95 protein-coding genes and 1 tRNA gene are annotated in these 105,487 nt (G+C 35.5%); 25 read left to right on the plus strand and 71 right to left on the minus strand.

Features of this window, described 5'->3' with window-relative positions; all coding sequences use genetic code 11:
* Positions 1-48: 48 nt before the first annotated feature.
* Genes AACY93_RS04275 through AACY93_RS04355 form a run of 17 tightly spaced genes read right to left on the minus strand, consistent with a single transcriptional unit; the run spans position 49 to position 14,905 of the window.
* A complete protein-coding gene (locus AACY93_RS04275; RefSeq protein WP_286852599.1) occupies positions 49-1,110 on the minus strand; it encodes a methyltransferase in 1,062 nt (353 codons plus the stop codon).
* A complete protein-coding gene (locus AACY93_RS04280; protein ID WP_286852598.1) occupies positions 1,103-2,266 on the minus strand; it encodes a beta-ketoacyl synthase N-terminal-like domain-containing protein in 1,164 nt (387 codons plus the stop codon). Before AACY93_RS04280 ends, AACY93_RS04275 begins: the two co-directional genes overlap by 8 nt.
* On the minus strand, positions 2,259-2,711 hold the full coding sequence (locus tag AACY93_RS04285; RefSeq protein ID WP_007647485.1) for an acyl-CoA thioesterase: 453 nt from the start codon (positions 2,709-2,711) through the stop codon (positions 2,259-2,261). Before AACY93_RS04285 ends, AACY93_RS04280 begins: the two co-directional genes overlap by 8 nt.
* Entirely contained in the window at positions 2,689-3,957 is a 1,269-nt protein-coding gene (locus AACY93_RS04290; RefSeq protein WP_286852597.1) for an ABC transporter permease, read from the minus strand. Before AACY93_RS04290 ends, AACY93_RS04285 begins: the two co-directional genes overlap by 23 nt.
* Entirely contained in the window at positions 3,950-4,693 is a 744-nt protein-coding gene (locus tag AACY93_RS04295) for an ABC transporter ATP-binding protein (RefSeq protein ID WP_286852596.1), read from the minus strand. The genes AACY93_RS04290 and AACY93_RS04295 overlap by 8 nt, the downstream gene beginning before the upstream one ends.
* Position 4,694: 1 nt before the next feature.
* Positions 4,695-5,693 (minus strand): BtrH N-terminal domain-containing protein, encoded by a 999-nt coding sequence (locus tag AACY93_RS04300; RefSeq protein WP_286852595.1) that lies wholly within the window; start codon positions 5,691-5,693, stop codon positions 4,695-4,697.
* Positions 5,683-6,093, minus strand: a complete 411-nt coding sequence (locus tag AACY93_RS04305) for a hypothetical protein (RefSeq protein ID WP_286852594.1) — start codon at positions 6,091-6,093, stop codon at positions 5,683-5,685. Before AACY93_RS04305 ends, AACY93_RS04300 begins: the two co-directional genes overlap by 11 nt.
* Complete coding sequence (locus AACY93_RS04310; protein ID WP_286852593.1) at positions 6,093-6,500, minus strand: ABC transporter permease; 408 nt, start codon at positions 6,498-6,500, stop codon at positions 6,093-6,095. The genes AACY93_RS04305 and AACY93_RS04310 overlap by 1 nt, the downstream gene beginning before the upstream one ends.
* A 53-nt stretch (positions 6,501-6,553) precedes the next feature.
* Positions 6,554-6,988, minus strand: a complete 435-nt coding sequence (locus AACY93_RS04315) for a hypothetical protein (protein WP_286852592.1) — start codon at positions 6,986-6,988, stop codon at positions 6,554-6,556.
* A 1-nt stretch (position 6,989) separates the two neighbouring features.
* Positions 6,990-8,123: a beta-ketoacyl-ACP synthase III gene (locus AACY93_RS04320; RefSeq protein WP_286852591.1), complete on the minus strand. Its 1,134-nt coding sequence runs from the start codon at positions 8,121-8,123 to the stop codon at positions 6,990-6,992.
* 12 nt (positions 8,124-8,135) lie between these two features.
* A complete protein-coding gene (locus tag AACY93_RS04325) occupies positions 8,136-9,056 on the minus strand; it encodes a dialkylrecorsinol condensing enzyme DarA (RefSeq protein WP_286852590.1) in 921 nt (306 codons plus the stop codon).
* A 13-nt stretch (positions 9,057-9,069) separates the two neighbouring features.
* Entirely contained in the window at positions 9,070-9,951 is an 882-nt protein-coding gene (locus AACY93_RS04330) for a lipid A biosynthesis acyltransferase (protein WP_286852588.1), read from the minus strand.
* 22 nt (positions 9,952-9,973) lie between these two features.
* Complete coding sequence (locus tag AACY93_RS04335; protein ID WP_007647495.1) at positions 9,974-10,216, minus strand: acyl carrier protein; 243 nt, start codon at positions 10,214-10,216, stop codon at positions 9,974-9,976.
* A gap of 10 nt (positions 10,217-10,226) precedes the next feature.
* Positions 10,227-11,441 carry a beta-ketoacyl-[acyl-carrier-protein] synthase family protein gene (locus AACY93_RS04340; RefSeq protein ID WP_040491284.1) on the minus strand — a complete coding sequence of 405 codons (1,215 nt, stop codon included), beginning with the start codon at positions 11,439-11,441 and terminating at the stop codon, positions 10,227-10,229.
* A 13-nt stretch (positions 11,442-11,454) separates the two neighbouring features.
* On the minus strand, positions 11,455-12,186 hold the full coding sequence (gene fabG, locus AACY93_RS04345) for a 3-oxoacyl-ACP reductase FabG (RefSeq protein ID WP_007647497.1): 732 nt from the start codon (positions 12,184-12,186) through the stop codon (positions 11,455-11,457).
* A gap of 46 nt (positions 12,187-12,232) precedes the next feature.
* Positions 12,233-13,360: a WG repeat-containing protein gene (locus tag AACY93_RS04350; protein ID WP_286852587.1), complete on the minus strand. Its 1,128-nt coding sequence runs from the start codon at positions 13,358-13,360 to the stop codon at positions 12,233-12,235.
* Positions 13,361-13,378: 18 nt separating this feature from the next.
* The gene (locus tag AACY93_RS04355; RefSeq protein WP_339611263.1) at positions 13,379-14,905 is read right to left on the minus strand and encodes an aromatic amino acid ammonia-lyase; all 1,527 of its coding nucleotides are present in this window, start codon (positions 14,903-14,905) and stop codon (positions 13,379-13,381) included.
* Between the two features lie 108 nt (positions 14,906-15,013).
* Here AACY93_RS04355 and AACY93_RS04360 point away from each other — a divergent pair, with 108 nt between their 5' ends.
* Positions 15,014-16,264, plus strand: a complete 1,251-nt coding sequence (locus AACY93_RS04360; RefSeq protein ID WP_286852586.1) for an NAD(P)/FAD-dependent oxidoreductase — start codon at positions 15,014-15,016, stop codon at positions 16,262-16,264.
* Between the two features lie 33 nt (positions 16,265-16,297).
* Here the strand turns inward: AACY93_RS04360 and AACY93_RS04365 are convergent, their stop codons facing one another.
* Both AACY93_RS04365 and AACY93_RS04370 read right to left on the minus strand, forming a co-directional pair.
* A complete protein-coding gene (locus tag AACY93_RS04365; RefSeq protein ID WP_286852585.1) occupies positions 16,298-16,900 on the minus strand; it encodes a hypothetical protein in 603 nt (200 codons plus the stop codon).
* Positions 16,901-16,996: 96 nt separating this feature from the next.
* Positions 16,997-17,956, minus strand: a complete 960-nt coding sequence (locus AACY93_RS04370; RefSeq protein ID WP_286852584.1) for an NAD-dependent epimerase/dehydratase family protein — start codon at positions 17,954-17,956, stop codon at positions 16,997-16,999.
* A gap of 155 nt (positions 17,957-18,111) precedes the next feature.
* Here AACY93_RS04370 and AACY93_RS04375 point away from each other — a divergent pair, with 155 nt between their 5' ends.
* Positions 18,112-18,621, plus strand: a complete 510-nt coding sequence (locus AACY93_RS04375) for a hypothetical protein (protein ID WP_286852583.1) — start codon at positions 18,112-18,114, stop codon at positions 18,619-18,621.
* 109 nt (positions 18,622-18,730) lie between these two features.
* Positions 18,731-20,827, plus strand: a complete 2,097-nt coding sequence (locus AACY93_RS04380; RefSeq protein WP_286852582.1) for a M13 family metallopeptidase — start codon at positions 18,731-18,733, stop codon at positions 20,825-20,827.
* Positions 20,828-20,891: 64 nt separating this feature from the next.
* Here AACY93_RS04380 and AACY93_RS04385 read toward each other — a convergent pair whose 3' ends face one another.
* Both AACY93_RS04385 and AACY93_RS04390 read right to left on the minus strand, forming a co-directional pair.
* Positions 20,892-21,590, minus strand: coding sequence for a hypothetical protein (locus tag AACY93_RS04385; protein WP_007647512.1), 699 nt, complete (start codon positions 21,588-21,590; stop codon positions 20,892-20,894).
* Positions 21,591-21,672: 82 nt separating this feature from the next.
* The gene (locus AACY93_RS04390; RefSeq protein WP_286852581.1) at positions 21,673-23,970 is read right to left on the minus strand and encodes a M28 family peptidase; all 2,298 of its coding nucleotides are present in this window, start codon (positions 23,968-23,970) and stop codon (positions 21,673-21,675) included.
* A gap of 113 nt (positions 23,971-24,083) precedes the next feature.
* Between AACY93_RS04390 and AACY93_RS04395 the strand changes: the two genes are divergently transcribed.
* The gene (locus AACY93_RS04395; RefSeq protein ID WP_007647515.1) at positions 24,084-24,551 is read left to right on the plus strand and encodes a CBS domain-containing protein; all 468 of its coding nucleotides are present in this window, start codon (positions 24,084-24,086) and stop codon (positions 24,549-24,551) included.
* On the opposite strand, the gene nadB is transcribed toward AACY93_RS04395, so the two are convergent.
* Together nadB and nadA are read right to left on the minus strand one after the other, a co-directional pair.
* Complete coding sequence (gene nadB, locus AACY93_RS04400) at positions 24,552-26,099, minus strand: L-aspartate oxidase (protein ID WP_286852580.1); 1,548 nt, start codon at positions 26,097-26,099, stop codon at positions 24,552-24,554. It abuts the gene before it with no gap.
* A 4-nt stretch (positions 26,100-26,103) separates the two neighbouring features.
* Entirely contained in the window at positions 26,104-27,030 is a 927-nt protein-coding gene (gene nadA, locus AACY93_RS04405; protein WP_286852579.1) for a quinolinate synthase NadA, read from the minus strand.
* 127 nt (positions 27,031-27,157) lie between these two features.
* On the opposite strand from nadA, the gene AACY93_RS04410 reads away from it, so the two are divergent.
* The gene (locus tag AACY93_RS04410; RefSeq protein ID WP_238307553.1) at positions 27,158-27,652 is read left to right on the plus strand and encodes an Rrf2 family transcriptional regulator; all 495 of its coding nucleotides are present in this window, start codon (positions 27,158-27,160) and stop codon (positions 27,650-27,652) included.
* Here the strand turns inward: AACY93_RS04410 and AACY93_RS04415 are convergent.
* From AACY93_RS04415 to AACY93_RS04475, 13 genes are all read right to left on the minus strand, one after another.
* Positions 27,629-28,954: a cbb3-type cytochrome c oxidase subunit I gene (locus tag AACY93_RS04415; protein ID WP_286852578.1), complete on the minus strand. Its 1,326-nt coding sequence runs from the start codon at positions 28,952-28,954 to the stop codon at positions 27,629-27,631. The genes AACY93_RS04410 and AACY93_RS04415 overlap by 24 nt on opposite strands.
* Positions 28,944-29,375, minus strand: a complete 432-nt coding sequence (locus AACY93_RS04420; RefSeq protein ID WP_007647521.1) for a cytochrome c — start codon at positions 29,373-29,375, stop codon at positions 28,944-28,946. The genes AACY93_RS04415 and AACY93_RS04420 overlap by 11 nt, the downstream gene beginning before the upstream one ends.
* Before the next feature lies 1 nt (position 29,376).
* Positions 29,377-29,613, minus strand: a complete 237-nt coding sequence (locus tag AACY93_RS04425; RefSeq protein ID WP_040491290.1) for a cytochrome C oxidase subunit IV family protein — start codon at positions 29,611-29,613, stop codon at positions 29,377-29,379.
* Position 29,614: 1 nt separating this feature from the next.
* Positions 29,615-30,193 carry a cytochrome c oxidase subunit 3 gene (locus AACY93_RS04430; protein ID WP_007647530.1) on the minus strand — a complete coding sequence of 193 codons (579 nt, stop codon included), beginning with the start codon at positions 30,191-30,193 and terminating at the stop codon, positions 29,615-29,617.
* Positions 30,194-30,203: 10 nt separating this feature from the next.
* Positions 30,204-31,178 carry a PAS domain-containing protein gene (locus AACY93_RS04435; RefSeq protein ID WP_286852576.1) on the minus strand — a complete coding sequence of 325 codons (975 nt, stop codon included), beginning with the start codon at positions 31,176-31,178 and terminating at the stop codon, positions 30,204-30,206.
* Between the two features lie 2 nt (positions 31,179-31,180).
* On the minus strand, positions 31,181-32,950 hold the full coding sequence (locus AACY93_RS04440; protein ID WP_286852575.1) for a VWA domain-containing protein: 1,770 nt from the start codon (positions 32,948-32,950) through the stop codon (positions 31,181-31,183).
* A 10-nt stretch (positions 32,951-32,960) separates the two neighbouring features.
* Positions 32,961-33,803 (minus strand): CbbQ/NirQ/NorQ/GpvN family protein, encoded by an 843-nt coding sequence (locus tag AACY93_RS04445; RefSeq protein WP_286852574.1) that lies wholly within the window; start codon positions 33,801-33,803, stop codon positions 32,961-32,963.
* A gap of 123 nt (positions 33,804-33,926) precedes the next feature.
* Positions 33,927-35,270 (minus strand): cbb3-type cytochrome c oxidase subunit I, encoded by a 1,344-nt coding sequence (locus AACY93_RS04450; RefSeq protein WP_007647543.1) that lies wholly within the window; start codon positions 35,268-35,270, stop codon positions 33,927-33,929.
* Positions 35,271-35,284: 14 nt separating this feature from the next.
* A complete protein-coding gene (locus AACY93_RS04455) occupies positions 35,285-35,728 on the minus strand; it encodes a cytochrome c (protein ID WP_007647547.1) in 444 nt (147 codons plus the stop codon).
* A 140-nt stretch (positions 35,729-35,868) separates the two neighbouring features.
* Positions 35,869-36,216 (minus strand): hypothetical protein, encoded by a 348-nt coding sequence (locus AACY93_RS04460; RefSeq protein ID WP_007647548.1) that lies wholly within the window; start codon positions 36,214-36,216, stop codon positions 35,869-35,871.
* Between the two features lie 7 nt (positions 36,217-36,223).
* A complete protein-coding gene (locus AACY93_RS04465) occupies positions 36,224-36,955 on the minus strand; it encodes a hypothetical protein (RefSeq protein ID WP_286852573.1) in 732 nt (243 codons plus the stop codon).
* A 135-nt stretch (positions 36,956-37,090) separates the two neighbouring features.
* Complete coding sequence (locus AACY93_RS04470) at positions 37,091-37,483, minus strand: DUF302 domain-containing protein (RefSeq protein ID WP_007647550.1); 393 nt, start codon at positions 37,481-37,483, stop codon at positions 37,091-37,093.
* A gap of 52 nt (positions 37,484-37,535) precedes the next feature.
* Positions 37,536-38,180 (minus strand): fused MFS/spermidine synthase, encoded by a 645-nt coding sequence (locus AACY93_RS04475; RefSeq protein WP_286852571.1) that lies wholly within the window; start codon positions 38,178-38,180, stop codon positions 37,536-37,538.
* Between the two features lie 197 nt (positions 38,181-38,377).
* On the opposite strand from AACY93_RS04475, the gene ssb reads away from it, so the two are divergent.
* Complete coding sequence (gene ssb / locus AACY93_RS04480; protein WP_286852570.1) at positions 38,378-38,710, plus strand: single-stranded DNA-binding protein; 333 nt, start codon at positions 38,378-38,380, stop codon at positions 38,708-38,710.
* 36 nt (positions 38,711-38,746) lie between these two features.
* On the opposite strand, the gene AACY93_RS04485 is transcribed toward ssb, so the two are convergent.
* From AACY93_RS04485 to metG, 8 genes are all read right to left on the minus strand, one after another.
* Positions 38,747-39,622, minus strand: a complete 876-nt coding sequence (locus tag AACY93_RS04485) for a DMT family transporter (protein WP_286852569.1) — start codon at positions 39,620-39,622, stop codon at positions 38,747-38,749.
* A gap of 104 nt (positions 39,623-39,726) precedes the next feature.
* The gene (locus AACY93_RS04490) at positions 39,727-41,844 is read right to left on the minus strand and encodes a Tex family protein (RefSeq protein WP_286852568.1); all 2,118 of its coding nucleotides are present in this window, start codon (positions 41,842-41,844) and stop codon (positions 39,727-39,729) included.
* Between the two features lie 86 nt (positions 41,845-41,930).
* Positions 41,931-42,731 (minus strand): copper resistance protein NlpE N-terminal domain-containing protein, encoded by an 801-nt coding sequence (locus AACY93_RS04495; RefSeq protein WP_286852567.1) that lies wholly within the window; start codon positions 42,729-42,731, stop codon positions 41,931-41,933.
* Between the two features lie 11 nt (positions 42,732-42,742).
* Positions 42,743-43,447 (minus strand): OmpA family protein, encoded by a 705-nt coding sequence (locus tag AACY93_RS04500; protein ID WP_007647566.1) that lies wholly within the window; start codon positions 43,445-43,447, stop codon positions 42,743-42,745.
* A 4-nt stretch (positions 43,448-43,451) separates the two neighbouring features.
* A complete protein-coding gene (locus AACY93_RS04505) occupies positions 43,452-43,922 on the minus strand; it encodes a lipocalin family protein (RefSeq protein WP_286852566.1) in 471 nt (156 codons plus the stop codon).
* A gap of 158 nt (positions 43,923-44,080) precedes the next feature.
* A complete protein-coding gene (locus tag AACY93_RS04510; RefSeq protein ID WP_286852565.1) occupies positions 44,081-44,713 on the minus strand; it encodes a class I SAM-dependent methyltransferase in 633 nt (210 codons plus the stop codon).
* A gap of 18 nt (positions 44,714-44,731) precedes the next feature.
* Complete coding sequence (locus tag AACY93_RS04515; protein WP_286852564.1) at positions 44,732-46,138, minus strand: hypothetical protein; 1,407 nt, start codon at positions 46,136-46,138, stop codon at positions 44,732-44,734.
* 1 nt (position 46,139) lies between these two features.
* Positions 46,140-48,245: a methionine--tRNA ligase gene (gene metG, locus AACY93_RS04520; protein WP_286852563.1), complete on the minus strand. Its 2,106-nt coding sequence runs from the start codon at positions 48,243-48,245 to the stop codon at positions 46,140-46,142.
* 117 nt (positions 48,246-48,362) lie between these two features.
* Here metG and AACY93_RS04525 point away from each other — a divergent pair, with 117 nt between their 5' ends.
* Together AACY93_RS04525 and AACY93_RS04530 are read left to right on the plus strand one after the other, a co-directional pair.
* Complete coding sequence (locus AACY93_RS04525; RefSeq protein WP_286852562.1) at positions 48,363-49,379, plus strand: LD-carboxypeptidase; 1,017 nt, start codon at positions 48,363-48,365, stop codon at positions 49,377-49,379.
* Positions 49,380-49,950: 571 nt separating this feature from the next.
* Positions 49,951-50,517: a hypothetical protein gene (locus AACY93_RS04530; protein WP_339611281.1), complete on the plus strand. Its 567-nt coding sequence runs from the start codon at positions 49,951-49,953 to the stop codon at positions 50,515-50,517.
* A 470-nt stretch (positions 50,518-50,987) separates the two neighbouring features.
* On the opposite strand, the gene AACY93_RS04535 is transcribed toward AACY93_RS04530, so the two are convergent.
* Positions 50,988-51,284, minus strand: a complete 297-nt coding sequence (locus AACY93_RS04535; RefSeq protein WP_007647581.1) for a TFIIB-type zinc ribbon-containing protein — start codon at positions 51,282-51,284, stop codon at positions 50,988-50,990.
* A gap of 171 nt (positions 51,285-51,455) precedes the next feature.
* Here AACY93_RS04535 and AACY93_RS04540 point away from each other — a divergent pair, with 171 nt between their 5' ends.
* A complete protein-coding gene (locus tag AACY93_RS04540) occupies positions 51,456-51,821 on the plus strand; it encodes a YraN family protein (RefSeq protein ID WP_007647582.1) in 366 nt (121 codons plus the stop codon).
* 66 nt (positions 51,822-51,887) lie between these two features.
* On the opposite strand, the gene mfd is transcribed toward AACY93_RS04540, so the two are convergent.
* Positions 51,888-55,268, minus strand: a complete 3,381-nt coding sequence (gene mfd / locus AACY93_RS04545; protein WP_286854571.1) for a transcription-repair coupling factor — start codon at positions 55,266-55,268, stop codon at positions 51,888-51,890.
* Between the two features lie 181 nt (positions 55,269-55,449).
* Between mfd and AACY93_RS04550 the strand changes: the two genes are divergently transcribed.
* Positions 55,450-55,881, plus strand: coding sequence for a TerB family tellurite resistance protein (locus AACY93_RS04550; protein WP_007647585.1), 432 nt, complete (start codon positions 55,450-55,452; stop codon positions 55,879-55,881).
* Positions 55,882-55,958: 77 nt separating this feature from the next.
* Here AACY93_RS04550 and fbp read toward each other — a convergent pair whose 3' ends face one another.
* On the minus strand, positions 55,959-56,966 hold the full coding sequence (gene fbp, locus AACY93_RS04555; RefSeq protein WP_286854573.1) for a class 1 fructose-bisphosphatase: 1,008 nt from the start codon (positions 56,964-56,966) through the stop codon (positions 55,959-55,961).
* A 122-nt stretch (positions 56,967-57,088) separates the two neighbouring features.
* Here fbp and AACY93_RS04560 point away from each other — a divergent pair, with 122 nt between their 5' ends.
* The 4 genes from AACY93_RS04560 to AACY93_RS04575 are packed head-to-tail and all read left to right on the plus strand — an operon-like array spanning position 57,089 to position 61,731.
* Entirely contained in the window at positions 57,089-57,568 is a 480-nt protein-coding gene (locus AACY93_RS04560; RefSeq protein WP_007647595.1) for a GNAT family N-acetyltransferase, read from the plus strand.
* Positions 57,568-58,818, plus strand: a complete 1,251-nt coding sequence (locus AACY93_RS04565; protein ID WP_286854574.1) for an aspartate kinase — start codon at positions 57,568-57,570, stop codon at positions 58,816-58,818. Before AACY93_RS04560 ends, AACY93_RS04565 begins: the two co-directional genes overlap by 1 nt.
* Positions 58,819-58,841: 23 nt before the next feature.
* Positions 58,842-60,671 (plus strand): lysophospholipid acyltransferase family protein, encoded by a 1,830-nt coding sequence (locus AACY93_RS04570; protein WP_286854575.1) that lies wholly within the window; start codon positions 58,842-58,844, stop codon positions 60,669-60,671.
* Between the two features lie 28 nt (positions 60,672-60,699).
* A complete protein-coding gene (locus AACY93_RS04575) occupies positions 60,700-61,731 on the plus strand; it encodes a carboxypeptidase-like regulatory domain-containing protein (protein WP_286854576.1) in 1,032 nt (343 codons plus the stop codon).
* Between the two features lie 4 nt (positions 61,732-61,735).
* Here the strand turns inward: AACY93_RS04575 and AACY93_RS04580 are convergent, their stop codons facing one another.
* The 13 genes from AACY93_RS04580 to AACY93_RS04640 form a co-directional block, all read right to left on the minus strand.
* A complete protein-coding gene (locus tag AACY93_RS04580; protein ID WP_286854577.1) occupies positions 61,736-62,098 on the minus strand; it encodes a hypothetical protein in 363 nt (120 codons plus the stop codon).
* A 101-nt stretch (positions 62,099-62,199) separates the two neighbouring features.
* Positions 62,200-62,586 (minus strand): VOC family protein, encoded by a 387-nt coding sequence (locus AACY93_RS04585; RefSeq protein WP_286854578.1) that lies wholly within the window; start codon positions 62,584-62,586, stop codon positions 62,200-62,202.
* 118 nt (positions 62,587-62,704) lie between these two features.
* Positions 62,705-63,160, minus strand: a complete 456-nt coding sequence (locus tag AACY93_RS04590; protein ID WP_286854579.1) for a DUF1801 domain-containing protein — start codon at positions 63,158-63,160, stop codon at positions 62,705-62,707.
* Positions 63,161-63,187: 27 nt separating this feature from the next.
* A complete protein-coding gene (locus tag AACY93_RS04595; protein ID WP_339611302.1) occupies positions 63,188-64,144 on the minus strand; it encodes a 2-hydroxyacid dehydrogenase in 957 nt (318 codons plus the stop codon).
* A 2-nt stretch (positions 64,145-64,146) separates the two neighbouring features.
* On the minus strand, positions 64,147-65,520 hold the full coding sequence (gene mgtE / locus AACY93_RS04600) for a magnesium transporter (RefSeq protein WP_007647614.1): 1,374 nt from the start codon (positions 65,518-65,520) through the stop codon (positions 64,147-64,149).
* A 41-nt stretch (positions 65,521-65,561) separates the two neighbouring features.
* Positions 65,562-66,353 carry a 16S rRNA (adenine(1518)-N(6)/adenine(1519)-N(6))-dimethyltransferase RsmA gene (gene rsmA, locus AACY93_RS04605; protein ID WP_286854580.1) on the minus strand — a complete coding sequence of 264 codons (792 nt, stop codon included), beginning with the start codon at positions 66,351-66,353 and terminating at the stop codon, positions 65,562-65,564.
* Positions 66,354-66,366: 13 nt separating this feature from the next.
* Positions 66,367-66,693, minus strand: coding sequence for a DUF4286 family protein (locus tag AACY93_RS04610; RefSeq protein WP_286854581.1), 327 nt, complete (start codon positions 66,691-66,693; stop codon positions 66,367-66,369).
* Between the two features lie 103 nt (positions 66,694-66,796).
* The gene (locus AACY93_RS04615; RefSeq protein ID WP_286854582.1) at positions 66,797-67,309 is read right to left on the minus strand and encodes a GNAT family N-acetyltransferase; all 513 of its coding nucleotides are present in this window, start codon (positions 67,307-67,309) and stop codon (positions 66,797-66,799) included.
* 58 nt (positions 67,310-67,367) lie between these two features.
* Positions 67,368-69,101, minus strand: coding sequence for a tetratricopeptide repeat protein (locus AACY93_RS04620; protein WP_339611287.1), 1,734 nt, complete (start codon positions 69,099-69,101; stop codon positions 67,368-67,370).
* A gap of 528 nt (positions 69,102-69,629) precedes the next feature.
* The gene (gene serS, locus AACY93_RS04625) at positions 69,630-70,901 is read right to left on the minus strand and encodes a serine--tRNA ligase (protein ID WP_286854584.1); all 1,272 of its coding nucleotides are present in this window, start codon (positions 70,899-70,901) and stop codon (positions 69,630-69,632) included.
* A gap of 203 nt (positions 70,902-71,104) precedes the next feature.
* Positions 71,105-72,424, minus strand: a complete 1,320-nt coding sequence (locus AACY93_RS04630) for an HTTM domain-containing protein (RefSeq protein WP_286854585.1) — start codon at positions 72,422-72,424, stop codon at positions 71,105-71,107.
* Entirely contained in the window at positions 72,414-73,352 is a 939-nt protein-coding gene (locus tag AACY93_RS04635; RefSeq protein ID WP_286854586.1) for a bifunctional riboflavin kinase/FAD synthetase, read from the minus strand. The genes AACY93_RS04630 and AACY93_RS04635 overlap by 11 nt, the downstream gene beginning before the upstream one ends.
* Positions 73,353-73,433: 81 nt before the next feature.
* Positions 73,434-76,289: a choice-of-anchor J domain-containing protein gene (locus tag AACY93_RS04640; protein WP_286854587.1), complete on the minus strand. Its 2,856-nt coding sequence runs from the start codon at positions 76,287-76,289 to the stop codon at positions 73,434-73,436.
* A 208-nt stretch (positions 76,290-76,497) separates the two neighbouring features.
* On the opposite strand from AACY93_RS04640, the gene AACY93_RS04645 reads away from it, so the two are divergent.
* Positions 76,498-79,260, plus strand: a complete 2,763-nt coding sequence (locus AACY93_RS04645; protein ID WP_286854588.1) for a T9SS type A sorting domain-containing protein — start codon at positions 76,498-76,500, stop codon at positions 79,258-79,260.
* 48 nt (positions 79,261-79,308) lie between these two features.
* On the opposite strand, the gene pth is transcribed toward AACY93_RS04645, so the two are convergent.
* The 3 genes from pth to AACY93_RS04660 all read right to left on the minus strand — a co-directional run bounded on the left by pth (position 79,309) and on the right by AACY93_RS04660 (position 81,687).
* Positions 79,309-79,944: an aminoacyl-tRNA hydrolase gene (gene pth, locus AACY93_RS04650; RefSeq protein WP_286854589.1), complete on the minus strand. Its 636-nt coding sequence runs from the start codon at positions 79,942-79,944 to the stop codon at positions 79,309-79,311.
* Positions 79,945-80,021: 77 nt separating this feature from the next.
* Entirely contained in the window at positions 80,022-80,669 is a 648-nt protein-coding gene (locus AACY93_RS04655; RefSeq protein ID WP_286854590.1) for a 50S ribosomal protein L25/general stress protein Ctc, read from the minus strand.
* A gap of 76 nt (positions 80,670-80,745) precedes the next feature.
* Entirely contained in the window at positions 80,746-81,687 is a 942-nt protein-coding gene (locus AACY93_RS04660; RefSeq protein WP_007647637.1) for a ribose-phosphate pyrophosphokinase, read from the minus strand.
* 145 nt (positions 81,688-81,832) lie between these two features.
* Here AACY93_RS04660 and AACY93_RS04665 point away from each other — a divergent pair.
* The 4 genes from AACY93_RS04665 to AACY93_RS04680 all read left to right on the plus strand — a co-directional run bounded on the left by AACY93_RS04665 (position 81,833) and on the right by AACY93_RS04680 (position 85,202).
* Positions 81,833-81,914: transfer RNA gene (locus tag AACY93_RS04665), tRNA-Leu, on the plus strand.
* A gap of 487 nt (positions 81,915-82,401) precedes the next feature.
* Entirely contained in the window at positions 82,402-82,992 is a 591-nt protein-coding gene (locus AACY93_RS04670) for a HupE/UreJ family protein (RefSeq protein ID WP_286854591.1), read from the plus strand.
* A 120-nt stretch (positions 82,993-83,112) separates the two neighbouring features.
* Complete coding sequence (locus AACY93_RS04675; RefSeq protein WP_007647639.1) at positions 83,113-83,544, plus strand: dCMP deaminase family protein; 432 nt, start codon at positions 83,113-83,115, stop codon at positions 83,542-83,544.
* A 65-nt stretch (positions 83,545-83,609) separates the two neighbouring features.
* Positions 83,610-85,202: a S41 family peptidase gene (locus AACY93_RS04680; protein ID WP_007647641.1), complete on the plus strand. Its 1,593-nt coding sequence runs from the start codon at positions 83,610-83,612 to the stop codon at positions 85,200-85,202.
* Here AACY93_RS04680 and AACY93_RS04685 read toward each other — a convergent pair.
* Both AACY93_RS04685 and AACY93_RS04690 read right to left on the minus strand, forming a co-directional pair.
* On the minus strand, positions 85,199-85,807 hold the full coding sequence (locus tag AACY93_RS04685) for an FAD-dependent oxidoreductase (RefSeq protein ID WP_286854592.1): 609 nt from the start codon (positions 85,805-85,807) through the stop codon (positions 85,199-85,201). The genes AACY93_RS04680 and AACY93_RS04685 overlap by 4 nt on opposite strands.
* Positions 85,807-86,010, minus strand: coding sequence for a hypothetical protein (locus AACY93_RS04690; RefSeq protein ID WP_040491308.1), 204 nt, complete (start codon positions 86,008-86,010; stop codon positions 85,807-85,809). Before AACY93_RS04690 ends, AACY93_RS04685 begins: the two co-directional genes overlap by 1 nt.
* Before the next feature lie 119 nt (positions 86,011-86,129).
* Here AACY93_RS04690 and AACY93_RS04695 point away from each other — a divergent pair, with 119 nt between their 5' ends.
* Complete coding sequence (locus AACY93_RS04695; protein ID WP_286854593.1) at positions 86,130-86,699, plus strand: DUF3109 family protein; 570 nt, start codon at positions 86,130-86,132, stop codon at positions 86,697-86,699.
* 5 nt (positions 86,700-86,704) lie between these two features.
* On the opposite strand, the gene AACY93_RS04700 is transcribed toward AACY93_RS04695, so the two are convergent.
* Together AACY93_RS04700 and AACY93_RS04705 are read right to left on the minus strand one after the other, a co-directional pair.
* Positions 86,705-88,696, minus strand: a complete 1,992-nt coding sequence (locus AACY93_RS04700; protein ID WP_286854594.1) for a tetratricopeptide repeat protein — start codon at positions 88,694-88,696, stop codon at positions 86,705-86,707.
* Between the two features lie 3 nt (positions 88,697-88,699).
* Complete coding sequence (locus AACY93_RS04705) at positions 88,700-89,434, minus strand: LytTR family DNA-binding domain-containing protein (protein ID WP_286854595.1); 735 nt, start codon at positions 89,432-89,434, stop codon at positions 88,700-88,702.
* Between the two features lie 576 nt (positions 89,435-90,010).
* On the opposite strand from AACY93_RS04705, the gene AACY93_RS04710 reads away from it, so the two are divergent.
* Entirely contained in the window at positions 90,011-90,991 is a 981-nt protein-coding gene (locus AACY93_RS04710) for a ribonucleotide-diphosphate reductase subunit beta (protein WP_007647649.1), read from the plus strand.
* Positions 90,992-91,175: 184 nt separating this feature from the next.
* Positions 91,176-93,641: a ribonucleoside-diphosphate reductase subunit alpha gene (locus AACY93_RS04715; RefSeq protein WP_286854596.1), complete on the plus strand. Its 2,466-nt coding sequence runs from the start codon at positions 91,176-91,178 to the stop codon at positions 93,639-93,641.
* 80 nt (positions 93,642-93,721) lie between these two features.
* Here the strand turns inward: AACY93_RS04715 and AACY93_RS04720 are convergent, their stop codons facing one another.
* Both AACY93_RS04720 and AACY93_RS04725 read right to left on the minus strand, forming a co-directional pair.
* Positions 93,722-96,025 carry an inorganic phosphate transporter gene (locus tag AACY93_RS04720; RefSeq protein ID WP_007647651.1) on the minus strand — a complete coding sequence of 768 codons (2,304 nt, stop codon included), beginning with the start codon at positions 96,023-96,025 and terminating at the stop codon, positions 93,722-93,724.
* A 72-nt stretch (positions 96,026-96,097) separates the two neighbouring features.
* Positions 96,098-97,300, minus strand: a complete 1,203-nt coding sequence (locus AACY93_RS04725; RefSeq protein WP_286854597.1) for a porin — start codon at positions 97,298-97,300, stop codon at positions 96,098-96,100.
* A 384-nt stretch (positions 97,301-97,684) separates the two neighbouring features.
* Between AACY93_RS04725 and AACY93_RS04730 the strand changes: the two genes are divergently transcribed.
* Positions 97,685-98,041 carry a hypothetical protein gene (locus AACY93_RS04730; RefSeq protein WP_007647653.1) on the plus strand — a complete coding sequence of 119 codons (357 nt, stop codon included), beginning with the start codon at positions 97,685-97,687 and terminating at the stop codon, positions 98,039-98,041.
* Between the two features lie 71 nt (positions 98,042-98,112).
* On the opposite strand, the gene AACY93_RS04735 is transcribed toward AACY93_RS04730, so the two are convergent.
* Entirely contained in the window at positions 98,113-99,297 is a 1,185-nt protein-coding gene (locus AACY93_RS04735; protein ID WP_286854598.1) for a multidrug transporter, read from the minus strand.
* Positions 99,298-99,347: 50 nt separating this feature from the next.
* A complete protein-coding gene (locus AACY93_RS04740; RefSeq protein WP_286854599.1) occupies positions 99,348-102,161 on the minus strand; it encodes a TonB-dependent receptor in 2,814 nt (937 codons plus the stop codon).
* Positions 102,162-102,394: 233 nt separating this feature from the next.
* Between AACY93_RS04740 and dgt the strand changes: the two genes are divergently transcribed.
* Together dgt and AACY93_RS04750 are read left to right on the plus strand one after the other, a co-directional pair.
* Positions 102,395-103,738, plus strand: coding sequence for a dGTP triphosphohydrolase (dgt, locus tag AACY93_RS04745; RefSeq protein ID WP_287006118.1), 1,344 nt, complete (start codon positions 102,395-102,397; stop codon positions 103,736-103,738).
* Between the two features lie 381 nt (positions 103,739-104,119).
* On the plus strand, positions 104,120-105,487 hold a 1,368-nt coding region (locus tag AACY93_RS04750; protein ID WP_339611300.1), incomplete at its 3' end, for a PA domain-containing protein.

Raw genomic sequence — 105,487 nt, forward strand, 5'->3', positions numbered from 1 at the left:
TGTTATTTTTAGTGAACAACATGTTGGGTTTTCAGAGTTCATTGTTGTTTACTTTTTTTTACATGCAAAGATGGTGTGATATTCCCCAACGGCTATATCTTCCTTAAGTTCCAATCCTGCTTGATCTATGAGTTTTTTTAACACAGTGCTTGGGTACATTTTACTATTTCCATTTGCCATAACCGTAAAATACAGCGAGGTTGCTTCCAGGATAAACTTGGCATTGTCAAATCGTTGTCTATCTGTAAAGGTTTCCATAATTAAAACTTCGCCATGGTCATTTACAGCTGCTGCACAGGCTTTTAAAATGGTTAGAATCTCATCTTCAGAAAAACAATCTAGGAATTGACTCATCCAAATGGCATCAGCACCTTTAGGTAATTGAGGGTTTTTGGACAACCAATCTATCTCATAATGACTCACACGATCTGCAAAACCAGCAGCAGCCACATTGCCTCGTGCAATTTTTAATTGACCTGGCAGATCTATCATTTTTATAGAGACAGAATCACTGTATTTACTGCCACTTATGGCAAATTTTCCTGTATTGGCACCAACATCGTAAATGGTTTTTGGGTTGTTTCTAAAAACAAATTCCATGGCTTCTTGAAACACTTCATCTGAATAATGATGGTCAAATTCAAACCAAGCTTTTTGAACATCTGGCTGAAGAACCGATAGACCTTCGTAGATGGTTTTCCAGTTTCCCAACTCTTTCAATCCTGCAGGTTTTCCGGTTTCAATAGCCTCTGTTAAATGAAAAAGTCCCTTATAACATACTTCTTGGGTAAAATTAATGTTCACATCTACGGTCTTATCAAAGGCCAAGAAATATCCAATGGTTGTTAACTCAAAATTTCCTGCTTCGTCTTTATCAACTATATTATAGCTTTCGGCAATTTCCAATAAAACACCAACGCCATAGGTACTGATGTTTAATTTTTTTGAAATATCTTCTAAACCAATGCCACCTTTTTTTCTATTTTGAAAAATTAGATTAAAAATCCCCAATTTTCTTAAGGAAACAACTGCTTGAAAAACAAAAGGAGCAAAGGCTATCTTTTCGGCTTCTTGAACGGCATCTATAGCTTTAATACGGGTTTTAGACATGATTTTTTGTTTGGTTTGATTTTTTTAATATGATGGCTGTATTGCAACCTCCAAAACCTGAAGCAGTTTTTAAAAAGGTTTTTAATTCTCTTGAAGTGGTTTTTGTAATTACGTTGATAGGCTTTGTAACGCCTATAGTGTCAAATCCTTTGGAAACGTAAAGTGTATTGTTGTACAACGAGTGCATACCTACAATGGTTTCCAGTAATCCGGAAGCACCTAAAGTATGTCCAAAATAACCCTTTAAGCTGTTTAAAGGCACTTTTTGCAATTGCATTCTGTTAAAGGCAATGGCTTCCATTTCGTCGTTAAACATGGTAGCTGTGCCATGAGCCGAAATATAATCGATTTCCTGTGCTGTTAAGTTAGCTTGGTCTAGAGCCAATTTTATACTCCTATATAAACCTTCACCTGTCCTGGAAGGACCTGAAATATGGTTGGCATCGTTACAAGAGCTTTCACCAAGTATTTCCACAGCTTCTTTGGCAAGGTTTTCACTGCTTTTTGTAACTAAAACACTGGCAGCTACTTCCCCAATATTAATGCCTGTCCGGTTTTTGTCATAAGGTTTGCAAGGTTGCTGACTTAGTGCCTGAAATGAATTGAAACCAGAGAGGATAAATTCGGTAACAACATCTCCACTAACAATAAATACGTGGTCGTATGTGTTTTGTTGAATGTACCTTTTGGCAATGGCAACTGAGAGAATTCCGGAAACACAAGCATTTGAGACCACAATGGCTTCATTTTCAAATTTGAAAAATTCTTGGATATTTTTCCCCAATTCACTTAAGTAAGCACGTTCTTTTGGAAATGGATTGTTTTTGTCCAAAGCATCAATATTGCCTTTGGTGGTGGAAACTATTAAACCAACACGATCGTTCAATTTTATTTTTGAACTTTGAAGGACTTCATTTAAAGACGTTATCATCATTTTTTCCAAACGTGTATAATCTGTCTTTGGTTGAAGTTTCAAAAACGCTTTTTCCAGTGCTTCAGAATCGATCAAAGCTGAATAAAAGGGTTCCGGAAGGGCCTTGTTATCTTTTATCAATTGCAATCCAGATACCTCGTTGTGAATATTTTTCACAACGCTTTCACTATTGAAACCAAGTGAAGAGATAATGTTATTATATGACAGGTAAGCTTTAATCATCCAATAAACCTACGTTTTGTTTCCAATCTTTAAAAAAAGCTGGAATGGTTAGCCATAAATCGCCTTCCCCAATTTTATCAACAAACACCTGAATGGTTTCACCTGTACAAACCAATTGGTTGTTTTGGTTGTAAATTTCGTAACGAAACACCATTTTCGCAGCTTGACTATCTACATAAATGGTTTTAATGGTAGCAATATCGCCATAACGCAAAGGTAATTTATGGTCTGTACTGGATTTTACTATTGGAGTGGCAAAACCGTATTTTTTTTGATCTAAGTAAGAAATACCATGATGTCTGCCAAAGGCTTCCCTACCGTCTTCAAAATACTGGATGTAGTTGCCATGCCAAACAATTCCCAGGGGATCTGTTTCCACAAAGCGTACCCGTACTTGACTGGTATGCGAAATTTCTTTTGGTTTAAACGGTGTTTTTCTTTTCATTGTAAACTATGGCAATTATGGTTGTTGCTATAAAAAATAAAAATAACAAACTTATTTCAGGTAAAATATCCAATAAAGACCCATGACGCAAAAATACATCGTAAAAAGCATTTAAGCCCCAATTCATAGGTGAAATATTGGAGAGTGTTTGCATGAATTTTGGCATGATAAACACAGGCACCCAAACACCACCAAGAGCAGCTAAAATAACAACAAAGGTTGCCCCAAATGGAGCCGATTGTTCTTGGGTTTTTGCAATGGTTCCCAACAATAAGCCCAAGCCAATGGCAGCCAAACCAGCAAATATGGCAACCACAAATAGCAATGGCAATCTTCCAGAAATATCCAAGGTTGGCAATCCTATGGCTGGAAATACATAAAGGCCAACCAATAACATTAAAACAAATTGAATTAGACAAACGGTTAAATAAATGAGTGTCTTTCCTCCCAGAACTGTTGCATAGGATACGGGATTGGTTCGCAACCTTACAAACGTGCCTTGACTTTTTTCTTTAACAATATTGATGGAAAGTGGCACGATTATAAAAAAGATGGCAAACAAGGTCCAAGCTGGTACATTGTGCTGAACCGAGTTTGGGATGATATCTTTATTATTGGTTTTAGGCAAAATCTCTTTAAAAGTGATAAAGTTTTCAGTTTCAAATATAACTTCGGTTGGATCGTCTGTTATTTGTTCTTGAAATGCTTTGTAAATAGATTGGGTTTCAATTTTTGAAACCATTTTATCGATGCCGTTTTTAACGGAACTTTTAAACGATACTTGGGTGGCAGGATCGAAATAAAGTTTAACCTCTTTACTTTCAACAGGTATTTTTGTCAAGCTGTCTGTTTCTTCTTCCAGACCAAATTTGGAGATGATGCCATCTACATTTTGGGCGACCTTTTGTTCCAACCCAGAACTTAAGTTTTCTGGAATAACAATGGCCAATTGGTAAGCTCCCTTAAAAACCAAGTTTTTGGCAGCTTCTTCTGTGTTTTCCAGAATAACTTCAAAAGCATTGGAATCTTTTAGACCTTCTAAAATGGTTTCAGAGACAGTACCTTGGTCGTTATTTACAACCAAAATGGGAATTTTTGTGTCTGCTACGGTTTTAAAGGTGCTGTCCTGAATTAAAGTAATGGTTACTATAAGCACCAAAGGCATAATAAAGAGAATGGCAATACCACCAATATCTCGGATAAGCAGTAAGAATTCTTTATGTGCTGAAGCCATTAATTTATGCATGATCTCTTAAGGCTTTTCCGGTTAAACTTATAAAAACATCTTCCAGATTATGTGCACCTGGATTGTTGTTTATTAACTCTTTGGGTTTTCCTTTAACAATCAGTTTCCCATGGTCTATGATGGCTACACGAGTGCAAAAGGTTTCGGCTTCGTTTAGGTGATGTGACGTATAAATAATGGTTGTTCCATTTTTATTTAATTCCTGAAGGAATTCTATAATCACATTTTTAGACTGAACATCCACACCTACAGTGGGCTCGTCCAAAAACAATACTTTAGGGTTGTGCAAAATACTGGCAATTAAATTGACACGACGTTTCATACCTCCAGAAAAAGTGTCAATTTTTTTATGTGCAAATTTTGCTAATCCTAAATGGTCTAAAGAATTATGAATTTTTTCGTCAAGCGATTTTCCTTTTAAACCATACATGCTTCCAAAATATTTTAAATTTTCGAAGGCTGTCAAAGAAGGGTATAGCGCGTATTCCTGAGGCACAATGCCTATAAGTTGCTTGAGTTGGTTTTTATGTTCTTTATAAGTCAAGCCTTTAATGCTAAAAGATCCTGAAGTAGGTTTTATAAGGGAGCATAAAATGGAAATCAATGTGGTTTTTCCAGCACCATTAGGTCCCAAAAGCCCAAAAATCTCTTTTTCATCTATGAACAGGCTTAAGTCAGATAAGGAATAGTTATCTGCTTTTTTATATTTTTTGGAAACATGTTCAATATGGATCATTTTATTTAATGGCTTTCTTTAGTTTTTTAAAGAACACTTCTTCTTTATCTGCTATGGCTTCCAATTGCAAAGCAACCTGGTTATAGGCATCTTCTTTAGCACTACGGTTTTTGTAAATTCTTGAGGCATCTACGGCAAAATCTCTCCATAAATCGCCAATAGTGGTCATTTCTTTAGATAAATCAGATAATTCAGGTTTGTTTAAGATTTTGCTGGACTCCTGTAAAAAAGCAGCAAATATATATCTAAAACCTCCACCTCCAGTTCCAATTTCCTCTTGCATTCTCACTATTTGACCTAAATAATGATTGGCTTTTTTTGTGCCTTTTTTCTTAGGCCATTTTCTAATAAGCTTGGCAGTATAGCGAATGCCTTTAACTCCAAGAACTGGAATTGGCGCCAACATGTCTTTACAGGTATGTTTAATGCCTTTAACAATGGCTTTTTCTATATCCAATTCCTTAGGGAAATCTACAGGATAGTAAATATGACCTTTTGGGGCAAAAGCTCCTTTGGCAAAACGTACTTTTTCTAACTGCTTGTCAGTTAAAGTAGTTACATTTTCCATTACTGGATCGCTAATTAAATACGTGTTGTTTTCCTTGCCATAGACCACTAGGTTATGTGCATTGAAATGAAACCGATATTCATCTGGAAAATACACCAAATGATAGACGCCAACTTGAAGTCCGACAGGATTGTTGTTTTTTAAATTTTCGTCTAAAACAGCTTTCGCTTTTTGTGGATTTTTAAATTTTTCGCGTTTAATTTTTATTCCAACACGTTTGGCAAAGCGCTTAAAAATAATACCAGGTAAGGCTCTGTAGGTAAATGCTGGCGCATGGTTTACCATTAAAAAAGGAATGTGACAAAACAGCAAGCCCGAACCTATGCCAAAAGCCAAAGGTTCGCTTACTTGATAGCCATGATGTTTCATTAAATTAGAAATCACACCATTTTCGCAATGTGCCGATTGATGGTGCGTGAAATTAATTTTCATGAAGTTGAATATTTTTTAATTGCTGAATGCTTATCTCGAAAACATCGGCATATTTTTGTAATGTTTTATCTGAGAGTTTTTGAAACACTTGTGGTTTGAAATGTCTCTTTACACGCCATTTCCACATCCCAACATAACTTGCTAAAATAGGTAAATCCATTTTATGATACTCCATGTAATACTCAATAGGACTTGTTTGATGGTTTAAAACACGTTGTTTGGCATCTTTAACACGAAGTTTAATTTCTTCAATGGCTTTGTTTAACGCAATGGTTTTAGGATCCCAACCAGAACTGTTAACGGTTGTGTACTCCCCATTTTCGTCAACAGCATAACATAACTCCTTAAAGTTGGCCGATTCTAAATTGCTTTTATCTTGTGGCACTTCATCTTTTTTCATTATTTTGAGTGTTCTTTCAGTTCTTGGATCACTAAATTTATTTCACAAGATAACAATTCTTTACCGTCTTCTGTTATAAAGCAATCAATGGAACACATGGTAAATTGGTCTGTGTTCAATCGGGATTTTATATAGGCTTTGGTAGTTATGGTTGTGCCTACTTTTGCACAAGCTTTGATGTTAATTTTTTTTATGGCACTAATAAAACCTATAAGTTTGGCTGAACACCCTTCCAGGTCGTCTTCGTCAAAATAACTTTTTCCAACTATGGAGGAACAGGTTTGTGCTGCGTTTTCTATCATGCCAGCCTCGTTAAAAACCCCTTCTTCATTAAATATACATTCAGGTTTTATGTGGAAACAGGTTGAAACATGCTCATCGTCAATGGTTAATACTTGATCTACCATAAGAAAAGGCTCTCGATGAGGTAAAAATTTCTTTATGTCTAAAAAGTGAAAATTCATTGGTTTGCAATAACGGTTTTCATTTCTCCAGAGGCAATTTCTACCTCAGTGGCATTATATACTTTTACGGCAACCATGGTCACGCCATTAAATTCGTGTAAAATATCTACTTTGGTTGTAATGATATCGTTTAAGGCTGGTAGTTTTAAAATATCCACTTTTTTAATGGAGCCAATATATCCAGTAGGTGCAACTTCATCTTTTAGAAAAAAATCGTAACCAGTATGTAAGGCTACTGTTTGCGCCATATTTTCAATAAGTCCAGACTCCAATAAGGTGTTGTTTTTTAAAAACAGATTGGTTTTCAGTATCTTGAAAGTAGATACGACATGGGATGGGGAAAAATCCAATAAGGTATCCACCATAACAAATGGTGTTTTTTGAGGGATTAAATGCGAAATATTTGTTATTGGTAGTTGCTGCTGTATCATTTTAACACACAGTTAAAAGCGCATAAGCATAAGCAAAACGCGCACTTTCTGGAACAGAAAGTAATATGTTGTCTCCTTTTTTCAGTTTTCCTGATGAGGCAAGTTCTTCCAACATAATGTATATGGAAGCTGCACCTACATTTCCAACTTTACTTAAATTCATAAACCAGTTTTCCCAAGGGATTTCCACACCTTGTTTTACCATTTCTTCGTATAATTTCTCTTTAAAGTAGTAAGAAGAGATATGTGGTAAGTAATAGTCTATGTCTTCTGGTTTTACACCATGTTTTTCCATTGCCATTTTTAAGCTGTCCACACCTTTTACAAGTATGTTTTCGCCCAAAAGCTTGACGTCCTGTTTCATGGCAAAAAGTGATTTTTTACTCCATTGATCTGAAGGATATTCGCTCCAAGGTTTTAAAAACCCTGTTTCCAATTTATCTGCTCCTGCATACATACAGGCATCTAGTTCGTGTGCATAAGAGTAGCCTTCCATCCACTCTATTTTAAGTGGAAGATCTCCATTTGGTTCGTTTTCCAACAAGAAGGCGCCTGCACCATCTGAAAGCATCCAGCGTAAAAAATCTTTGTTAAAGGCTAAGATGGGATTCTCTTCCAGAGTGTTTAGGTGTTTTAGTTCTTCTTCAAAAGTGTCTGACATCATCCAAGAGGATGTGCGTTCGGAACCTGTACACACAGCATTTTTGGTTTGCCCTGATTTTACAGCCAAAAAGCCATATTTTAAAGCATTCATACCAGAGCAACAAGCTCCAGAAGGCGAGTTTATTTCGGTATTTCCATTTTTAAGGAAACCATGAACCATGGCAGCATGTGAAGGCAAGATTTGGTCTGGACTAGAGGTGCCACAGGATAACAGTTCTATGTCGTTGGGTTTTAAGTCATCATCATAAAGCTTTTCTATAGCTTCTTTGGTTAATTGTGCATTGTTATGTGTAATGTTCCCTTCATCATCTATGGCATAGTATCTTGTTTTTATTTGATTGTTTCTTAAAACTATACGTCTTCCTTTAGAGGACTTTCCATCAATGACTCCTAATTTATCTTCCATTTCGTCGTTTCCAATAGGACGATTAGGTAAAAACTTTGATATTTTAGTAATATATACTTCCTTCATTTTTAAAACCTTCTATTTTAATGCAACAGATGAGTAATATTCTTTTTCCTTTTTTAATTTACCATATAAAGGTAAATAAGTCAACAAAAATAAGATAAATACTATAGGTGCAATAACCCAAATGGCAAATAAAAGATAATAATTAAACATTTTTACATATAATTGCCGTTTTGTTTCATTTTTTTTGCCTTTGGAAATAATGAAACTTGCCCATTTTGAGAAAATTACGTTGGCTCGTTTATCAACAGTTATTAAAAAAGGTTTGATGTTTACGGCTTCCTTTTCCAATAATTTGTCTTGTAAGGTTGCGTAATTGTTGTCGATGAGATGATTTTTAATGATGGGACTGAATTTCACGGAATGATCGATGTCTTTTTGGGAAACACCTGGTTTAGGAAAAACACCCAAGAAACGTTCTTTTTTTCCAGAAAACATCCATTGTGCAATGGTAATGACACTTATATGGTTTATGTGCCTGTCTGCCAAAACAATATTGCCTACTAGTTGTGCTTGAAGTTCCAAAAGTTTTTTCTTCATTTTTTCCTGAGCCATAATCCACATGTTCCTACAGCCAATAACAGTTATTACAGGCGTGTTGGCAAACAACTTTTTGGCATCTGGAGTGTTTAAGAAAGAGGTGGTTGGTAGCGAAGGTGTTAGGTACCAAATGGAATATCCAAAAACAATTAAATCGTATGTTTTGTTAAGGATGGATTCTGGAACTGGTTTGGTTTTTTCGGGTATTTGTAAAAAAGTTTCGGGAAACACACCGTAAAACTCTTTTTTGTTCCATGGAAACGGAAACGGTTTTTCCATTTCAATGTTAAGAAATGTTAGGTTTGTTTCAGGGGTTTTTAAATCTGAAACAATATTATTTACAATTTCTGTTAACTGTCCAGACTGCGAATAATGTATAACTAAAACTTCTTTCATTTGTATCTGATAATTATTTTAGGGCATTCCAAAAATCGAAATAGTTAAACCATTGCAAGGGATGTTTTTTAAGCATCCATGTTACACTTTGGGTATATTCTTTTAGTAAAGCTTGAGCATCCCTGTGTTTTGCCTGAGATTTTCTGGCATACAAATGGTAATGCTTGTTGGTTTCCTTCATAACATACACAAACAATACTGGTACGTTAAGCCTGGAGGCCAACATAAATGGGCCAGCAGGGAACTTTGCTTCTTTGCCCAAAAGTTCTTCTGTTAAAAATTTAGAACCTTTAACATAGCGATCTCCTGTAATGCAGACAATTTCATTTCTTGCTAAGGCTGCATTCACTTCAAAAATATGGGAAAGGTCCTCTTTTATTAAAATTAATTTAATGTTCGATTTTTTCCTAACACTGTCCAAATATTCTTTTATGGCCGTGTGTTCCACATCTGTGGTTAGTAAACTTATAGAGGCATTTTCTTCCAAGACACCAAAAAAGTGTTCGGAAATTTCAAAATTTCCAACATGAGCACTAATTAGGACGCCACCTTTTTTTGCTTTTAAGGTTTCGTTTATAAAATGAACTCCATCAGATTCGTAAGTAAATCTATCACTCAAACCTGAGGATATGGCTATTTTATCCAAAATGGTTTGTCCAAAAACATAGTAACTTTTAAAAATGCCAAAAACACTTTTAAGTTTTGAATATTTTAAACGATGCCTTAAATAATAATAAATGGATTTGGTACTGTCTTTAGAAAAGAAGCAAAAATATGCTGCCACAAAATACAGAATAAAGTAAGCTGCTCCTATTCCAACTTTCTTCATGAAAAACACGAAGATTTTGTATCCTAGAACAGTTCCTCTGGATTTACCTTGCCATTCAGCAGCCATATTATGTTATAAGTAGAATTGTTTAGCTTAATTTACGTTCAATAAGCGCATAGAAATCGCTAAGCGACTTTACGTTAATAAAATCTTCACCAACCAATTTTACGCCAAAATTAGATTCTACGGCAACCACAAGGTCAACAAAATCCAAACTGTCCAGCTCGAGCGTTTCTTTTAAATTGGCATCTGGTGAAATATCTTCACTTTCAACTTCAAATTCGTCAATAAGAAAGTCGTTTATCTTTTCAATAATAACCTCTTTAGTCATTGCCACACAATTATTTTTTAATTATTAATGCTGAATTTGTTCCCCCAAATCCAAACGAATTGGACAAAAATACATCAAATTTTTTATCTAACGTTTTGTTAACAAGATTTAATTTGGATGCTGCTTCATCTGGTTGTTCCAAATTAATGTTTGGAGCAATAAAATTGTTTTGCATCATAAGAACCGAATACAATACTTCGCTGGCTCCTGCCATCCAACATTCGTGTCCTGTCATGGATTTTGTTGAACTTACATAAGGTCCTTTGTCGCCAAAAACTTCAAAAATGGCTTTGGCTTCATTAGCATCCCCAACTGGAGTTGAAGTGGCGTGCGCATTAACATATTGAATGTCTTTTGGGTCTATTTGGGCTTGGTCTATAGCCATTTTCATGGCTCTGGCAGGACCATCCACATTTGGTGTTGATATGTGGTCTCCATTTGAAGAAAAACCATAGCCTATAATTTCTCCATATATAGGAGCGCCTCTTTTTACGGCAGACTCATAGGTTTCCAAAATAAGGGTTGCTGCACCTCCACTAGGCACCAAACCGTCCCTATTTAAATCGAAAGGTCTACAGGCCTTTTCAGGTTGGTCGATATTTTTTGAAAACACACCTAAGCCATCAAAACTTCCCATAGCAAGTTTGTTTATTTCTTGGGCACCACCACAAATAATATAATCTTGCAAACCACTTTTTATTAATTGATATGCCATACCAATGGAGTGAGAACCACTGGCACATGCAGCACTAATGGTAAAATTGACCCCTTTTAATTTAAAGATGGTAGACAGGTTCATGGTGACCGAAGAATTCATTCCTCTAAAAATGGCCCCAGAACCTACAAGGGTTGTATCTTTTTTCTCCCTTATGGTATCGTTGGATTCTATTATGGATTTTGCAGTGCTGTCATTTCCGTACAGAATACCAATTTCATGAGTGTCTAAAAATTCCTCGGATATTTGAGCGTTTTTTAGGGCTTCCAAGGTGGCTACATAAGCATATTCACCTTCTTCCCCTAAACTGATACGCTGTCTTCGGGACAATAGGTTTTTGAGGTTAGGCGCTTTAACCATACCTGTTAAAGGTGAACGGTATCCAAATTCAATACGTTCGTTATCTATGACAATTCCAGACGTTCCTTTATATAAAGATTCTTTTACTTCTTCTAAATTTTCTCCTATACAAGAATATATTCCCATTCCTGATATCACAACTCTCCTCATTCCTTAATTTAATTTACGAGTAAATACCTCCATTTATATTTATAACTTCACCAGTAATATACGAAGCTTTTTTTGAAGCTAAAAACGATACAGCATGAGCGACCTCTTCTGGTTCCCCAAACCTGTTTATTGGAATTAAATTTTTTAATTCGGCTTCATTCAATTCGGAAGTCATATCCGATTTAATAAAACCGGGAGCCACAGCGTTAACGGTTATTTTACGTTTGGCCACTTCTTGTGCCAAAGCTTTGGTTGCTGCAACCAAGGCACCTTTTGCAGCCGAATAATTGGTCTGTCCTGCAGTTCCTTTAACACCAGAAACGGAAGCTATATTTATTATGCGACCATATCTGTTACGTAACATTTTTTGGATAAGATGGTTGGTCACGTTAAAAAACCCGTTTAAAGAGGTGTTAATCACATCTTGCCAATCGGTTTGTGGCATCCACATAAAGAGTCCATCTTTTGTAATTCCAGCATTGTTCACTATCACCTCAATGGTAGCTTCTTTGTTGTTTTCTTGCCAAGTATCTAGTGCTGTTTTCACCTGTTCGGCATCTGTTACGTTAAATTGAATGATGTCTCCTGTGTTGCCTTCAGCTTCAACTTCTTTTAAAGTGTCTAAGGCAGCTTCTTTGTTGTTGTTGTAATTTATTAGTATGTGGTAGTCTGTATCAATTGCTAATTGTTTGCAAATGGCTTTTCCAATCCCTCTAGATCCACCAGTAATTAGGGCACATTTCATGTATTTGTATTATTTTTTTTGTAAGTATTTAGGATTTGAGCAGCTGCTAATTGAAAAGTTCCAAATTATCAAATTGTAACCCTTTGATAACTTCACCATTGGTATTTATGTAAGACCAAGATTTTTTTTCCTTAACTCTTGCAACACCATCCTTAAAGCCTTTTAGGTTGTTTTTTTGGAAAATGGAAAATCCTCCAGCTGTAATATCATATTTTTCTTCAATTACCAATTTTCCTTCAGTGTTTATGAATCCCCAAAGTTTTGAGGATTTAACAGGTGCTAAACCATCTTCACTAAAAATTTCGGCATCTTTATATTGAAAGGGGATCACAACGTCTCCTTTGGTATTTATGTAACCCCATTCCTTGTCTTTCATTACAGGGGCCAAACCCTTAACAAAGGCGCGAGCTTTATCGTAAGCAGGTTCTATGATCCATTCCCCTTTATTGTTGATAAAACCAATTTTATCTCCTTTTTTAGCATAGGTAATATTGGAGTTGTTAGAGAAATCCCAGATTTTTTCTGCACCTTCAACAACTTTAAATTCGTTATTGATGATAAGGCCATGGGTGTCACCAAGATTGGCTACCACGTTTCCATCGTAGTAATTGCTAACTCCATCATATTCGGTTTTAACAAAATAGTTTCCAGAAGGATCAATTAAACCCCATTTTCCGTTTTCTAGAACTTTGGCATAGCCATTTTCAAAATCGAAAGCCTTGGTAAATTTTACTGGAACAACGGTTTCACCTTTAGTATTAATAAATCCTACGGAGTCTCCACTTCTAATAATGGCATAACCTTCTTTAAAGTCGTAAATTTTGTCTGTTGAAACATTGGTTAATGTGGGTTCTCCTTTGGTATTTATATACATCCATTCTTTATCTTTAAGAACAACTGCAATACCAGAATTAAACTCTTTTGTTTTCTCAAAAGTGGGTTCAATAACCCATTCGCCTTTACGATTAATATAACCCCAAGTTTTGCCATCATTGGATGCTTCAGCTAAATCTTCTGAGAAATTTTTAGCCACTTTAAAATTGGGTTCAATTTGCCAGTCTCCCGTTTTGGTAATATATCCATATTTACCATTTTGGTTAGCCAAAGCTAACTCTTGGGCATGAAAATGTATGCTTACAAAAAGCATTACGATTAATAGCACTTTAGTTTTCATAATAAATAATTTGATTTGTTATGTTTTATTGTTAATGATAAAATCTTTAACAAGGTTAACATAAGGATACATAATAACGTCTTTTGTAAAGATAGGAACTAAATTTCTAATTTCATCATACATCTTTTTGGTTTTTGAAGAGATTTTATCCTGAACTTGAAGATATTCAATGGCTTGAACTATGGTTATCGTTTCTATGGCAAGTACTTCGAAAGTATTTTCGATTACTTTTTTGGTAATATTGGCTGCGTTGGTTCCCATACTAACAATATCCTGATTGTCATTATTGTTTGGAATACTGTGTACATACATTGGGTTGGAAAGCATTTGGTTTTCAGCAGTGGTAGATGTTGCCGTAAATTGGACCCCTTGCATTCCAAAATTCAATCCTAGTTTGCCAAGGTTCACAAATGGAGGAAGCATGTTGTTTAACCTGGCATTCAGTAAGTAGTTTAATTGTCTTTCAGAGAGCATGCTTAATTTGGTGACAACGGTTTTTAACTTATCCATTTCTAAAGACACATAATCTCCATGAAAATTACCGCCATGATATACGTGTTTCTTTTCTACGTTCACAATAGGGTTGTCGTTGGCAGAATTAACCTCTTCAATCAAAATCTTTTCCACATTGTTTAAGGTGTCCAGTACTGGTCCTAAAATTTGAGGGACACACCTTAGGGAATAATATTCTTGAACTTTGTCTTCAAAAACGGAAACATCGTCGTTTTTTGAATACAAGTGATGTTCTCTTTTTCTGGTTAATTGACTATCTTTTAAATGCTCACGCATGGCTTCGGCAATTTTTCGTTGCCCAACATGTCTTTTGGATTGGTTTAACTCGAAAGACAAATGGTCATCGTAAGCCTTAACAATTTCATTTATGGCAGCAGAACAGGAGGTCATCCAGTTCAACAAGCGTTTGGTGTAAATGGCATTTACAATACCAATTCCTGTCATGACAGACGTGCCATTCATTAAAGCCAGACCTTCGCGCAATTCTACCGAAATAGGCTTTAAACCTAAGGTCTTGAACACGTCTTCTGTGGCTTTTCTTTCGCCTTTATAAAACACTTCGCCTTCACCTATTAAAACCAATGCTAAATGCGCCAACTGTACCAAATCGCCACTGGCGCCAACACCTCCATGTTCGTATATTAAAGGAGTGATGTCTTGATTGATAAGTTCTGTCATTAATTCAATAACAGACTTATGGACACCAGAATTCCCTAGGGACAAAGTGTTTAACCTAGCCAACATAGCAGCTTTTACATACATAGGAGCAATAGGCTGCCCTGTTCCAGAGGCATGACTTCTAATTAAATTATATTGCAGTTGAATGCGTTCAGAATCTTTAATCTTATATTGTGCCATAGGTCCAAAACCCGTGTTAACGCCATATATAACCTTGTCTTCTGAGAATTTTTTTAAGAAATTGAAGCTATCATCAACGGTTGTGTAAACCTTTTCATCTATATGTATTTTGCTATTTTCAAAAATAACTTTGTAAAAATCTTTTAATTCTAATGTCCCGTTAAATGTTAGCATCTATTAATTTATTCTGTATTTTTATAATAAAATTTTAATAACTTAAACTAAAGTAGTTATTTTGGATTGCAAATTTATAATAATTAATGAATTAATACTACAAAGACCATGAACGATATACATGTTGATGTTTTAATTATTGGAGCAGGACCATCTGGTTGTGTTGCAGCGGCTTACTTAAATAACCAAGGGTATGATATTAAGGTAGTTGAAAAGAGTGTTTTCCCTAGGTTTGTTATAGGTGAAAGTTTGTTGCCTAGATGTATGGATCATTTTGAGGAGGTAGGCTTATTAGACTGTTTAAAAGCAGCTAATTTTGAGTTGAAACCTGGAGCAAGGTTTTTAAGAGGAGACGTGGTTTGTAATTTTGATTTTAGCGATAAACACTCGGAAGGTTGGGATTGGACATGGCAGGTGCCCAGAGCAGATTTTGACCATATATTGGTAAAGGAAATCATTAAAAAAGGAGTGGATGTGTCTTTTGAACACGAAGTAACAGCTGTGGAAATTGCAGATGATGGTTCGTCTAAAACCACCATAAAAACCAAAGAAGGGGACACTTATACCATACACGCAAAATTTATTATAGATTCCAGTGGATATGGTCGTGTACTGCCAAGATTATTGGATTTGGACAAACCTTCGGCTTTGCCAGACCATTCGTCTATTTTTACGCATGTAAAGGATGTAAACAGAGAGGAGGGAACCGAAGGAACCCTTATTACTTTCGATGTTTTGGATAAAGATACCTGGTTTTGGGTCATTCCTTTTTCCAATGGGAATACCAGTTTGGGCTTTGTTAGCAAAACCGAATATATAGATTCCTTTAAGGGTAGTAATACCGAACGAATGAAAGAGATGCTAAAACTCTCTGATTATTATTATGACAGGTTTAAGGATGTGGATTTCCTTTTTGAACCCATAAACATTAAAAACTACTCAAAATCCGTAAAGCAATTATATGGTAAAGGCTATGCGCTCACAGGAAATAGCTCTGAATTTTTGGATCCAGTATTTTCCTCTGGTGTGACCTTTGCTACCGAATCTGCTTTGATGTCTGCAAAACTAATCTCAAAAGAATTAAGAGGGGAATTGGTGGACTGGGAAGAAGAGTACTCCAATTACATTAAATATGGTGTGGCCGTTTTCTCAACCTATGTTAAAGAATGGTACACAGGTAACTTACAGACTTTATTTTTCCACAGACCGGAAAATCCAGATGTAAAAAGACAGATTTGTGCTGTTTTAGCTGGTTATGTTTGGGATAAAACCAATCCATTTGTAACCAAACACGATCGAATTGTTAAAACATTGGCACATTTAATAGATATGGAAAAAGAACAAAGCGAGGCTAATTAACCTCGCTTTTTTAAAAACTATAAAAACGTTTGTTTACTTTGTTTTTTTGCTTAGGTCCTTCGCAAAGGTTTTAGCTAATTTGGCATAGGATTCCGATATTCTGTAGCCAGAATCGAAATCATAACCCATAGCTCCACTACCTTCGGCATTAGCATATTTTACCGAAAAGATAACAGTATCTGGATTGTCGTTTTTGTAAACAGAGATTACGGCATCAATTTTTGAAGGTCTTCTACTTACACCTACATTGTATCCTGCAAAGATTAATGTGGTATGTACTTTCATGGTGTATTCTGCGTCACCTAAATCTTTATCCACTTTTATTTCACCATCATCAAAACGCTTGTTAAAAGACTCAATGAATTTAGGTTCATAACGGTTTTCCCTATCTGCAAACCAAGATTCTTTAAATTTCTCACCGGTTCCTGGCTCTTTTTCGTCACGTTTGGCCATTTTGTCTTTTAAGAAATCTTCTTCAGAATCGTATTTTGGAATTTCCAGGTTGGCGTAATCAAATACTAGGTTGTATTCAGTGATACCCTTTAAATTTTTCCAATCCCCTTCTTGAACTTTAGACTTTTGCGAAAACAATAGTGAGGTGGAAAACAATAATGCTAAAAATAATAACTTTTTCATGATAAGTTGGTTTTTAAATGATTTACTGGGCTAATATAAAGTAACTTCATATAAAATTACATACGAAGAGTTACGTATTTTCAGTAAAAAATTGTCCTAAACCGATTGTTTTTCCTTTTTCTTTAAATTGGTGAGCATTTCTGAGGTTATATCGTTCAATGAAAAACGATGTTTCCAGCTCCAGTCTTCCCTGGCACGAGAGTCGTCTATACTTTTTGGCCATGAGTCTGCTATTTTTTGTCTGAAGTCTGGTTTGTAAGTTACAGTAAATTCTGGCAGGTGTTTTTGTATGGACTCTGTAATTTCTTTTGGTGTAAAACTTACGGCAGATAGGTTATAGGATGATCTTATTTTAATGTCTTCCGGTTTGGCGTCCATAATATCAATGGTGGCTTTAATGGCGTCGTCCATAAACATCATTGGCAGTTGGGTGTTTTCAGATAAAAAACATTCGTAAGTGTTATCGGCTATCGCTTTATGGTAGATTTCAACAGCATAATCTGTAGTGCCTCCACCAGGTAAGGTTTTCCAGCTTATAATGCCTGGATAACGAATGCTTCTTACATCTACCCCATATTGGTTGTGGTAATACTCGCACCAACGTTCGCCAACTTGCTTGGTTATGCCATAAACCGTAGATGGCTCCATAATGGTATATTGTGGAGTGTTTTCTTTAGGGGTTGTGGGACCAAACACTGCAATACTGGAAGGCCAAAACAATTTTTTAATAAAGCCTTCTTTTGCTAAATTTAAAACATGAAATAGGGAATCCATGTTTAAATCCCATGCTTTCATTGGGTATTTTTCGCCAGTGGCACTTAACATGGCAGCCATTAAATACACCGTGTTGATTTTGTGTTTGTCTATACAAACCTTTACAGAGGTATAATCTTGAGCATCTAAAATCTCAAAAATTCCAGAGTTCACTATATCTAAATTATTGTAGCTTATGTCGCTGGCAATAACATTATCTTTTCCATGAATGCTTCTTAAGGTATGCGTTAGTTCTGATCCTATTTGTCCACATGCACCAATAATTAATATTTTAGGAGTCATTTCTTGTAAGTTTTTAAGGTCTTCAAAAATAACAAGATTTTTAATGTACTATTATAAAATTAACTTAAAAAACCATCATAATTATTAAACATGTGCTAAACCATAGCATATAAAAAACCGAAATCTATATATTTGCTATTCTATAAATGTTTAGTATGAAATTTATTATAAGTTTTTGTTTGTTGATCTGCTTGGTCTCTTGTGGCAAAAGTGTTGATGAGACTCCTAAAGTTGAACAGGAAAACACCTTGCCATCCCTTTCCAAACAGACCATCCAGAAATTTAATTACACGGAATATTTATTGGACCCCAAGGTTAAGAAAATTACAAACAATTGGGTTAAATATAATGAATTGGAAGGTGTTGTAATGAATTTAAAACAAGCTGATTTAACTTATTTCAAAGAAAATCATGAAATTTTGGAAGCCTTGATTACCGATTTAAAGCAAAGTCTTCCAGAAACCTTGAACTCTCCAGCTATTATGTCCAGATTGATTGCTTTGGAAACCAAATTATATAAACTGGAGAGTCTTGTAAATCTATCTAATGCCACACCAGAGAGCATCATGCCGGGCATTCAGGAAGTATTGGTTTCTTTTTCAAATTTAAACCTGCAAATGAACAAAAAGATTGAAAGAGACTCCCAAAAAATCATAAAACCTTAAAAATGCTTGTATATCCTTAATTCTTAAGGTTATGTTAATGTTTATTTCGCGTATTTATATTACTGTTATTTATTGTTAAATTTCACCCTTAAAATTCAACCTTAACCCTATGAATAGAAAATTTTTAAAGCTATCCCTATACAGTGCAGTAGCTTTTACAGGCTTTGTAGCTTGTAAAAACGATGCAAATAAGGATGTGGCACAAGTAGAAACAGAACAGGTTCCTGGAATTAATTTAGATTACATGGATACCTCAGTAGCACCAAATCAGGATTTCTTCAATTATGTAAATGGAACTTGGTTAAAAACCAATGAAATTCCAGCCGATAGAACCAGATGGGGAAGCTTTGACGAACTTCGCAAAAAAACAGATGCAGATGCCTTGAACATTTTAAAATCTGCCATGTCTGAAAACAAAGACATGGAAAAAATAACCGTATTGCCTGGATCTGACCAAGAAAAAGCAGTAGAGTTTTTTCAAACCATTATGGATACGGTTTCCAGAGATAATCAAGGTATAGACCCTTTAAAGCCATATCTGGCCAAGATTGAAAACATAAAAAACATAGAAGACCTTCAAGCCTATTTAATAGAAATGGAACCTCAAGGAGGTGCCGGATTTTTTGGGTTTGGTGTTGGCTCCCACCCAAAAAACAGTAATTTAAACACAGCATACCTAGGAGGAGGTTCCTTAGGTTTAAGTAGGGATTATTATGTGGACCAAGACGAAGACACCAAAGAGAAAAGGGAATTGTACCGAGCTCATATAGCAAGAATGTTACAATACATTGGGGAAGATGAAGCCACTGCCAAAACAAAAGCTGATGAAATTTTGGATTTTGAAACCAAAATGGCAGAACCTAGAATGACAAAAGAAGAACGTAGAGACCCAAGAAAACGTTTTAACCCAAAATCCATTGAAGAGCTGAATAACATGACTTCTTCTATCGATTGGAAAGCTTATTTTAATGGCATAGGAGCCACAACCATAGACACTGTAATTGTAACAGATCCAGGGTATTTTAAAGCGTTGGATGCTATTTTTAAAGAAAACAATGTTCAGGTTTGGAAAGATTATTTAAACTGGACGCTTGTTAGAAGTGCAGCCAACCAGCTTACAACAGATATGGAAACTGCAAATTGGGAATTTTACAGTAGGGATTTAAGAGGTTCCAAAGAACAAAGACCCAGAGAAGAACGAGCTTTAGGCACTTTAAACGCTACCATTGGTGAAGCCTTGGGTAAACTGTATGTGGATAAAATGTTCCCTCCAGAAGCCAAGGAGAAAGCAGAAAAAATGATACAAAATATCATGGTGGCTTTTGAAAACAGAATCCAGAACTTGGACTGGATGACCCCAGAAACCAAAGAAAAAGCTATAGAGAAACTTAACAAAATGACTGTTAAAATAGCTTACCCAGACAAATGGAAAGATTATTCTGAACTGGAAGTTAAAAGTGTTGAAGAAGGTGGTTCATATTTTGAAAATTTAAATCATGTTTCTGAATGGAACTTTAAAGAGGATTTAAATAAATTAGGGAAACCAGTAGATAAAAGCGAATGGTTAATGGCACCACAAATTGTGAATGCTTACTTTATGCCTCCTTATAACGAAATTGTGTTTCCAGCTGCTATTTTACAACCTCCATTCTATAACTATCATGCAGATGAAGCTGTAAACTATGGTGGTATTGGAGCTGTCATTGGTCATGAAATATCTCATTGTTTCGATGATTCCGGTTCTCGATATGATGCTGATGGAAATTTAAACAACTGGTGGACAGAAGAGGATTTAGAGCAGTTTACAGCTCTTGGAAAAGAACTTTCTGCACAATATAGCAATGTAAACGCGCTTCCAGATGTAAAATTAAATGGCGATTTTACCTTAGGTGAAAACATTGGTGATTTAGGAGGGGTTAATGCAGCTTATGATGGCTTGCAGTTGTATTTAGCTGAAAACGGCAGACCGGAAAATATTGATGGTTTTACTCCGGAACAACGTTTCTTTATGAGTTGGGCTACGGTTTGGAGAACCAAGTACACAGAGGATGCGTTAAGAAATCAAATAAAAACAGATACACATTCTCCAGGAATGTATCGTGCAGTAATGCCTCTACAAAACATTGATGCTTTTTATGAAGCATTCAATATTCAAGAGACAGATAACATGTATTTAGCTCCAGAAAAGCGAGTTAAAATATGGTAATTTAAAAGTGTTGATTAAAAAAAGCCAGCAATTAAGCTGGCTTTTTTATTTAGTATGGTAAATGTCAATCTTTTTTTGAAGGCTGAGGTTTTTGACCCAACAACGCATTTCTACTTACATAGGCCAAATTAAAATTAGGAGCCATGGTGAGCGCCTGTTCTAAATAGGTAACAGCTGTATCTATATTGGTTTCCTTGTCCTGATTGAAAACAATGAGCCCTTTTAAATACAAAAACCCAGCTTTTAATGGTACTTGATATGGTTGCTGAGACTCGTAGTAGGTTTTTTTCATGTTATCCTGTACATGCAACAACCCATATTCCACTTGTTTGGAAGCCTCTTCTAAATTTTGGTTTTGCAGGTATAATTCTGCCAATTCGTAGGCTAAAGTGACATTCTGTGTTCTTCTAAACAGCTCTTCAAATTGCTTAACTGCTAATTTTGGTTGATTTAAGGATTTTAATGAAACGGCTTTTATTTCAACAGCCATGTCCGAATCGTCAGCCATTAAATCAACTCCTATGGTATTCAACGCTTGAACAAATTTACCTTCATTCATATATAAATAAGCCAAAGTATCTTGTCTGGCAGCTGAAGGTGAAAGAATGTTTAAATGTGTCAAGCCATTAATAATCCCTTGCATGTCTCCTTGAGCTTTCATTTGTTTGTAGTAAGCTTCATAATGCTTTAACAATTCCTGATTGTTTTGGGCTTGTACATGGAAACTAAAAGCAATACCAACCAATAGAATAAGATTTTTCATAACATGTAATAATTTAATGTGCCAAAACTATAAAAATTTATGAGGTAATGTCTTAAAAACATGCTAATTATTTCCAACGGACTTAATCAAAACGTATGGTTTTCTTTAGCATCACAGCATCGTTTAAGATAAAAGGTTTAGGGGTCAAGTCTTTTGGGCGTTCAGGAACATCAAACAATGGGTTGTGAAGCATGTTAAACGAAGATTCGTAATACCTAAGGGTGGTTTGTTGGTTTTTGGGCACTGAAAACTCCAATTCCAAAAAGGTGTCGTCCACCACATAATATTCAAAAAGCCTATTAAAATCCCTATTTGCAAATACTAAACCATTTTTGTCTTTTTCTATTTCAAGACCATTGATGTTAAAAGACCCAAACACATTTGTGGAATCGGCATAGATGTCCATTCTGTTAACCAGTCGTTGAGGTGAAATAAACAATTTGAGATGTCTGTATTCACCAATTATGGTATCTTTTTTTACATCAACATACGGTTGTTTTATGGGTTTTATATTGGCCTTTTTACTATAGCTAAATGGCGTGTTGTATTTACTGCCAAAAGTTGTTTTTGTTATGGCATGTTTGGTGTCTGGAGTATTGGTTAGGTAGGTTTCGGTCCAGGGATCCAATATGTTGTCATAGGTTGCCCAAACAGCTTCATTTATGTCTGTGTCAAAATAATATACAAGGCTGTTGGGTTTGGGATGTTCATTGTTAAAACTGGAATTTAAATGTGCTGAAATAAACACGCAGATGGTTATTAAAAACAGGGCATAAGACCATCTGTTTTTATGTCTAAAGAAACCAAAAACAGGTATAAGCAAACCAAAAATCAAGGTCACCAAAACCGTAGAAGCCATTAAAAGCTTTAAGCCCAAACCTACTGGAAACATTTGTACAAAAGGCGACATGATGGTTAATACCGGAAACGCCAAGAATGTCATTAATATCAAGTTTGGTTGTTTTTGTCTAACCAATACAAAAAGACTAACTAAAGCAAAAAATACAGGAATGATAAAAAAACTGGCACCTTGAAGTTGCCAAGCAACAAAAGCGCAAATAATGAGCCATAAAAATATGGGGCCAATCAGTAAACTGGCTGTATTTTCAGGGTTGTAAACTTTATGGTATCCCCAAAAACAAATAGCGATTGCCAACAAGGAAAATGCCCAAATATAGGTATGTCCATTGTAAGTAAATCCGTGAAGCATTTCGGTGTATTGTGGATATACAGACACTAAAAATTTCCATCCAAAAAAACCAAGAAGACCATTGATTATCAAAACAGCAAGAAACATAAGAGTCCCTTTGCCTATTTGTTTGGCATTAAGGGTTCTTTTGCTTATGCCATAAAAAACAAGCATTATAAAAATTAATAAGGCTAGAATTAACAAGGGCACAATCCATGTAAAAGGATAACTAACCGTCTTAAAAAGAGGTACGTTAAAATAAACATCATCGGTTTCGCTTTTTACATTATTTAAATTGGCATCAGCAAAATAATGTAATAAAGGCATCAAATAACTGCCTTGGTGTTCCAAGGTGTTTCTGTCCAACCTTTCGTAAGTATCCAACGCTGTGTGGTAATCGAAATGGTCGTCAATAAAAGCAAAATTAAAACCATCAATATTTCCTTCTTCCCTAAATCTGGTTAAATCGGTATCGTTGGGCAGTTTTTTATAAACGCTATAGGCCAGGGAGTTTGCAACAGGATATTCAGGATGTGCTTCTTTAAAACTGGAAATTAAATTTTTGTTGCCTCCATTGGTTTCCATAAGCATGTAGCTAGGGCCACCACTTCCTCGAGCCTCAAAATTTAACACTAAACCAACATCCTTTGCCCAAGGATGGTTTTTTACAAACAGCGATGCGCCATTTAAACCCAACTCTTCAGCATCGGAAAACATGACAATGATATCGTTTTTATGACTTTTACCCTCACTTAAAAAAGCTCTTAAACCTTCCAAAATAGTCACCACTCCAGAGCCAGCATCACTGGCTCCCAATGAGGCATGAGACTTGCTATCGTAATGGGAAAGTAGTAAAAGGGCTTTGGAATTATCAGTGCCTTTTATTCTGGCAAGTATGTTTTTTGGTTTGGTAATCGTTCCCCAATCTGTTAAAACATAGCCTTCTTGAATTTGGGTGTCCAAACCTAAATTCCCTAAAGCGTTTACAAGATAATCTTTCACCCTTTCATGGTCTGGGCTTCCAACATAATGTGGGTTTTTGGAAATTTCTTTTAGGTGAAGTAAGGCTCGCTGTGTAGAAAACGCATTGTCTGGTGCATCGATAGTGGATATGTTACTTGGCAACAAAGCAAAAAAACTCCAATAAACAGCAACTATAATTAAGATAATGGAAACACCTTTTTTAAACATGACTTAAAGGGATTGGTTTGTTTTATAAAAATAGAAAAATTATCCCACAAAAGCTTGGTTAGGATAACTCGTTATTATTGAGTATATTTAAGTTTCAATTAAAAACAACAATCATGGCAATCAAGAGTTTTCAAGGCGCTAGAAAGCAACAACAAAATACATCAGAAGAGATTCCTTTCAAGGTTCGCGATGTGATGTGCAAAGATCTTATCACTTTTAAACCAGAACAATCTGTGGAAGAAGTTATAGATACGTTAATTAGGAATAAAATTTCGGGAGGACCAGTTGTAAATGATAAAAATGAATTGGTAGGGATTATTTCTGAAGGAGACTGTTTAAAACAAATAAGCGAAAGTAGATATTACAACATGCCCATGGAAAATGACAATGTGGAAAAACGCATGATAAAAGACGTGGAAACCATTGATGGCAATATGAATGTATTGGATGCTGCCAACAAATTTCTGGAATCCAGAAGAAGGCGTTTTCCTATAGTTGAAGACGGGAAATTAATAGGGCAGATTAGTCAGAAAGACATCCTAAAAGTGGCTATGGAACTAAAAGGGCATACCTGGAAGTAACTACGTATTGTCTACATTAAAATAACCACCTTTGTTTTCTTTTCTGTTTAAAGATTGCCCAATGATTAAATGGGCTACATTCACCATGTTTCGCAATTCGCAAAGTGTGGTGGTTATTTTAGAAGTTCTGTAAAGCTCTTCCACTTCGTTATATATCATGTCCAAGTGTGTGATGGCTTTGTTTAAACGGTCGTTGCTTCTAACAATTCCCACATAATCACGCATTAAAGCCTGAAGTTCTTTTAAGTTGTGTTTTATCAATACATGTTCTTTGGGCATGCTTGTACCTTCGTCGTTCCAATCAGGAAGAAACTTTTGTATATCCAACATCTCATGTGTGCAAAGATATTTGTAAATGTTATGCGCATATACCAATGCTTCCAAGAGGGAATTGGAAGCCAATCTATTGGCGCCATGAAGTCCTGTTCTGGTACATTCACCACAAGCAAATAGGTTATTTATGGAAGTTTTCCCGTGTGAATCAACCACAATGCCTCCACAGAGATAATGTGATGCCGGAACCACAGGAATCCAATCTTTCGAAATATCTATATGATGTTCCAAACAGGTTTTATAAATATTGGGAAAATGGTCCCTAAAGGATTCTAAATCCAAGTGGGTACAATCTAAAAACACACAAGGGTCACCAGATTTTTTTAGTTCGGTATCAATACTTTGCGAGACAATATCCCTTGAGGCCAATTCAGCACGTTTATCGTAATTGGGCATAAACCTAGTGCCATCTTTGGTGCGCAAATAAGCGCCAAAACCTCTCACTGCTTCCGAAATTAAAAAAGTAGAACCTTCTTGATTGGTGTATAAAGCCGTGGGATGAAACTGAACAAATTCCATATCCTTAATTCTAGCTTTAGCTCTATATGCCATGGCTATACCATCTCCTGTGGCAATGGCTGGATTGGTTGTGTGACCATAAACCTTGCCAATGCCACCTGCAGCCAAAACCGTGCAATTTGATTGTAACGTAAGGATCTTTCCGGTTTTCTGATTTAATACATAAGCACCATAACAACTAATGTTTTCCGAAACTTGTTTTAATTGATGTTCTGTAATTAAATCAATAGCAAAATGATGTGGCAACAAGCTAATATTTTTAAGTTGGTGCACTCTGGCCAATAACGCACGTTCTATTTCGTAACCAGTGATATCTTTATGGTGCACCACCCGAAATTGGCTATGTCCTCCTTCTTTTCCCAAATCGAGATTTCCGGTTTGGTCCAAATCAAACTGAGCTCCCCAAGCCATAAGTTCCTTTAACCGTTTGGGACCTTCAGTAATAACCATGTTTACAACGTCTATGTCACATAAACCATCTCCAGCAATCAAGGTGTCTTGAATGTGTTTTTGAAAGGAATCTGTTTTTTCATCCAGAACAACAGCCACGCCACCTTGTGCATATTTGGTGTTGGATTCGTCTTCATTACCTTTGGTTACTATGGTAATCTGTTTTTCAGGAAAAGCTTCAGCATGTTTTACAGCCAAGGTCAAACCTGCAACGCCAGAACCAATAATGAGTAATTGGGTTTTCATTTGTTTATTTAGAAAGTTCAAGCATGCGTTCAATAGGGAGCAATGCTTTTTTTCTTATAGGTTCAGGTACATCTATCTGAGGGCTTTCATTTAATAAACAATCGTATAATTTTTGAAGGGTATTTACCTTCATAAACGCACATTCACTACAAGCACAGGTGTTGTCCTCTTCGGCTGGAGCAGGAATTAAAAGGGTGTTTGGCACTTCTTGTTGCATTTTATGCAAGATGCCAGCTTCTGTGGCAACAATAAATTTTTCCTGTGGATGTGTTTTTACATAATTTATCATACCAGCTGTAGAACCAATATAATTTGCTGCATCCAGTATATGTGCTTCAGATTCCGGATGTGCAATAATTTTAGAGCCTGGATGTTCTTTGTATAATTTTAAAAGTTTATCTATTGAAAACGCTTCATGCACAATACAAGAGCCATCCCATAGCACTAAATCCCGACCAGAAACTTTGCTGATATAATGACCTAAGTTTTTATCTGGAGCAAAGATGATGGGGATTTCCTTTGGTACAGATTCCACAATCTTTAAAGCGTTGGATGATGTACAAACAATATCGCTCATGGCTTTAATTTCTGCCGAACAATTGATATAAGTAATCGCCAAATGGTCTGGATGCTGTTCCTTAAAAGCTTTAAAAGCTTCTGGAGGACAGGAGTCAGCCAAAGAGCACCCAGCATTTAAATCGGGTAAAACAACTGTTTTGTCAGGGTTTAAAATTTTAGCCGTTTCAGCCATAAAATGCACACCTGCAAAAACAATGATATCAGCATCTGTTTCTGCAGCTTTTTGCGACAAGCCCAAGCTATCTCCAACATAATCAGCAACATCCTGTATTTCCGGCACTTGGTAATAATGTGCTAAAATAACGGCGTTCTTTTCTTTTTTTAAACGAAGGATTTCTTTTTTTAAGTCCAAAACTTTTAGATAATTACGGTTTTTACAAGCCACAAATTTATTGGTAACCTGCCTTTTAAATTATGATATAAATCATAAACAAAGATAATGTTAATTGAAATAGGATAAAAACATCTTTTTTATATCTTTGAAAAAAAATACTGTGTTATCAAATGCGTGTCAATATGCTATAAGATCCATTCTTTATTTAGGAATGTGTTCCGATGAAAAGCATAAAATAGGAGTGAAGATTATTTCAGGAGAATTAGAAGCACCTCAACCTTTTTTGGCTAAATTACTGCAACAATTAAATAAAAATGGGTTGGTTACTTCTACAAAAGGACCTTATGGTGGTTTTTATTTAAGCGAAGAAAACAAAACCAAAACCGTTTGGGATATTGTTCTTGTAATTGATGGTAATGAAAGGTTCAGTCAGTGCTTTTTGGGACTTTCTAAATGTGGCGACAGCAATCCCTGTCCTGTGCATTTTACGGTTTCGGCATTCAAGGACAAATTGTTCAAGGATTTTAAGGACAAAAGCATTGCAGAGTTTGTGGAAGAAATAAAGGTTAAAGGGAGGTATATTTCGTTAAAATCTTTTGATGTCTTAAAAACAGATTCAAAGCCTAAGACCATTGATTAGCTTTCTTAATATAGGTAAACCAATAAACACCATACTTGTGGTGAGTGTTATTCCAAACACGAAAAAAGCCATATAGACCCAGAACAAACTCTCTTGCATGTTTGAAAAAGAGGTGTCGTTTCCTGCGTACATCCAATGACTTCTTCTGGCACCAGCTACCAATAAAGCCATAAAGAACAAAAAGAGTGAGATATTAAATCCCAAAAGACTTCTTTTTATAGAAGTTTCTTCTTTCTTGGTAAAAGCAGATATCCTAGAAACTATAAATAAAAGCGAAGCAAATAAAATGCTTGTGTTAATACCAATGGTTGTTCCCATGGAGTGCGCTACTGTAATATGTGTGCCATGGGTAAAGAAATTTATGGCTGGAATGGAGAAAAGCAATGCAATGATTAAATTGACGAATATCCAGAAGTCTGTTGTCACTAAAAATCTATAAGCCAAAGGGTAACTGTCTTTTTCTTTCTTGGTTAGGCTGCGTCTCCATTCGTAAATCATATATCCCAAAACAATCCATTCGCTCATGCTTACGCCATAAGCCACATAACGAATCCATGGTAATGTAGGAACAATATAGGTATGATGTGCCCAACCAAACATGAGATTTGTTAAGCCCAGAAAATAGAAGAAGAAAGCCAGTTTACCCCTTCCAATGGCATGGTCTCCTTTTATTTTGGCCATCACGTAAATAGAAATTCCATAAACCAACATATTCCAAGAGCCAACAAAAGATCCATAAGATTTCCACTGAACCGTTAAATCTTTTATAACATGCTCCCTAAAATATGGCATTAACCACAAATGAGCTTCGGTTAAATGAATCATCATAAAAACAATTCCAGTTCCCCACATCCAATAATAAACAGGCCAGTTTTTAACCTGTTTCAGCATGGTTTTAAAATAGTTAATCCCAAAAAGAAGCCAACCAAACAAAATGGGAATGGTTAAAATTGGGGTAAAAGCCAGGTATTCCCTGCCTTCCATTTTCCCGAAGAAATAAGACAGGTAGATGCCAATTCCTGTAATAAGAAATACAATGAAATGAGTTTTCATTAATTTATCTGAAAATAACTTGAACTTTTCAACTTGGCTCAAGTAAAAATAAATACTTCCAGTAGCACAAAGCACTATCCAGGTAATCACTGTTGTTACATGAAACGGTCTCATTTTATGAAACGGTAAAAGGTCCTTTAAGAACTCAGGAATGAGATACTGTAAGGCAGCAAAAAGCCCAAAAGTAACACCCATTAACAAAGCTAAAAGAGCTGTAATTAAAAAAAGGGTACTGGTTTTATTTTTCATTTTTATACTCTAATTCAATCCAACCACTCGGTTTAAATATAGCATGGTAGTTTGGATAATATCCAGTGCTATCCACAAATTTTAAATAACTAACCAAAGCTTCTTTTTCGCTTTCAGAAAAGTTGAATTTTGGCATTGTTTTTACACCGCTGTTTAAAAAGGCTTTAATGTATTGAGGGCCTTTATTTTTTGCACTGTACACATTGGTTAAATCTGGACCCAAATAGCCTCCCAAACCATAGGTTTGATGGCAAGACCAACAATTGTTTTCCTGCCATAAACGCTGCCCGTGAAGTGCTTGTTCCGTTAATATTACTGGATTTGCGTTTTCTTTAGAGGTGTAAACAAATCCATTGTAAACAACAAAAAGAATGAGCAAGATGCTTATAATGGCAATATTGTATTTGGTCTTTTCGGTCATATTAAATTATTAAAACCAAACCAATAAAAATGGTTAAGAATGCAATTAACAAGGCTTTCCAGAACGTATTGGCATGACGTAATTCCATAAAATAAAAAGCAACTGCCAAAAATTTAAAAGCAGCTAAAACCATAATGATTGTGGCAGCATTTTCCAAATGTGAATTTGCAACAACAGCCGATAAAACGGTTAATGCAATTAACAATATCAAAACATAAAAAAAAGGGTTCTGTTTCATCTTAAAACACTAAATAAATTACAGGGAACAACAACAGCCAAATAAGGTCACACATATGCCAAAAAGTGGCACTGGCTTCCACATCTTCCATAATGAGTTTTTCGGGGTTTTTATTCATGGTCCTAAAAACAGAAGCTAAAATCACCAGTCCAACCAAAACATGAATCACGTGAAATAGCGTTAACATCCAATAAAAGGAAAAGAAGGTGTTGTAGCCCATGGTTAGTCCAGCTTCAATTTTATCAAAGTATTCTACGGTCTTCAAGCCTAAAAACAACAACCCTCCAAGCATGGTCAGTTTTAAGTATGTTTTTGATTTTGATAGGTTGTTTGTTTTTAAAGCAGTAACTGTAAGAGCCATAAAAAAGCCACTAACCAATAAAAACAAAGTATTTATGGCACCAAAGGTAGTGTTTAACTGCAACCTGGACTCATGGAAAATGCTGGCTTCGTCTTTGCTGTATAATGCCATGGCCACCAAAACGGCTCCAAAGGTGAACAATTCCAAATACACTATAATCCACATTAAAATACCACCTGGTGGATAATAAAGTGATGCTTTTGTAGTAACTTGACTCATAATCTCAATGCTAATCCCAATCTAACAATCTTTTTTGTCCTTCTAGTTTTTGGATTTCTGTAATGTCCTGAGACATTTCTATAACCCCTTTATAGGTTTTGTTTTTGTCCCTTATGGCAAAATATCTAATATGAATGATTCGCCCTTTAAAGTTGAACCAAAACTCGGCAGAGTCCTTATTTCCTGCTTTAAATTCCTCTAAAATCCTTAAAACCATGTCCACACTTTTTGGTGGATGGCAAAAACGTACTTCTCTTCCAATAATCCCTTTGCTTCTTGCAAACACTCGGTCTTCTCCACGATTGTAAAAAATTACTTTGTCGTTTTCATCTACATAAGTAATGTCTACTGGTAAAAACCTCAATAATAAATTTACCTGTTCGGGAGTCATGTAACCTTCGTCGTAATGAAAAGTGTTTTCTAAAGAAAAACTTTGTGTGCGATCTGTTAGGTCTTCACTTGGATGTATATATTTTGAATCTTTATTTGGAAAAGGCGCAGGCTTTTCTTTAAGCATCCAACCAATTTCCTCATCTCCTTCATAAAATTCCTCCCAATCTTCTTTGGTTAGCAAACGCATGGCGTTGGGAAACAATTTTTGATCCTCAATAAGCATTAATCGTTTTATACCTTCCAATAAATAAGGAAGGTTTTCAGTGATTTTTTCCACATCTTTTGTTTCGTTGTGTTTGTGCAGCAGTCTAATTTGCTCTCTTAATACATCATGAAAAGACCACATACCTTGACTTGGCCCATTCCAATGATGTTTTTCTAAATACGGAAAAAGCTGATTTTCTTTTCGTTTGAAGCGCTTTTCAATTGTGGTGAGTTGATTGAAAATATTAAAGTATTTTTGAAAATCTTCTGATACTTTCACATCGTATAATTCTAAAATCAAGTCCTGAATCAACGCGCTTTCTTGATAATATACCTGCAAAGGATGTCCTTGTTCCAACTTTTCTACTTCGGGTAAGTATGAATTCATGTTTAACTTTGATGCTTTATTTTTTCGTAGAGTTTCACTAACGACTGTAACAACTCTACAGGTGTTGTTAATATTTGATAATGGTTTTGCCCAAACATTTGTGGCAAATAATATTTTGCTTGTGCTTCAATAGCCAAAGCATAGGAATTGATGTTTCGCTGATTTAATTCACGAAGCGCCTGCTTCACATCGTTGATGCCGTATTTGCCCTCGTATTTATCGTAATCGTTGGGTTTTCCGTCTGAGATTAAAATAACCCATTTGTTTTTTGTGTCCCTTGAGTCCAACAAAGTGCCCGAATGACGTAAAGCAGCTCCAATCCTGGTGTAGCCACTAGGTTCCACAGCGCCAATTTTGTGTTTGGCCTTATCCCAAGTGTCGTCAAAACCTTTCAGGGAGAGATAGGTGGCGTAATTTCTGGTTTTGGAATAAAAGCTTTGAATGGAGAAATCAACATTAAATTCATTAAGGATTTCACCAAAAATAATGGATACTTGTTTTTCAACATCAATAACTTTATTGCCTCCAGCATAACCATCACTGGACAGACTGACATCCAGTAGTATTAAAATGGAAAGGTCTTTGTCTTTTTTACGTTTGGACAGGTATATTTTTTCTGAAGGTGTGTGTCTGGAATGGACATCTACATACAAATCTGTTATGGCATCCAGATCAAAATCCTCACCTTGGGTTTGCCTGCGTTGTTGTTGGTATTTGTTGTTAACCGACGTTAACATTTTACGCAATCCTGTTAAGGTTGAAGCATTTTTTTGAAGTGTTTTTTTATAATATGCAGTATCTGTTTCCTGTTGTATTTTGGGATAGACCTTGCAAAATTTTGGTTTGTACTCCCTTTTGGAAAAATCCCATTCGTCGTAAGCAATATGTGGAGCTTCGGTATTTAGTTCGGTACTTTCGGAAATGGTAGTGTTTTCAATAAATTCTGCTTGATAAATGGAATGTGTTGGGTCGTCTACCCTAACGGTATGTTTCATGTTAAGGTCTTCCAAGGCATTGGCATGATCATCCAGATCGTCGTCGCCATCAAAATCCCTCCAGCCACCTTCCCATTCTTCGGCAGTTTCAATTTTTTCAAAATTATGTGTCATCACATAATCTTCCTGTTGTTTTTTATCAATTTCCAAAGAGGTGATTTCCTCTACGGCATTGGCTTTTAAAATGGTATTTATTTCCTGGTCTATGGCTTGTTTTACTTGTTCTGAGATGTTGTTTAAAACGGCTTTTTTTAAGATTTTAGGATCGTTTTTCATCCATTTACCATAAATAAAGCTTAAGTCTTCAGGCTTTTTGTCTGTTGCCATTTTAAAATAATGGGAAATAAGTTCCTGATGGATATGTTTGGTAATGGGGAATTGGTTAAACATGTCATTTAAGACCAACGTGGATGTTTCTTGGGCTTTTTCCCGTGCATGTTCTAAGGTAAACTCTTCTTCAGCAGTAAAGTTTAAGTCCAAGTTTTTTTGAACAGATAGGTATACTATCCTAAAAATATAGAACTTGGTATTTTGTTCCAAGGTTTGAAACTCGGCATATCGAGAGGGCAGAAAAAAACTGTTGTTTTTATAGCCACCTTCACGTTCGGCTTCAAAAATTTCAATGGCTTCACCGGTTATGGCTCTGGAAAAAATGGTAAGTCGCTGTTTAATATCGTTTAATTTTACAGCATGTTCCAGTGTTTCCTGAGCTTGCTTTTTACGTCGCTTTAAGAAATTAACTACTTTGGAATAGATGAATTCATCTGGTTCAAACATGATTTTTTATTTAAATCATTAAATCGCACAAATCCGATAAAGCTTCGGTAATTTCGATGTCGTCTGTTAAAGGTTCAACCACTGCTACACGAACGGCCAAACGTTTGCCCAAGCCAGTGTGAATAAGTTTGGCAGCATCCACCAATAAACGTGTGGATACAGTTTCGGTCAAGCCTAATTCTGTAAGGTTTCTAATTTTATTGGCAATAGCCACTAGTTTTTTTGCTGTTGAAGCGTCAATTTGTGTTTCGTAGATTAAAATTTCGGCTTCGTCCTTTTCATTGGGATAGTTAAAGGCTAAAGCTATAAAACGCTGCCTGGTTGAAGGTTTTAATTCCTTAAAACCTTTTTGGTAACCTGGATTAAAAGATGCCACCAACATAAAGTCTGGATGTGCTTTTATGGTTTTACCCAATTTATCGATATAGAGTTCTTTTCTGTGATCTGTGAGGGAATGAATGGCCACAATAACATCTGGTCTGGCTTCTGCAATCTCATCTAGATAGATTACGGCTCCTTCTTTTACAGCTTTGGTAAGAGGGCCATCTATCCATACGGTTTCGGCTCCTTTTATGATATAACGACCAATTAAATCTGTGGAAGACGTTTCTTCATGACAGGAAATGGTAATTAATTCTTTGTTCAATTTATGGGTCATAAAATCCACAAAACGTGTTTTTCCGGTACCAGTTGGCCCTTTTAATAACATGGGAATTTTGTTTGTAAAAGCCTGTTCAAACACTTCAATTTCTTTAGCTATAGGTTTATAGAAAGGTGTTTCAGTGTTTGTATGTTGGGTTTCTGTTTTCAAAATAGTGGGTTTTAAACTAGGTTTTATTAGTGTTTTTTCCATGTTGCTTAATATTTAAAAAGGCCCTTAAGTTTAAGATTTATGAAGTGGGTGATTGTCAGGTATGAGCAAATTTTACTTCAGGATCTGTAAGCAACCAAAAGGACCTTTTCTTGCTATTAATTGTTATAAATCGGATTCTAAGTCTAAAGCTTCATCTGTTGGTTTTCCATGTTTATAAAAATCCCAGATATACATTACTATTCCAGTTGCAAACATGGTAGCACATAAAATTAGTACCACAAAGTGGATGCTAATTTCAGCTTGAACTTCCATAAAGTCCATTTTAAATTTACGTTCTAAATATACTTGTGCCACACCAGCAACGCCAAAGGCCACTGTCATTCCTAGCATGCCAATATTGGAGAGCCAAAATGCTGCTCTACCAACACTGCTATCGTATAGTTTTCTACCTGTCATGTTTGGTAAGGCATAGCTAATAATGGCCAACACAATCATGGCGTAAGCTCCCCAAAAGGCTAGGTGACCATGCATGGCTGTTACCAAGGTACCATGTGTGTATAAATTTGTTTGTGGCAAGGTATGTGCAAACCCTAATAAACCTGCACCTACAAAGGATACGATGGCTGAACCAAGGGTCCAGAACAAAGCTATTTTATTAGGGTGTTTCTTTTCCCCTTTTCTATACATGTTTACTGCAAACAAAGCCATTGCTAAGAAAGCCAAAGGTTCCAATGCAGAGAAAATACCACCCACAATTAACCAAATTTTGTTAACACCAATGTAATAGTAGTGGTGACCAGTTCCAAGAATACCTGATAAGAACGTTAAACCAACAATTACATATAGCCACTTTTCAATCACTTCTCTATCAACACCAGTTAATTTTATCAATAAGAAAGATAAAATACCTCCCATAATCAATTCCCATACGCCTTCAACCCATAAGTGTACAACCCACCATCTGAAAAAGGAGTCTGTTACCTGACTGTCAAAAGGAAGCATACCAGGAATATAAAGTAATGCAGCAAACAGTAATCCCATAGTAAGAACCAAAGCCGTTGTGGTTTTTCGTTTTCCTTTAAAGAGGGTTGCTAAAATGAGACCTAAAAATAAAAGGACATTCACTACTACCAAATAATCCAATTGTCTTGGGATTTCTAAAAACTTTCTTCCTTCCCACCAATTGAAATGGTAACCAATTATTGCAGCTACACCAACAACAGCCAAGGAAATAAGTTGTACATAAGCAAGCTTTACACTTACAAGTTCACGTTGGGCCTCTTCAGGAATAATATAGTATGCAGCTCCCATAAAACCAGATAAGAGCCATACAACCAACAAGTTTGTATGCACAGCTCTTGCTGTGTTAAAAGGAATAAATTCGTGTAAACCATCAAACCCAATACGGGCAAAGCCCATGATGAATCCGTAGGTAATTTGTAAAACGAGTAGTAGCATGGAAAAGGCAAAAAACCAATAGGCTACTTTTTGAGATTTATATTTCATAGTTAGTTAGTTTATTAGTTTTTATCCATTCTGTCTTTTGCCAAAGGAGATACAACAGTATCGAAACCATTTAGGTCTATGCCTTCTATCCATTCAAAGAAAGCAATCAAATCTTCAGCTTCTTCTTTTGAAAATCCGTAAGCAACCATTTGTCTGCCATTAGGATTCCAAGGAATAGGAGACATTAAAACGGCTTTGATGTAGCCTTCGCCTCGACGTTCAATGACTTTGGTTAATTCTGGTGCGTAATAAGCTCCTTCACCTAAAATGGTATGGCAACCCATACAATTGTTTTCTTCCCATAAAACTTTTCCACGAACAACTTGTTCTGTAATACCTTCATGGTTTGTTTGATCCTGCCCTTTACTAAAAGAGAATATGGTTAATCCTATAAAGATTAAGAATGTCACCACAGTGCCTCCAAGGAAAAAAGCGCGTGCTTGTTTTTTTGATAACATGAGATTTCTAGTTAAGTTAGTTAAAAAGACCTTTTTATCTTTTATACAAAAATATAATGACGCTCAGGTTTAAAACATGACTTTAATCATGTTTAAGAAATTTTTTTGATCGAAGAGTGAAAAGTAAGGAGGTTTCTTTATTAGTTTTCTCGTTTTACCAGTGCAAAATAATCTCCTTCCAAGGGCAAGTAGCCTTGGTCGTAAACAAAATAATATACCGTTCCGGCCTTGGTAGTGTAGATACTGGTAAAGTAATTGAAGTCGAATCCTTTTTCTATAAGTTTGGCTCTGGATGTTTTGGTTTTTTGGTCTGGATTTAATTCCTCAAGGATTCTGTAATTTTTTCTTAAACGGTTATTGGTATTTCTAATTAAGTTTTTACTGTCCTTATTTATTCTGTTGTTATAAGAATTTCTACAGGCATCACTACAGAATTTTTTGTCTATTCTGCCTACAATTTTATCGCCACATTCAGGACAAGTTTTCATGTGATACCTATTGATTTTGTATGATTTTCTTATAATACCAAAGACTGTATAGGGCAAATAACAGGAAACCAACGGCTTGAAGGGATTCTCTAACTTCAATGATTCTATTGGCTTCGTCAAGTTGCGAATGGAAACCATAAATGGTTCCGTATAGCGCTAAGTAATTAACTACAAAAAAGCCTCCAATCCACAGTGGAACAATAGGGATTCCTATGTGAGTGATAAACTTTTTAAACTGTACCGAAACAAAGCATGCTACAGGAATAAGCACACAGTATATCATCCAGAAAATGGTGTACAGTCTTCCCATATTTAAAAACAGTTCCATAAAAGATTTTGAAGAACCATCTTTGTTGCTTGCCTGAAATAACCATAAATTATGAAAATTGGTTTCGTTTTGAGCATTCATTTCCATTAAGGATTCTGGAGTGCTCCAACCAAAGATGCGTTGTCCCCAACTAATTTCTTCGCCACAGGAGATTAAAAACAACAAAGCTAACAAGCCATAAAACACATTTCTTTTGGTTTTAATACCAAAAAATAAATTGTCTAGGTTTTTGGATTTAAAAAATAAGTAGGTAAAAATTATAAATGCAAAGAAAAAAGCAATAGCGCTTGTGTTTTCAAACAAGCCGTCTTCCCTTGTTAAATTAAATTGTGTTTCAGGACTGGTATTTACCAAGGCTATGTAGATAATGATAACCGAAATATATAAAGCAAGCTTTTTAAATAATCCCATGTTGGTTTAATTGTTGGTTGATTTAAAAATAAATATACAGATTATTTTATTACAAAGAGTTAAAGCTAAGTAACAATAGCATAATTTATTAAAGATCAAATTTTAAACTGAAGTTCCTGAAAAACTTTGGATTAATTATTTTAAAGCATCTATGGCTTTTTTAAGATGGTCTTCTACTTCTTTGGCAACCTTGCCAAGATTTTTGTTTTCTACAGCTCCCATAGAGGCAATTGGGTTTACTGCTGCTACCTCAATTTGGTTGTTTTTTAATTGTTTCACTATCACATTGCATGGTAAGAAAACACCAATATGTGGTTCGCTCTGTATGGCTTGGTATGCATGCTTTGGACTACAAGCTCCCAAAATAATATAGGGATCCAAATTAACATCCAATTTCTTTTTAAGGGTATCTTTAATGTTTATCTCGGTTAAAACTCCAAAACCTTCATCCTTTAAAGCTAATTTTGTTTTTTCTATGGCATCTTCAAAAGAGATGTTGTTTATAATTGCGGAATAATAATAGGACATAATCTTGAATTTTTAGTTAATATCCTAAATTTACAAAATAACGGCCGAAAGTTTATAAAGAGCTTGTTAAAATTATGGTATTGGTATGGTTTACTTTTTCATAAACGGCAACTTTAAAAACATGCGATTTTAAAAAGTGAATCACTGTTGTTAATTTGGACCCCAAATTGGTTTCCAAAGATGCATTAAATAAAATGACACCACTTGAAGTTTTAAGGGCTACAACCTGTTTCCAAAAGGGTATTTCCAGAAATTGGTCTGGAACTTGTGTGTCGATAAATAGATCGATGATAATTAAATCGAATGTTTTGTGGGTTGATTTGGTAAACTCTTGCGCATCTTGACAAACAATATGCAGGTTGTCTATTGTGCTAAGTTGAAATTCTTCTTTTGCAATATCGATAATTACAGGATCAATATCTACAGCTGTTATGGGCTTTTGATGGTTAAAATCTTTTCTAAGGGTTTCAATCACACTGCCACCACCAAGTCCCAGTAACAAAACAGAATTTACTTTTGTAAGATCTACCTTGTCTAAACCAAATTTTAAAATCTGTTGTAAAGAGCCATAGGAATAGTTGGCATTTTTTGAGTTTAAATGCTTTTTCCCGTTGTGCCAGGTTAGTTCTAGTGTGCCATTGATATCCGATTCAATTTTTTTAGTGATTGGATATAAATAACTTAAAAGTCTTGCCATTACTTATAAAGATAAGGATTTTTATGGTACGCTTAACCAAGTACAAACGACTACAAACATTTACAAACGAATTTAAACAGTTAAAAACCGACTAACATTTGCAAGTGGTTGCATCTTTGCCTTGTCGAAACATCAGAACTCGATAGTATTAACTGTTTAACCCGCTTGTCTTCGGGCAGGCATTAAAATTTAAAATTATGAACACGCTTAGAAACAAAGTACATTTGATTGGAAGATTAGGACAAGACCCTGAAATTATCAATTTTGAAGATGGTAACAAAATGGCCAAATTCTCATTAGCTACAGACGATAGCTACAAAGACAAAAAAGGAGAAAAAGTAGAACGCACTTACTGGCACAACATTATCGTAAAAGGTGGATTGGTGAAAGTTGTTGAAAACTATATAACCAAAGGAAAAGAAATTGCCGTAGAAGGCAAATTAACAAACCGTTCTTGGGAAGATAAAGACGGTAAAAAACATTACACAACCGAAATCTTATGCAATGAGTTGTTAATGTTGAGTAAATAGTATGTAGCGCATCTTTTTACAAGCGACCTGTATCATTTAGGTCGCTTTTTTTGTTTTTATTAGTTGTTTTTCAAAAAAGGTTACACGAATACCAAAGAGTAAAATTAAGCCACCAAGAACCATTTGCAATGAAATGGCTTCATCTATAAACAACCATGCTAAAATAGAAGCTAAAATGCCTTGTCCTAACAAACTTACAGAAACCCGAGTTGCTCTCATATGCTGTGTTGCATAGCTAATAAGCAACCAGGCCAAAAGTTGACAAACCACTGCCTGAATTACCAAAACCAACCAACCAGCATTTGAAAAACCAGTAAAAGGTTCGTTTATGGCATAACTTACCGCACCTAAATAAATTGAGGAAGACATCAAGCTTATGGTCATAAACGAGATTACAGTCATGCTCTTTAAAACCTCTTTGCTTACCAGCATATATATGGCATATAAAACTCCAGAAAGAACCCCAAAAATAAAGGCTAAATCAAAATCCAGATTTTTAAACACTGTAAAACCAACCAACATAATCATTCCAAAAACAGCTATAACAGTACCAATCCAAAAATTGGTTTTAGGCTTATCTTTTAAAAAGAACAACGAAAATACACCTACCCAAACAGGAGATAAATTTGTTAACAAGGAAGCTTGTGTTGCAGTAGATTCCTGAATGGCAATGTTCCAAACAGCCACATCACTTCCAAAGATCACACCACAAATAACGGCTAGAAGTCCAGCTTTTAAATTGGGTATTTGTAGCTGTTTGCTTATTAACACATAAGGCAATAACAACAGAAGGGAAAACAACATTCTGTAGAATGCCGAAATCACACCTGGAGTTAGGTTTAATTTTACCAAAATAGGGAATATGGAAATACAAAATATTCCAACAACCAATGCGATTCTTGCCTTTTTCATAAAACAACTATTTAGCTTCTTAAAATGAAGCGGCAAAAGTACACAACCTTTACGGTTTTAACTAAGACTAAATTAGCAAGATATGGTTAAATATTATCCAGTTTTTATGATTGCAATTGTAATTGAATGCGTTTTCTGGGCACATCCACTTCCAGAACTTTTACTATAACTTGTTGATGTAAACCAACATGTTCGTTTACATCGCTCACAAAACCATCTGATAAATTAGACACGTGAATCAAGCCACTTTCTTTAATGCCAATATCCACAAAAGCTCCAAAATCGGTAATGTTGTTTACAATGCCAGGAAGCAATTGTCCTTTTTGTAAATCGGTTATGGATTTAATGTTTTGATTAAACGTGAACACCTTGGCTTGTTCCCTAATATCCAGACCTGGTTTTTCCAGTTCTTTAAGAATGTCCTGAAGTGTGGGCAAGCCTACAGTATCTGTAACATATTTTTTTAAATCTATTTTTTCAAGCAGGTCTTTATTTCCAATCAAGTCTGAAACTTTTTTGTTTAAATCCGTAGCCATTTTTTCAACAATGGCATAACTTTCTGGATGTACTGCAGAATCGTCCAAGGGATTTTTGGCATCTTTAATCCTTAAAAAAGCAGCCCCTTGTTCAAAGGCTTTATCACCTAAACGAGGTACTTTTTTAATCTCTTTTCTGGATTTAAAAACACCATGTTCAGCTCGATAATTAAAAATGTTTTCTGCAAGTTTTGGTCCAATTCCAGAAACATAGCTCAGTAAACTGGTACTTGCCGTATTGATGTTTACACCAACAGCATTCACACAATTTTCAACGACATTATCTAATTCTTTTTGAAGTTTCGTTTGGTCTACATCATGCTGGTATTGTCCAACTCCAATGGATTTGGCATCAATTTTTACCAGTTCGGCAAGAGGGTCTTGCAAACGCCTTCCTATGGAAACCGAACCACGAACGGTTACATCGTAATTTGGGAATTCGTCCCGAGCAATTTTGGAGGCCGAATAAATACTGGCTCCAGCCTCACTAACCACAAAGACCTGAATATCATTTTTAAACCGAATTTTCCTAATAAGGGCTTCGGTTTCCCTGGAAGCTGTTCCATTGCCAATGGCAATGGCTTCAATTTGATAGGCTTCAGAAAGGGAACTTATTTTTTTCATGGCTCCAATGGCATCGTTTTTTGGTGGATGTGGATAAATGGTTTCGTTGTGTTTTAAATTCCCTTGGGCATCCAAACACACAATTTTGCAACCTGTTCTAAAACCAGGATCGATGGCCAACACACGTTTTTCTCCCAAGGGCGAACCTAATAACAACTGTTTCAGGTTTTTTGCAAATACATCAATGGCAGCTTCGTCTGCTTTTTCTTTGGCTTTTTGAAGTGCTTCATTAGATAAAGATGGAAACAACAGGCGCTTATAGGCATCTTGAATAGCAATCTGTATTTGTTCTGAACAGGCATTACTAGACCGAATGATGCGTGCTTCAATTTTAGCCAAAGCTCTTTCATCATCTATGTTTATTTTTACTTTAATGAAGCCTTCTTTTTCAGCTCTTAATATAGCTAGTAATCTGTGTGAAGGAATTCTCCTTAACGCTTCTTCCCAATTAAAATAATCCCTGAATTTTTGAGCCTCATCTTCTTCAGCTTTCTTTTTTACGGCTTTTGTGGCAATGGTTGCAAAGCGTTCCAATTGATAACGTATGTTGTTTCTAACATCAGTACGTTCATTAATCCACTCGGCAATAATATGTCTGGCACCTTCCAGAGCCTCCTCGGCAGAAGCAACTTCCCCTTTTACAAATTTAAGAGCAATGGAGTCAATATCGGAAGCATTTTGGCTCATAATAATTTTAGCCAAAGGCTCCAAGCCAATTTTTCTAGCGGTTTCAGCTTTTGTTTTTCTGCTTTTTTTGAAGGGCAGGTAAAGGTCTTCCAGCGTAATTAAATCCTGGGCTTCTTTTATTTTTTGTTTAAGCTCTTCTGTTAAAACAGCTTGATCTTCTAAAGATTTCAAGATGGCTTCCTTACGTTTTTCAAGGGCTTCAAATTGTTCTTTATATTTTAGAATGTCACCAATTTGAATTTCATCCAAATTACCTGTGCGTTCTTTTCTATAGCGTGAAATAAAAGGAATGGTGCCACCTTCATTTAATAATGCAATGGTATTTTTTACCGAAACTTCTGGAAGTTGGGTTTGGGATATTATATAGGAAATCATAGGTCAATTTTGAAAGTTGAAAAGTAATAAAAAAACCTCGTAGTACATAGTCTACGAGGTTTTTCGTGTATAGTGACGTAATGGACTTATTCCACAGCTTCAAAAACTGCCAAAGGCGCCATTTTAGCCTTGTTCAATGTCATGGTATTTCCGTTAAGCGAAAAGTTGTCTGCTTTGTTCAGGACCTCTTTAAATTGATCTTCAACTGTCATGTCTGGACAAGCCTTCATGGTTGTTGCTATTTTGGAAAGTTTCAATTGTGTGTTGTTCTCAATGGTATAGGTACCATTAAAGGTGTTGCATCCAGCATGACCAAACACTCTATTTTCTTCAGTCGCAAAAGAAATAAAAGCCTCACTGTTGGTAATGTCTTTTCCCATAAGTTTCACCAATTTCCATTTGGTGTCTGTAAAGGCAATCTCGTTATCATTGGAATTATTTTGTTTTTTCAAAACGTAAAAATCGGCTAATTCGCCAGTTACTTTATTTCCAGATCTATCCAGTTGTGTCAAGGTGTTTTCACCTACAAAATACATGGTACCATTATCGTCTGATAATTGTATTTTTTGACCATCGTCCAACCATTTAATATAGCCACGACTATCAAAAACACCATCTTTTTTGCCTAGGTAATTGTCTTTGGCAACAAAGGTTTGGTCTTTTTTAATGGTAATGGTTCTTTCAATCCCTTCACAATCGGCACATGGTAAGGTTCCTTTGTAAGTGCCTTCCCAATCCAAGGAACTTTCGCTTGTATGTGAATCGATTACCATTTCTTCTTCAAGGAGGTTTTCTGAGGATGTTTCAGGATTCTTTTTTTCGTTGTTATTGCAACTGGTAAAAAGAATAAGCGCTAAGGCTGTTAATTCTAATAATCTAAATTTCATTTGTATATTTATTAATTGTTTGCTTGGTTTTTAGCTTCTTCTATCATTTTTTCACTAGGTAAAATGGCCACATTTACACGTCTGTTTTTGGCTCTGCCTTCTGCAGTGGAATTGTCGTGCATAGGTTGTGTTTCCCCAAACCAATTGGTTGTAAACCTACCACTGTTCAATCCTGTGCCAATAAGGTAATTGGTAACGGCATAGGCCCTATTTTTAGAGAGTGTCATATTATAAGATTCTGCACCAACACTGTCTGTATGGCCAACAACCAAAATATTGGTATCTGGATATTCTTTGAACACGTTTGCCAATTTATTTAAGGTTTCTTGAGAGGCACTATTAATGTTGTATTTGTCTGTTGCAAAATACACACCACTATTTTCGTCAAAGGTAACCACAATACCATCATCTACACGTTCTACTTGTGCTCCAGGGATTTCTTCCTCAATTTTTTGGGCTTGCTTGTCCATTTTATTACCAATAAGCACACCAGCTCCACCACCTACAACGCCACCAATAACAGCACCTAATTCGCCATTACCACCTTTACCAACATTGTTGCCAATTATGGCTCCCAATATGGCTCCACCAGTTGCACCAATTACAGCACCTTTTTGCTTGTTGTTTGCGTTGTCTACAGCTTTGCAATTTGTAAAGCTAATTAGTGTTAAGCCTATTAGAGTGGCTATTTTTAATTTATTTATAAGTAAGTTCATGATTTTAAAGTTTTGTAAAGTTCATAAATATGGTAAATGGCTTATTGTTTACAGAAACGGTTTGTTGCCATTGCATGTTGGTTTCGGATAAGGCATTGAGTCTTAACCTAAACCCTTGATTGGTTTCCGATTTGCCTTTTTTGTTTGTTGGCTTTAGAAGAAAGTCGTACAAACCTGTGGTTTCATCAATTTCTTGAATGGTAAACACAAAATAGCGTTCTCCCAGTTCACAGGAAGAATCGTTTATGGTGTAAACACCTGTGTTGTTATTTGGAATAAACTGCCAAGTACTACCTTCAAAACAGGATTTGGAAGCATCATCCAAAAGGGTTACGTTATAGGTTCCCGATTCACTGTATGTTATGGAGGTTAATGTCCAGTTTCCTTTAATGACTTTTTTGGAATCCCTAACGGTTTTTGAGGTTCCACAAGAGATTAAGCATAAAGCAAATAAAAAAATGAGTGCATGTTTCATCTTTAATGATTGTTTTTATATGTGTATCAAATGTAGGCAATAAACCCTTTCAAGATTGATGCAAAAAATTAAAATTATAATTCATTTACGTGCGTGACTATCTTATTTACGGAAGAATTTTCCTATGAGATGTTTTTGTTATTGATTTTCAGAAAACCTTAACATCTTTTAAATAAGGTATAAATGTATGGTCGTTCGCCACCAAAGGGGTTTATAAAGGTATGATTGAATGAATCTATAAGTTGAAAGTCTGCTCCAAGACTATTTTGAAGCATCTCCACATTGTAGCGTTTTAAATCCAAACCACAGCATTTTGGGGCACCATCCAAGGAAAAAACGGCAATAAGCACATAACCATTTTTAGAAACTATGTTTTTAATAAGGTTGAAATAAGCCCTTTGTTCTTCTTCTTTTAGAAAAAAATGAAGCACAGCTCGATCAACCCATACATCTATAGGTTCTAGATTTTGTAATAAAGTGGGATTGGTTAAATCGTCGGCTATGCAGTTTAGGGTATAACCATGGGATTTTAGGATCCTGTCTTTTAGTTTTTTAAGGGCAACAGGGCTTAAATCGTTTGCAATAAGATTTGTATAGCCTTTATCTAAAAGTGCCTCTATTAAGGTAGTGGTTCCAACACCTACATTTAAAATTTTGGCATCGGTTTCAAGCTTGCAGGACTCAATAAGCTGCATGGTTTGTGCTGGGTTTTCTTCAAACCAACCAAGCTTCTGGTCTTCCTTGTTATAAGCTGTATTCCAATGCGATTGTAAATCTTTAGGGTTGTTCATCTCTGTTTAATAAAACTATTAAAATTTAAAAAAATTGTAAGCCTGTGAAGTTCTGTCGAAACCACCCCAAATAAAATGGTTTTTATATTTAAAAATAGTTTGGGCTTCTAACGTATTTAATTTTTTGTTTTCTTTAAAAGCATGTATTTTATCAAATCCATTTTTAGGTATTTCTCCTTGAACATGATTAAAATTTTCGTCCAATAAACTCAAAACCCTTATAGATTTACTATTGGTATAAGAGTCAAACATGGACATAATAATAGCTCCAGTAATACCACCTAGAACGCCTCCAGTTATCATGCTCAAATTGCTTGGTCTGGGCTCGTAACTTCCCAAGGTAACCACATAATTGTTATTGTTTTTATATGCTGAAATTGCCATTTTAGAATGAATAACCTTTCTAATGAATTGAGATGTTTTCTCCAATTCCCTATAACCATCAAAATCACCACCTTCCAGAATAATGGGAGAATTTTTAAAATGAATAGAATCATCCTCAGAAATTACATATTCCTTTATTATGGTATTATTTGTTAGGTCTATAAAGTTTATGACCAATTTTTCATTTGAAATATACGAGTCAATAAGTACTTCATCTATTAAAAAACTGCTATGTGTATTTGCAGAATTGTTTTTGGAAAAATGTACATTTTCAATTTTATTAAACCCAGATACTTCATTTTTTAGGTCTAGGCTAATAACATAGGTGTGCTTATCAGTGAGGTTTATTGTTAAAATGATAGTGTCTTGTGTTGAAAAAATTTTCGTGCTGGCCACGGCTTGGTCTAAAGAACAGGGTAAATTATTGTCAATAAATTCAAAAGCATTGGTTTTGTGTACAATAAATAAAAAGGAATATAGATTGTAGGTTATTCCATTGTCTCTTTCAAAGGTTTTGTCTGAAAAATCATAGGAACTTTCTTTAAATGTTCCATTCAAATTAAAAGTGTACAGTTTAAGAGTGGACGATTTCTTTTTAATTGTTAGCAAATGAAGTCCTAGTTCATTTTTTACAAATTGAATGGGGTTTTCGCCTTTTAAATCTATTTCCACATCATCAATAAGTTGACTGGTTCCTAAATTGAAATCAACTTTAACACAACTTATTTTTTTCATGGATGCATTTGCAAAAAACAAGGTATATTGAAGTCCTTCAAACACATAACCTACTAAATCTTCAGAGGGCAAATTGTTAAAAGAAAAAGTATGCAATAATTGTTTTTCATTATTATAAAGCTCAGCAATGAAACCTTTTTTTATTTTATAAAATATAGCAAATTCACCAGTTTTGGAATTGACAATAGGCGTTGCTTCTTTTATGGTTTCGTTTTCAAAAAGTCTGTTGGTTGAATATAACCAATCTTCTTGGGCAGTAGCCAAACATGAAACAAAAGCATAAAAGCAAATAAAAAAGGCTCTCATATTAACTTATATGCAATCCGTTATTCACATTGGCATCATCAGGATTTACGAACACCAATTTGCCATCAGCAGTCTCTGTCATTAAAATCATGCCTTGACTTTCCACACCACGTAAGGCTCTTGGTGCCAAATTAACCAAAACCGTAACTTTTTTTCCAACTACTTCTTCTGGAGTGAAACTTTCGGCAATTCCGGAAACAATGGTCCTTACATCAATGCCTGTATCTACTTTTAAAACCAAAAGTTTTTTGGCTTTGGGCATTTTTTCAGCTTCCAAGATGGTTCCAACCCTTAGGTCCAGCTTGGTGAAATCTTCAAACGAAATGGTTTCTTTTTGAGGTTCTACGGCTTTGTTCGCAGCTTCATTGGCTTTTTTGGTCGCCAATAATTTGTCTATTTGTGCCTGAACGGTTTCGTCTTCAATTTTTGAGAACAACAATTCGGCTTTTCCTATTTGATGTCCAACAGGTAGTAGAGTGTCTTTTGAAGCAATGTCGTACCAAGAGTTCTCGATACGATTCTCCGTTGTCGAATCACTCGAACTGACGTTAAGAATACTTTTTAATTTGTTTGAAGTAAATGGTAAAAAAGGTTCGCTTAATGTAGCTAAAGCCGAAGCTATTTGTAAGGCGACAAACATAATAGTTCGTGTTCTGGCTTCATCTTCTTTAATTACTTTCCAAGGTTCTTCGTCTGCTAAATATTTATTTCCAAGTCTGGCTAAATTCATTAGTTCCTGACTGGCTTCACGAAACCTGTAACGCTCAATGGAGCTTGCAATAACAGCAGGATAGGCTTTTACTGCCGCAAGGGTTTCTTCGTCTATTTGCGAAAATTCACTTGGTTCGGGAACAAGGCCGTTGTAATACTTGTTGGTCAACACCACCACACGGTTGATAAAGTTTCCAAAAACGGCTACCAACTCGTTGTTGTTTCTTGCCTGAAAATCTTTCCAGGTAAAATCGTTATCCTTTGTTTCTGGAGCATTGGCTGTTAAAGCATATCGCAATACGTCCTGCTGATTTGGAAATTCTTCTAAATATTCTGGCAACCAAACAGCCCAATTTTTAGAGGTTGACAATTTGTTGCCTTCTAAATTCAAAAATTCGTTTGCAGGTACATTATCTGGTAAAATATAACTTCCTTCAGCTTTTAGCATGGCAGGAAATATAATACAGTGAAACACAATATTGTCCTTGCCTATAAAATGAACCAATTTGGTGTCTTTATCTTTCCAGTAAGGCTCCCAGTCTTTTCCTTCGCGTGCTGCCCACTCTTTGGTTGCGGAAATATAACCAATAGGCGCATCAAACCAAACATAAAGCACTTTGCCTTCGGCATCTGGAAGAGGCACGGGAATTCCCCAGTCTAAATCCCTAGTTACAGCTCTTGGACGCAAACCATCGTCAATCCAAGATTTTACTTGTCCGTAAACATTGGGTTTCCAGTCTTTTTTGTGTCCTTTTAAAATCCATTCCCTTAAAAAGGCTTCGTGTTTATCTAGAGGTAAAAACCAGTGTTTGGTTTGTTTTAAAGTTGGTACATTGCCAGTAATGGCAGACTTCGGGTTGATTAAATCCGTGGCATTATGACTGGTTCCACATTTTTCACATTGATCGCCATAACTTTCTTCGTTGCCACATTTTGGGCAGGTTCCAATTACAAATCTATCGGCTAAAAACTGGTTGGCTTCCTCATCGTACAATTGTTCTGTAACCTCTTCAATAAACTCGCCTTTGTTGTAAAGTGTTGTAAAAAATCCTGAAGCTGTCTCGTGATGAATTTTTGCCGATGTTCTGGAATAATTGTCCAAAGAAATCCCAAAATCCTCGAACGATTTTTTTATAATGGCATGATATTTATCTACAATATCCTGAGGGGAAACCCCTTCTTTCTTTGCTTTAATGGTAATGGGAACGCCATGTTCGTCACTTCCACAAATAAAAGCCACATCGTTTCCTGTTAATCTTAAATAGCGTGCGTAAATATCTGCAGGCACATAAACACCTGCCAGATGACCAATATGAATTGGGCCATTTGTGTAAGGTAAAGCAGCTGTTATGGTATACCTGCTTGCCGACGAGGCAGGTTTTTTTGGTTGATTCATATATTTTGAATTATGTCATGTTAAACACAGTCTCTAAAATGACAAAAAATTGTTTTTTTAAGATTACAAAAGTACACATTTTAAAAGCGATTTATAAAAAAAATGTACATTTACCATATGATAAAAAACACATGCCTATTATGTTTGTTCTGTTTGGTTTTTTTCTTTGGAAAAACAACACTTTCAGCACAAGAAGCACTAACTTATAAAACTCAAGTTTTGATACAACCTCCATATTTAAAAGCTGGCGATACAGTTGCTATTGTTGCTCCTTCAGGAATTTTAAAGAACAGATTGGGTGAAGTCCAACAAGCAACAGATTTACTAAAAAGTTGGGGCTTGAACGTGGTGGTTGGGAAGCATGTTTTTAATCAAAACAATCATTTTGCTGGAACGGATGCTGAACGTTACGAAGATTTCCAGAAAGCCATGAACAATCCAACAATTTCTGCAATTTGGTGTGCTCGTGGTGGTTATGGAACGGTTCGGATTTTGGATAAATTGGATTTTACAGAATTGAGAAAAAAACCAAAGTGGTTGATAGGTTATAGCGATATTACAGCTTTACACAATCAGTTTCACAACGAAGGTTTTGAAAGCATTCATGCGTTAATGTGTACCAGTTTAACAAAGGACTTAGTTGATATTGAAGAATCTATTACAACTTTTAAAAAAGCTATTTTTGGTGAAACTTTAAGTTATACGCTTAAAGGAACTGACTATAATAGGGCTGGAACAGTAACAGCTCCTTTGGTTGGAGGAAACTTAACCATGTTGCATACCATGTTGGGTTCAAAAACTAGTATAGATACCAGTGGAAAAATTTTATTTATTGAGGAAATAGGCGAGTATAAATATCATATTGACAGGATGTTACAAAGTTTAAAACGTGCAGGTTATTTTGACAATTGTGCTGGTGTTTTGGTAGGAGATATGAGTAAAATGCGAAAGAATACCACGCTTTGGGGAACATCTGTAGAACAACTTATTTTAGATGCACTTTCAGAATATGATTTTCCAATTGCCTTTAACATGCCAGCAGGACACGAAAAGGATAATCGTGCCATGATTTTAGGGAGAACCATTGAAATGACTGTTGAGAAGGATAATACAACGGTTGTTTTTGAGCCATAATATTATCGTCCCATCCTGAAGGATGAAGCCTGTAAGTTGTTATTAAAACAATTTTTTCTGAAAAAAAAAACAAAGTAGCGCCAAAAAAATAAAGAAACACATCAATTAAATCTCCTGAATATCGCGTATGGAGTTGTGGCATAAGCCATTCAAAATAAAAGGCACAATAGGCATGCATAATAAATCATTTACATAAAAATACACCCAATTAGGAAGAGGTAATGAGAACTTGTTTGTCAAATAAATTAAAAAAGCAAAAAAGCAAAGAATTAAAAAGATATGATTTTTTAAGATTTTCATGCTGCAATGGCTGAAACTAGCCAAGCTATAAACATCCCAATTGCCATAAAAACAAACTAAAATTCTATAAAAGCTAATTGTAATCTTAGTATTTAATTAGAGACTAAGAGACTAAGACTATAAAATTTTTTAATTTTATTAGTGTAGTTCATAAAAATTAACAAGAATAATCCTTCATATAATATATTTATCATGTCGTTCAACGATTAAATCGATGTATAATCGATAAACTTTATTACCTTAGATTGAAATAACCCCAAACCTAAAAATCATGAAAAAACTTACTACTATCATGGCTGTATTGTTGTTAACAGTTTTAACAGGATGTTCAAATGAACAATTAGAAGACCAACAATACAATCAAAAAAAGAAAAATAAAGGCTTAGAGTTGCCTATTGAAAACCCTGAGACAAATACTGGTGAACATTGTTTTTATACAAGCTTAATTGCTGGTCAACATCATACAGCTGGTTCTGTAACAATTGATGTTGTAGGAGGTAATTTAATTGTTACTTATACTACAAATGAAGAATGGGAGCTTGGAACAACTCATTTAAGCATTGGAGTATGTGAAGAGGGTTGGGTGCCAACAACTGGTTCTGGAAATCCGCAAATTGGACATTTTGAATTTACGGAACCTTATTCTGAAGGACCTCATGAAGTTGTTTATATTATTCCAATAACTGATATTGGTGATAATTACTGTTTTGCTGCTCATGCAGAAGTTGAAGGGCCTACAGGTGGAGAAACAGCTTGGGCAGAAGGCTCAGAGTTTTCTGGTAATAGCTGGGCAATGTATTCAGAATTTAATTTGTCTAGTTGTAATTCTCCTTCTTAAGAACTGAATCAATTAAATGTTTTATAATATTAAGGTTTTAAAATTAAAAAAGGTGTATTTTGAAAATGCACCTTTTTTATTGTATTGAAATGAGGTTTCATCTATTTAAGATCTTTAAAATTAAAACAATCGCTTTTGAAATAGATAAAATAATATTGCTCCTAAAAAATAAAGAAACACATCAATTAAATCTCCTGTATATCGCGTATGGAGTTGTGGCATAAGCCATTCAAAATAAAAGGCATAATATGCTGTCATTAATAAGATAATACCCAAAGGTACATAAATGCTTTCCGTTTTTTTTATGAAACGTAGTATTGCCAAACTTAAACCTAGCACAATAGGCATGCATAATAAATCATTTACATAAAAATACACCCAATTAGGAAGAGGTAATGAGAACTTGTTTGTCAAATAAATTAAAAAAGCAAAAAAGCAAAGAATTAAAAAGATATGATTTTTTAAGATTTTCATGCTGCAATGGCTGAAACTAGCCAAGCTATAAACATCCCAATTGCCATAAAAACTAGCCAAATAGAACGGATAATTTTAGCTCCAATTCTAACTATTAGAAAACGATGATTTATATATTTTTCAAAAAAAGCAGGTTTCTTCTCTTTTAAAGCTTCTTGTTTCAAGCGCTCCTCTTTTTCCTTTTTTAAAACGAGTTCCCGTCTTATTTTATAGGATAAAACAGTCCCACAATGCTCACAATAATCTCTGTTGGTATTGTAAATCCCACAATTTGGACATTTAATGGTAGCCATGTTCAGCGCTTTTGATGAAAACACAAAAGTACTACTTATTGTACGATTTACTTTTTAATTTGAAATTTACATTTACTTATTGTTAAATGAGTGAGAGATGGTTATCTTTAGCAAGAGACTGATAAAATGGTTTAATTAACGGAAAGCAATTTCTGATTCAAGGGAACTGGAATGGCATATCACAACGAACTTGGCGAATGGGGAGAACAATTGGCAACAGAATACCTGTTAAAAAAAGGCTATGAAATTCTGGAGCGTAATTACTTTTACGACAAAGCCGAAGTAGATATAATTGCCAAAACACCAACAGGCGATTGTATTGCATGTGTAGAGGTGAAAACCAGAAACTCTGATGTGTTTGGCGATCCTCATAGCTTTGTAAGCAAAGGAAAAATTAAACTTCTTGTTAAAGCAATGGACGCCTATCTTGTTGAAAATGATATTCCTCTTGAAACACGTTTTGATATAATTGCCATTATAAAAAACAAATCCACAGAAGAGCTTACACATTATGAAAATGCATTTTACCACTTTTAACTCTCACACTTTTTATTGGCAAAGAAGAATGTGAAAACTTTATCAAATAAATACGAACCTCATAAATTAGTTGACAATAGGCCTTAAAACTGCCAGAGCCTGTTTTACGGTCTTAATGTTTTCGAAAGTAAGCAACAAACGCAAACCGTTTCTGGTTTGTTTTTCTTTCATTTTACAAGCTCCAGGATGCGATTGGATGTATTGTAAAATTTTTGTAAAACCATTGCTTTGATAAAAACCACTTTTCTGATCGGTTATAAAATAACCAATGAGTTTGCCTTGTTTCATCACTACTTTTTCAAGACCCATTTTAGTGGCAAGCCATTTTACCCGAACACTGTTGAACAAATCCACTACTTGGGTTGGTAATTCACCAAAACGATCTATGATTTCAGTCTCGAATTTTTGAAGTTCCTCTTCGGTTTTTAGGTTGTTAAGTTGTGTGTAAAGGTTTAAACGTTCAGAAATATTGTTCACATAATCGTCTGGAAAAAGCATCTCAATATCAGAGTCGATGGTTACATCTTTTACATATTCTTTTTCTTTGCCATCGTCTTTATATAAGTCTTTAAACTCATTTTCCTTCAATTCCTCAATGGCTTCATTCAATATTTTTTGATAAGTGTCAAAACCAATATCATTAATAAACCCACTTTGTTCGCCACCCAATAAATCTCCTGCACCACGAATTTCCAAATCCTTCATGGCAATATTAAAACCACTGCCAAGTTCTGAAAATTGTTCCAATGCTGTCATTCGTTTTCTGGCATCTTCAGTCATGGCTACATATTCTGGTGTAATAAAGTAGCAAAAAGCTTTTTTATTGCTTCGTCCCACACGTCCACGCATTTGGTGTAAATCGCTTAAACCAAAATTATTGGCATTGTTAATAAAAATGGTGTTGGCATTTGGCACATCCAAACCGCTTTCCACAATAGTGGTACTAATTAAAACATCAAATTCGCCATTTATAAAAGCGAGCATCAGTTGTTCCAGTTTTTTACCTTCCATTTGTCCATGGCCAATCCCAATTTTGGCATCTGGTACCAAACGTTGAACCATTCCTGCCACTTCCTTGATGTTCTCTATGCGATTGTGGATAAAGAAAATTTGTCCACCACGTTGTATTTCGTAAGTAATGGCGTCCCTTATGGTTTCTTCGTTAAAACGTATTACATGACTCTCTATAGGATAACGGTTTGGTGGAGGTGTTGTGATAACCGATAAATCCCTGGCTGCCATTAAACTAAACTGAAGGGTTCTAGGGATTGGCGTTGCTGTTAAGGTAAGCACATCCACCTGTTCTTTAAGGGTTTTTAATTTGTCTTTTACAGCCACTCCAAATTTTTGTTCCTCATCAACTATCAATAAGCCCAGATCCTTAAACTTTACATTTTTATTTACTAACTGATGGGTTCCAATAATAATGTCCACTTGACCATTTTCCAACTGTTCCAAGGTTTCCCGTTTTTCTTTGGCAGTTCTAAAACGGTTTAAATAATCCACTGTTACAGGAAAATCTTTTAAACGTTCTTTGAAGGTTCTGGAATGTTGATAGGCCAAAATGGTTGTAGGTACCAAAACAGCAACTTGTTTCCCGTTGTCCACGGCTTTAAAAGCAGCACGAATGGCGACTTCTGTTTTGCCAAAACCAACATCGCCACAAACCAATCGGTCCATGGGTCTTTCACTTTCCATATCAGCTTTTATGTCTGCAGTGGCAGTGATTTGGTCTGGCGTGTCTTCGTAGATAAACGAAGATTCCAATTCCAGTTGCATGTGACTGTCTGGATGGTATTGGTATCCTTTTTCCAATTTTCTTTTGGCATAAACCTGAATTAGGTTAAAAGCAATTTCCTTGACTCTGGATTTGGTTTTTTGCTTGAGGTTTTTCCAGGCAGCAGACCCTAATTTGTAAATTTTTGGAGGTTTGCCATCCTTACCATTGAATTTTGTGATTTTATGTAGCGAATGAATACTTAAATACAAGATGTCCCGTTCGCCATAAACCAATTTTATCGCTTCTTGTTTTTTTCCTTCAACATCTATTTTTTGCAAACCACCAAACCTGCCAATTCCATGGTCTATATGTGTAACATAATCGCCAATCTCCAAGTTTGTAAGTTCTTTTAGGGTAATGGCTTGCTTTTTGGCATAGCCATTTTTTAGGTGAAATTTATGATAACGCTCAAAAATTTGGTGGTCTGTATAACAAGCTATTTTATAATCCTTGTCTATAAAACCTTGGTAAAGGGAAAGTACAATGGTTTTGTAATGTACCTGTTCCTCCAAATCTTCAAAAATATCATGAAATCGTTTGGCCTGCTGCTCGCTAACACAAGCTATGTAGTTGGTATAACCATTCTCGTGATTGGTGTTGAGGTTTTCAATTAATAAGTTGAACTGTTTGTTAAAGGATGGTTGTGGAGAGGTGTTAAATTGAACGGTTTGAGACTCTTCGTGTGGCTTGTCTTGAGCGAAGTTGAAAGGCCCTGAATGACCAAATACAGCTTGTGACCCAAATTCCACCAAGGTAAAATCCAATAACTGCTTTTTTAATAATGTTGAATTGCAAAACAATTCGTCAGGCTCTGCATGTTTTAATTCCGATGATAGATTTTTAAAGGCTTCTACGGCTTTTTCAAAAAAATCGTCTATTCTAGAAAACAAGATATCGCTGTTTTTGGTAAAAATGACCGTTTTGGAAGCGATATAATTTAAAAAACCTTGTCTGCTTTCTTCCAAAAGTTTGTTGGCAACATTGGGAATGATGTTAATTTTCTTGATTTGTTCTGTAGATAGCTGTGTTTCCACATCAAAAGTTCGAATACTATCCACATCGTCTCCAAAAAACTCAATTCTATAAGGCTCGTCGTGACTAAAAGAAAAGACATCCACGATACCACCACGAACCGAAAATTCTCCTGGTTCGGTTACAAAATCCACACGTTTGAATTTGTATTCAAACAGGACTTCGTTTACAAAGTCTATGGACAACTTATCGTTGACCGAAATTTTTAGCGTATTTCGTTCCAACTCTTTCCTTGTCACAACTTTTTCAAAAAGTGCATCTGGATATGTAACAATAATAGCTGGTTTTTTTCGGGAATTTATTCGGTTCAAAACTTCAGCCCTTAAAAGCACATTGGCATTGTCTGTTTCTTCTATTTGGTAAGGTCTTCTGTAGCTTCCAGGATAAAAAAGCACGTCTTTATCGTTCAGTAATACCTCCAAATCGTTGAGGTAAAAAGCAGCTTCTTCTTTATCGTTAAAAACAAGCAGAAAAGGTTTGTTTGCTTGCTTGAATGTTTCGGTTAAAACAAAGGACAACGATGAGCCTACAAGGCCTTTTAAATGTGTTTTACTTTGATTTTGGGCAATAGCAGATTGCAGATTTTGCGTTTGCAAAGCCTGTGCATATGTTTGCGAGAGAACAGTTTTACTCAAGACAATTTATTTTAATGAATCCATGATTCTTAGCAGTGCAAATATAAAGTTTCCTATTTAATATGACCGGAATTTATTTCTTGAATGCCATGTTGGTTTGTAGCGTTAAAAAAAGCAAAGTTTATATTTTAAAAGGTAGTATCTTTGATTATATTTGCAGCACTTTAAAAAACAAGATTATATGTCATTTTTAGATTTATTTGATAGCGGATTTAAACAACGTAACGCAGACCACTTTGCAGCTATAGTTAGAGTGGCTATGGACGATGGAATTATTACAGATGATGAGAAAGCGTTTTTAGACCGTTTGGCTCGTAATTTGGATATTAGTGAAGACGAGTATAAAACCATCTTAAAAGACTACCAGTCTCACCCAATTAACCCTCCTACATCTTACGAAAGACGTTTGGAGCGTTTATACGATTTGGCAAGAATGGTTTATGTAGATCACATTAAAGGGGACAGCGAAGAGATTGTTCTTAAAAAAATAGCAGTTGGTTTGGGCTTTAGTCCAGACAACGTAAAGTATGTTGTGGACAAAGCATTGACTTTGGTAAGCAATGGTGTGGATTTAGATACTTTTTCTGAAGAAATAAGAAACATGAATAGATAACAACATCTATTTTAAGATAAAAAAAGCGAATGGAACCTGTAGTGCCATTCGCTTTTTTTATGCAATATGTAAAAGGTTTATTTGGCGTTTCTCATAAACTCTTCGGCTTTTTCCACCATGTTTTTACTGCCACAGAAAAAAGGAACACGTTGGTGCAATTCGGTTGGTTTTATATCCATAATTCTATTAAAACCATCGCTGGCTTTGCCTTTGGCTTGTTCGGCCAAAAAAGCCATTGGGTTACATTCGTAAAGCAAGCGTAGTTTTCCATTGGAATTTTTGGAGCTTTTTGGGTACAGATAAATACCACCTTTAATCATGTTTCTATGAAAATCTGATACCAAGGACCCAATGTATCTGCTGGTATAAGGTCTGTCGCCTTCTTCCATTTGGCAATACTTAATGTAATCCTTAACACCTTGAGGGAAATGAATATAATTTCCTTCGTTTACTGAATAAATTCTGCCATTTTCAGGAAAGGTCATTTTTGGATGCGATAAATAGAAGGTGCCAATGGCAGGATTGAGCGTAAAACCATTCACACCATCTCCAGTGGTATAAACCAACATGGTTGAAGTGCCATAAACCACATATCCAGCAGCAACCTGTTTGTTGCCTTCCTGAAGAAAATCCTCGATGGTTACTGGAGTTCCAACTGGAGTTACACGTCTGTATACGGAAAAGATAGTTCCAACAGAGACATTGACATCAATGTTTGAAGAGCCATCCAAAGGATCTATTAAAACAATATATTTGTTTTGGTTGTTTTCGTCTTGACTATTAATGGTAATAAAATCATCTTCTTCTTCACTGGCTATACCACAAACAATATTTCTGTTTTTTAAAGTTTGAATAAACTTCTCATTGGCATACACGTCTAGTTTTTGTTGGTCTTCCCCTTGTATGTTTGTGTCTCCAGCAGCACCAATAATATCTACCAGTCCAGCTTTGTTCACTTCGTGGTTAACTACCTTGGCTGCTAAACGAATGGAGTTGATAAGTCGAGACAATTCTCCAGAAGTATATTTAAAAGAGGCTTGATTTTCAATAATAAATTCTCCTAAAGTTTGATTTTTTCTAGACATGAAGTTTTAGTATGTTGATTGTATTGCAAATATCGTATTTTTTAACAAACTATAACGTTTTCAAAAAAGATAAATATGAGATAATAAGCAACTTTAAACTATCTTTATCCCAAATTTTTTTTATGAAAATCTCTATTCGTAAAGCGAAAAAAGAAGATATGGCTGCTGTTCTTAAATTAATTAAGGAATTGGCAGTGTTTGAGAAGGAACCAGATGCTGTGGAAATTTCTGTTGCAGATTTACAGCGTGATGGTTTTAAGGAACAACCAGAATTTGAATGTTTTGTTGCAGAAGTAGCTGAAAAAATTCAAGGAATCGCTTTGGTTTACAAACGTTATTCCACCTGGAAAGGCCCTGTGTTGCATTTGGAAGATTTAATTGTGAGCCAGAACATGAGAGGTCATAATATTGGAACCTTGTTGTTAAATGAAGTCGTAAGATATGGCAACCAGTTAGGGGTAAAGCGTATAAGTTGGGAGGTATTGGACTGGAATGAACCAGCCATTGCATTTTATGAAAAGAAAGGAGCCAACGTGATGCGGGATTGGGATGTGGTGCACTTAAACGAAAAAGGAATTAAAGCATATTTATCAAAATTGTAATGCAAGTATTTAAATTTGGAGGAGCATCGGTTAAAGATGCCAAAGGCGTAAAAAACTTAGTAAATGTTTTAAATAAAACTGGATATAAAAATACCTTGGTGGTAGTTTCTGCCATGGGAAAAACCACCAATGCCTTGGAAAAGGTTATTGCCAATTACTTTGATAACAAAGGCGAACTTCAAAGTTCACTTCAAGAGGTTATAAAATTTCACAATGGTATTTTGTTGGACCTGTTTGACAATGAGCAACACGCTGTATATAAAAAAATAACAGCTTTATTTAATGAGCTAACAGCTTTTATGGACAGAAATAAATCGCCAGATTATAATTTTGTTTACGATCAGGTCATTGGTTATGGAGAATTGGTTTCCACAACCATTGTTAGTGAGTATTTAAACGACGTGGGCTTGAAAAACCAGTGGTTGGATGTTAGGGACTTTATAAAAACAGACAATTATTATAGAAGTGCCCATGTAGATTGGGAAGCATCTCAAGAGCGTATTGCAACGCAATTTAACAGAACCCAGTTAAACATCACTCAAGGGTTTTTAGGTAGTGATGCCAACAATTTTACAACTACTTTAGGACGAGAAGGTAGTGACTATACAGCTGCTATTTTTGCCTACTGCTTAAATGCCCAAAGCGTGACTATTTGGAAAGATGTTCCAGGTGTTTTAAATGCCGATCCAAGGTATTTTGAAAACGCCCATTTGTTAAACAAAATATCGTATAGAGAAGCCATAGAGTTGGCTTTTTATGGGGCTTCCGTAATTCATCCCAAAACCTTGCAGCCTTTGCAACGAAAAGAAATTCCTTTGTTTGTAAAATCGTTTTTACAACCAGAAAACAAAGGCACCATGGTTAGTAAGGAAGCAGGACTGGATCCACAGATTCCATGTTTTATCGTAAAGAAAAACCAGGTGCTGATTTCCTTGTCTTCTTTGGATTTCTCATACATAGTGGAGGATAATATCAGCGAGATTTTCAAATTGTTGCACTTATATAAAATGAAGGTGGACGTGATTCAAAATTCTGCCATCAGTTTTTCGGTATGTGTGGACAATATGTATAAAAACCTGGAAAAGTTATTACAACACTTAAAAGCAAAGTTTAAAGTAACCTGTACGGAAAACGTATCCTTATACACCATAAGGCATTATAATGAACTAGCTATAAAACAGTTGGAAAAAGATAAGGAAGTGTTACTGAAACAATTAACGCACGAAACCATGCAAATAGTTACAAAATAAACATTTTCATTACATTTGTATTCATGACAAAGCAACCAGATACAGGATTGGTGTCGGCCAAAGAAGTGGCTAAAGCCATACAATTGGATTCTTACGGATTTGTAGGGACGTTTATTGGATGGATACTTATGAAAGTGCTTAAAATATCTACCCTAAACGATATTTACAACAGAAACAAACACCTTGAAAAGGTAGATTTTTTAAATGGTATTTTGCACGAATTCCAAATTAAATTCGAAATCCCGGAAGAAGATTTAAAACGATTGCCAAAAGATGGCGCTTACATTACGGTTTCCAATCATCCACTTGGCGGGATTGATGGCATTTTGCTTTTAAAATTAATGCTGGAACAACGAGAGGATTTTAAAATTATAGCCAATTTCCTTCTTCATAGAATAGAGCCATTAAAACCTTACATTATGCCAGTAAATCCTTTTGAAGACAGGAAGGATGTTAAATCTAGTATTGCAGGTTTTAAAAATGCGATAAAACACTTGCAAGAAGGGCATCCACTTGGTGTGTTTCCAGCTGGTGAAGTTTCTACTTATAGAGACGGGAAATTATTGGTAGACAAACCTTGGGAAGAAGCAGCCATGAAGCTTATTCAAAAAGCTGAAGTACCTGTGGTACCAATATATTTCCATGCCAAAAACAGCACACTTTTTTATAAGTTATCCAAGATTAGCGATACGTTTAGAACGGCAAAGCTGCCATCGGAATTGCTAACTCAAAAACGTAGAACCATAAAAGTAAGAATAGGAAGGCCAATTTCGGTTGCAGACCAAAAGGAACATCAAAGCCTTGATGAATTTTCAGAATTCATTAGAAAAAAAACCTATATGCTTTCCAATTCGTTTGATGAAAAAGGAAATTTATTAAGCAATATCTCATCCACCTTAAAAGTGCCAAAACCACCAAAACGAATTGTAACGCCAATTTCAAAAGACATCATGAACCAAGAGGTGGAAGCATTAAGAAAAGGGGATTGTAGGTTGTTGCAAAGCAAGAATTACGAGGTATTTTTGGCCACATCTACCGAAATACCGAACATTTTAAGGGAAATAGGCAGATTGCGTGAAATTACTTTTAGGGAAGTTGGCGAAGGTACAAATGAAGCCATAGACCTAGATACTTTTGATACCTATTACCACCATATGTTTCTTTGGGACAGCGATCAACAGCTTGTAGCTGGTGCTTACAGAATGGGATTAGGCTCTGAGATTTATGCCAAATATGGGATAGACGGATTTTACCTTCAGGATTTATTTAGGTTTGAGCCCGAATTGTTTAAAATGATGAGCGAATCCATAGAAATGGGTCGAGCCTTTATAATAAAAGAATATCAACAAAAACCCATGCCATTATTTTTGCTATGGAAAGGCATAGTACACACTACGTTGCGTTATCCTGAACACAAATTTTTAATAGGTGGAGTAAGTATTAGCAACCAGTTTTCAAATTTCTCAAAATCGTTAATGATTGAGTTTATGAAATCTCATTATTACGATCCATACATTGCACAATATGTGCATCCAAAAAAAGAGTTTAAAGTAAAACTGAAAGATGCAGATAAAGATTTTGTTTTTGATGAAACCGAAGCCGATTTAAACAAGTTTGACAAAATTATAGATGAGGTAGAACCAGGTGCTTTGCGATTGCCAGTATTGCTTAAAAAATACATCAAACAAAATGCCAAATTGGTAGCCTTTAATGTGGATCCTTTGTTTAACAATTCGGTGGATGGCTTGATGTACATAAAAATTGCCGACTTACCGGAAAGTACTGTAAAACCTGTTATGGAAGAATTTCAAGCTGAATTGGAACAAAAACTCTCTGAACAGAATGATGCTTAAATAACTATTATTATAAAGCCCAAATATTATGTTCCAAATCAACTTTAAATTAGCCAGCTTCCTGTTTTTTTTAAGTATTTGTAGTTTACAAGCACAACAAGTTTCGGGTGTTGTTTACAACAAAAAAACTCAGGAACCTATGGAAGGGGTTACTGTTTATTTCAATAACACTACCATAGGTACTATCACGAACAGTAAGGGTATTTTTAAGCTTGATATACAAGAAATACGTACCTCATTGGTAGTCTCATTTTTAGGCTTTAAGAAAATAGTACAAGAAAATTATTCTGAAGACAAGGTTTATACCTTTTATCTAGAAGAAGAAATTAGTACTTTAAATGAAGTAGTTATAAGTACTCAAGATTCTTGGACTAGAGAACATAAACTTATTCAGTTTAAAAGACACTTTCTAGGGTATAGTAAAAACGCTCGTTCTTGTTCCATATTAAATGAAGATGAAATATTTTTAAAGTTTGATGAAAAATCAATGCAATTAACAGCAACTTCAAAAACTCCTATCATTATAAAAAATGATAATTTAAAATATGAAATTGCATATGATTTACAAGATTTTGAAGTAACTTATAAAATTAATTCTACAAATAATCACAATGGACATCCATATGTAGAACGTGTTTATTATGAAGGGACTTCATATTATAAATCGTTATTAGATGAGCCTAAAAATAGAATAGATAAAAGAAGAGAAGAAGCTTATAAAGGATCGGTTTTGTATTTTATGAGAGCCCTTTTTAAAGATACTTTAATTAAGGATCGCTTTACTTTTTATTATAATAAAGAACAAATTCCTATAGAAAACTATTTAAGTTTATACAAAACGCAACATGATAATTTAATTAAAGTACGCTTGTATAAAGCTTTAGAAGTTGTTGATCCGTTTGGTTGCCAATCTACAATTACACCTTTAGACACTTATTTTTACGTGAATAGTTTAGGAAACTATTCTCCAGTTAATGCTATTTCTTTTTCAGGCTATATGGGAGAACAACGCGTAGGAGATGCACTTCCATTGGATTACCAACCTACATTGGAAAATTAAATGCCTAAAAGGAATGAAACCATTCCTGAAATTGGTTTCCCAAAAAAGGAATATGTCTCAATTCGCCACTTAAGGAACCAATTAGGCTAATAATCCATAAAATAAAGAACCCAACATTTACAAACCAACCAATTACTGGAACAAAGCTAAAGATTAAGATACCTAACATAATACCTAGAGATTGCCTGATGTAAAACGATGCATAAGCATTTTTGGCATTATTGTTCATAACAAAAGCAATAACCCATCCAATTATGGTCATGTGTGCTATAATCGCTAGGGTTTTGCCATCTTTTAAAACCTCATTCGAATATTTCGGACCATTCTCATAGGTTCCATCTTCAAAGTTTTTATTTTCTTCAGACATGATTTTAAAATTTAGAATTTGCCTACTAAAGATAATGAAAATTAAGGAGTTATGCTTTTAATTTAAGTTAAAACTAAAAACAAGCGACAGCTTTTTATATGTTATTGAAAGGCTTTATCAATAGGTTCCCATAATTCTATTTTATTGCCATCGTTATCCAGGATCCAACCAAATTTACCATATTCATATTCTTCTATGTTTCCAACAATCGTGACACCTTCTGCTTTTAAGGCAGTCATTAATTCGTGTAAATTTTCTACACGATAATTAAACATGAAATCTTTTTTTGAAGGTTCATAATAGTTGCTTTCCTCTGGAAAAGGACTCCATTGTGTGGAACAATCCTTGCCATCTTGGTCTTTCCACCAAAAGGTACAGCCATAATCGTCTGTATTAAACCCAAGATGTCTCTGGTACCATTCTTTGGTGGCTTTGGGGTCTTTGGTTTTAAAAAATAAACCACCTATTCCTGTAACGCGTTTTTTCATTTTGAACATTATTTTTTAATTTCCAGAACAACCTGACTATAGACAGGAAGGAGGAAACCTCATATTAGTAAATATTTTTTTTTGAATACCTAAAAGGTAAAAAAAACCTTGCAGCATTTTATTTTTTAATGGTTTGTTCATAAACCTGAACCCAATCTTCCACAGTCATCTTTTGGGATAGTTCTGCAATAAGCTCGAAGGGAATCTCTTCGGGTTTTTTAAAACGAATACAGCTTTTTCCCATATCCAATTTTCGTTTACAGTGTTTTGGATATTCGCTAACAAGCCAATCATGTATTTTCGGAACAGCATATATACCACTATGATACAGGTTGATGGAGTTTTTTTGCGATGCAAAACTCATAAAAGGCAAAGGTTCCTTTGGTGAGCAATGATAGCCATCTGGATACAGGCTATGTGGCACATAATATCCAATCATCCCATATTGTATGCCTTCTTCAAACCCTTCTGGAAGGTTGGTTTTAATGGTTTCCCTTAGTTTTTTTAAGGCCTTTTGTCTCGCTTCAGGTGCTTGACTTATATAATCTTCTGGTGAATTTGCTTGGTATTGCATATGTTTTGTTTCCTTTAGGTTGTAAAGTTAACAATTTCGAAGCTTTGGGATAGCTTTTATTTTATCTACAATGGTTTGGGCCAATTTTTCCTTGCTTTCAACCGTCCATCCAGCTACATGAGGCGTTAAGATTACATTTTGTGCTTGAATTAAATATCGAAATGCCTCTGGCATGTTTTCATCGTTATTTTTAAATAAATTCTCAAATGAGGCTTTTTCGTATTCCAAAACATCCAATCCAGCTCCTAAAATTTTTCCTGTTTTTAAAGCCGAAACCAAATCGTTTGTTACAACACTTTTACCACGAGCTGTATTTAATAACCAAAAGGACTTATTAAATGCATGGATAAATTTAGAATTTACCATTTTTTTGGTCAGTTCTGTTTGTGGCGTATGCAAGCTTACAACATCTACTTGTTCTTGAAATGTTGCTAAAGACACTTGTTTGGCATTTTTATCTCCTACGTTGGCTTTTATGTCGTAACATAGCACATCAACATCAAAACCTCTCAGTTTTTTTGCAAAGGCTTTTCCCATGTTGCCATATCCTATAATTCCAACGGTTTTCCCATCGAGTTCCAAGCCTCTATTGTCTTCCCGTAACCATTTGCCTACACGAATTTCACTATCGGCTTTGTTGAGCTTGTTGAATAAGGATAGGAGCAAAGCTAAGGTATGTTCGCCTACGGCATTGCTATTGCCTTCTGGAGCGGAAATTAAAATAACCCCTTTTTTTTCGGCATAATCGCAATCTATATTTTCTAAACCAGCACCAACCCTTCCAATAAACTTTAAGTTTTTTGCTGCATCCAAAAACGTTTTATCTATGTTAAAGCAACTTCTAATAATTATTCCATCGTAATTTGAAATGATAGTTTCAATATCTTTTTTTAAAGCAGTGTACTCTTGGTGGTTTTGAAATCCCAACTCGTTGAGCTGCTTTATAAGCAAGGGATGATTGGTATCTAGATGGAGGATTTTCATCATTAAAACCCTAAAATTAGTTTGGCAATTAAAAAGTAGGTAAGAATTCCAAAAACATCGTTGCTTGTGGTAATAAAAGGTCCTGTGGCCACAGCTGGATCAATCCCTCTTTTGTCTAAAAATATAGGAATAAAGGTACCTATAAGTGCTGCCATAATAATAACAGCAACCAAAGCAATGGCTATGGTAATGGAAACAATATATGGTGTTCCAAACACAAAGTGTGTAATGCCCAAACCTATTAACGCAATGGCAAATCCATTAACCAAACCCAAAATAAATTCTTTAAATAGGCGCTTTAAAATGTTGCCATCCACACTATCGTTAGCAAGCCCTTGAACCACAATGGCAGAAGACTGTACACCAACATTTCCAGCAGTTGCTTGAATAAGTGGCACAAAACTTAAAAGCACGATAAAACTTCCCATACTTTGGTTAAAATGCTCGATAATGCTTGCAGCTCCCAAGCCACCAAACATGCCAATAAGCAACCAAGGCAAGCGCGCTATGGTTAATTTCCAGATACTATCATCTGCTTCTACATCCCTGGAAATACCTGCAGCCATTTGATAATCTTTATCTGCTTCATCCCTTATTACATCCACAATGTCATCAATGGTAATTCGACCAAGAAGCACCATGTCTTCATCAACAACTGGAATGGCTTCCAAATCGTATTTTTGCATGACCCTTGCCACTTCTTCCACATCTTCATCCACTTTAACATAATCCACACTTTTAATGTAGATATCTGCAATTTTTTGATCGCTTTTGGCAACTATTAAATCTTTTAAAGACAACCTGCCAATTAATTTATTTTGTTTGTTTACCACATAAATGGAGTGAACCCTTCTTACATCTTTGGCTTGACCTCTAATTCTACGTAAACAGCCTGCAACTGTCCAGGTTTCGAAAACTTTTACCAGCTCTTTGGCCATCAAACCACCAGCTGTATCTTCGTCGTAGGCCAATAATTCGGTGATTTCTGCTTTGTGCTCTTCGTCCAGGATTTGAGAGATAACCTCTTGTTGTCTTTCTTCTGGAAGTTCAGCTATAATATCGGCAGCATCATCTGTGTCCAATTCCTCAATTTCTTCGGCAATCTCTTTGGCTGAGAGGTTTTTAAGGACCTTTTCCCTGTTGTCCTCATCCAGTTCCATCAACACATCAGAGGTGGTCTCGGAATCCAGAAGTTTAATCACATACATAGCCTCCTCTAGATTGACTTCATCTAAAATTTCGGCAATATCAGCATAATGAAAGCCTTTGAGTAATTGTTGAAGTTCCTTATCGTTTTTTGTTTCGATAAGTTGTTCAACTTGCTCAATAAGCTCATCGGTTAATTCAAATTGTATGTTTTCTTTTTCTTCAGACATGAGGTTTCTTGTCGTTTCACTTTGTTGAAAAAACAAAAGCTTTATGGATTAATATCGTTTTCAATTAATAGCGTAAGTTCTATAAACTCTTGTACTGATAATTGTTCTGGACGTTTGTCAAAGATACTATTTGCTTTTAAATTATCGGATAAATTAAAAGTTTTTAAACTGTTGCGAAGTGTTTTTCTTCGTTGTTGAAACCCTGTTTTAACCACTTTAAAAAGTAAGGTTTCGTCACAGGGAAGCGTGAAGTTTTCTTTACGTTTTAATAGCAAGACGCCAGAATCTACCTTTGGTGGCGGATTGAATACATGTGGAGGTACTGTAAACAAGTATTCGGCATGGTAAAAGGCTTGTGTTAAAACAGATAATATACCATATACCTTGCTGCCTTCTTTAGAGCAAATACGTTGTGCAACTTCTTTTTGAAACATCCCGGAAAATTCGGGGATCTGGTCTCGCATTTCTAGGGTTTTAAACACAATTTGGGTTGAAATGTTATATGGATAATTACCAATAATGGCAAAGGGTTCGTTATTGAACACCTGGTTTAAATCGAATTTTAAAAAGTCCTGCTCTATAACCCTATTTGCTAAATTTAAATAGTTGTTTTTAAGATATTCTACAGATTCTGTATCTATTTCTATAACATGTGTAATGGTGTCTTTTTGAAGTAGGTATTTTGTTAAAACGCCCATTCCTGGCCCAATTTCCAATACGTGCTTATAGCCATGAAACGATAAGGTGTTAGCAATTTTTTCTGCCACAGATTCATCGTTTAAAAAATGCTGTCCTAAATGTTTTTTTGCTTTTACTTGATGGTCTTTGGACACAGTGTTTTTTGTTTTAAGGGTTAAAAGTCACGGAATATTCGTCTATAATTTCCAATTCGGTTCTAAAAGCCAGCATTTTGTCTGCAAAGCGTTTTAAGCCATCTTGTCTTAATCTATCTGCATGATGTTGGTAATATGCTTCTAAATCTTCCCTGGATTTTGCTCTATATTGAATGGAGTAGGTAAACCCTTCAATATCTTGCTCCACCAGTACACGGGTTAATTTGGCATCTGTAAATTTACCTGTAGCTAAAACTTGAGGAATGTGTTCCTTAATCCAATTTAGCCACTCATCGTGTATGTTTTCTTCTATGTTTAGGGTAACGTTGTAAATAATCATTTTTTAAAAGTATAAGAGTCTAAAGTTAAAGGTGCCTATTTGAATCACAATGCTAAAATTATAAATTTTAAATGGTTTTAATAAGGCATTGGAACTTGGAATTTTAATGTAAATCCTTTGCAAATAACAGAAGTTCTTCATCATCTTCAAAAGGTTTTACCCTTTTTTCATAAGTTAAGCCTAATTTTTCCAGTAACTTGATGGAATTTGAATTTGTTGGCAATGTAATGGCCAAAATTCTAGTGAGCTTAAAGGTGTTTTTGGCCAGTTTTAAAATCTCTTTGGAAGCCTCCAAGCCAAATCCTTTCCCTTCATAACTTGGCAACATGGCAAAACCAATGTCCACATGATCCAATTGTTCTCTTTTTACTAAGCCACAAGTGCCAATGGTTTTGTTTTGTTCCTGTTTAAGCTGCAATTTATAAAACCCAAACCCAAAGTTCTTGTAACTTTTAAGAGTGCCTTCTTTTAAATAGTTTTTTGCGTCTTCAAGAGTTTTCAGGTTTTTGTTGCCAACATATTTTATAAAATGAGGTGTGTTTGTAAGCTCTAGAATAAAAGAGGCATCCTCTAGAGTTAGTTTTGAAATTATAAGTCTGTTGGTTTCAGCTATCATTAACTTTACATGTTGGATGAGTTTTTACAAAAGGTGTATTATTTTATTGTAAAAAGAATTAATTAATGGCATCACCTCGCAGTGACCTAAAGTTGTTTCTGGCATCCACAAAATAAATGCTGTCTTGATAGTTAAAAACTATTTTTTCGTATAGTTCTTTGGCTTTTTCAGGTTGATTCAGTTTTTTTCTATATAATTCTGCTAGAAAAAAATAGGCGTCGTCTGCTAAGATATCATCACTAAAATTGGTAATAATGGCTTGGTAATTTGCTTCGGCTCTATGGTATTCCTGATTCTTTTCGAACAATTGAGCCTGCTTAAATAGGGCTTGGTCTTCAATGGTTTTTCCTTTGTGATTGGTTAAAATCTCATCTAAAAGTTCAATGGCATTATCTGTTTGGTTCTGGAAAGCCATTAAATCTGCTTTGGCATAAAGTTTTAAAGCAGTTTGTGTGGAATCTTCGTATTTATTGTCTGTAATAAGCAACATGAGGTCCAAGGCATCGTTGGCAATTAATTGTGAAGTGGAGGACTTTAAAATTTTAAGCTGAGATTCTGCCCATTTAAAATCGCCTTTGTAATAACTGGTTTTTGCCACTTTATATCGAGCTTCTTGGGACAAGGTACTGTTTTTTAAATTGCGTTGTACTTGGGTGTAATAAATAAGGGCTTCGTTAAACTTTTCCTGTAACACCAAAACATCACCAAGTTCCAATTTAACACCAGCTTCTTGAAAGGAGTTTAATGGCAGTTCCAAGCTTTGTTTTAAAACAGAAACAGCCTGATTGGGTTCATGTTTGTAAAATGCTAAAAAATGCGCGTAAGAAATTTGTATGAACAGTGTTTTAGTATGTGTTCCATAAGCGTCAAAAACAGCTTTGTATTCACTTAAAATACTGTTGTATTCTTCTTTGGTTGCCAGTTGGGTTTTAATTTCAATAAGATTGTAATATGCTTTAAGCTTGGTGTCCAGGTCTTGGGCTGTTTCGGTTAGGTAGGTAAAGATGTCCAGAGCCACTTGATAGGCCTTATCTGCCAAAGCTATATGTGCCAGTTCCTCAATCCTGTCTAAGCTTTCCGGTTGTCTAAAAAACATGGCTTTTTCTTGTGTAAATGCTTTGTTGTAATCTTTTTGTTGTACAAAAAGCCAGCTTAGCATTTCGTTCCATAATAAATTTTGGTCTGTTTGAATTTTTTTCAATAAGATGCGTTTTAGCAACACATTGTTTTTGTTGTCGCTGTTTTCACTTATAAATTCACTAAAAGCCCTTTTTATGGTGTTTATATAAGAGTCATTCAGCTCCACAAAATTCAAATAGCTTTCAAACATTTTTTCCACATTTCCTTGATCGCCATAAATACGAGCCAATTGCACATTAAAATTTAAATCCGGTTTTAACACCATGGCTTTTTCATAGGCAGTAATGGCTTGGTCCAGCAAAGACCTGTCTTCGAAAGCCTTTCCAACTACAAATACAAAATTTGGATTTTGGTCTATGGTTTTTAAGGCACTTTCGTAATATGTTTCAGCGTTTATGATATTGTTTTGTAACTGATAATTATAGCCTAATTCAATTAATAAAGGTGGGTAATTAACTCTGGAAATCTGCTCTAAAAGCAAGGTTTCTGCTTCTTGATATTTCTCCAATTGCTGAAGGGATTTCACTAACTGCAGCAAATAGGTGTTGTTGTTGGGCGACTTGTTGTAGAGCTTTTTATAGGAGAGTAAGGCTTTTTCAAAATCACCATTTTTATAATATTCAGCAGCAACAATATCTTCTTGCGAAAACATGTTGAAACAGCATAAAAAACTTATGACAAATAGAAATCTCATGGCATTACTTTGTGTAAATATAACAAAAGTGGCTTTTAGAACCTGTATGAAACCCTATTTTTAAGAATGATTTAAGATGCTTAAATGAATGAGGCCATTCTTTTACAGGATAAAAAAATGCCCGAAGAAACTTCAGGCATTTTACCAACCAAAATAAATGTGCTATTAATCTTGTTTACTTAACATGATTCAATTACTCGATTGGGGCAATAATAATTACCAAATCATTATTTAGTGGCAGCAACAGTTAATGTCTTGTTTTCGGAACTTGGTAAATGAAAATCCGAAAACAAAACTTTACTTGCTAATACTACTAAGGCAAGAAGGAGAAAAATACGAATCACATTTTTCATTATAAGTAGGTTTTTTGTTTGGGAGTACTAACTTGAAAAAAATATTTTAAAAAACAAAACAAAACGCTAAAAATTCGTTAAACAACGTTTGTTTTTAGCGTTTTATCGATAAAATAGGAATAATCCTACAGGTTTAATTAATTATTTTGAATCCAGTATATGGTACTAAAACGTCAGGAATTACAATACCATCATTGGTTTGATAGTTTTCTAAGATACCGGCAAGCACTCTTGGCAACGCCAAAGAACTTCCGTTTAAGGTATGTGCCAATTCGTTTTTTCCTTCAGAATTTTTAAAACGAAGTTTCAGTCTGTTGGCTTGGAAGGTTTCAAAATTGGACACAGATGAGATTTCCAACCATCTATCTTGAGCTGTTGAAAACACTTCAAAATCGAAGGTTAGTGCAGCAGTAAACCCAATATCGCCACCACAAAGCCTTAAAATCCTGTATGGCAATTTCAATTCCTTTAAAATGGTTTTCACATGTTCTACCATCTCGTTCAAAGCTTGATAGGAACGCTCTGGATGTTCCACACGTAATATTTCCACCTTATCAAATTGATGCAAACGGTTTAAACCTCTTACGTGGGCACCATAGCTTCCAGCTTCTCTTCTAAAACAAGGTGTGTAACCTGTAATTCCAATAGGTAGATCGGATTCGTTTAAAATAACATCCCTAAAAATATTGGTTCCAGGTACTTCTGCTGTAGGAATCAAGTATAAGTTGTCTTCTGTAACATGGTACATTTGACCTTCTTTGTCTGGCAGTTGTCCTGTGCCAAAACCTGAAGCTTCGTTTACCAAATGAGGTAATTGATATTCGGTATATCCAGCAGCTGTATTCTTATCTAAAAAATAAGCAATTAAGGCACGTTGTAATCTGGCTCCTTTTCCTTTGTAAACTGGAAAACCAGCTCCAGTGATTTTGTTGCCCAACTCAAAATCTATGATATCGTATTTTTTAGCCAATTCCCAATGTGGCAGTGCTTCTTCATGCAACAACGGGATGGTCCCTTCGCTATAAACAATTTCGTTATCATCTTCTGTGCTTCCCTTTGGAACAGAAAGATGAGGTATGTTTGGGATTTTGTACAACAATTGGTTTAAAGCTTCAATGGTTTCGTTTAAGCTTTCGGTTAAAGATTTGGTGGTTTCTTTAAGTTCGATGGTTTTTTCTTTTAAAACATTGGCTTCTGCTGCTTTCCCCAATTTATACAAGTTCCCTATTTCTTTGGATAAGGTATTGGATTCCGCCAAGGCATTATCTAAGAGTGTTTGGGTGTGTCTTCTGTCTTCATCTAAAGAAATAACGTCTTCTATCATTTGGCTAGCGTCTATATTTCTAACGGCTAATCTTTTAATGACGTCTTCTTTGTTTTCTCTAATAAAAGGTACTTGTAACATGTTTTATGAAATTTAAGCGACAAATTTAAGGAATTGCCAAGATATTTAATCCTTCTTGCAAGGTTTAATTGTTGGCTCTTTAGAAATAAAAATGATACATGATTAGAAAGACAGGCAAGCACTTTGTGTGAAAGGGATAGAAAGCTGGCTTTTAATGGCTGTAATATTTCCTTTGCTTTTTTAGCGCTTAAGACTTTTTTATCTCACAGTTTTGGTTGTGGCATAATCCATTCGCAATGTTTAAACGGATCCCATGTTACAGAGGTTAAATCCACCTCTGGATTGATAAGTTGTTTGTAAGGGGATCCATTGATGCTGATTTTACAATCTACATATACAGAAATGTCTTCTTCCCCTTTTTTGGCATAGATATCCTTTAATCGTTGCGAAAATTGCCAAATCACATCTGGTTTTGTGGATACCAAATGAATTTGTTTATTGGTCAAATAGTCGTTAAGTTGAATGATGGTTGATTTTTTTGTTTTATTGTTAACCACTTTATAAATAGCAAATCCCTGTTTGGAACGCAGCATCATGCGCCAAGACATCCTGTGACCTTCTTCGGTCCACAGCACATTGTCTTCTATAAAATGATGTCTTAACGGAAGAGCTATCTGGATAATAAAATACACAGCGCCTAAGGTTATCAAGATGCGTTTATATGCAGGAACAATAATCTCATTTTCATTGTAAAACGGTTTCTTTTTTAAGAAGATATGATGGATGGTTTTTGGCTCGAAAAAGAACAATGCGAATGCCAACGATAAATAAGGGAAAATCCCAACCTGAAACACAATGGAGTTAAACAAATGAAAGAATATGGATGCAAAAAATGCCCATTTCCTAGTGGGTTTATATAGCAACAAAGGAATAATCAACCCATCAAATAAAATACCACCATAAGCCAAAAAATAATGTACCCATTTTTGTTGCAACAAGTCGCCTATAAGTATGTAATGTTGTTTGCTTTTCATTAAAATCTCTATAAACGTGGTATCCAACCAATCTGGGTAAATTTTGGCAATGGCTCCATAGGTATAGACAATAAACATTTGTAAAATAAATAGGAGTCTGCACCAATTTGGCATAGCTATTTGTTGGATGCCTGGATTTTTTTTGGCATCTAGGGAGTAATAGGTGTTTGCTGGTTGAAAAACCATAATTCCACTTAATAAAATCAATAAATAATAATGATTGTTATAAGATGCCTTTTGCATGAAATAAGTTCCAGCCCAAAGTATGGTAAACATGATGGTGCTTAACCTATATTTGTAACCTATCATTATTAACAAACCAAAAACGCCCATAACTGAGTAATACGCGTACATCCAATTGCCTGGAAGGGGTTGTAACCATTCCAGACCTATAAATGAAAAGGTGAATTCAGGTTCAATAAGGGTTCTTTTAATCCAACCTGTAAAAATGGCTCCAACCGACTCTAAAAAACACAACAGACCAAAAATAATCCTAAAAACTATTAAGGAACTGTTGTCTATATGTTTAAAGAGTAATTTATTGAGCATGGCATTTTTCTATGTATTGCAAAGCCGTTAGCCTATCCTTTTGTAGCTGGTTTTTTAAATGATCCAAGGAATCGAATTTTTTTTCGTCCCTGATTCTATCCAATAGTTCAATCACCAAGTTTTTGTTATAAATAGCTTCGTTGAAATTAAAAAAATGTACTTCTATGGATTGCTGGTTGTTGCTATCTATGGTTGGGTTGGTACCAATATTCATCATACCAAAAACAGTTTGTGTTTTAATGGTAGCTTTTACAATATAAACACCATGTTTTGGAATGAGTTTATAGGATTCTTTAATGTGTATGTTTGCAGTAGGAAACCCAAGGGTGTTTCCAAGGCCTTTTCCTTTTACAACCTTTCCGGAGAGTATGTAATTAGCGCCTAAATATTTATTGGCAGTCTTTAAGTCGCCACTGTTTAGTGCTTTTCTAATTTTTGTGGAACTAACCGATACTTCGTTGATATCTTGAGCGGAAATTTCTTCTACTTCAAAATCGTACATGTTTCCAAAAGCCTTTAAATCGTCTATATTGGCCGCTCTATTTCTTCCAAAATGGTGGTCGTAACCAATAATGATTTTTTTAACTTGAAGTTGTTTCACCAATATTTCGGAAACAAAAGCTTCTGCTGTTAATCGTGAGAATTCTTTGGTGAACTTTTTAATGACCAACACATCCAACCCAAGTTGTTCCAGAATCCTACTGCGCTCCTCTATGGTATTGATAAGTTTGATGTTGGCATCTTTTTGCAAGACCATTCTGGGATGAGGGAAAAATGTTAGGACTACCGAATGTAATTGGCTTTTTTTGGCAGTTTGAACCAAGCGTTCAATAATTTTCCGGTGCCCTATATGAACACCATCAAAAGTGCCTATGGTAACAACCGTTTTAAAATTTAAATCGAGTTTAAGAGACTTGTAAATTTCCAAGAGGTGATTTGTTTCTTCAAAAATAAAAAAAGAGGATTGATAAACATCAATCCTCTTTTAAGTTTATTTATATTATAAGATTTATTTCTTGATAAATGGTAAAGAAACCTGACTGGATTCTTTAGCTATTTTAATAAAATACATCCCATTGCTTAAGCTAGACGTATTGATAGATAAATCAGCTTCATTAGCAATGTGCTTACTAAGTACAACTTGACCTAACATATTATAAATAGTGTAGTTGTCTGGTAACTCATTTGCATTGGCAAGTGAAATGTTTAATACATTAGTAGTAGGGTTCGGGTATAATCCAACACTATTACTAAAAGTATAATTCTCAACACTCAAATAAGCATTCAATGGTCCAAAATAGAAATCACCATCTGCACCAGTAAAACTTCCTTGAAGCGTTACATCTGAGGCATAACTACCAATGGTTGCAGGAACAATATCTTCCACATTGCCATTTACTTCCCTAATGATGTATAGGTCTGCTCTTACTTTTCCTGTAGCGGTTTCCCAACCGGCAATTTCAGCTTCAGTAAAATAGAATACACCTGTAACGTCTCCGGCTGTGTTGCCGAACTCAGTATTCACCTTGATGACTTTGTCCATTACAAATTCGTTGGAATCTGGGTTCTCGTACATTTGAGCACCTGTTCCAGCTCGCATAACAGAAATATCTGTACAGCCATAATCGAAACTATCGTTGTTTTGAATGTTGGCCATAATATTGCCTGAAACACTATCATAAGCATAAGCTGAACCAGATCCAATTAAATCTACTTGAGCAGCTGTGCTAGTATTTACAACAGTTTGCACTTCATTTTGTGCAAAAGTTGTAACACTAAAATCATCAACCATAAACATGTATCTGTCTGCAGATATACAGTGGATTCCAATTCTAATGTCTTGATTGTTATAAGCAGATAAATCATAAGTATCTTCTGTCCAAACAGCATAAGGAGCTGTTAATGAAGCAGGAGATATCAATGTAAAGTCTGCTCCAGAGGTAGGTGTTCCAGTACCAACATACACTCCCACATTGTAATTTTCAGGACCATAAGAGTTAGACATGGCTTTTACCCAGAAAGAAACAGAGTTTCCAGAAGCTCCCAAAGAAAGCACTGGAGATACTAACCAATCGTCATTTGCAGGGTTTGCACCAGGAACTGCTGCCCAAGCTGCAGCGTATTTATCACCACTACGTGGATCGAAATCTCTAGTTTCGCCTGAAGTTCCAGATATATCATTAGTAACTCCAGCAGCTGTAGGGTTAAAAATTTGATAAGCCATTGGATCTCCTGCATTTGCCCAAGTAGGGGAGGAGGTTCCTCCTGTGTAAGTTGGTAATCCATCTACATCTATTGTAATCCAATCCCCTATACCATCAATAATAAAATTTGGATAGCTTTCAAAATCGTCACTAAATAGGGTTACTACAGACCCTGGGTTTGGTGCATTGTCATCATCCAAAATGGTTACCGTTAAGGTTTCATTGCCATTGGTTGCCAATTCGGCATCGCCTCCATTGGCATTTAAGGTCATGTCAACAATTATGGTTTCGTCAGCTTCCACATATGCATCTTCATAAATTCTAATCATTAGGTTTTGAGGTGCATTTGAGCCAGCTGGAAAAGTAACACTAGGCGTTAAAATTTCATAATCAGACATGTTAGTAGCCGTTCCACTTGTAGTAAATGTTACTGTGGCATTAGCCGAAGCTCCCATTCCAATAACAACAGGGATGCTAATATCGTGAGATACACAACTGGATCCTTCCACTTCGTTCACACTTGGTGTGCTAAAGGAAATGGTTGGAGAACTATTTCCAGTTGTGGAATTTGGTAAGTTTGAAATGCCATCTGCATTTTCAAGAACGGTTAACATTCTTGCAACTTGATCGAACGTGAAGATGTTCATACAGGCATCATTGGTGTAGTCCATATAGTTTTCAACCATATCAGGACCTAAGCCATCACTTGGACAACGATCAATTGTTGGACAACCACCATTGGATGTTGTGGAATCCGGTGTATCGGCACAATAATCATCATTGGTACAAGCAGAGGTGTCTCCCCAAATATGTCTTAAACCTATCCAGTGTCCCATTTCATGTGTTAATGTACGTCCTAAATTATAAGGCGCAGCTGTTCCAGGGTTGGCAACAGATCCCACACTTCCGGAAAGTACTACTACACCATCTGTAAGTGCAGAACCTCCATTTGTAGGCAACCCAGGTAGTGTTGAGTTTGAAGGAAACTGCGCGTAACCTAACAAACCTCCACCAAGATTGGCTGTCCAAATATTGGCGTATAAAGAGCGGTCCCAAATGGTAGCTGGTTTAATAGTATTGTCTAAAGCAGTTGTGGAAATAGTTCCAGAATAGCCATATACTCTATCGATACCTGGTTCTGGCAGTGGGTTTCCATCAGGATCTACCATGGCTGGAATAAAATTAATTTCAGCATCAGCTGCAGCAGGATGCGTGCTACCTGCTAGATTTCTAAAATCTATGTTTAATTGATCTATTTGCGCTTGAATTCTAGAGGCAGGTAAATCGTTTGCATCACCTTGGGTGCCAGTTAAAACGTGGAAGATAATAGGAATGTTAACCACCACACGTCTATGTGTTCCATCGGCAATTTCCTGAGCGATACGTTGTTTACGCGCTTCCACTAAAGGAGCTAGCCAATTTTCGAATTCTTCTTTAGATTGGATTGTAGGATCGTTTTGTCTGCGTAAGGCTTCCATTTCCACAGTGGCACACCTTACATATCCTGTTTCGTTAAAATGCCTTTGATTTTCTTCTGTTAACTGTAAAGGTTCATGGGAGGTAGCTCTTGAAGTTGCTGAAGATTTTTGTTGCGCTTGCAAACTAAAAACCATCAAAAACAAAAATAAACCAATAACATTTTTAAAGTTGTTTTGTTTCATAATTCACTAATTAGTATGTTATTTATAAGAATAATTAAGACGTAAATTTATGAAAAAATAAAAAGAAAATCTGCATAAGTTAGACTTAAAAGCGCTTTTTTAGTATAAATATCTATTATTTTAACATTTCATCTTCTAATTTTTTATTTGTTGAGAGGTCATAAAGCCCAATATTTTTTCTATTTTAGGTACTTAAAAATAACAAACTATGCAAACTAACATTACCAATCCACTGGGGAATTGTAAAACCCTTTTTTTACTAGTTGCTTTTTTATGCAGTATCGGTTTATTGGCTCAAAAACCAATGCCTGTTAGAGACTTTGAAATACGTCTTGATGCAGATGAGAAAATAACTTCTGAGATAAAAAACCAGATGCGAGTCAATCTTGAAACTGGATTTCCATTGGCACTCTATGGTTTAAATTACGATGTTCCATCAGGAACACCTGAAGCTATGGCCATGTATTACATACAAGAAGAATCTGAAACTTTTGGGATTAAGAAACAAGAGATTTCAAACCTACGACATCATGCTACCAGAACCACCAATGCAGGTTCCGTTGTAAGATATCGGCAATATTCTGGAATTTATCCAGTGAACAAAGCAGAGCTAACCATTAGCATTTCACCTCAAAACAAAGTAGTGTTTGTTATGAACAGTTACGAGCTAAATGTACAAATGGCACAAGTGCAACCTACAGTCACTCAAGAAAGAGCTTTTCAACTCGCCCATAATTATTTGGATGTTAAAACGCCTATAAGTTTTCAAGACTCAAGGTTGATGGTTTATAAAAACACTAAAATGACACGATTGGCACATGAAGTGACTATCCTGTCTGATAATCCAGTAGGCGAATGGCACGTATTTGTTGATGCGCAAACGGAAGAGATTTTTAAAGTAGTTGACATGGCTCATTATTATTGTGGACATAGAAAGGGAGCCCATACAAGTGACTGTCACGATGAAAATGAAGTCTCGGAAACAGGGTCTTTTAGGAGAGCCACTGGTACTGGAATGGTGTTTAACCCAGACCCGCTATCGTCCAATACGGTTGCTTACGGAACCAGTGGTTATGTAGATGGTGGTGATGCCAACACAACAGCACTTAACAATGCGCGATTTAGTGTTGTTTTAAGGGATATCACATTAACTGGAGGCACTTATTCTTTGGTGGGTCCAAGAGCAGAAATTGTTGATCATGAAGCGCCTTTTGATGGCTTGTATTCTCAAACATCCTCCGTTTTTAATTTTACGAGATCTGATGGTGCATTCGAGGCAGTAAATACGTATTATCACATTGATTATTTAATGGGTTATATAAATGATGATTTAGGGTGTAATGTGCTGCCATATCAATATTCAGGAGGCGTTCAGTTTGATCCTCATGGCTTAAATGGTAGTGACAACTCTCATTATTCTTCTGGATCTGGACGTTTGGCTTTTGGGGAAGGCTGTGTGGACGATGCTGAAGATTCCGACGTAATTCATCATGAACTTGGTCATGGTTTGCATGATTGGGTGACCTCTGGAGGCTTGTCGCAAGTAGATGGATTAAGTGAAGGTAGTGGCGATTACGTGGCTCAATCTTATAATAGAGGCGTAAGTCTGGCCAATGGATATTGGACATCTGCCGATGCCGCTTGGAATTATGTCTTCAATTGGGATGGACATAATGAATGTTGGTCTGGAAGAATCACCAATTATAGTGCTATGTATCCAGGAGGGTTAACGGGCTCTATTCATACAGATGGACAAATCTGGGCCAGTTGCTTAATGACTGTTTGGGATGACATTGGACAACAACGTATGGATAAAATTTTTTATGAAGGATTGGGAATGACCAATGGTTCTTCCAATCAAAATGATGCAGCTGTAGCAGTTTATCAAGCAGCAGTAAACCTAGGTTATACAGCTTCTGAAATCAATGACATTCATTCTGGATTGTCTGCTTGTGGCTATACCTTGCCAGCTTTGCCTGGACCTCCAGTTGCAGCTTTTAGTGCAGACGACGACACGATTTGTTTAGATACAAACAATACCGTTCAGTTTATGGATGAAACAGTACCAGCTGGAACGTCTTGGTCTTGGACCTTTGAAGGAGGAACCCCTGGAACCTCCACAGACCAGAATCCAACGGTTATCTATGCTGCTGATGGCACATACGATGTAACTTTGCAGGTTACAAATTCTTATGGAACAGATACCTTAACCCTTACAGATTATATTACAGTGGTTTCTGGTGCTGCTTGTCCATCCTGTACTACCTATACATCTGCAGCAAACTTAAACATTGCTATTCCTGATGGAGCCGGAGGGAATGGCAATCCAGGTCCTCCAGCTGTAAACACCATACATATTCCTGGTTCTGTAACCATAGATTATGTAACTGTAAGTGTGGATGTCTCTCATGGATGGATCAACGATTTAATCATTGAAATTATCCATCCAAATGGAACCACTGCCACTTCTGTATTTAATAGAGAATGTAATGGCGAAGATAATATTGTAGTTAATTTTGCAGATGGGTTGCCTGCGTTTAATTGCTCAGCAACTACAGGTGATTATAGTCCATCTTCTCCATTAAATGTGTTTTCTGGAATGGATAGTGCAGGAGATTGGACGATTTCCGTAACCGATAATTGGGATGGAATAACTGGAATTCTGAATAACTGGTCTATTGAAATTTGTGCCCAACCAACGGTGTCTGTTGCAGACTATGGTTTTGAAGATTTCTCTATTTATCCAAACCCAAATAATGGATCGTTTACGGTGGTTTTAAACTCTAATTCCAATAAAAATGTTAGCGTTGAAATTTACGACATCAGAGGTCGTTCCATTTTTAATAATACGTATGAAGGTGCCACTAAATTCAAACAAGACATACAATTAAACCATGTGCAATCTGGAATGTATTTGGTAAAAGTATTTGACGGAGAAAGACAAACAATTCAAAAAATTATTATTGAATGATAAGTTGAAGATTAATGGTAAAAAGGGAAGCAACTTAGCTTCCCTTTTTTATTTTCCATTAAAAGCATTCATGGTATTGTTTACGCCAGCTGTACCAAAAGATTTTATTAATTCCACAGATGTATCCAAACGTTCCGGGAGGGTTTTGTTTTCGTCTTCACTCCATTCACCTAATACGTAATCCACCTGTGATCCCTTACTGAATTGGTCGCTAATCCCAAACCTAAACCTGTTGTAATTGGTAGTGTTTAATTTGGTTTGAATGTCCTTTAATCCATTATGCCCACCATCGCTACCTTTTGTTTTTAACCGAATGCTCCCAAAGGGCAGGTTTAAATCGTCGGTTATTACCAAGAGGTTTTCCAAGGCTATTTTTTCTTTGGTAAGCCAATACAGCACAGCTTTTCCACTTAAGTTCATATAGGTATTGGGCTTGAGGAGTACAAAGGTTCTTCCTTTAAATTTATAGGTGGTTATATCTCCTAATTTTTGGGTTTCAAAAGTTAAGCCTTCTTTATGGGCCAAATGGTCCAATATTTTAAACCCAACGTTATGCCTTGTGTTTGCATATTTTTCACCTATGTTCCCAAGTCCTACAATTAAAAATTTTTTCATGCTGTTTGTTTCTTCAATATTTACAGAATCTGTCTGTTTATAGAATAATTTCTTTAAGAAGTGACACATGTGTATAATTTGTGCAAAAATAAAAAAAAGCATCCTGATATTTCAGGATGCTTTTAAATAACTTAACTTGTTAAAGTTTATTCTTGAGCCTCAGCTGCAACTTCTGGAGTTTCTCCTCCTTCAGTTCCTTCAACACCTTCAGTTTCTTCGTCATCCTCTTCAGCAGCAATTGCCATTGCAGCTCTTGCACGTTTAATTTGACAAACAACAGTGTTATCTGGATGCATGATTTTGTAAGCATCGTTTTCTAAAGCAGTTACATAAAGTTTGTTTCCAATTTTTAAAGGTGTAATATCTACCTCTATAAAATCTGGCAAGTTTTTAGGTAAAGCCTTAACTCTCAATCTACGAGAGTTTTTACGTAACACACCACCAGCTTTAACACCTTTGGAGTTACCCACAAAATGTACAGGAATTTCCATCATTATAGGTTTGTCTTCAAATAATTGATAGAAATCGATGTGTAAAATTTTCTCGGTTACCGGGTGAAACTGAATGTCCTGCATAATGGCACTATAGGTGTCACCATTTTCTAGAGCAATCACAACTGTATGCGCATTAGGTGTATATACCAGTTTTGAGAAGGCTAATTCATCTGCAGTAAAATGCACTGGTTTATCTCCTCCGTATAATACGCAAGGAACCTGACCAGCATTACGTAGAGCTTTTGTTGCTTTTTTGCCTACGCTTTCTCTTTGAGATCCGTTGATTGTAATTGATTTCATTGTTTAAATATATAGTTATTATTAATATTCTCTTATTCTTATGGCTATAATTCCCTTTGGGACCATAGCAAGGGTCTTACATGATAAATTTTGAGCTTATGGACTTGTTGTAATGTACATTGTGCATAACATCTGCAAAAAGTTGTGCACAGCTCAAGACACGTATTTTGCTGCTTTTTTGTTTTAGGGGAATTGAATCTGTAACAATCAATTCTTCCAGTTTGGAATTTTCTATTTTTTGGTAGGCATTTCCAGATAAAATAGGATGGGTACAGATAGCTCTAACACTTAATGCACCACGTTCCATCATGACATCAGCAGCTTTTGTCAAAGTTCCGGCAGTGTCTACCATATCGTCTACCAAAACAACATTTTTGCCAGTGACATCGCCTATCAATTCCATGTGCGAAATAACATTGGCTTTTGCTCTCTGTTTGTAGCAAATCACCACATCGCTCTCTAGGGCTTTAGAATAGGCATAAGCTCTTTTGGAGCCACCCATATCTGGAGAAGCAATGGTTAAATTGTTTAAATTTAAGCTTTGTAAATAAGGCAAAAAGATGGTTGATGCAAATAAGTGATCAACTGGTTTTTCAAAAAACCCTTGAATTTGATCTGCATGTAAATCCATGGTAATAATTCGTGTGGCTCCAGCTGCTTCCAGCATTTTAGCAACCAATTTGGCAGCTATGGGCACTCTGGGTTTGTCCTTACGGTCTTGTCTTGCCCAACCAAAATAAGGTAAAACGGCTGTAATGTGTCTGGCCGACGCACGCTTGGCTGCATCAATCATTAACAACATTTCCATTAAATTTTCTGGACCAGGATGCGTAGAACCAATAATAAAAATACGGGTCCCTCTAATAGATTCTTCATAGGATGGTTGAAATTCCCCATCACTGTAAGTAGAGGTTATGACATTGCCCAAACTCACACCAAAAGCATCTGCTATGTTAAGAGCGAGTTCTTTACTTTGTGTACACGTAAAAATTTTAGCTTCAGTGTTTACGTTTGGCATTGTTAATCTATTGTATTATAACGAATTAATTCGTTTTTTGTTTAACGAGGTGCAAATTTAGGAATTTATTTCAACTCCAAAAGCATAAATAGGACTATTTTTAATTGTTTGTAGAAAAATATTTTCTAATTTTGCAGTCTACTTTGCTCGAGTGGCGGAATTGGTAGACGCGCCGGATTCAAAATCCGGTTCTTTCGGGAGTGTGGGTTCGATTCCCACCTCGAGTACTTTCTAAATCGCAACATGTTACTAGTTGATGTGTTGCGATTTTTTTTTACCCATTTTTTTACATTTTCTTCTATCAAAGGTACTTGGCATCTCAGGTGCCATTTTGTGTTTCATCCTTAAGATGTTTATATAGTTAGTACGAATGAACAACAAGTAAACTACGGCATAAGCACGACATAACCACGGCATAAGCACGGCATAACTAAGTAACATCCTTTAAGTGGACCAAACCTATGTAAGACCTATTTTTTAATAAAACTTGGGTGTTTGATAAGGCTAGATGTACTTGAAGGTTTTTACAGGTGATAAAAATTGCTTAAGCTCATAGTTAGGTATTTAAAACAGGTTGTAGGTGTTGCTCCTTGGAGACAAATAGGATGTTAGAATTAAATTGCACAAAAAAGACCTTTAAATTTAAGCAGGAATATTTAGGTTTCATTTTAAATTGTATCTTTGGATTTTTACCCAAATAAACGATAACAAACAATGTTTGATAATTTCTGGTTCCACGTAGAATATGGCATCAATCACGTGTTGGATATCAATGCCTACGATCATGTTCTTTTTTTAATTGTATTGGCTGTACCTTATCTTTTTAAAGATTGGAAACGCGTTTTACTTTTGGTTACATTGTTCACTTTGGGTCATACCTTGTCTTTGGTTTTGGCAGCTTACAACGTTGTAAGTGTTAATGGACAGTTGGTGGAGTTCTTAATTCCAATCACTATTTTAATTGTTGCGCTTTTTAATGTGTTTACAGCTGGAAAAGGAGCCCAAAAGGAAAAGGTAGGTGTACTTTTTTTCTCGACCTTGTTTTTTGGTTTGGTTCATGGACTGGGCTTTGCAAGAGAGTTTAGAATGTTGGTAGGGCAATCGGACAACAAATTGGTGACACTTATCGAGTTTGCCCTAGGAATAGAAATAGCGCAAGTAATCATCGTGTTCGTGGTTCTCTTTTTGGGCTATATCATGCAAACTGTGTTCAGGTTTTCCAAACGCGATTGGATTATGGTTATTTCTGCTATTGTGGTAGGATTGGTTATACCAATGATTTTGGACAGCGATTTTTTAGCTTAAAAAAACAGTGACTTTACCTAAAGTTTTCATAAAACTTTAATTCCTTGGTTGTAATTAAAATACTTACAAGCTATCTTCGTTGTATATAATTAAAAACGATATTTTCACCTGGTGAAACACATGAAAGAACACAAGCAACGTAAATACGATAAAGCTTATTTAAGGATTGCCAAAGAATGGGGAAAACTTTCTTATTGCGAACGCAAACAAGTTGGCGCAATTATTGTAAAGGATAGAATGATTATTTCCGATGGATTTAATGGCACCCCTACAGGTTTTGAAAATTATTGTGAAGATGATGAAGGTTACACCAAATGGTATGTGCTCCATGCAGAAGCCAACGCCATTTTAAAAGTAGCTTCTTCCACACAATCCTGTAAAGGTGCTACCTTGTACATTACCTTGTCTCCTTGTAAGGAATGTAGTAAATTAATACATCAGGCAGGCATTGTTAGGGTTGTATACAAAGAAGCATATAAAGACAATTCAGGCTTGGAGTTTCTTGAAAAAGCAGGTATTGAGTTGGTTTTGATAGACGATTTAAGTGCCTAAAAAAACAGTAAACACATCGTTTCTTTTCAAGCTTTTTCAGGTTACAGCAAATACATGAACAACACATGAAACTAAAGAAAAAATATTTACCACTTATAATAGGTGTTGCTATTGCAGCAGGCATTTTTATTGGGGGGAAATTAAATTTTTCTGATACATCTGACAGGTTATTTACCAAAAACAGCAAAAAGGACAAGCTTAACAGGCTTATTGACTATATAGATTACGAATATATAGACGATGTAAATACAGACAGTATAGTAGATGTAACCGTAAACGGGATCCTGAATAATCTCGATCCTCATTCTGTATATATCCCAAAAGAGGATATGGAACGTGTGGCAGATAATATGAAAGGGGATTTTGTGGGCATTGGTATTAATTTTTACACCTATAAAGATACCATTACCGTTATTAGAACCATAGAAGGAGGTCCCAGTGAAAAAGCTGGAATTATTGGTGGAGATAGAATTATCATGGCCAATGGCGATTCCATTTTTGGGAAAGATTTGAGCAATAACGAGATTATAAAGAAATTGAAGGGTCCAATAAATACGCTTGTAGATTTAAAAGTGTACCGAAAAGGAGAACCGGAATTGTTGGATTTTACCGTTAAAAGAAACCACATACCCATTAAAAGTGTTGATGCTGCCTATAAACTAACAGATAAATTAGGCTACATTAAAATAAACCGTTTTGCCGAATCCACTTATAAAGAATTTAAAAAGGAACTCACCAAATTACAAAAGCAAGGCATTAGCGAGCTGGTTGTGGATTTAAGAAACAATCCAGGAGGTTTTTTAGGGGTTGCCGAACAAATTGTAGACGAATTTCTGGAAGATGACAAGCTTATTTTATTTACCAAAAACAAGCGTGGAGACATCGAAAAAAGTTATGCAACCAAGAAAGGCGATTTTGAAAAAGGGAAAGTATATGTCCTAATTGACGAAAATTCGGCTTCAGCCAGTGAAATTGTAGCAGGCGCTTTACAAGATAACGACAAGGGGACCATAGTTGGTCGACGCTCGTATGGAAAAGGTTTGGTACAACGTGAAATGGAACTTGGCGATGGCAGTGCCGTAAGATTAACTGTTTCCAGATATTACACACCAACAGGACGTTCCATTCAACGTTCCTACCAAAATGGCAATAGGGATTATTACGACGATTATTTTGATAGATTAAAAAGTGGGGAACTTATAGACCCAGAAAAAATTGAAGTGGCCGATTCCTTGAAATTCACCACTCCAAAAGGAAAAGTAGTGTATGGAGGAGGAGGCATTATTCCAGATGTGTTTGTGCCCTTGGATTTAAGCATGCAAAACGAAACCTTAACGTTTTTGGACCGAAGAGGCTTTATCAGCAATTTTGTTTTTGAAGAGCTTGAAAAAGACCGTCATGCTTACGATAGCATTTCAAGAGATGAATTCATTAAATACTTTCAGTTTGATGACGATATGGTTTTACAATTTCAAGATTATTTAAACGAAAAAACCAAAGCCAATATCACTTTTGTGGCATATAACGAAGAAGTTAAACAATACATTAAAGCAACGCTTGCCGACCAACTTTTTGGAAATGGTGCTTTTGAGGAAGTCATCAACCAGTCGGACATTATGATTGAAGAGGTCATCATCTTAAGCAACAGGGAAGATTAAACCACCACTTTATCATGTATCTTAACATGTTCACCATTGTTCCATAGCGTTAAGATATCTGTAGCCACTTGAGCGCCACTGCCACAAGCTATGGCAAACTGACTTCGCCAACCAGCTAGCGTTCCAGCCACATAAAGCCCTTCGTCTATTTTATGATCTGTATTTTTTAACCAAATCCTATGCTTTTCGGTTTTGGCCCTTGGATGAGGTTCAATATAACTGTCCAAACCTTTAATGGTAAATAGATTGGTATAACCAACTGCCACAACCACTAGCTTTGCAGAATATTCGGTTTTATTGGTTTTTACTAAAAACCCATGTTCTGTTCTAAGAATTTCTGTGACTTTTTCGGTATCTATTTGTTGCACGTGTGGATATAAGCTGTGCAATTGTTTCTTCCCACTTTCTAAAATGGAGGCTCCAGTGGTTCCAGGTGTCAAACCCAGCACATTGTTAAATAATGCGTTTTGCAAATGAGATGTTTTTTGATGGGCAATCAGGCCAATTTTTTTAGCCCTTGCGCACACGTGATCTTTGGCCGAACCTAAAACCAAAGCACAAGACATGCCAGAAGCTCCACCACCAATTATCAAGACATCAAACATTATTTTCTGGTTTTATACTGTTTGTCAATTTTTTGTGAAATCCTTAAAATTTGCAACAAAATTAAAGCACACATAGAAGCGAAAATAGTAATAAAGGCAACAACACTATCGTCTTCAAAAGGTGCATTAAAATCTACTTTTGTAAAGTTGTAAATAATCAATCCAATTGCGATTAACGATAATAACATTTTAAAAATCTTCATCTTTCAAGAATTTAAAGCTACTGCAAATTTCGATAATTTGAAACTAATAATCCCTTTTTTACTGGTTTAATTTTTCTTTTATAATGTATCTTTGCACGTATTTTTTAGCATCAACTCATATGTTTCAATTAGGAAAAACCATTGTTTCAGAAGATATTATTGAAAAAGATTTTGTCTGTAACCTGTCTGCCTGCAAAGGCGCTTGTTGCATAGATGGGGATGCTGGAGCACCTTTGGATGAGAACGAAACAGACATCTTAGAAACCATTTACCCAAAAATAAAACGTTTTTTAAGACAGGAAGGAATTGATGCCATTGAAAAGCAAGGGACATTTATTACCACGGAATTTGGCGAATTTGAAACGCCTTTAATTAACGATGCTGATTGTGCTTACGTGATTTTTGATAGCAAAGGCACAGCACTTTGTGCTATTGAGGAAGCCTATAACCAAGGAGTAATAGATTGGAAAAAACCTGTTTCTTGTCATTTGTATCCTATAAGGGTAAAAGATTATAGTGAGTTTTCTGCAGTAAATTACGATAAATGGGACATCTGTGACGATGCCTGCACCTTAGGAAAAGAACTTCAAGTGCCTATTTATAAATTTGTAAAAGAAGCCCTTATAAGAAAGTTTGGTGAAGATTGGTATGCCGAACTGGAAAATGTTGCCAAAGGTTACGGTAAATAAGAAACTTAAGCTGTTTTTAAAACCACATTTTTAATGGGAATGTGCACCATGACTTTAGTGCCAGAAGCTTTTCCGTTTTCAAATAAATCTTCAATGTCTATTTTAAAACCGTTTATAAACCCTTTGGAAAAATTGGCCAAACGGGCTTTGGTAATCTCTATCCCAACAGATTTACGTCTTAACTTTTTCTTTTCCTTTATTTTTTCTGATACAGCTCTTCCCACCCCATTATCTGTAATGTTTATGGACACATAGTCTGGAGTGTTTTGGTAAACTTCCAAAAGGATGTTTTTGGTGCCGGTTTTGGAGGATAAACCATGCCAAAGGGCATTTTCCAAAAAGGGTTGAAGAATTAAGGAAGGAACTTTAATTACAGATGGGTTGACAGTTTCGTCTATATGCACCTGATAGTTTATTTCGTTTGAAAAACGCATGTTTTCAATGTTCATATAAAGGGCCATGGTATCCAGTTCGTCCTGTAGGGAAATCTCCTTTTCGGTTGAAGCCACTAGGATTTTTCTTATAAGCTTTGAAAACTTGTTAAGGTAATAGACTGCGTTTTCTTTTTCGTTGTTTATAATAAAGAGCTTAATGGAGTTTAGGGAATTAAAAATGAAATGAGGGTTCATTTGGTTTCTTAACATTTCTTGCTCTAAAGTCACAATCTTTTTTTCGTTTTTCAACTGTCTTTGTCTTTGTAAAATGATAAAAAAACCAATAATCAAAAAAGCTCCCAAAAGACTTAGCAATAAAATTTTTCTATTTTGAACCAGTTTTAGCTTTACAATCTCGTTTTCGCTGGCAAGGGCTTTAATTTGGCTGTTTTTCTTTTCACTTTCATATTTTAAAATTAAATCGTTTACATATTGAAAGTTTTTTTCGTTGGTAATGGATTGGTCCAGGGCCACATATTGCTTGTAATAATGTAAAGAGGATTTAAAATCTCCCAACTCTTCTTCCAATAGGGCTAAATGGTTATAGGTTTCAGATTCTTGAGATTTTAAATTGAATTTTTTGGCTATTCTTAGGGCTTCTTTTAAATGGGTTTCAGAGGCTTTAAAATCTTCCAATTTCAAGTTTAGCAACCCTAAATTGGAGTAAGAGGTGGAAATGTAATATTTGTCGTTAACTATTTTTGCTTTTTCCAAAGCCTTTTCCAAAATGGGCAAAGCCGTTTCATAATCGCCTTTTAAAATATCCAGTTTCCCTATGCTGTTATAGCAAATAACGCGACCAATATCTGAGTCTATTTCGTTGTTGTATTTTAAAGATGTTTGGTAATTAACCAAGGCTTCATCCAGCATGCCAATGGCTTCTTGGGCATATCCTATATTATGGTGGTTTATGGCAAGGCCTAATTTGTTGTTTAGCTCTTTTTCAATTTTCAATGACTTTTCAAACAGACCCAAAGCCATGTCGTATTGTTTAAGTGCCAGGTAGATATTTCCCATGCTGTTTTGCGAAATGGCTATGCTGTGTTTAAGGATGTCTGTGGTTGGTTTTACCGTTTCGGCCAAGTCCAGTGCTTCCTTATGGTAGTCCAAGGCTGTTCTTATAACATCTTGTCTTCTGTAAACAACACCCAGCATGTTTAAGCTAATAACCTGCAGATCTATGTTTTTGGCTTGTTTGGCTTTTTTTAAGGCGTTTTCATGAAAACTTATGGCTTTGTCATAAACAGAAAGGTTTCTATACGTTTCCCCAAGCATGTTTAAAGCGTAACTTTCACCTTCCAAAAACTGTTTTTCTTCAGATTTCTTTAAAAGCAAGTTCATTTTTAGGCTATCTTTGGAAAACACTTTAAAAACAGAATCCAAATATCTATAACTTGTTTGCTTTTTATTAATAAGGGTTGTGTTTACAATCTTTTCAAAATCTGTGCTTTGACTGTTTTGAGCCAAAGTCACAGAGGAAAAACAAGCAAATACAAAACATAGCAAAATGCTTTTGCAATGGGTTTTTATGGTTAAAACAAAACTGTTTAAGAGCCGTTTCATGGGTTACAATTTGTTTAGGAAGTCTGATTTACGCTGTCTGGCAACAGGGATTTTTTCATTGGATTCCATGACTACGTAGGCTTCGTTTTTCACAAACTCTTTAATCTTGTTCAGGTTTATGATGTAAGAATTGTGAATTCTAAAGAAATAATTTTCGGGTAAGATAGCATCAATTTCCTTGATCTTTTTAGTGACAACCATTTTTTGATTTTTTGTCATGAAAAATGTACTGTAATTGCCATCGGATTCTATGTATAGAATATCATCTATATTTAAAAACACCAGTTTGCCATCTGTGTTTAAAATGACTTTTTGATGTTTTAGGTTGGCATTGAAATTCAATAAAACCTCTTCAACTTTTGCAATGGAAATGTTGTTGGTGTAAAACTTTTTGATTTTTGCTATGGTTTCTTTTAAATCATCAGAATCTATAGGCTTTAAGAGATAGTCTATGGCTTCGTTCTTAAGTGCTTTCAAAGCATACTCGTTGTATGCAGTTGTGATTATGACTGCGTAATCCTTATGGTTGATACAATCCAAAAACTGAAACCCGTCCATGGTTGGCATGTTTATATCCAAAAACAGGCAATCTGGTGTGTGTGTTTTTAAATAGGTTATGGCTTTCTCCGGATTAGTAAATGTTTCAACCACTTCAATGTCGTTGCTGAAATTTTCCAATTCCCAAGTTAAACTTTGTATGGCCTTCGGTTCGTCGTCTACTATTACTGCTTTAATCATATACTCAAATATAGTGATATAATGTGTTCTTTAAAAAATAGATGTATGCTTGGTGTAAATTTATGTATAATAGGTCGTCATATGGGTGTTTTTTATGAAAGCTTAATTTTTAAGTTACCAACTATACAGTTTTTTGTACCAACCATACAAAAACTTATTTTGCAGTGGTTTTTTTTTAGATATTTGTTTTGCTATTAATTAAGGGATATGCATTTCATTTTATAGATGGTTGCTATTAATCGATTTAAAAAAACCAGTGAGAGCTGGTTTTTTTTTATGCCTTATTTTTAACGGAAACCTATTTCAAACAAAGACTCACAAAGCAGTAAACATCTTGCTTAAGGCTATATTTGGCGCATACTTTTTAAACTCATTTCGCTTTTTTAAAAACCTGTAAATCAGCAATTTGAAACAAGATTAAAAAACAGGGACCTTCTTAAAATTCTTAAATTTTGTTAAAAACTTGTTGACAATGTTTATAACTTAACCTTTCATTTTCAATCTCATTTTTCAATCTTTGTTAGTCCCAAATTACAGCAAAATATTCGTCTAAATTTTAAAATAAACACTAAAAAAATGTCTCAGTTTACAGAACCCATACTACAAGAAAACAAAGATCGATTTGTAATTTTTCCAATTCAGCATCATGATATTTGGGAATGGTACAAAAAATCGGAAGCTAGTTTCTGGACAGCCGAAGAAATAGATTTACACCAGGACCTTACAGATTGGACCACGAAATTGAATGATGACGAACGTTATTTTATTAAACACATTTTAGCTTTTTTTGCTGCAAGTGATGGGATAGTTAACGAAAACCTGGCCGAAAACTTTGTAAACGAAGTGCAATACAGTGAAGCCAAGTTCTTTTATGGGTTCCAAATCATGATGGAAAACATTCATAGTGAAACTTATTCCTTGTTAATTGACACCTATGTAAAAGACGAAACTGAAAAAGACCAGTTGTTCAATGCCATTGAAAACTTTCCTGCCATCAAGAAAAAGGCAGATTGGGCTTTAAAATGGATAGAGTCGCCAAGTTTTGCCGAACGTTTGATTGCTTTTGCTGCTGTAGAAGGGATTTTCTTCTCTGGTGCTTTTTGCTCCATTTTCTGGTTGAAAAAACGTGGCTTAATGCCTGGCTTGACCTTTTCTAACGAATTGATTTCCAGAGACGAAGGTGTGCATTGCGACTTTGCTGTGCACTTGCACAACAATCACTTGGTGAATAAAGTGCCTAAAGCACGTATTAGAGAAATTCTTGTGGATGCTTTGGATATTGAAAGAGAGTTTATAACAGAATCCCTACCAGCCAGTTTAATTGGTATGAATGCCAAATTAATGGCGCAATATTTAGAGTTTGTAACCGATAGACTGTTAAGCGAATTGGATTGTGAGAAAGAGTACAACACGCCAAACCCATTTGATTTTATGGACATGATTTCGCTTCAAGGGAAAACAAATTTCTTTGAAAAGCGTGTCGCTGAATACCAAAAAGCTGGTGTGGCCAACAAAGAAGAAGCAGGCGACAAATTTAGTTTCGATGCCGATTTTTAAATAAAAAACCCTAAGAATATAAAATAAGTTAATAGCAAGCTTCATGTAACCGCACCTGAGGATCCTTGTAACTTATTCCAATAAAATTTAAACTTCAAGCACGTTTACCTCTTTAAATGTGCTTGAGCCAATTAATTAATCTATTTTCTGAAAAGCGTGTCAGAAAATTAAAAACCTGTAAAATATGTATGTAGTAAAAAGAGACGGCAGAAAAGAACCAATGATGTTCGATAAGATTACAGCTAGAGTAAGAAAGTTGTGTTATGGCTTAAACGAACTGGTAGATCCAGTAAAAGTTGCCATGAGAGTGATTGAAGGACTTTACGATGGGGTAACCACCAGTGAACTTGATAATCTGGCAGCCGAAGTAGCTGCAACCATGACAACGGCTCACCCAGATTACGCACGCTTGGCTGCAAGGATTTCTGTGTCTAATTTACACAAAAACACAAAAAAATCATTTAGTGAAGTCATGCACGATTTATACGTGTATGTTAACCCAAGAACAGGAAAAAAAGCACCATTGCTGTCTGATGAGGTGTACCAGGTTATTATGGATAATAAAGAGAAATTGGACTCTACCATAATATATAATCGCGATTTTGGTTACGATTATTTCGGTTTTAAAACCCTGGAACGTTCTTATTTACTAAAATTAAATGGAAAAATTGCCGAACGTCCACAACACATGCTCATGAGAGTTTCGGTAGGAATTCATCTAAACGATTTAGATGCAGTTATTGAGACTTACGAACTCATGTCCAAAAAATATTTTACACACGCCACACCAACCCTTTTTAATTCAGGAACGCCAAAACCACAAATGTCTTCTTGTTTTCTTTTAACTATGAAAGAAGATAGTATAGACGGAATTTATGATACTTTAAAGCAAACGGCTAAAATTTCACAATCTGCAGGTGGAATAGGTTTGGCAATGCACAACATTCGCGCTACCGGAAGTTATATAGCAGGAACCAACGGAACCAGTAATGGCATAGTGCCTATGTTACGAGTGTTTAATGATACGGCACGTTATGTAGATCAAGGCGGAGGAAAGCGTAAAGGAAGTTTCGCCATTTATTTAGAAACCTGGCATGCAGATATCTTCGACTTTTTGGATTTGAAGAAAAATCACGGAAAAGAAGAAATGCGCGCAAGGGATTTGTTTTATGCCATGTGGATTTCCGATTTATTTATGAAACGTGTCCAGGAAGATGGACCATGGACCCTAATGTGCCCAAACGAGTGTCCTGGTTTGCCAGAAACCCATAGCGAAGAATTCGAAGCCCTTTACTTAAAATATGAAGCAGAAGGCAAAGGCAGAAAAACTATAAAAGCCAGGGAGCTTTGGGAGAAAATTTTAGAATCTCAAATAGAAACAGGTACACCTTACATGCTGTACAAAGATGCTGCCAACCGTAAATCCAATCAAAAAAATTTAGGAACCATACGTTCTTCGAATTTATGTACAGAAATCATGGAATACACCTCTCCAGATGAGGTTGCAGTATGTAATTTGGCATCTATAGCCTTGCCAATGTTTATAAAAAACAACGAGTTTGATCATAAGGAGTTATTTAAAATTACCAAACGCGTTACTAAAAACTTGAACAAGGTTATAGATAGAAACTATTATCCAGTTAAAGAAGCCGAAAATTCCAATTTCCGTCACAGACCAATAGGTCTGGGGGTTCAAGGTTTGGCAGATACTTTTATCAAGCTTCGCATGCCTTTTACCAGTGACGAAGCAAAAAAACTCAATCAGGACATATTTGAAACACTTTATTTTGCTGCTGTTACGGCAAGTATGGAAGAAGCGCAAAAAGATGGACCTTACCAAACCTACCAAGGCTCACCAATTAGCAATGGGGAATTTCAACACAACCTGTGGGGAATAAAAGACGAAGAGTTGAGTGGCCGTTGGGATTGGGCAAAATTGCGCAAAGAAGTTAAAAAACACGGGGTAAGAAACTCGTTGTTGGTGGCTCCTATGCCAACGGCAAGTACCTCGCAAATATTGGGCAACAATGAGTGTTTTGAGCCATATACCTCAAACATATACACACGTCGTGTGTTATCTGGTGAATTTATTGTGGTTAACAAACATTTGCTGGAAGATTTGGTGGAACTAGGATTGTGGAACGATGGTTTAAAGCAAGACATCATGAGAGCCAATGGCTCTGTACAAAATATAGATGTGATACCTCAACACATTAAAGACCTTTACAAAACGGTATGGGAATTGAGCATGAAAGACATTATAGACATGTCTCGACAAAGAGGCTATTTTATAGATCAGTCCCAGTCCTTAAATCTGTTCATGGAAGGTGCAACCATGGCTAAGCTAACCTCCATGCATTTTTATGCTTGGAAGAGTGGGTTGAAGACAGGCATGTATTATTTAAGAACCAAGAGCGCAGTAGATGCCATTAAGTTTACCTTGGATACCAAAAAGAAAGAAGAACCAGTAACCAACATTGTTGAAGTAGATGAGACATTAAAGGCACAACAACAAAAAGCTGCTAAAACAGCCGAAACATTTAGCCAGCAAGCTAAAGACGTGGAGCCTATGTCTGCCGAAGAAATGAAAGCTTTAATTGCTCAGGCAAAAGAAGCAGAAGGTGATGATTGTTTGATGTGTGGATCTTAAATTAATTCAATTAAGTGTTATAAAAAAAGCATCTCAATTTGAGATGCTTTTTTTTGTTTTAGTGTTTATTATAATGACATTTAATCTGTGTTCTCTTCTGAAATTTTAGCAGGCTTTATGGAACTGTCAAAAGCACCATGATATTCTTCCAGGAGATTCATAATGGCAGCCAGTAAATCTTTGGTCTCCAAGAGAATACTAAAATACAAAGTTGTGTTTTTAGGACTTGATTCTTCGTTTCTAGTACGTTCTACCTGTTTTTGAATTTTATCGGTAACTAGAGTGACAATTTCTTTCTTTCTATTTAAAACAACACCTATTTCTTCAAAAGAACGGGACTCAAAAGCTTTTCTGGTATTGTTGAACAGTCTTTCAAAACGTTCATCAACTTCCTTCAACTCTTTAATTTGGCTAAATTTAAGTTTTTTATGGTTGTTGTTAACGTGTTTGTGGCTCACTTTGGTAATGTATTCCAAAGATTGGGTAATATCTTGTAGATATCCCAAAACGTTTATATAAAAACTGCTGGCAGCTACGCTGGATTCATCCAGGTTCTTAATAAAATAAAAAATATGGTCTCTCAATTCATCTATTTCATCAGATAGTTTGATGACTTGTTTTTTATTCTTTTTAAGTAAAGACAAATCTTGTTTGGCAAGACCGTTAATGGCATTGGTGTAAATTTTATTTCCACGTTTAATAACATGGGCAATATTGTCTGCACTTTCATGTATCACTCCTTGAATAGAGCTGCTTTCGGCACGTGTTAAACTATCTTCGGCTTTATTGGTGTCAGATTTCTTTTTATGTGAAATATAGCTTCTTACAAGTAAAATGGTAGCCAGCAATAAGAATATTGGGACCATGACTTGTACGTTCCAGTTTAAGAAATACGCAATGATGGCTGCAGATATAAAGGCAATAAAAGCTGTAAAGAACCAACCACCAATTACGTTTAAAACTCCAGCAACCCTGTATACAGCACTTTCTGCTCCCCAGGCTCTATCTGCCAAAGAGGTACCCATGGCAACCATAAAAGTAACATAGGTTGTGGAAAGTGGTAGTTTCATAGATGTTGCAATAGAAATCAAGACAGCTGCAACCATTAAGTTAATGGCAGCACGAACCAAATCGAAGGCTGGCAACTCATAGGTTTTATCCTTTTTTAAAGAAATGACAGGTTTTTCAAATTGTTTTTCAATTTTAGCTTGCCAAGATTCCGGTAAAATATATGAAGACATTTGGGAGCCTAAAATAGCAAACCTCACAAAACCTCGCGAAAGGAAGTTAGGTTGAAAGCGTTCTTTGGTCTCTTCTTGACTGGATAAATCCAAAGAGGTTTTAACAACAGCCTTCGCTTTGCTTGAAAACCATAAGGTGACAACCATAATTAAACCTGCTGCAACCAACAAATAGGTAGGTGTTGGTACTTTGTCTGCCAAAAACCCCATGCTAAAAGCATCGGCAGCAACTCCAGAGTTAACCCATGTGGAGTAAGATAGCCATCCAGCAATAGGAACACCTATAAAGTTTACTAAATCGTTTCCAGCAAAAGCCAATGCCAAAGCAAATGTTCCAACCAAGATAATTAACTTATAGATGTTCACTTTTGCCAAGCTAATTAATAAATAAGATAACATAGACCAGAACAGCATGCTTACGCTAACAATCAGTAATACGTGGTTCTCCAAATAGCTATTAACGGTTTCTCCATTTAAAATTCCGAAAGGTTCTTTTGCAAAAGACATTCCTTTTAAACCTTTCATAAAAATAAAGTAAGTGATGGAAGTTAAAGCCAAGCCTCCAAATATGGCTCCAACCCAATTGGATTTCTTTTCAAAATTATAAGAAAGCCATAACCTGGCTATCCATTGCACGATAGCACCTACTGTGAATGCGACAATGACAGACAAGAGAATGCCAAAAATAATTTCGGTGGCTTTGGATGTGTTTATATATCCAATTACTTCAGCAAAACCACCACCATCATTCCCAACTTTAATTAAAGCCATGGCTACCGAAGCACCTAGAAGTTCAAAAACAATGGATACAGTGGTTGAGGTTGGCATGCCAACTGTATTGAAAAAGTCCAACAACAAAATATCTGTAATCATGACAGCCATAAAAATGATCATGATTTCATTGAACATAAACTCATGAGGATTAAAGATGCCTTTTCTGGCAACCTCCATCATGCCACTGGAGAAAATGGCTCCCACAGCAACGCCCACACTGGCAACAATCATGATGGTTTTAAAAGAGATGGCTTTAGAGCCAATAGCCGAATTTAAAAAGTTTACGGCATCATTACTTACACCTACCACCAAGTCTGCAATGGCCAAAACAGCCAGAGCAACAATCATTAATAAGTATATATTTTCCATTAGTTAGTTTTTAATTAGATAGTGCAAATATCTATAGTGTTTGTATTAGAAATGTTATCTAAATGTTATTATTTAAAAGTGTATATCAAATTGAAGCCTGTAAGCTAAACGACTGTTTATGTTTTCAGTATCCACATAAGTAAAATCTGTTTGTACTTTTAATTTGTGTCCTACTATATATTTTGATAAACCCAGCGTGTATTCATTTACCAAACTCTCACCAGTAATACTTTTGCTTAAATCTACATTGGAAAATCGACCAGCCACTTCCCAGTTTGATTTAAATAAGTAACCAGCTTGCAGATTGACGGCATTTCCAACTTGAACTACTTGTCCTGTTGGCGTACCATCTGTTTCCTTTGCTACTGGGTCTTCAGCATCTCTATTGGCATATTCTCCCATAAAAGAAAAGCCTTTGTGCTTAAACATGGCATCAACAAACAAGGTAGTGATATTCGTTTCGTAAAATCCGTTTTCAGTTAGCATGTAGGAGCCTTGATTGCTTCTGGTTTTAACAGCGTTATTGTTGAAATCGTAAGTGATACCAATGGCCAGTTTAGGGGTTTCAGGTCTGCTTAAAGAACCACCTATGTAGTCCCCTTTGTTTGGGAATAAGCCCAAAGGTAAAAACTCCAAATGGGCAGTGTATTGAAATCCACCTATATTTCCTGTGGTGACGTTTCTGCCTTCGCCTTGGGATATGGCAAGGGCTTCCCGAACAATAAAGGTATCTGTTAAATTGAAATGATGTCTGAATTGAATCCCTAAATCCCTATCTATATTAAAACCAGCATTTAAAATAGATCTATCCACAAACTGAAGGTTTCCTGAAGAAACAATGCGTTCCCTATTTCCAGGAAGTTTTGCTTGACCAAACCAAAGTTCAAAATTTTTGTAAAAATTCCATTTCATAACGGCATCCAAGATAAATCTTGGGGTGTTGCTGGTGTATATGGAAGAGCCTGACATATCTCTATTGGATAAGCCTAGCTCTATTTTGTATTCTAGTTTTGGAGTTAAAGCATAGCCATCAAATTTTAACCTGGCGCGTCTTACTAAAAAAGCAGCTTCACCATTTGTTAACTCTCCATGATCGTTTTCCCAACTGGCAAGTGTTAAAAATTGCATTCTGGCACCAACTTTCATGGTCCAAGAACTGTCTTTCCCCACTATGTTAAAGATGCCTTTACCAAACTTAGTAGAAGGGATTTCTTGAGCATTTACCATAAAGGAAGTAGATAGTAATAATAAAATTACCGTTACTTTAAATTTCATATTTAGGATTCTAGTTTTTGTCGCTGCAAAGAACTGACTTTAATGTTAAATTAATGTTTCCTAAATATTAAATTTAAAAATAGAACAAAAGGCTGCTTTGGCCAGAAGCAGCCATAGAATTCATGATAATTTAGTCGACAAAAACTAATAGATTATATGAAATTACTAATTATGTCTCAAGACATAGCAAATTTGCTAATTAATTATGGTTTGAATGTAATGTAAATATTAATTAATTATTAAATGAGTCTTAATATTTTAAAAATTATAAAATACTGAATAACAAATTCTTATAGCTTTAATGTTAATTTAATGTTATTTAGATGTTGCTAAATTGTTAATTATTGTTTATATTTGAGATATAATATAAAAACCCAAATAATTATGAAGAAATGTATTTTCTTTATTGCCTTTTTAATTACAGCTGTTTCTTTTGCGCAACAAGAGCGCGAACTAAAGCTTAACAAGGATACTAATTTAATTGAGGTTACTTACTATCATGACAATGGAGCTATAAGTCAAACAGGTACTTATACTTTAGACGGTAAACTTCAAGGTAAATGGTTAAGTTTTGATGCAGAAGGCAATAAATTAGTTTCGGCGAATTATGATAATGGGAAGAAAGTCGGCAAATGGTTTTACTGGTCAGGTAAAATTTTAAAAGAAGTAGATTATAGTAACAATGCTATTTCGAGTGTTAGTGAGTGGACCAATAAATCTACCATAGCACTACGTGATTAAACAATGTATATTAAAAAACAAAAAAGCATCCTGTTTAGGATGCTTTTTTGTTTTGTGACCAATTCAAATTGTTATTCAACAGTCCAACTTGCTCCCCAAGTTGCGTAATCGGTTCCTGTTCCATTACCATCGCCAGAGATAAAATCTGCTTCAGTAAAGGTTTCACCTGTATCGTTTTGCATTTTTTCAATAACATCAACAAAAGTAGCGTCTACAACATAAAGGTCACCGCTCAATACACCAGCACCTGTTGGGTTGTCACCAGCATCACCATCTAAATCAAAGGCTTCTTCAAAACCTTCAATGTAGATATTGTTAAAGATACCTTGTGTTCCAGCTCTTAATCTGATAGCTTCATTACCAGTTGTAGAGCCGTTGCCAATTATGGTTAAATTGTTTACTGTAGGTTTAGAGAAATAACCAGCGGCATTACTAAAATCGGTATTGTATCCGTCAGCCTCTATCCCTTTATCGTGATCAGCACCATGCTTAACATAAGCATTTGTAATAGTTCCTGTATAGCCTTCAGTCCAGTCAATAGAGTCATCTTGAGCGTTAACTACAGATACATAGCTTGCATTAACTGTACCACCAAAGAACTCAACACCATCATCTTTTCCTTCAAAAGCTTGAATGTACTCAACAATTGTACTGTTTCCTACACCGTAAAAGGAAAAGCCGTTGTTTTCAGATTGGCCATCAGCAGCACCACCAGAGTATTCAACACGTACATAACGAATGGTCCCAGAATCATCAGCAGCATTTGTACCACCAAATGGTAAACTAGCAATTTCTGAAGTAGAAGTAGCAGAACCTGTTACGGAATTGATAGGGGCTCTTCCTAAAATAATCAATCCACCCCAATCTCCAGCAGCTGGGTTAGCAGCACCAGACGTCATAACAATAGGGTTTGAAGCCGTACCGTTAGCAGTGATTTTGGCGCCTTGAGAGATAGCAATGTAAACATCAGCACCAGAAGCTTCAGCTTCAATAGTTACACCTTCATTAATGATAAGGTTTGTTCCAGAGGCCATGATTACAGGGCCGCTAATAGTGTAACATTTGTTGGCTTCTAAAACTAAATTAGAGTTAAATACAGCCGCAGGTATGGCTTCGCAACCATCTGTTGGAGTGTTGCCGCCACCATTATTGTTTATAACGCTATTGTCATTTATTACAATATCAGCAGTGTCATCAGTAGTACAAGAGAATAGCATTGAAATGATTGCTAAACCTAAAATTAAATTATTTTTCATTGTTTTTGAGTTTAATTATTGTCTTTAAAAGTTTATACTATTTATGGTTGTTAAAAATTATACTTTAGTTGAAGCCCAATGTCCATTCCACGTTTATAATTGGATATACCATTACCGTTTGCTGAGTTAACCACGATATCGCCCAAAGTAGTTTCTCTAACATATTTTATGGTTGGATTCAATAGGTTTTTGATACTTAAGTTCACCTCAAAATTCTTTTTAATGTTGTTTTTCCAAATAAAGTCTAGAGTAGGGACGCTTTTTTCAACTATGTTACCTAGCTGTCCGGAGCCTAAAGCATCTATTCTATCAGAGAAATAGGAAAACACTAAATTGGCAGTTGGTTCATATTTTTCAAACTTAGGTGAGAAGCTTAGATCAGCATTGATAAGCAGTGGTGATGCACCTTGAAGCTCATCTTTGGTTTTTTCAAAGCTCACATCGTAAAAATCACCATCTATTTGTGAATAAAGATCTTGTTCTGTGTGCATGTATGTGGCATTCAAACCAGCTGATAGAACCGTATTATCGTCAGCATTTTTAAGAATGTCTTTTCTAACTTCTAACTCAACACCATAAACCGTTGCCTTGTCACCAGTTCTAAAAAAGCGCTGTGTACCTGTGGCATCTGCACCAACGACTAAGTTTACTGGGTCATTGATTTCTTTGGCAAACACACCCAAGGAGAAAATTTCGCTTTTGCTGTAGAACCATTCATATTTAAGGTCTAAATTGAAAATTTTAGAAAAACCTTTATTTAATAAGTCAGGGTTACCACCAATTTTAGTTGAAATGTTTTCATAAACAAAAGGGGCTACTTCCTTAAATTCAGGAATAGAAACGGTTTGACTGGCTGAAAAACGTAAGTTTTGGTCTTCATTTAAAGCATATTTTACATTTAAGCTAGGCAACAAAAAGTTTTCGTGTGAACCGATTTCGCCTTCGCCTTGAGTACCTAGGTTAATGACATCAAATCCAATTTTTTGACTTACAGATTCTAATCTTACTCCTGGCACAAACAACCACTTTTCACCAACTTTGATTTCGGCATTCAAATAACCAGCATAAATGTCTAGATTCCCAGAATAAGTGTTTTCTGGCAAGCCAGGTCTGTTGGTGTTGGATTGTCCTGGAATGGTATTGATTACCTTAATTTCATAAATACCGTTACTGCCTTGGTTTATGTTAAGATTATTAAGGTTAAATACGCTGTTTAGGTTATTTACATCTGCTATGGCATAGTCAGAGTCTACTATGTCATAACCATAGCGAATATTTTCAAAATTACGCTCTTTGCTTCTACCATTGTAACCTAAATTGAATTTTAGGTTTTCAGTAGCTGAATAGGCAATATTTGCTCTACCATTATATTCTTCATCTTCAATATTTTGGAAGTAGCGTTGGTTGTCAAAATCTACGTTACTATAAAAGGTTGGATTGGTATTTGAGTCATTATCCAATGCAAAATGATAGTTTTCAATACTTACCCTTTTTCTGTCTGGTTGGTCGGAGAAAACAGTATTGACACCAAAGCCCCAATCTACTTCAAACTTATCAGACTTATGGTTGCCCAAAAGTTGGTTTACAAATATTCTGGTTTGATCAAACTGAACGTTCATTTGGTAAAATCCTTTGTCTGTATTTAATATGGCATCTCGGTTTCTACCGTTACCATCCATACCAAAGTAGCCAACAACATCTGATGAACTGTTTATGAATAATGAATTGAATTTTAAGGTATTATTTTCATCAATTCTATACTTTAAATTACCCATAACGGTTGATGTGGTACCGAATTCATATTCTTCAGCACTGTCTATATACGCCTTTTTCTCAACTAAAGTATAATCCGTATTTGTACCTTTTCTATATTGAAACTCATTTTCGTAAGATCCAGTTAAAAAGACACTTAAGCGAGAATCATTTTTAAAGTCATAACTCTTACCAATTGATGCTCCATAACCAACATTAATTGGATTGCCAGCCGTTTCAGGGTCAAAACCATGAGATAAGATAACAGGAAAAGGATTATGCTCATATCTTCCATAATAACCGAAATATCCAGTGCCTTCACTCCTTACAAAATCTTTGTCAACGGCATTGGTGTTAAATCCAGATCCCACAAAAGCATCAACATAAAAATCTCCAGAATAGTTCTTTGAAGTTATGTTAACATTACCGGCAGAAAAGTCGCCATAAAAACCAGTTGAATAAGCCTTGCTTATAGATACATTCTCAATAATGTCTGAAGAGAACAAGTTTAAATCAATATTTTTTTTGTTAACATCGTTTGACGGTAACGAAAGTTCATTCATGGTTGTATTTAAGTAGCGGTCTCCCAAACCACGAACATATACGTTGCTTGAGCCCTCTTGTTTTGATACACCAGAGATTTTTGAAACAGCACCTGCAGCATCACCGACCCCTTTTCTGGATAACTCTTCAGCACCAATACTTTGTTTAATTTCAACAGCTTTTTTCTGTTCAAGTAAAAGCGCCACTTCACTTTCTCTTTTGGTTGTAGTGGTAATGACTACTTCATCCAATGAGGCAGCGCTAGCAGACAAAGGCACATTGATTTCCGTAATCTTTCCAGCCTCAATAGTGGCTTCAATCTCCTGGGTTTCATAACCAACAAAGCTAAATACAATGGTATAGGTTCCGGGTTCAATATTTTCAATGCTGTATAAACCGTCAAAATCTGATGTAGTTCCTTTAATAGTTCCTTTTATTAAAACATTTGCAAAAGGTAAAGGGTCATTATTGAAATCTTTATCTGTAAGTTTACCAACCAAAGTTCCTGGGTTTTGGGCTTGTGCAATTGCAGCTGTAAATACAAATAATAATATAAATATGTGTCTCATTAGTTTTAGTAAAATTTGATGTGGCAAAGAAACCTTATTCATGTAAAGTCAAGGTTATTTACAGGTTAAACCTAAATCATATAACTGTTAGTTAAATGTTATGAAAATGTTGAAATACTTTTTTCAGGAAATAATTTCTTAACATAAAACGTAATAAAATTGTTTATATCTGCTTTTAAAAAGAGAATTTTAAAATGTTGAAAAATGTATCTTGCAGCAGTTAAATAGGAATTATGAACTGGGAACAATTACTCTCCTTAAAACGATATGGAGATATTAATAAACGCTTAAGAAAAGAACAAGACGAAACCAGGTTGGGTTTTGAAGTGGATTACGATAGAATTATTTTTTCTTCTGAATTTAGAAGCTTACAGGGCAAAACCCAAGTCATTCCCTTATCCCAAACAGATTTTGTACATACCAGACTAACCCATAGTTTGGAAGTTAGTGTCGTAGGTAGAACACTTGGTAGAAAAGTAGGAGCAAAACTTATTGAGAAATATCCACATCTACAAACCATTCACGGATATCAGGCAAACGATTTTGGTGCCATTGTTGCAGCAGCAGCTCTGGCACATGATATAGGAAACCCACCTTTTGGACATTCTGGGGAAAAAGCCATTGGAGAATTTTTTAAAACAGGACAAGGTCTGCAATACAAAAGCCAATTAACAGCCAAAGAATATCAAGATTTATGCGATTTTGAAGGAAATGCCAATGGGTTTAAAATAGTTACAGAAAGCCGATCTGGTAAAGAAGGAGGCTTGCGTTTAAGTTATGCCACACTTGGAGCTTTTACAAAATATCCTAAAGAATCGTTACCAAAAAAACCAACAAGCCATATAGCAGACAAAAAATATGGTTTTTTTCAAAGTGAAAAAAACCTGTTTCTAGATGTGGCAACCGAATTGGGCCTTTTAAAAACAGGTTCTAAAACAGATTGTAGTTTTGCAAGGCATCCCTTAACTTATTTGGTTGAAGCTGCAGATGATATTTGTTACACAATTATAGATTTTGAAGATGGCATTAACTTAGGGCTTATTCAAGAAGAATTTGCGTTGGAATATTTAATTAATCTGGTAAAACACTCTATCAATTCCAAAAAATACCATAAACTGTCTACCACGCAAGATAGAGTAAGCTATTTAAGGGCTTTGGCCATCAACACCTTGATTCAGGAAGCAGTGGAAATATTTTTAGACCATGAAGAAGACATCCTTAACAATAATTTTTCCACAGGTTTATTGGATAAAAGCAAATATGAAGCCCAAATAAACGATATAATTAACATAAGCATAAAAAACGTTTATAAGTCCCAAGAAGTGATTGATAAAGAGATCGTAGGATACAAAGTCATCAGTACGCTTTTGGATGTGTATTCAGCAGCAGTTATAAACAAATCCTTAAACCAAGCTTCAAATTATGATGCGCTGCTTTTAAAGAGCATACCAGAATTGAATTATTGCGAAAGCAATTCAACGTATCAAAAATTGTTAGGTGTTTGTCATTATGTTTCGTTACTGTCCGATAGCCAAGCTATTTTAAAGTTTAAAAACATACAAGGGATATCATTGTAAATAGATTCAGCACTAAATTGCATTTTATCGAAAAAACATTGCGTTTAATCGGTTGTTTATGTATGTTTACCAAACCGAAAACTAATTCTAACTAAACATGAAAAAAAATCTATTAGGAGCTTTAGTCATCATTTTCGTAGCATTTGCTTGTTTCTTAGTCCTGAAAGAGCTGAGTAGCCCAGCAACTTCAGAAGTTGATACCCAACAATATTATGCAGATATGGAGTAGACTTCACTCCTTATTTAACCTACTTTAAAGTTAAAATCTATTCAATTTGTTATAATAGCATGAAAAATAGCTTTTTAACTGTTAAATAATGCTTGTGTTTTTTGAAATATATAATAATTCAGTTATTTTAGCCACAATTAAAAAAAACACACATGAAAAAAAATTCCCTATTAATTTTTAGCGTTTTGCTGGTTGCATTAGCCGTTTTTATGTTTATTGAAAATGAAGATGGTGCTACAAAAAATGAAGAAGCTTTGACTTCAGTGGCAGAACTGAAAGAAAAGCATAAAGAACATTTAGAGAATCATCCTTTTAAAGAAGGTTTGTTATTGTCTAAAAAAGAAAGAAAAGCAAATAGGATGCCTCCAAAAAAATATTTTGAAGAACAATGGATTTTAACCATGAATCCAGAGTTAGGGAGGCCAACATCGAATAAAGTTCTTGAATTGCAACAAGAATTATTAGCCCAAAGAAGAGATGATTTAATTAACGGACGAGTTCCAGGAGATGCTTTGGATAATGGTTGGTTGGAAAGAGGTCCAAACAATGTTGGAGGTAGAACCAGAGGATTGATGTTTGATCCCACAGATGCATCAAACAATACCGTTTTTGCTGGAGGTGTAAGTGGTGGTTTATGGAAAAATACCAATATATCCAGTGCAAGTAGTGTATGGACCAGAGTGGATATACCAGAAAATTTAGCTGTTTCAAGCATTACTTACGATCCAAACAACCCTAGCACTTTTTATGTAGGAACAGGAGAGTCTTATGTTGGTGGAGATGTTAATGGAAATGGCTTATGGAAATCTACAGATGCAGGAAATACATGGACCAATGTTTTTGGAGGGATTACAGGGACTAGCTTCTTTGTTTCAGCTTCCAATATTACAGTAAACTCACCAAGTGGCATTGCAGGAAATTATCAATCTTACCCAACCACTAATTTTGGGTCTGAAATCACATCAACCATAACAGCAGATTTTGTTTTAGCAAATGACCCTTCTGGGGTTCCAACCTTAGCATGTAACTCTTTTGGGCCAAGTGCAGCTGGAAAAATTGCTGTTATTAGAAGAGGTGATTGTGCGTTTGTTGACAAAGTTTTAAATGCACAAAACGCAGGAGCTATTGGAGCCATAGTCATGAACAATGTTCCAGGGGAACCTGTTCCAATGGGTGGTACAAATGCTGCCATTACTATTCCCTCGGTAATGATTAGTATGGCTGATGGTGATTTGATAGAAGCTGCAATGGCCTCAGGAACCGTTAATGGATCATTAAACCCTACTTCAGGAGATTTTACAGCCATGGTAGTGCCAGGGGTACAACATATAAATGATGTAAAAGTTAGAAACAACAATGGTGTTTCAGAAATATATGTTGCAGCAGCAGATGCTGTATATAGTTCTTCTAATGCTTCTACTATTATGGGAGGGTTAACTTATGGGTTATACAAATCTGTGGATGGAGGAGCGAATTGGGTAGAAATAAACCTTCCATTAACAGCTAATGGACACAAACAT

It is taken from the genome of uncultured Xanthomarina sp. (assembly GCF_963971605.1).
Taxonomy (GTDB): domain Bacteria; phylum Bacteroidota; class Bacteroidia; order Flavobacteriales; family Flavobacteriaceae; genus Xanthomarina; species Xanthomarina gelatinilytica.

What these genes read in the sequence shown, in the direction of transcription:
- AACY93_RS04275 (WP_286852599.1), bottom strand. Translation starts at nt 1,110, where the DNA reads ATGTCTAAAACCCGTATTAAAGCTATAGATGCCGTTCAAGAAGCCGAA.
- AACY93_RS04280 (WP_286852598.1), bottom strand. Translation starts at nt 2,266, where the DNA reads ATGATTAAAGCTTACCTGTCATATAATAACATTATCTCTTCACTTGGT.
- AACY93_RS04285 (WP_007647485.1), bottom strand. Translation starts at nt 2,711, where the DNA reads ATGAAAAGAAAAACACCGTTTAAACCAAAAGAAATTTCGCATACCAGT.
- AACY93_RS04290 (WP_286852597.1), bottom strand. Translation starts at nt 3,957, where the DNA reads ATGCATAAATTAATGGCTTCAGCACATAAAGAATTCTTACTGCTTATC.
- AACY93_RS04295 (WP_286852596.1), bottom strand. Translation starts at nt 4,693, where the DNA reads ATGATCCATATTGAACATGTTTCCAAAAAATATAAAAAAGCAGATAAC.
- AACY93_RS04300 (WP_286852595.1), bottom strand. Translation starts at nt 5,693, where the DNA reads ATGAAAATTAATTTCACGCACCATCAATCGGCACATTGCGAAAATGGT.
- AACY93_RS04305 (WP_286852594.1), bottom strand. Translation starts at nt 6,093, where the DNA reads ATGAAAAAAGATGAAGTGCCACAAGATAAAAGCAATTTAGAATCGGCC.
- AACY93_RS04310 (WP_286852593.1), bottom strand. Translation starts at nt 6,500, where the DNA reads ATGGTAGATCAAGTATTAACCATTGACGATGAGCATGTTTCAACCTGT.
- AACY93_RS04315 (WP_286852592.1), bottom strand. Translation starts at nt 6,988, where the DNA reads ATGATACAGCAGCAACTACCAATAACAAATATTTCGCATTTAATCCCT.
- AACY93_RS04320 (WP_286852591.1), bottom strand. Translation starts at nt 8,123, where the DNA reads ATGAAGGAAGTATATATTACTAAAATATCAAAGTTTTTACCTAATCGT.
- AACY93_RS04325 (WP_286852590.1), bottom strand. Translation starts at nt 9,056, where the DNA reads ATGAAAGAAGTTTTAGTTATACATTATTCGCAGTCTGGACAGTTAACA.
- AACY93_RS04330 (WP_286852588.1), bottom strand. Translation starts at nt 9,951, where the DNA reads ATGGCTGCTGAATGGCAAGGTAAATCCAGAGGAACTGTTCTAGGATAC.
- AACY93_RS04335 (WP_007647495.1), bottom strand. Translation starts at nt 10,216, where the DNA reads ATGACTAAAGAGGTTATTATTGAAAAGATAAACGACTTTCTTATTGAC.
- AACY93_RS04340 (WP_040491284.1), bottom strand. Translation starts at nt 11,441, where the DNA reads ATGAGGAGAGTTGTGATATCAGGAATGGGAATATATTCTTGTATAGGA.
- fabG (WP_007647497.1), bottom strand. Translation starts at nt 12,186, where the DNA reads ATGAAATGTGCCCTAATTACTGGTGGATCTAGAGGGATTGGAAAAGCC.
- AACY93_RS04350 (WP_286852587.1), bottom strand. Translation starts at nt 13,360, where the DNA reads ATGAAAACTAAAGTGCTATTAATCGTAATGCTTTTTGTAAGCATACAT.
- AACY93_RS04355 (WP_339611263.1), bottom strand. Translation starts at nt 14,905, where the DNA reads ATGCTAACATTTAACGGGACATTAGAATTAAAAGATTTTTACAAAGTT.
- AACY93_RS04360 (WP_286852586.1), top strand. Translation starts at nt 15,014, where the DNA reads ATGAACGATATACATGTTGATGTTTTAATTATTGGAGCAGGACCATCT.
- AACY93_RS04365 (WP_286852585.1), bottom strand. Translation starts at nt 16,900, where the DNA reads ATGAAAAAGTTATTATTTTTAGCATTATTGTTTTCCACCTCACTATTG.
- AACY93_RS04370 (WP_286852584.1), bottom strand. Translation starts at nt 17,956, where the DNA reads ATGACTCCTAAAATATTAATTATTGGTGCATGTGGACAAATAGGATCA.
- AACY93_RS04375 (WP_286852583.1), top strand. Translation starts at nt 18,112, where the DNA reads ATGAAATTTATTATAAGTTTTTGTTTGTTGATCTGCTTGGTCTCTTGT.
- AACY93_RS04380 (WP_286852582.1), top strand. Translation starts at nt 18,731, where the DNA reads ATGAATAGAAAATTTTTAAAGCTATCCCTATACAGTGCAGTAGCTTTT.
- AACY93_RS04385 (WP_007647512.1), bottom strand. Translation starts at nt 21,590, where the DNA reads ATGAAAAATCTTATTCTATTGGTTGGTATTGCTTTTAGTTTCCATGTA.
- AACY93_RS04390 (WP_286852581.1), bottom strand. Translation starts at nt 23,970, where the DNA reads ATGTTTAAAAAAGGTGTTTCCATTATCTTAATTATAGTTGCTGTTTAT.
- AACY93_RS04395 (WP_007647515.1), top strand. Translation starts at nt 24,084, where the DNA reads ATGGCAATCAAGAGTTTTCAAGGCGCTAGAAAGCAACAACAAAATACA.
- nadB (WP_286852580.1), bottom strand. Translation starts at nt 26,099, where the DNA reads ATGAAAACCCAATTACTCATTATTGGTTCTGGCGTTGCAGGTTTGACC.
- AACY93_RS04415 (WP_286852578.1), bottom strand. Translation starts at nt 28,954, where the DNA reads ATGAAAAATAAAACCAGTACCCTTTTTTTAATTACAGCTCTTTTAGCT.
- AACY93_RS04420 (WP_007647521.1), bottom strand. Translation starts at nt 29,375, where the DNA reads ATGACCGAAAAGACCAAATACAATATTGCCATTATAAGCATCTTGCTC.
- AACY93_RS04425 (WP_040491290.1), bottom strand. Translation starts at nt 29,613, where the DNA reads ATGAAACAGAACCCTTTTTTTTATGTTTTGATATTGTTAATTGCATTA.
- AACY93_RS04430 (WP_007647530.1), bottom strand. Translation starts at nt 30,193, where the DNA reads ATGAGTCAAGTTACTACAAAAGCATCACTTTATTATCCACCAGGTGGT.
- AACY93_RS04435 (WP_286852576.1), bottom strand. Translation starts at nt 31,178, where the DNA reads ATGAATTCATACTTACCCGAAGTAGAAAAGTTGGAACAAGGACATCCT.
- AACY93_RS04440 (WP_286852575.1), bottom strand. Translation starts at nt 32,950, where the DNA reads ATGTTTGAACCAGATGAATTCATCTATTCCAAAGTAGTTAATTTCTTA.
- AACY93_RS04445 (WP_286852574.1), bottom strand. Translation starts at nt 33,803, where the DNA reads ATGGAAAAAACACTAATAAAACCTAGTTTAAAACCCACTATTTTGAAA.
- AACY93_RS04450 (WP_007647543.1), bottom strand. Translation starts at nt 35,270, where the DNA reads ATGAAATATAAATCTCAAAAAGTAGCCTATTGGTTTTTTGCCTTTTCC.
- AACY93_RS04455 (WP_007647547.1), bottom strand. Translation starts at nt 35,728, where the DNA reads ATGTTATCAAAAAAACAAGCACGCGCTTTTTTCCTTGGAGGCACTGTG.
- AACY93_RS04460 (WP_007647548.1), bottom strand. Translation starts at nt 36,216, where the DNA reads ATGAAAACTTGTCCTGAATGTGGCGATAAAATTGTAGGCAGAATAGAC.
- AACY93_RS04465 (WP_286852573.1), bottom strand. Translation starts at nt 36,955, where the DNA reads ATGGGATTATTTAAAAAGCTTGCTTTATATATTTCGGTTATCATTATC.
- AACY93_RS04470 (WP_007647550.1), bottom strand. Translation starts at nt 37,483, where the DNA reads ATGTCCTATTATTATTCCGCAATTATAAACAACATCTCTTTTGAAGAT.
- AACY93_RS04475 (WP_286852571.1), bottom strand. Translation starts at nt 38,180, where the DNA reads ATGGCAAGACTTTTAAGTTATTTATATCCAATCACTAAAAAAATTGAA.
- ssb (WP_286852570.1), top strand. Translation starts at nt 38,378, where the DNA reads ATGAACACGCTTAGAAACAAAGTACATTTGATTGGAAGATTAGGACAA.
- AACY93_RS04485 (WP_286852569.1), bottom strand. Translation starts at nt 39,622, where the DNA reads ATGAAAAAGGCAAGAATCGCATTGGTTGTTGGAATATTTTGTATTTCC.
- AACY93_RS04490 (WP_286852568.1), bottom strand. Translation starts at nt 41,844, where the DNA reads ATGATTTCCTATATAATATCCCAAACCCAACTTCCAGAAGTTTCGGTA.
- AACY93_RS04495 (WP_286852567.1), bottom strand. Translation starts at nt 42,731, where the DNA reads ATGAAATTTAGATTATTAGAATTAACAGCCTTAGCGCTTATTCTTTTT.
- AACY93_RS04500 (WP_007647566.1), bottom strand. Translation starts at nt 43,447, where the DNA reads ATGAACTTACTTATAAATAAATTAAAAATAGCCACTCTAATAGGCTTA.
- AACY93_RS04505 (WP_286852566.1), bottom strand. Translation starts at nt 43,922, where the DNA reads ATGAAACATGCACTCATTTTTTTATTTGCTTTATGCTTAATCTCTTGT.
- AACY93_RS04510 (WP_286852565.1), bottom strand. Translation starts at nt 44,713, where the DNA reads ATGAACAACCCTAAAGATTTACAATCGCATTGGAATACAGCTTATAAC.
- AACY93_RS04515 (WP_286852564.1), bottom strand. Translation starts at nt 46,138, where the DNA reads ATGAGAGCCTTTTTTATTTGCTTTTATGCTTTTGTTTCATGTTTGGCT.
- metG (WP_286852563.1), bottom strand. Translation starts at nt 48,245, where the DNA reads ATGAATCAACCAAAAAAACCTGCCTCGTCGGCAAGCAGGTATACCATA.
- AACY93_RS04525 (WP_286852562.1), top strand. Translation starts at nt 48,363, where the DNA reads ATGATAAAAAACACATGCCTATTATGTTTGTTCTGTTTGGTTTTTTTC.
- AACY93_RS04530 (WP_339611281.1), top strand. Translation starts at nt 49,951, where the DNA reads ATGAAAAAACTTACTACTATCATGGCTGTATTGTTGTTAACAGTTTTA.
- AACY93_RS04535 (WP_007647581.1), bottom strand. Translation starts at nt 51,284, where the DNA reads ATGGCTACCATTAAATGTCCAAATTGTGGGATTTACAATACCAACAGA.
- AACY93_RS04540 (WP_007647582.1), top strand. Translation starts at nt 51,456, where the DNA reads ATGGCATATCACAACGAACTTGGCGAATGGGGAGAACAATTGGCAACA.
- AACY93_RS04550 (WP_007647585.1), top strand. Translation starts at nt 55,450, where the DNA reads ATGTCATTTTTAGATTTATTTGATAGCGGATTTAAACAACGTAACGCA.
- fbp (WP_286854573.1), bottom strand. Translation starts at nt 56,966, where the DNA reads ATGTCTAGAAAAAATCAAACTTTAGGAGAATTTATTATTGAAAATCAA.
- AACY93_RS04560 (WP_007647595.1), top strand. Translation starts at nt 57,089, where the DNA reads ATGAAAATCTCTATTCGTAAAGCGAAAAAAGAAGATATGGCTGCTGTT.
- AACY93_RS04565 (WP_286854574.1), top strand. Translation starts at nt 57,568, where the DNA reads ATGCAAGTATTTAAATTTGGAGGAGCATCGGTTAAAGATGCCAAAGGC.
- AACY93_RS04570 (WP_286854575.1), top strand. Translation starts at nt 58,842, where the DNA reads ATGACAAAGCAACCAGATACAGGATTGGTGTCGGCCAAAGAAGTGGCT.
- AACY93_RS04575 (WP_286854576.1), top strand. Translation starts at nt 60,700, where the DNA reads ATGTTCCAAATCAACTTTAAATTAGCCAGCTTCCTGTTTTTTTTAAGT.
- AACY93_RS04580 (WP_286854577.1), bottom strand. Translation starts at nt 62,098, where the DNA reads ATGTCTGAAGAAAATAAAAACTTTGAAGATGGAACCTATGAGAATGGT.
- AACY93_RS04585 (WP_286854578.1), bottom strand. Translation starts at nt 62,586, where the DNA reads ATGAAAAAACGCGTTACAGGAATAGGTGGTTTATTTTTTAAAACCAAA.
- AACY93_RS04590 (WP_286854579.1), bottom strand. Translation starts at nt 63,160, where the DNA reads ATGCAATACCAAGCAAATTCACCAGAAGATTATATAAGTCAAGCACCT.
- AACY93_RS04595 (WP_339611302.1), bottom strand. Translation starts at nt 64,144, where the DNA reads ATGAAAATCCTCCATCTAGATACCAATCATCCCTTGCTTATAAAGCAG.
- mgtE (WP_007647614.1), bottom strand. Translation starts at nt 65,520, where the DNA reads ATGTCTGAAGAAAAAGAAAACATACAATTTGAATTAACCGATGAGCTT.
- AACY93_RS04610 (WP_286854581.1), bottom strand. Translation starts at nt 66,693, where the DNA reads ATGATTATTTACAACGTTACCCTAAACATAGAAGAAAACATACACGAT.
- AACY93_RS04615 (WP_286854582.1), bottom strand. Translation starts at nt 67,309, where the DNA reads ATGATAGCTGAAACCAACAGACTTATAATTTCAAAACTAACTCTAGAG.
- AACY93_RS04620 (WP_339611287.1), bottom strand. Translation starts at nt 69,101, where the DNA reads ATGTTTTCGCAAGAAGATATTGTTGCTGCTGAATATTATAAAAATGGT.
- serS (WP_286854584.1), bottom strand. Translation starts at nt 70,901, where the DNA reads ATGTTACAAGTACCTTTTATTAGAGAAAACAAAGAAGACGTCATTAAA.
- AACY93_RS04630 (WP_286854585.1), bottom strand. Translation starts at nt 72,424, where the DNA reads ATGCTCAATAAATTACTCTTTAAACATATAGACAACAGTTCCTTAATA.
- AACY93_RS04640 (WP_286854587.1), bottom strand. Translation starts at nt 76,289, where the DNA reads ATGAAACAAAACAACTTTAAAAATGTTATTGGTTTATTTTTGTTTTTG.
- AACY93_RS04645 (WP_286854588.1), top strand. Translation starts at nt 76,498, where the DNA reads ATGCAAACTAACATTACCAATCCACTGGGGAATTGTAAAACCCTTTTT.
- pth (WP_286854589.1), bottom strand. Translation starts at nt 79,944, where the DNA reads ATGTGTCACTTCTTAAAGAAATTATTCTATAAACAGACAGATTCTGTA.
- AACY93_RS04655 (WP_286854590.1), bottom strand. Translation starts at nt 80,669, where the DNA reads ATGAAATCAATTACAATCAACGGATCTCAAAGAGAAAGCGTAGGCAAA.
- AACY93_RS04660 (WP_007647637.1), bottom strand. Translation starts at nt 81,687, where the DNA reads ATGCCAAACGTAAACACTGAAGCTAAAATTTTTACGTGTACACAAAGT.
- AACY93_RS04670 (WP_286854591.1), top strand. Translation starts at nt 82,402, where the DNA reads ATGTTTGATAATTTCTGGTTCCACGTAGAATATGGCATCAATCACGTG.
- AACY93_RS04675 (WP_007647639.1), top strand. Translation starts at nt 83,113, where the DNA reads ATGAAAGAACACAAGCAACGTAAATACGATAAAGCTTATTTAAGGATT.
- AACY93_RS04680 (WP_007647641.1), top strand. Translation starts at nt 83,610, where the DNA reads ATGAAACTAAAGAAAAAATATTTACCACTTATAATAGGTGTTGCTATT.
- AACY93_RS04685 (WP_286854592.1), bottom strand. Translation starts at nt 85,807, where the DNA reads ATGTTTGATGTCTTGATAATTGGTGGTGGAGCTTCTGGCATGTCTTGT.
- AACY93_RS04690 (WP_040491308.1), bottom strand. Translation starts at nt 86,010, where the DNA reads ATGAAGATTTTTAAAATGTTATTATCGTTAATCGCAATTGGATTGATT.
- AACY93_RS04695 (WP_286854593.1), top strand. Translation starts at nt 86,130, where the DNA reads ATGTTTCAATTAGGAAAAACCATTGTTTCAGAAGATATTATTGAAAAA.
- AACY93_RS04700 (WP_286854594.1), bottom strand. Translation starts at nt 88,696, where the DNA reads ATGAAACGGCTCTTAAACAGTTTTGTTTTAACCATAAAAACCCATTGC.
- AACY93_RS04705 (WP_286854595.1), bottom strand. Translation starts at nt 89,434, where the DNA reads ATGATTAAAGCAGTAATAGTAGACGACGAACCGAAGGCCATACAAAGT.
- AACY93_RS04710 (WP_007647649.1), top strand. Translation starts at nt 90,011, where the DNA reads ATGTCTCAGTTTACAGAACCCATACTACAAGAAAACAAAGATCGATTT.
- AACY93_RS04715 (WP_286854596.1), top strand. Translation starts at nt 91,176, where the DNA reads ATGTATGTAGTAAAAAGAGACGGCAGAAAAGAACCAATGATGTTCGAT.
- AACY93_RS04720 (WP_007647651.1), bottom strand. Translation starts at nt 96,025, where the DNA reads ATGGAAAATATATACTTATTAATGATTGTTGCTCTGGCTGTTTTGGCC.
- AACY93_RS04725 (WP_286854597.1), bottom strand. Translation starts at nt 97,300, where the DNA reads ATGAAATTTAAAGTAACGGTAATTTTATTATTACTATCTACTTCCTTT.
- AACY93_RS04730 (WP_007647653.1), top strand. Translation starts at nt 97,685, where the DNA reads ATGAAGAAATGTATTTTCTTTATTGCCTTTTTAATTACAGCTGTTTCT.
- AACY93_RS04735 (WP_286854598.1), bottom strand. Translation starts at nt 99,297, where the DNA reads ATGAAAAATAATTTAATTTTAGGTTTAGCAATCATTTCAATGCTATTC.
- AACY93_RS04740 (WP_286854599.1), bottom strand. Translation starts at nt 102,161, where the DNA reads ATGAGACACATATTTATATTATTATTTGTATTTACAGCTGCAATTGCA.
- dgt (WP_287006118.1), top strand. Translation starts at nt 102,395, where the DNA reads ATGAACTGGGAACAATTACTCTCCTTAAAACGATATGGAGATATTAAT.